The sequence below is a fragment of the Streptomyces pyxinicus genome, assembly GCF_024753135.1.
Taxonomy (GTDB): domain Bacteria; phylum Actinomycetota; class Actinomycetes; order Streptomycetales; family Streptomycetaceae; genus Streptomyces; species Streptomyces pyxinicus.
The window spans coordinates 115,344-230,686 of sequence record NZ_JANUGP010000006.1; the positions used below are offsets into that span (position 1 = coordinate 115,344).

A 115,343-nucleotide genomic window follows, 5' to 3' on the forward strand; every position below is an offset into this window, starting at 1 on the left:
TGTTCGTCGCCGCCGCCGCGACCGTCGTACCGCAGTTGCTCGTGCCGCTCGTCGCCGCCCGGGCCCCCGCCGACCGTCGGGCCCGGCATGTCGCGGCCGTCATCGCCGGCCTGTTCACCGGCATCGTCGCCGCGCGGGTCGTCGGCGGCCTCGCCGGACAGGCGTTCGGCTGGCGCTGGGTGTTCGCCGGGTCCGCCGTACTGACCCTCGTACTCGGCCTGGCCACCGCGTTCGCCCTGCCCGCGGAGCGGCGGACCCGCACAGGCGCCCTGTTCGCGGGCGTCGCCGAGCTGCCGGGACTGCTGCGCCGTTCGCCCGGGCTGTGGCGGGCGTGCCTGCGGCAGGCGGGGATGTTCGGCGCCTGGAGCGCGCTGTGGACCTCCCTGGCCCTGCTGCTGACCGGCCCGTCCTACGGCTTCTCCACCGCCACCGCCGGGTTGTTCGGCCTCTTCGGACTGACCTCCAGCGCGGTGGCGCCACTGGCCGGCGGGCTGGTGGACCGCTTCGGCGCCACACGGGTCGTGGGCACCGCGTTCGCGCTGGCAGCCGTGGCGGTACCGCTGTTCTGGCTCGGCGGGCAGGTGCTGCCGGCCCTGTTCGCCGCCGCGGTCCTGATCCACGCGGCGCTGGTCGCCTCCCACGTGGCCAACCAGACCATCGCCCTGACCAGCACCGACAGCCCCGCCACCGCCAACACCGCCTACGTCGTCTCCGGCTTCGCCGGCGGCGCCCTCGCCTCCTCCGTCGCCGGCCCGGCCTACGGCCACTGGGGCTGGGCCGGAGTGAGCGTGGTGGCGGGGGTGTGGCTGCTGGCGGGGTGGGTGCTGACGGCCGGGCGACGGAGGCGGTGACCCGGAGAACCGGCACTCACAGCCGGGTGACGTCCAGGTCCCCCTCCGCGTACCGCCTGCGCAGCACCTTCTTGTCGAACTTGCCGACGCTGGTCTTCGGGACCGACTCGACGATGGTCCAGCGTTCGGGCAGCTGCCACCTGGCGATGTGGGCCTCCTCGGTGAGGAAGGCGCGCAGGGCCTCGAAGTCGGTGCGGGCACCCTCCCGGAGGACGACCGTGGCCAGCGGGCGCTCGCCCCACTTCTCGTCGGGTACGGCGACGACGGCGGCCTCGGCCACGTCCGGGTGGGACATCAGCGCGTTCTCCAGCTCGACCGAGGAGATCCACTCGCCGCCGGACTTGATGACGTCCTTGGCGCGGTCGGTGAGGGTGAGGAAGCCGTCGGGGGAGATGGTGCCGACGTCGCCGGTCTTCAGCCAGCCGTCCTCGCTGAACTTGTCGGTGGGGCGCAGCGGTTCGGCGTCGGGGCCGTTGTAGTAGGCGCCCGCGATCCAGGCGCCGCGCACCTCCAGCTCGCCCGCCGAGGCCCCGTCCCAGGGCAGGCGTTCGCCGCCGGGCCCGGTGAGGCGGGCCTCGACGCCGGCCGGGAAACGGCCCTGGGTGAGGCGGTAGGCGAACTCCTCCTCGGTGCCGGCCGCGTGCGCCGGGGGCCGGGCGACCGTGCCGAGCGGTGAGGTCTCCGTCATGCCCCAGGCGTGGCAGACCCGCATGCCGAGCGCGTCGAAGGCCGCCATGAGGGAGGGTGGACAGGCCGAGCCGCCGATGGTGACCTGGGTGAGGGAGGACACGTCGCGCGGCCGGGCGTGCAGTTCGGCCAGCAGCCCCTGCCAGATGGTCGGCACGGCCGCCGCGTGGGTCGGCCGCTCCCCCTCGATCATCCCGGCGAGCGGCGCGGGCTGGAGAAAACGATCCGGCATCAGCATGTTGACGCCGGTCATGAAGGTGGCGTGCGGCAGGCCCCATGCATTCACATGAAACTGCGGGACGACGACGAGCGAGGTGTCCCGGTCGGTCAGCCCCATCGACTGCGCCATGTTGACCTGCATGGAGTGCAGGTAGACCGAACGGTGGCTGTAGACCACGCCCTTGGGGTCGCCGGTGGTGCCGGAGGTGTAGCACATGGCGGCGGCCCGGCGTTCGTCCAGCTCGGGCCAGTCGTACCCGGTGGGCCGGCCGGCGATCAGGTCCTCGTACTCGTGCACCCGGGCGGCGGCACCCGCCAGCGGGGCGCGGTCGCCCGGCCCCGAGACGACGATGTGCTCCAGCGTCGGCAGCCTGGGCAACAGCGGCGCGAGCAGCGGGATCAGCGAGCCGTTGACGACGACGACCTTGTCGGCCGCGTGGTTGACGATCCACGCCAACTGCTCGGCGGGCAGCCGCAGGTTGAGCGTGTGCAGCACCGCGCCCATGGCGGGGACGGCGAAGTAAGCCTCGACGTGCTCGGCGTTGTTCCACATCAGGGTCGCGACCCGGTCGTCGTCCCGGACGCCGAGTTCGTCCCGCAGCGCGTGCGCGAGCTGGGCCGCACGGCCCCCGATCTCGGCGAACGTCCGGCGGTGCGGCTCGGCCTCGCCGGTCCAGGTGGTCACCCGCGACGCTCCGTGGACCCGCGACCCGTGGGTCAGGATCCGGGAGATCAGCAACGGTACGTCCTGCATGGTGCTCAGCACGGCGTCCTCCTGGGCGACATTGCCTGCGGCGGGAGAGGTCGCGCTGATTCTGCGCACATACCGCGCGGTATGTCACTAGGGAACGCCAAACCGGTATCGCGTCGGGTCCTGGGCCGGTGGGTCCTAGCGCACGAGCACCAGCTCGGGGTCCTCGCGCAGTTTGCCGAGGGCGCGCGAGACGGCCGACTTCACGGTGCCGACCGAGACGCCGAGCAGCTCGGCGGTCTGGGCCTCGCTGAGATCCTCGTAGTACCTGAGGACGACCATCGCCCGCTGGCGCGCGGGCAGCTTGGCGACCGCCCGCCACATGGCGTCGTGCAGCGCCTGCCGCTCGGCCGGGTCGCCCTCGCCGGACAGCGGCTCGGGCTCGGGCAGTTCCTCGCAGGCGAACTCGTCCACTCTGCGCTTGCGCCACTGCGAGGTCCGGGTGTTCAGCAGGGCCCGGCGGACATAGCCGTCCAGCGCCCGGTGGTCCTCGATCCGCTCCCAGGCCACGTAGGTCTTGGTGAGCGCGGTCTGCAGCAGATCCTCGGCGTCGCACGGGTTCGCGGTCAGCGAGCGCGCGGTGCGCAGGAGCACCGGCCCGCGGGCCCGGACGTACGACGCGAAGGACGGGTAGGAGTGGGTCTGCCGCGCGGGTGCGGCGGCGGCCGAGGCGCTGGTGCAGACGGGTGTGGTCATGGCTCCACGCTAGGAGCGGACCACGTCCTCGCGGATCGCCCGCAGGTCCCGAAGCGGCGTCCCCCTCAGGTTGTACGGGTGGGGCTGCCTCCACCTCCTGAAGGTGGACGGCGCTTCCACCCTCCCTGAGGGTCCGCCCCCGAGCGCCCCCGGCCCATGATGCCCGCACACGCCTGCGCGGCGGCACCGAAGCACCGCCGCGCAGACGTCGTACGACCCCGAAGCACACCCCGCGAGGTCTCCTCGGCAGGAGCCCCGCGCCCGGCTCACCAGAGGTGGGTGAAGCGGACGGCGACGTTGCCGTTGCCCTGCTGGATCCCCGTGAGGGCGGACCCGTCCACCTGCGCGGTGTTGCTCTGGTTCGAGGCGCCGGAGCCGACCGCGTTCTGCCCCGTGGTGGACGAGTTGCCGCTGTTGGTGTGACCGACTCCGCTGCCGACGATGGACGACACACCCGCGTTCGATCCGACGCCCGCCAAGGCGCCGTTGTCCGCTGCCGCCGCGCCGGAGAAGAGAACGGCTGCGAGCGGGAGAGCGGCGACGGCTGCGAGAACGCGGGCGGTACGGATGCTTGCCATGTTGTTCCTCCAGAACGAGGTCTTCGACGGCCCGAGAGAACCGGAAGCTCGTGAAGTAGGGCTTGAACTTGAGCTTGAAGTGGAGCTTGAAGTGGGGCTTGCGCCAAGGCAGTTGGCCGACCGCCTCAACTGTCGTGGACGACGTCGCGCCCTCAGAGTTGCCCACCGAATCCCCGGCGAACCACCCCGGAAGCGATCATTCGCACGCAAGCGTGATGACAAGTAGATAAACCTTTGTCGCCCCTTTCCCCCACCACCCCTCCCCCCGGGCCCCCCGCACACCCTCACATCCCAACCGGCACAAGGGACGAATCGATCCGCCCCACCCGCGACCGACCCCCCGCTCCGGGTGCGCCACACCCCCACCCTCTTCCCTTACTCGAACACGCGTACGAAAATAGAACCATGGCCACCATCGACCGACAGACCACGACGCTGGCCCTCGCCCACGCCCTCTCGGCGGCCGAACGCGGTCTGGCCGTCCTCCCGCTGTCCCGCACGAAGCTCCCCGCCCTGCGCTCCCCCCACCACACCGACCCCACCCCGGCCGGACCGCGCTGCCACGGCGAGTGCGGCCGCTTCGGCCACGGGGTGTACGACGCCTCCACCGACCCCGCCCGCATCCGGGAGCTGTTCGCCGCCGCACCCTGGGCCACCGGCTACGGCATCGCCTGCGGGCTGCCCCCGTACCACCTGATCGGCGTCGACCTGGACGTGAAGACCGGCACGGACGCCTCGGCCGCCCTGCGCGAACTGGCCCTGCGCCACCTGTTCACGATCCCGGAGACGGTCGTGATCCGCACCCCGAGCGGCGGCCGGCACCTGTGGCTGACCGGCCCACCGGACACGGTCGTACCGAACTCGGCCGGCCGCCTCGCCCCCGGCATCGACATCCGCGGCGCCGGCGGCTACCTGGTCGGCCCCGGCTCCCGCACCGACCACGGCACCTACACCACGGCCCCCGGCACCGCCCACCTCCCGCCGGCCCCCTGCCCGCCCTCCCTCCTCCGCCTGCTCCTCCCCCCACCCCGCACCGGCCGCCACCCGTCCCACCGCGCACCCGACGACCACGGCCGCGGCCTGATCCACTTCGTCCTCACCGCCCACGAGGGCCAGCGCAACACCCGCCTCTTCTGGGCAGCCTGCCGCGCCTACGAGAACGGCCTCGGCCCCACCCTCACCGACCCCCTCACCGAGGCGGCCGTCCACACGGGCCTCACCGAACAGGAGGCCCGCGCGACAATCGCCTCGGCGGCCCGGATGACAGCCCGCCACCCCTGACCCCGAACGCACGAGAGCCCCCGACCGGTACTTCCCGGTCGGGGGCTCTCAACTCCGCGGTGGGTGTGGGATTTGAACCCACGGTGACATCGCTGCCACGACGGTTTTCAAGACCGTTCCCTTAGGCCGCTCGGGCAACCCACCTCGCTCGTCACCCACCTGGGGTGGAGCGGGTACAGACTACCGGCCTCCGGCTTCGCGCGGGGCCGTGGTCCACACGGGGTCCGCTGGCTCCGTTCAGAGGCGCTTGCCTGCCCGCCCCGGGGCCGCAGGTCCACCGCCGTGTTCCGACCTCGCTCCCCTTTTCGTCGGATCTCCCCGTAGCCGGTGACTGGTCGCCAGGAGAAGCCACGGGCGGGGCACCTCCGTTCAGCGGGTCGCGGATACGGGAAGGGCGCCCCTCCGAAACCGGAAAGGCGCCCCGCGCGCGTGCCGTTCGGTCGGGTCAGTCGTCGCCGTCGCGGGAAGCCAGCGTCAGGTCCACCGTGTGCTCCTGGCCGCCGCGCTCGTAGGTGATCGTCACCTTGTCGTTCGGCTTGTGGGTCCAGATCTCGCCGATCAGGGTGGGGCCGCTGTCGATCACGTGGTCGTCGAGCTTGGTGATCACGTCGCCGGGCTTGAGGCCGGCCTTGTCCGCCGGACCGCCCGACTCGACCGCGGCGGCGCCGCCCGCGCCCTGGTCGGTGATCTTCGCGCCGTTGCCGGAGTCCTCCAGGGAGACGGAGGCGCCGATCTTGGCGTACACCGGCTTGCCGGTCTTGATCAGCTGCTGGGCGACGTACTTGGCCTGGTTGATCGGGATGGCGAAGCCGAGGCCGATCGAGCCGGACTGGCCGGAGGAGCCGAAGCCGCCGCTGCTGGAGGACTGGATCGCCGAGTTGATGCCGATGACCGCGCCGGAGGCGTCCAGCAGCGGGCCGCCGGAGTTGCCCGGGTTGATCGACGCGTCGGTCTGCAGGGCGCTCATGTACGACGCCTTGCTGCCGGAGCTGCCGTCGCTGGAGGCCACCGGGCGGTTCTTGGCGCTGATGATGCCGGTCGTCACCGTGTTGGACAGGCCGAACGGGGCGCCGATCGCGATCGTCTCGTCGCCGACGGCCACCTTCTCCGAGTTGCCGAGGGCGAGCGGCTTGAGGTCGGACGGCGCGTTCTTGAGCTTGATGACGGCGACGTCGTACCCCTGCGCGTGGCCGACGATCTCGGCGTTGTACTTCTTGCCGTCCGGGAAGGTCGCCGTCAGCTTGCCGCCGTCGACCGCGTCGGCCACGACGTGGTTGTTGGTGACGATGTGGCCCTGGGTGTCGAAAACGAACCCGGTGCCGGTGCCGCCCTCGCCGTTGCTGCTCTCGGCCTCGATGGTGACCGTGCTGGGCAGCGCCTTGTTCGCCACGTTGGCGATGGTGCCGGGCGCGCGCTTGACCTGGGAGGCGCCGTTGTCGGAGGCGGAGACGGTGGTGGAGCCGCTGGTGTCGTTGTCCTTGGCCAGGGTGTAGCCGAGGCCGCCGCCCAGGCCGCCCGCGACCAGCGCGGCCACCAGCACCGCGGCGACCAGCCCGCCGCGCCCGCTGCGCGGCTTGGGGGCCGGCTGCTGGTACGACGCGCCCCAGACGCCACCGGCGCCCGCGCCGCCGTGACCACCACCGGCGGAAGGGTCGCCGGCAGAAGGATCGGTGCCGTAGCCGGCGGCGTACGACGGGGTCGGCGGCGGCGGGGGCGGCCAGGAGCCCTCGGGGGCCGGGCCGGACGGGCCGGCGGGGTGCGCGGGGTTCTGGCCCGCGACGGTGGGTGCGTCCTGGGGCACCGGCGGAAGCGGAGTCGTCGGCGCGTGCCCGTCGGGGCCGGGGCCCTGCGGGGCAGCCGCGGGAGTAGCCACCGGCACGGGAGGTGCGGACGGGGCCGGGGGTACCGCGTTGCCCTCGTTCTCGGTGCTCACAGCTCTTCTCCTCGATACACGCCTGTTGTCGGGTCGCACTCGTGTCTGCGGTCAGCTTTTCCCACAGGCCGTCAGAGCACCATAAGCGGTGCCTGTGCGTCCGGGACCCCTCTTTATATAGGATCTTTCACCTATAAGTTATATAAGCGAGCATGCTGCATGCTCTCGTTCGTCGCACGGTCACGCCCGCGCCGCACACGTACCCGACGACGGTGGCACCATGACGCGGTGACCCACGCACCACAGCACTCCATCCAGGTCGTCGCCCACCGGGGCGCCTCCGAGGACGCGCCCGAGCACACCCTGGCCGCCTACCGGAAGGCCATCGAGGACGGCGCGGACGCCCTCGAATGCGATGTGCGGCTGACCGCCGACGGCCATCTGGTCTGTGTCCACGACCGGCGGGTGAACCGTACCTCCAACGGCCGCGGCGCCGTCTCCGCCCTGGAGCTGGCCGATCTGACCGCGCTCGACTTCGGCTCCTGGAAGACGGGCGAGGCCGGGCGCGGGCGGGACGAGGAGCCCGACTGGGAGAACCGCCCGGAGGACCCCGCGGACACCTCGGTGCTCACCCTGGAGCGCCTGCTCGAACTGGTCGCGGACGCCGGGCGGCGCGTGGAGCTGGCCATTGAGACCAAGCACCCCACGCGCTGGGCGGGCCAGGTCGAGGAACGGCTGCTGGTGCTGCTGAAGCGGTTCGGGCTGGACACGCCGGCCGGCGCCGACCGGTCCCCGGTGCGGGTCATGAGCTTCTCGGCGCGCTCGCTGCACCGCATCCGCGCGGCCGCGCCGACGCTGCCGACGGTCTATCTGGTGCAGTTCCTCTCACCCCGGCTGCGGGACGGCCGGCTGCCCGCGGGCGTGGGCATCGCGGGTCCCTCGATCCGGATCCTGCGCAACCACCCCGGCTATGTGGAGCGGCTCAAGCAGGCCGGTCACCGCGTGCACGTGTGGACCGTGAACGAGCCCGAGGACGTCGATCTCTGCGTGGACCTGGGTGTCGACGCCATCATCACCAACCGCCCGCGCGCGGTCCTCTCCCAGCTCGGCCGCTGACAGCCGGCGGCAGCGGTCCGGTACCGGCCGACCAGCCTGTCGTCACCCCGCGTACCCCGGCGCATCCGCTCCGTGTCCGCCGTTTCGGATGCGTCAGCGGAAGGGGACTGGCCGGTTTCCGGTACAGGCCAATGGGGCATCCACACCGTGGCGTGGGGCGAAGGAGGTCTCGGGGGTGGCGTTGGTGGTGGCACAGGAAGTGCCCGCGTCGTCGTGCATGGCCGTGGCGCATGGCCCTGCGGGCGTGGGCGAGGCGCGGCACCGGATGCGTACGCAGTTGCGCGGCGGCGGCGTCTCGGAAACGGTCATCGACGATGCCGTACTGATCCTTTCCGAACTGCTGAGCAACGCCTGCAGACACGGGCGGCCGCTGGGCGGCGCCGCGGCCGGTGACGGCGACGTCCGCGCCGCCTGGCGGGTCGATCCGCGCGGCCGGCTCATCGTCGAGGTCACGGACGGCGGCGGTCCGACCCGGCCAGCCCCGGCCACCCCGTCGGTGACGGCGCACGGCGGCCGGGGCCTCAACATCATCACGGCGCTGGCCGACGACTGGGGCGTCCGGGACGACATCCGCGGCGAGGTCACGGTCTGGGTGGTGGTCCACGAGGACGCCCACGATCCCGATGCGGGGTGCCGCCACGACGCTTTCGCTACGCGCGTCACGGCCCCCGCGCCGGCGGCTCCCCGCCTCTCGGCCCCCGCGCTCGCGGACATGGCCGGTCTGGACTTCGCGGACGCCTTCGACGACCTGGACTGAGCGGTCCGGACCGGGCCGGTTCGTCCACAGGTTCATACCACCGGCGCCGAGCGCCCGTGCGTTGTCCACAGGTTCCCGTCGGCCAGGGCCCGAGCGGCTAGGCTCCGGACCGTACGAGAAGAGCCGTAACCGGGAGACCCCACGATGGCCAAGAAGCGACCCCAGACGAAGGCCAAGCGGCCGCAGGTCACGGGCGGAGCGCACGCCGCAGGCACCGCTGGAGAGATCCCGGTCGTCGGCGCCCGCGAACCCTGCCCGTGCGGCAGCGGCAGGCGCTACAAGGCGTGCCACGGCCGGGCGGCGGCGCACGCGGCGACCGAGCTGGTGCACCGCCCCTTCGAGGGGCTGCCCGGCGAGTGCGACTGGGTGGCCCTGCGCGAGCTGGTCCCGGCCGCGACGGCGGAGCTGACCCTGAAGGACGGCCTGCCCGAGGGCGTCCCGACGGTCACGCTCGCCACCGTGCTGCCGATGGCCTGGCCCGCGCTGCGCCGCGACGACGGCTCGGTCCTGATCGGCCTGCAGAACGACACGGCGTCCGGCGACATCAGCCGCGACCTCGCCGACACGCTCCGGCGCGCCCTGGAGGCGGAGCCCGGCACCCCGGTGCAGGGCAGGCGCGCCCCCGCCGACGGCCCCCGGCTCCAGGACCTGCTGGACGCCGAGGCCCCGCTGGAGCCGGTCGTGCACGAGGGCTTCGAGTTCTGGGTGCCGGACGCGGAGAACGCCAGCCCGGAGGTGGCCGCCTCCCTGGAGCGGGCCAACGCCGCGGCGATCCCCACGGTCAAGCTGTCCGGCGTGGACGCGGCCTACTGGTGCGAGACCCCGGAGAAGAACCACCTGCGCTGGGTCATGCCGCACCCGGAGGAACAGCTTCTGGACGCGCTCGCGCGACTGCACGCGGCCGGCCGCTCCAGCCTCGGTGAGGGCACCCGGCTGGTGGGCTCCTTCCGCGCGCACGGCCTCACCGTGCCGGTCTGGGACCTGCCGAGCGGGGTCGGCGCGGAGGACGTGGAGAAGCCGGCCGCCGAGTTCGCCGAGCGGCTCGCCGCCGCTCTCGCCGCCCAGGAGCCGCTGACGCCGGACGAGCGCCGGGCGCGCGGCGGGCTGACCAACCGCCAGGTGACGCTCAGCTGAACACCCGCGCGCGTGTCACGGCTGAACGGCCGTTCAGTCGTGACACCTGTGGCCACAACAGGTGACTCCTGTCACAACTCGCCCTTGCGGCAGGGAAATCGGTGGCCGAATGCCCCGGATGGAATTTGCGAACCGCCGATCTCTTGTTACGGTTCCAGTAGCCCGGTTGCTGGTGCATCCCCCGTCGCCAGCAACCGGGTCTTTCCATGTCCGCGCCCGGCCCCCTTCACCGCGCCGTGCGTCAACTGCCTTACAGCGCCCAGGAGTTGCTCTCCGTGGCCTAGGAGTTGCTGCCGGAGCGCAGCAGCAGCGCCTCATCCGCGCCGCGCCCGGCGAACTCGCTGACGGCCGTGTAGCCGTCCGGCCCGCCCCGGCTGTGCTCGCGGGGCGTCTCACAGGTGGCGGGCTCGTCGTCGGCCCCGGTGGCGCAGCGCATCTGCACGGTCCGGCCACCCGGCCCCATCAGGCTCAGCACGGAGTCCAGCGCCCGGCCGGTGGCGTTGCGGTAGTACGTGCGTGCCCAGGTGTCGGCGCCCTGGATCAGCACACAGGTCTGCGCCTCGATGCCCTCGGGCGAGGTGAGCTGAGGGCCGCAGCGGGCGGCGGTGGCCAGGCCCACACCGAGGAGCAGCGGCGAGCGGCGCCCGGCGACGGGTCCCTTGCCCACGGCGCCCGCGGCCGCGAGCCCCTCGGCTCCGGAGACCTCGGCCGTGAGGTCCTTGGCCGTGAGGTCCTTGGCCGTGAGGTCCTTGGCGTCGGCCCGCTCCGGAGCGCGGGGCGGGGTGCGTACGGCCGTCCGTCCCGCGTCGCCCACCTGCCCCGCGGACGCCACGGTCAGCGGCAGCGCGACGGCGGCCGCGACGACGCCCACGAGGGCGAGCAGACGAAGCTTTCGGGGGTCCGGGGGACGCCCCCCGGCAGGACACGGCATGTGCGGAAGATAACGAGCGCCGTGGCCCGTCCGCCCCATGCGCGCCCGACACCCCCTACAACTCGGGCGCGCTCACACCCGTACGGGTGAGGGCGGCGACCGCGGCGTCCACCACCGCCTCCACGTCGGGCAGCCAGGGCGCGGCCGAGCCCGGCAGCGGGGCACGCTCCCAGCGGACGGTGCCCTGACCGGTCTCGGAGGGGGGCAGCGCGAGATAGCCGCCCTCTCCGTGGAAGCGGAGCGAGCCGGGCACGAAGTCCTGGGCGTACAGCAACTCGCCCAGTCGCTCCAGGGAGTACGGCCGCACCAGCAGCGCCCAGCGGGTGGGCGAGGCGACGACCGGGCCGAGGCGCATACCGCGCCGGTCCAGCAGCGCGAGGGCGCGGGCGGCGGCGAGCGCCGGCAGGCTGACCGCGCAGGGCGCCGTACCGCCGGTGGCCAGGACGATGGGCGCGCTGGGCCGGTTGGCCCACCACCAGCGCACCATGCGCGGGTCGGTGGTGGCCGCGAGCAGGCCGGGGTCGAAGGGGTGGGCGCCGGGCACCGTGCACTCCGGGTCCGGGCAGGCGCAGCGGGCCCGTCCGGCCGGGTCCGGGGCCACACCCGGGAGTACGGGCCACTGCCATTCCGCCGCGAAGGTCAGGGCCGCGCCGATCAGCTCAGACTGCCCGTCATCCCGCCTGGACAGGAGCCTGCGTCGCCTTCCGAGGATCTCGCGCATGAGCGCTCGTTCCTTTCCGTTGCACCGCTGGCAACACCGTGGACCACATCACAACATGTGTCGATCTCTTCACTGTGCGTACCTGTTGGCGCATCACACCCCTGCGCGCGGCAGGGGGAACCCCTGGGGGTCGAGCGTGGCCGCGTCCGCTTCCCCTGGTGCGTCCGACAGGAGGCACGGGTGCGGCTGGGGGTGGCGAAGTCTGGCGTTTGCCGTCGCGCGTGGTTCTCTCCGCCTCCGCCAAGGGAGGATGGGGCTCGGCCGTCGGTGGCTATGACGCCCGGGTCCGTCGCCAGGTTCCGGGTGGTCCCCAACCACCCCTGGCCTTCTCCGAGTACGTACCCATCACGACCGCTGTGACGCTCCGTCGAGCAAGGCCAGTCGAGCGCAATGGACCGATACCTGAGGTAGTTTTCAGCCAACTTGGCAGTAAGGCAAGGGGTTCCGGAGAAATCCCCGTCCGGCCCATGGACACCAGGAATCCCCGCAGGACAATGCTGGACATCCCCTTACGAGTGCGTGTACATGTGGAGACACTGCCGGCGGCGCAGAATGACATGGGGGTTTGCGATGCTTTCCAGCAATACGCACCGGTCTGAAGGCCGGACGCCATGAACGCCCCGCACCCCCCGAAAGTGGCCGGAATCGATTCCACGCTTCCGACGCCCGCACACACTGTCGCGCCCACGTCCCCCGCGCCCGGCGCCGGCTCCTCCCCGGACCCGGGACCGGACCCGAGACCGGCCGTCGAACCGCCCCTCCCGCACCCGCCCGCACCCGGCACCCTCCTCCAGGACCGGCTGGCCGGCTGGGTCTCCGACCTCACCACCCTGCACGAACTCACCGAGCGGCTCTCCCGCACGGACGCGCTCGAACCCGCCCTGCACGAGCTGCTGCGCGCCGGCGCCGCCCTGGTCGGCGCCCGCCGCGGCCTCGTCGTCCTGGAACCGGCCGACGGGCACGGCCCGCGCACCACCCTCGGCCTCGGACTCGGCCGCGCCGACCTCGGTCACCTCGAGACCGTCCCGCGCGCCGCCCTGCCGTACGACACGGGCGGCACCGCCGAGCTGGTCCACGCCGACCTGCTCGCCGAGGACGGCCTCGACCCCCGGCACCGCGAGGTGGCCACCCGCCTCGGCTACGCCGCCAGTTACGCCCTGCCCCTCGCCGCCGGCGCCACCGGCCGGCTCGGCGCCGCCGTCTGGCTCTACGACGAGCCGGCCGAGCCGCACGAGCGGCAGCGCCACCTCGCCCGCCTCTACGCCCGGCAGGCCGGCGAGCACCTGGCGCGGCTGCTGGAAGTGGAGCGCACGCGCGCGTGCGTGGCGACGATCACCGACGAGCTGCTGCCCGCCCGGCTGCCCCGGGTGGCCGGCGTCCAGCTCGCCGCCCGGCACCGCACCGGCCCGCGCGGCGGCGGCGACTGGTACGACGCCCTGCCGCTGCCGGATGCCGCGCTCGGCCTGTCGGTCGGCTCGGTCACCGGCTCCGGGCCCAGTGCCGTGGCCGCGATGGGCCGGCTGCGCGCCTCCCTGCGCGCGTACGCCGTGATGGAGGGCGAGGACCCGGTCGCCGTCCTGTCCGACCTGGAACTGCTGCTGCGGCTGACAGAACCCGCCCGCTCCGCCACCGCCCTGTTCGCCTACTGCGAGCCCGCCCTGCGCAAGGTCACCCTGGCCGGCGCCGGACACAGTCCGCCCCTGCTGGTCGGCGAGCGGCGCACCGAGTTCGCCGAGACCTCGGTCTCCGCGCCGCTCGGCATGCTGGCCTGCTGGGAGGCGCCCAGCGTGGAGGTCCAGGCCGAGGCCGGCGACACGCTGCTGCTCTACACCGACGGGCTGCTGCACCGTACCGGCGAGGCCATGGACCGGGCCTTCGCGCGGCTGCACCAGGCCGCCGCGAGCGTCCCGCGCGCCGCGCGCCAGGACCCCGGCGCGGTCGCCGACCACGTCCTGCGCACCGTCCTGCCGGACGGCCTGGACACGGCCGACAGCGACGAGGACGTGGTGCTGCTGGCGGCCCGCTTCGACTGAGCCCGGTCGCCGCCCGGCTGCGATGACCGGGCATAACAGGTCCTCCTACCCTGGTCCGCTCCCGGTACGACCGTACGATGATGGAGGTCCCCCGCTCTGCCCCGTGCCGAGCGCCGGTGACCGCCGGGGGAGATCACACGCCGTACCGAGGAGGAGCACGTGGCCGACGAACTCGACCCGGAGACCCCGGAGACTGAGTCCGAGGAGCCCATCAAGCAGCGGAAGAACGGCCTCTACCCGGGCCTGTCCGACGAGCTTGCCGACAACATGAAGTCCGGCTGGGCCGACACCGAGCTGCGTGACCTGGAGCCGATCGCGCAGGCCGCCGAGACCGCCCGCCGCCGGGCCGCGCTCTCCGCGCGCTTCCCGGGCGAGCGCCTGGTGATCCCGGCCGGCAACCTGAAGACCCGCTCGAACGACACCGAGTACGCCTTCCGCGCCTCCGTCGAGTACGCCTACCTCACCGGCGATCTGACCGAGGACGGCGTCCTCGTGCTGGAGCCCCGGGGCGAGGGCCACGAGGCCACGATCTACCTGCTGCCCCGCTCGGACCGCGAGAACGGCGAGTTCTGGCTCTCCGGCCAGGGCGAGCTGTGGGTCGGCCGCCGGCACTCCCTCACCGAGTCCGAGGCGCTGTACGGCCTGCCCGCCGCCGACGTCCGCGAACTGGCCGGCGCGCTGCGCGAGGCCACCGGCCCGGTGCGCGTGGTGCGCGGCCACGACGCCGGCATCGAGGCGGCCCTGACCGACAAGGTCACCGCCGAGCGCGACGAGGAGCTGCGGGTCTTCCTCTCCGAGGCCCGGCTGGTCAAGGACGACTTCGAGGTCGGCGAGCTGCAGAAGGCCGTCGACTCGACGGTGCGCGGCTTCGAGGACGTCGTGAAGGTCCTCGACAAGGCCGAGGCGACCAGCGAGCGCTACATCGAGGGCACGTTCTTCCTGCGCGCCCGCGTGGAGGGCAACGACGTCGGCTACGGCTCCATCTGCGCGGCCGGCCCGCACGCCTGCACCCTGCACTGGGTCCGTAACGACGGCCCGGTCCGCTCCGGCGACCTGCTGCTGCTCGACGCCGGTGTGGAGACGCACACGCTCTACACCGCCGACATCACGCGCACGCTGCCGGTCGACGGCACGTACACGGAGCTGCAGAAGAAGATCTACGACGCCGTGTACGAGGCCCAGGAGGCCGGCATCGCGGCCGTCAGGCCGGGTGCCAAGTACCGCGACTTCCACGACGCCGCCCAGCGCGTGCTCGCCGAGCGGCTCGTCGAGTGGGGCCTGGCCGAGGGCCCGGTCGAGCGCGTCCTGGAGCTGGGCCTGCAGCGCCGCTGGACCCTGCACGGCACCGGCCACATGCTCGGTATGGACGTCCACGACTGCGCCGCCGCGCGCGTGGAGACCTACGTCGACGGCACGCTGGAGCCCGGCATGGTGCTCACCGTCGAGCCGGGCCTGTACTTCCAGGCCGACGACCTGACCGTCCCGGAGGAGTACCGGGGCATCGGCGTGCGGATCGAGGACGACATCCTCGTGACGGAGGACGGCAACCGGAACCTCTCGGCCGGCCTGCCGCGCCGCTCCGACGAGGTCGAGGCCTGGATGGCGGCCCTGAAGAGCTGAGCCGAGGCGTCACGTGGCCGGGCACCGGGCGGTGCCCGGCCATTCGTGTGCGGGTAGCCGGTGGCCGGGGGCCGGTGCGCGGCCTGACCGACGGGCGGGCGGGTCCGCTGCTGGGGGACGTGCCTGCTGCCGGGCCGTAGGGGATCAGAGCGCGGGATCGCGGTCGTGCAGGATGCGCTGGAAGAGCCGGCAGTCCCGCCAGGCCCCGTTGATGTGCAGGTAGTCCGGGGCCTGGCCGATCGGGGTGAAGCCGCACTTGGCCAGCACCCGCTGCGAGGCGGTGTTGCCGAGCAGGGTGGACGCCTCGATCCGGTGCAGGTCGAGCGTGTCCCGGGCGAGCGCGCACATCCGCCGTACGGCGGCACTGGCCAGCCCGCGGTTCTGCTGGTCGGCGGCGATCCAGTAGCCCAGGGAACCGCTGCGGAACGGGCCCCGGACGATCCCGGTGAGGGTGCTGGTCCCGGCGATCCGGCCGTCCGCCGAGACGAGCACCATCGGCAGCGCGGACCCGTCGGCCGACTGCCGCAGCAGCCCGTGCACGCGCTCCGCCTGTCCGGCCGGCGTGAAGAAGGCCTCCGGTCTGACCGGGTCCCACGGTTCGAGATGCCTGCGGTTTTCCACGTAGGCGGCACACAGGGCGTCCGCGTCCCCGCGCGCGAGCGACCGCAGGGTCACCCCGTCCGCCAGCTCCTCGGGCTCGATGCGCATGCGCGCACCCTAGGCCGTACGGCCGCCCGCCAAGACCCCCGGGGCCCCGCTACACCGCCAGCAGCGGAGCGCCCGACCGCCACTTGAGGACTCTGTCGAAGCTGACCACCGTGCCGCCGCTCCGGCTCGGCCGGGAGCCGATGGCGACGTGGTCGGCGAGTTCCTGGATGAGGCAGAGCCCGCGGCCGTGCTCGGCGTCCGCGCGCGCGGGCCGGATCTCCTGGGTGCGGGAGAAACCGGGGCCGGAGTCGGCCACCTCGATACGGCACTTCTCGCCGTCGAGGTACGCGGTCACCCGGTACTCCTCCGAACCGCCGGAGGCCGCCCGGCCGCCGTGCTCGACGGCGTTGGCGCAGGCCTCGGTCAGGGCGACGGACAGGTCGTAGGAGATCTCCGGGTCGACACCCGCCGTCTCCATGGTGCCGACCAGCAGCCGCCGGGCCAGGGGCACGCTCGCGGCCTCGCGACGCAGATGGAGTGACCACCAGATGCTCATGCTCCAGCCTCCTGGCCGCGGCTCGACATACCGATACGTATTGCCGTCCGTAAGGGTTCGTAAGCACCGCGTCGACGTGACGGCGCCCATACAGCCGACGCGGCACGGGAGGAATCGGTGTATGTGGGACGCGTCCCGGCACCTGCCGTACGCGGGTGGTGGGGGCAGTGGGATGATGACCCCGCCATGACTGCCCCCCACCCGCGCACGGCGCGTCCCGGAGCCTGGCTCCGGACTTTGCGGGCCGCGGTGTTCGCCGCGGTCTGCGTCGTGCTGGCCGCGGCCGGGCACACGCTGGCCTCGTGCGCGCGCGTTCCGCTGTGGACGCTCGGCGCGGGTTTCCTCGGCTGCCTGCTGCTGGTGGCACCGCTCGCGGGCCGGGTCCGCTCGCTGCCGGCCATCGCCGCCCTCCTCACCCTCGGCCAGGTCGTCCTGCACGGCCTGTTCGGGCTGGGGCAGCACGGGGCGGCCGCCGTGGCCGCCGGCCCGGCGACGGCGGACGGCTCGCTGAGCGACACGGCGCTCGTGGCCCGGGCCGCCCAACTGCTGTGCGGATCGGCCCCGTCGGCGCTCACCCCCGGGCACGCCTACCGGCTGCTGCTCGACGCGCGCCTCATCGACGCCTCGTCCCGTACGACGGGTGCCATGCCCGCCTCGCACCACATGGCCGGCATGGCACCGGCCGGCTCCCCGGCCGGCCTCTCCGACTGGACCACGCTGCTGCCCTCGCTGCCGATGCTGCTCGGGCACGTCCTCGCGGCCGTCGCCACCGGGTGGCTGCTGCGCCGGGGCGACCTCGCCGTCCTGCGGCTGATCGAACTGTCGGCGCACGGAGTCGCCGAGGCGGCACTCGTCCGCTCCCTGCGCGGGGCGCTCGCGCTGGTGCACGCCCTGTGCGCCGGGCTGCTGCCCGCCGTGGACGCGGGCCCGCGCGCCCGGCGCGGCGAGCGTGACGACGTACCCGCCCCGCACACCACCGCACTCCAGCACTCGGTGATCCGGCGCGGCCCGCCCGCCGCCGCGTTCCTCCTCGCCGCCTGACGCGGCCGCACCACTCCACACCACCGGTAAGGAGGGGCGCCGTCGTCGCGCGGCCCGCGCGTGCGCGGCCGGCCGGCCCGTCGAGTGGCACGGCCCTGCCCACGCGTACCTCCCGGCAACGCCGTCATCAACCGGAACCCACCAGAGTGGAGTGCCCCTGCCATGCAGGCTTCTCGTGTCGCCTCTCGCCGTACCGCCGCCCGTCTCGCCGCCGCCGGCACCGTCGCCGGCGCGGCCGTGCTGACCCTGTCGGTCCCCGCCTTCGCGCACGTCTCCGTGCAGCCCGAGGGCGCCGCCGCCAAGGGCGGTTACGCGGTCGTGGACTTCAAGGTCCCCAACGAGCGCGACAACGCCTCGACCACCAAGCTGGAGGTCAGCCTCCCCACCGACCACCCGATCGCCTCGGTCATGCCCCAGCCGGTCCCCGGCTGGTCCGTGAAGGTCACCAAGTCCAAGCTCGCCAAGCCGCTGACCATGCACGGCGAGAAGATCGACGAGGCCGTCTCCAAGGTCACCTGGACCGCCGACGGCAAGGGCGTCGAGCCCGGCTACTTCCAGAAGTTCCCGGTGTCCCTCGGCGCCCTGCCCGAGGACACCGACCAGCTCGTGTTCAAGGCGATCCAGACGTACTCCGACAAGGAGGTCGTGCGCTGGATCGAGGTGCCGCAGAAGGGCCAGGACGAGCCGGAGAACCCGGCACCCGTGCTGCAGCTGACCGCCGCGACCGACGACGAGCACGGCTCGGCGGGCGCGGACGACGCCTCCGCCAAGACGGAGAACACCGCCGCCAAGGACTCCGACGACAACGGCACCGACACCACCGCACGCGTGCTCGGCATCGCCGGCATCGTCGTCGGCATCGCCGGTGTCGCCTTCGGCGTGCTCGCCGGCCGCCGCCGGACCGCCGCCTGAGCCACGTCGGTGCGCGCGCCGGGGCCCGGGCGACACCGTCGTCCGGCCCCGGTGCGCGCCGGAGATCTCACATCTGGGACATTTCTCTATGCGCAAGAAGACGTTCGCGGCGGCCGTGCTGCTCGCCGCCGCCACCCTGACCCTGTCCGCCTGCGGCAGCGGCGACAGCGGTGACTCACCGGTCGCCGTGGTCGACGGGGGCTCCGGCTCGAAGCGGGCCGCCACCGTCCTCGACCAGCCGTTCACCAAGCCGGACCTGGTCCTGACCGACACACACGGCAAGAAGTACGACCTCCGCGAGGAGACCAAGGGCCACCCGACCCTGGTCTACTTCGGCTACACGCACTGCCCCGACGTCTGCCCGACGACCATGAGCAACATCGCCGTCGCCAAGCAGAAGCTGCCCAAGTCCGAACAGGACGACCTGCGGGTCGTGTTCGTCACCACCGACCCCGGCCGGGACACCCCCGCCGAACTGGGCAAGTGGCTCAAGGGCATCGACCCCGACTTCATCGGCCTCACCGGCGACTTCGCCGCCGTCAAGGCCGGCGCCCGCACCGTGGGCATCTCCGTCGAACCGACGTCGAAGGACAAGAACGGCAAGCTCGTCTCGGTGCACGGCACCCAGGTCATCGCGTTCTCGCCGAAGACCGACGCCGGGTACGTCCTGTACGGCGAGTCCGCCACGGTCGACGACTACACCAGGGACCTGCCCAAGCTCGTCAAGGGGGCCAAGCCGTGAGGCGCCCCGCCCTGACCGCCGCCGCCCTCACCGGCGCCCTCGCCCTCACCGGCGCCCTCGCCCTCGCGGGCTGCTCCGGCTCCGGTACGGACGCCGAGCCGGACGCCGGCTCCGGGAAGGCGAAGCTGTCCGTCAGCTCCCCGTACATGCCCCAGCCGGTCTCCGCCGACATGGCGGCCGGCTTCCTGACGATCGCCAACGACGGCGGCGCGGGGGACGAGCTGACCGGCGTCAGCAGCGAGGTCGCCGGCCAGGTCACCATGCACAGCACCGTCGGCGGGGCCATGGCGGAGAAGTCCTCCTTCGCCGTACCGGCCCACGGCCGACTGGTGTTCCGCAGCGGCGGCGACCACCTGATGTTCGAGCAGCTCACGCGCAAGCCGCGGCAGGGCCAGACGGTCACCGTGAAGCTCACCTTCGCCAAGTCCGCGCCCCTCACCGTCGAGATGCCGGTGAAGTCCGCCACGTACAACCCGTCGACCGGCCACTGAGGGAGGGACCACCGTGACCCGGACCATCACCCCCCGCCTGCGGATCCTGCTGCTGCTGTTCCTCGCCGTCACCGGCGCTCTGCTGGCCGGCGCCGGACCGGCCTCCGCGCACGCGGCGCTGACCGGCAGCGACCCCGCGCAGGGGGTGGTGGTCAAGAAGGCACCCACCCAGGTCTCGCTCACCTTCTCCGAGCAGGTGGCGATGGGCGACGACTCGCTGCGCGTCCTCGACCCCCAGGGCAAGCCGGTCCAGCGGGGCGCTCCCGCCAACGTGAGCGGGACGACGTACGCCGTGCGCCTGAAGAGCGGACTGCCGCAGGGCACCTACACGGTCACCTACCAGGTGGTCTCGGCCGACAGCCACCCCGTAGCGGGCGCCTACACCTTCTCCGTCGGGGCGCCCTCGGCGACCGTCGTCTCCGGCTCGGGGCCGGTGGCGGGCGGCGGCACCGTGGGCGTGCTCTACGCGTTCGGACGGTACGTGTCGTACGCCGGCTTCATCGTGCTCGCGGGCGGCGCGGCCTTCGTGCTCGCCTGCTGGCGGCGCGGCGCCGGCGTACGGGCCCTGCAGCGGCTGGTCGTCGGCGGCTGGCTGGCGCTCACCGCGGCCACCCTGTGGCTGCTGCTGCTGCGGGGCTCGTACACCACCTCGGGCAAGCTCGGTGACGTCTTCGACCTCGACCTGCTCGGCCAGGTGCTCCAGACCAAGACCGGGGCCGCGCTGGTCTCCCGGCTGCTGCTGCTCGCCGCCGCCGCGCTGTTCGTCTCCGTCCTCTTCGGCGCCTACACCCGGCGCGAGGAAGGCGAGGAGAAACGCGACCTGACCTTCGGGCTGGCCATCGGCGGAGGGGTCGTCGCCGCCGGGCTCGCCGCCAGCTGGGCGATGGCCGAGCACGCCTCGGTCGGACTCCAGGCGGGCATCGCCATGCCGGTCGACGTCGTCCACCTGCTCGCCGTCGCCGCCTGGCTGGGCGGTCTGACCGCGCTGCTGGTGGCCCTGTACCGGGCGCCCGCCGAGACCCCGGTCGAGGCCGCCGCCGTCCGCCGGTTCTCCCAGGTGGCCTTCGGCTCGGTCGTCGCGCTCGTCGTCACCGGTGTCTACCAGTCCTGGCGGCAGCTCGGCTCCTGGTCGGCCTTCACCGAGACCGGGTACGGGCAGCTGCTGCTCGCCAAGATCGCTCTGGTGGCGCTGCTCGTGGGCGTCGCCGCCCTGTCCCGGCGCTGGACGGGACGGCTCGCCGACACCGCCGCGCCGGGCAAGGGCAAGCGGGCCGAGAAGGAGCGGGTGGGCTCCGCACAACAGGGCGCCGGCAAGCAGACCGCAGCCGCGCCGGACAAGGGCGACGGCGGGCGGGCCGCGCAGCTCGCCCGGCAGCGGGCCGCGGTCGACGCCGCCCGGCAGAAGCGGCTGCGCGACGCCGATCCGGGCCGTTTCGGGCTGCGCCGCTCGGTGCTCGCCGAGGCCGGTATCGCGGTCGTGCTGCTCGCGGTCACCACCGCGCTGACCCAGACCGAGCCGGGCCGCACCGAGCAGGAGGCCAAGGCGGCCGGTTCCGCCTCCAGTTCGGCGTCCGCGTCCTCCTCCGGCGCGCTGACCCTGGACATGCCCTTCGACACCGGCGGCACCGACGGCAAGGGGCTCGTGCGGATCGACCTCGACCCGGCGCGCGTGGGCGGCAACGAGATGCACGTCTACGTCCAGCGTCCCAACGGGCGCGCCTTCGACGTCCCCGAGGTGAAGGTCGCCTTCACCCTGGAGGCGAAGAAGATCGGCCCGCTTCCGGTGAACCCCGACCACATCACCACCGGACATTGGTCGGCGAGCGGGGTGCAGATCCCGGTGGCCGGTGACTGGAAGATCGCCGTCACCGTGCGCACCTCCGACATCGACCAGGCGACCGTCTCCAAGAACGCGCAGATCGGCTGACCCGCACCATGCCCGACCAGTCCGTCTCCCAGGCCCGCACGCCCGAGCCTCCGGCCCGCACGCCCGAGTCCCCGGCCCGCACGCCCGCCGCCGACAGCGGCCGGGGCGTCTCGCGGCGCGCGCTGCTCGGCACCGCGGGGGCCACCGGTCTCGTCCTCGGCGCGGCCGGCGGAGCCGTGGGCTATGCTGCCGCGCCCGCCCCGGCCACCCCGCTGACCTCGGTGGGCTCCGGGCGGGCGATGTTTCACGGGAAACATCAGCCCGGCATCACCGAGGGGCTCCAGGCGTGCGGCCATCTCATCGCCTTCGACCTGGCGGCGGGCGCCGGGCGGAGGGAGGCGGCGGCGCTGCTGCGCCGCTGGTCGGCAACGGCCGAGCGGCTGATGGCGGGCGAGGCCGCCCCGCACGACGACACCGACGTGGCCCGGGACGCGGGCCCCTCCTCGCTCACCGTGACGTTCGGCTTCGGGTACGGCTTCTTCGCCCGCACCGGCCTGGAGAAGCAGCGTCCTGCCGCCCTGAACCCGCTGCCGGACTTCTCCGCCGACCGCCTCGACAAGGCGCGCAGCGACGGCGACCTGTGGGTGCAGATCGGCGCGAACGACGCCCTGGTCGCCTTCCACGCCCTGCGCGCGATCCAGAAGGACGCGGGCGCCGCGGCCCGGGTGCGCTGGCAGATGAACGGCTTCAACCGGGCGCCGGGAGCCACCGCGCACCCCATGACCGCCCGCAACCTCATGGGCCAGCTCGACGGCACCCGCAACCCCAAGCCGGCCGACGCCGACTTCGACCGGCGGATCTTCGTGCCCGCCTCGGGCGAGCCGGCGTGGATGGCGAACGGCTCCTACGCCGTCGTCCGCCGCATCCGGATGCTGCTGGACGACTGGGAGAAGCTGTCGGGCGGTGCCCAGGAGCAGGTCATCGGGCGCCGGAAGGCCGACGGGGCGCCGCTGTCCGGGGGCGGTGAGACGACCGAGATGAACCTGGAGAAGACCGACGCCCAGGGCGATCTCGTCGTCCCGCTCACCGCGCACGCCCGGATCACCCGGCCGGACAGGAACGGAGGTGCGGCAATGCTGCGGCGGCCCTTCTCCTACCACGACGGCTTCGACGCGGACGGCACGCCGGACGCCGGGCTGCTGTTCATCTGCTGGCAGGCGGACCCGCTGCGCGGCTTCGTGCCGGTGCAGCGCAAGCTGGACCGGGGCGACGCGCTGTCCCGGTTCATCCGGCACGAGTCCAGCGGCCTGTTCGCCGTACCGGGCGGGCCGGCGAAGGGTGAATACGTGGGACAGCGCCTCCTTGAGAGCTGATGTCCGTGAGAGCTGATCTCCTTGAGGGCTGATCGGGGTTCAAACCACTCGGTCGAGTGGATGTCGTGAGATGGATGCGCCCGGCGGCCGTGCCGCCATTAGGGTGAGGACCATGCCAGCGAGCTATGCGTATCTCGGTCCCGAGGGCACCTTCACGGAAGTCGCCCTGCGGACGCTCCCGGAGGCGGCCACCCGCGAGCTGATCCCGTACGTCTCGGTGCAGTCCGCGCTGGACGCGGTCCGGACCGGCGAGGCCGAGGCGGCGTTCGTCCCGATCGAGAACTCCGTCGAGGGCGGCATCACCACCACGCTGGACGAGCTGGTCGCCGGCGAGCCGCTGACGATCTACCGCGAGGTGCTGCTGTCGATCACCTTCGCGCTGCTGGTCCGGCCGGGCACCGCGCTGACCGACATCAAGACGGTGTCCGCGCACCCGGCGGCCCAGCCCCAGGTGCGCAACTGGCTCCGCAACCACCTCCCCGACGTGCACTGGGAGTCGGCCGCGTCCAACGCGGACGCCGCCCGGCTGGTCCAGGAGGGCCGCTACGACGCCGCCTTCGCCGGTGAGTTCGCCGCCGCCCGGTACGGCCTGGAGGCACTGGAGACCGGGATCCACGACGCGGAGAACGCGCAGACCCGGTTCGTGCTGGTCGGCCGCCCGGCCCGGCCCGCCGCGCCGACCGGTGCCGACAAGACCTCGGTGGTGCTGTGGCAGCGTGACGACCACCCCGGCGCCCTGCGCGATCTGCTCGGCGAGTTCGCCTCGCGCGGGATCAACCTGATGCTGCTGCAGTCCCGGCCGACCGGGGCCGGTATCGGCAATTACTGCTTCTGCATCGACGCCGAGGGCCATATCTCCGACCGGCGGATGGCGGAGACGCTGATGGGGCTGAAGCGGATCTGCCTCCAGGTGCGTTTCCTGGGGTCGTATCCGCGGGCCGATATCGCACCGGGCGAGGCGCGGCCGACCCCGGCGGGGACCTCGGACACGGAGTTCATGGCCGCCGCCGACTGGGTCGCCCGGTGCCAGGACGGCCGTTTCTAGCCGGTCGTATCGGCCGATCATCGTTATCCACAGAAGTTATCCACAGGCACCCTTCTCGACCTGGGGACAAGTCGACAAGCGAGCGCGACTCGGTCGACAAATCGGCCTACAGCCCCCAGACCGGGCCACCGTCCCCTGGGTCACCCTTCGTCCATCCGTTTCCTGTGGTTCATCTTTTGGGGCGACCCCTTTCCACCCGAAAGTGGGTGTCGGCGACGTTTGCCCAGGGAATTGTTCCGTTCGTCCCCGCCGTGTGGAGTGATCAATTCCGCGGTCCACAGATCTTCCCCACACCCTGTGGATAACTCGTCGCCGGGCCGGGATTCCTGTGGACAACCGACCCGCCAAGTCCCGTCTCGCACAAGGGAATCCGGTCAACCCGACGGCCGGGAGCTGCCCCGTCCCAGGGAATGAGACACTTTTCCTTGACACGCAAGGCAATTGCCGCATTACGGAACGTAAGCCGTGAATGCGGACGCGCCGGAATAGTGATTCGTGACCGGCAACCCCGCACCGGTAGCCTTGGCCCCGTGATTGACCTTCGCCTGCTCCGTGAGGACCCCGACCGTGTGCGCGCGTCCCAGCGCGCCCGTGGAGAGGACGTCGCGCTCGTCGACGCTCTCCTGTCTGCCGACGAGCGGCGCAGGTCCTCCGGCGTCCGCTTCGACGAACTGCGCGCCGAGCAGAAGCAGCTCGGGAAGCTGATCCCCAAGGCCTCCGCCGACGACAAGGCCGAGCTGCTCAAGCGTGCCGAGCAGTTGAAGGCCGACGTCAAGTCCGCCGACGCCGAGCGCGACGCGGCCGACGCCGAGACCCAGCAGCTCCTGCTCCGGCTCGGCAACCTCGTCCACCCCGACGTGCCCGTCGGCGGCGAGGAGGACTTCGTCCAGCTGGAGACGCACGGCACGATCCGCGACTTCGGTGCCGAGGGCTTCGTGCCCAAGGACCACCTGGAGCTGGGCCAGCTGCTGGGCGCCATCGACGTCGAGCGCGGCGCCAAGGTCTCCGGCTCCCGCTTCTACTTCCTCACCGGTGTCGGCGCCCTGCTGGAACTGGCCCTGGTGAACGCCGCGATCGCCCAGGCCAGCGCGGCCGGCTTCACGCCGATGCTGACCCCGGCGCTGGTCCGCCCGCAGTCCATGGCGGGCACCGGCTTCCTCGGCCAGGCCGCCCAGGACGTCTACCACCTCGACAAGGACGACCTGTACCTGGTCGGCACCTCCGAGGTCCCGCTCGCGGCCTACCACATGGACGAGATCATCGACGCCGACCGGCTGCCGCTGCGGTACGCGGGCTTCTCGCCCTGCTTCCGCCGCGAGGCCGGCTCGCACGGCAAGGACACCCGGGGCATCTTCCGCGTGCACCAGTTCGACAAGGTCGAGATGTTCTCGTACGTCGCCCCCGACGACTCCCAGGCCGAGCACCAGCGCCTGCTGGAGTGGGAGAAGCAGTGGCTGACCTCGCTGGAGCTGCCGTTCCGCGTGATCGACGTGGCCTCCGGTGACCTCGGCTCCTCGGCCGCCCGCAAGTACGACTGCGAGGCGTGGATCCCGACCCAGGGCAAGTACCGCGAGCTGACCTCGACCTCGGACTGCACCGAGTTCCAGTCGCGCCGGCTGTCCATCCGGGTCCGCGACGGCAAGCAGGTCAAGCCGCTCGCCACGCTGAACGGCACGCTGTGCGCCGTACCGCGCACCATCGTGGCGATCCTGGAGAACCACCAGCTGGCCGACGGTTCGGTCCGGGTGCCGGAGGTCCTGCGGCCGTATCTGGGCGGCCGGGAGGTCCTGGAGCCGGTGTCCCGGTGAGCTTCCCGTACGGGCTGGTCGCCACCGACCTCGACGGGACGCTGCTGCGCTCCGACGAGTCGATCTCCCCGCGGACCCGTGACGCGCTCGCCGCGGCCACCGCGGCGGGCGCGGCCCACATCGTCGTCACCGGCCGGGCCGTGCCCTGGACCCGGCACATCCTGGACGACCTCGGCTACGACGGCCTCGCCGTCTGCGGCCAGGGCGCGCAGGTGTACGACGCCGGCGCCCACCGCCTGCTGACCTCCGTGACCCTGGACCGGCAGCTGGCGGGGGTGGCCCTGGCCAAGATCGAGGCCGAGGTGGGCCCGCTCTACCTGGCGGCGAGCCGGGACGGCCTGGACGGCGAGGTGCTGGTCGGCCCCGGGTACGCGGTCGGCGGCCCGCTGCCCGCCACTCCGTTCACGGACGCGGCCGACCTCTGGTCCGCCCCGCTCAACAAGATCTACATCCAGCATCCGACGCTCGGTGACGACGAGCTGGCGGAGGCCGCCCGACAGGCCGCCGGCGGGTTCGTCTCGGTGGCGATGGCCGGCGCGGGCATCGTGGAACTGCTGCCGCTCGGCCTGTCCAAGGCCACCGGGCTCTCCCTCGCCGCGCGCCGGCTGGGCATGAAGGCCGCGGACACGATCGCCTTCGGCGACATGCCGAACGACATCCCGATGTTCGCGTGGGCCGCCCACGGTGTGGCCATGGCCGACGCCCACCCGGAACTCCGCGCGATCGCCGACGAGGTCACCCTCTCCCACGAGGAGGACGGCATCGCGGTCGTCCTGGAACGGCTGCTGGCGTAACGCGCCGCACCCGTCACCGGTCCACGGAGCGCGGCGCTAACCCCGACGCCATCTGCGCCGCCGGGCCCGGCTGAAGAACCAGCCGGCCGGCGGCTCGTCGGAGCGCCACGGCTCCGGCTCCGGCGCCTCTGTCCGCCACCGCGCGGCCAGCATCCTGGCCCGCGCCGACGGCTCGGAGACCCCGGCGGCGCGCACGAAGGCCTCGTCCAGGACGGTGTCGTCCCAGGCCTCGCCCCCGAAGCGCTCCGGCTCCTCGTGCCGCGGTGTTCCGTCAGCCATCCGTGGCCTCCCAGTCGTGCCCGGCCTCTCGGCCGTCCCTCCGCCTGCGCCCAGTGTGCCCGGACGCGGATGAAGTCCCCGTGAAGGCCTCCGGCGGTCTACTCCTCGCCCGCCAGCGTCAGCGACCGCAGCTTCTGCCCGGCGTACCAGGTGGCCAGGACGGTGACCGCGACCAGCAGCACCGTGGCCGTCGGCAGCCCGACCTCGGAGGTGACCAGATCACCGCCGGCCAGCTTGTGGGCAACGGCCAGCGACCACTGCTGGACGCTGAGCGTGCGCGCACCCGGCACCAGGGAGCCGAACAGCGCCTCCCACACCAGCGCGTAGACCAGTCCGAAGACCACCGCGTGCCGGGAGACGGTGCCCAGCAGCAGGAACAGCGCCGAGTAGGCGATGGAGGAGATCAGCGCGGCGACCGTGTAGGCGACGGCGATCTGCTGGCCGTTGCCGTTCAGGATCAGGCCCGCGATCAGGGTCGGCACCGCCGAGAAGACCATGGTCACGCCGATCGCGACGATCAGCTTGGTGAGGATGATCGTCGGCCGTTTGATCGGCTTGGACAGCAGGTAGACGACGGAGCCGTCGTCGATCTCCGGGCCGATCGCGCCCGTGCCCGCGATGACGCCGATGATCGGCACCATGGTGGCGAGCGCGAAGCCGCCGAGGACGTCGGCGGCCGTCTGGTCGTCGGCGCCGGTCAGGCCGCGTACGGCCACGGAGATCACGATCAGCAGCAGCGGCAGCGCGCCGAGGATGAGGGCCCGGCGACGGCCGAGCAGGGCTCGATAGGTGAGCCGGGCGACGGTGGGGTCGTACATCTTCGGCCTCCTACGCCGCGACCAGATAAGAGAAGACGGACTCCAGGGACTCGTCGGACGGCGAGACCGTGAGCAGCCGGATGCCGTGGTCGCGGGCGACCTTCGGCAGCAGGGCGGTGAAGCGGCCGAAGTCGACGGCCTGGACGCGCAGCGCGCCCTCGGTCCGGTCGACCTCGATCCCGGCCGTGGACGGGTCGGCGATCAGCGCCGCCGCGAGGGCGCGGTCGTCACTGGAGCGGACCAGGTAGCGGTGCGGGCGGTCGGTCATCAGGCGGCGGATCTTGCGGAAGTCGCCGCTGGCCGCGTGCCGTCCGGCGACGACGACCTCGATGTGCCGGGCGAGCTGCTCGACCTCTTCGAGGATGTGCGAGGAGAACAGCACCGTGCGGCCCTCGTCGCCCATCGTCCGCAGCAGGTCCATCAGTTGCATGCGCTGGCGCGGGTCCATGCCGTTGAACGGCTCGTCCAACAGGAGCAGCGAGGGGTCGTGCACCAGGGCGCTGGCCATCTTCACCCGCTGGCGCATGCCCTTGGAGTACGTGGCGATCTTCCGGTCCTGCGCGTACTCCATCTCCACGGTGGCGAGGGCGCGTTGGGCCGCCTTGGCACCGAGGCCGTGCAGTTCGGCGTTGGCGACGACGAATTCGCGGCCGGTGAGGAAGTCGTACATCGCCTCCCGCTCGGGGACGATGCCGATGTGCCGGTAGATGGCCTCGTTGCGCCAGACCGGCTGCCCGTCCAGGGTGACCGTGCCGGTGGAGGGCGCGAGGAAGCCACCCATCATGTTGATCAGGGTCGACTTTCCGGCGCCGTTGGGGCCGAGCAGGCCGGTGACGCCGGGGCCGATGGTCATGGTGATGTCGTTGACGGCGACCACGTTGCCGAACCAGCGGGAGACGTGGTCGATGGTGAGAGTGCTCACGGGCGCGGCCCATTCCTTGGCAGGGTGGTGGCGGACGTCGGGCGGGGCGTGGTCACAGGCCCACCTTCCGGTAGCGGCGGACCAGCAGGCCGTAGCAGGCGGCGATCAGGCCGAGGACGACGACGGCGTAGACCACTCCCTCGCCGGTGGACGGTCCGACCCCGCCGGGGAAGGCGGAGCTGCCGCCGAGGAAGGCGGACTGCACGCCGTCGATCAGCGTGACCGGCGAGAACAGGCCGATCCACGGGACGGCGCCGCTGCTGCCCTGGGTGTCGGCGATGGCCTGGAGGGTGGAGACCGCGCCGTAGGAGATGGTCATCACGGCGATCACGGCGGCGATGCCGAAGCCGCGGCGCGGGGTGACGGCGGCGATGACCAGGCCGAGGCCGGCGAAGAGCAGCGAGAGCAGGGCCACGGAGACCAGTCCCTGGGCGAACTCCTTCGTCTGGTGGGCGAAGCCCATCTTGGCGAGCAGCGCGCCCACGTACAGCACCAGCAGCGGGACGCCGGTGAGCAGGAACAGGGCGGAGGCGAGCGCGGCGAACTTGGCGCGGGCGTAGTCGGCCGTCTCGATGGGCCGCGAGAAGTACAGCGGCACCGTCTTGAAGCGCAGGTCGCGGGAGACGGACTGGGGTGCCTGCGAGGCGAGGAACAGGCTGATGACGGCCTGCATGATGATCGCGTACCGGGTGTAGTGCACCGGCAGTTCGTGCGCCTTGGTGGCGACGGCGACGGCCACCATGATGGCGGCGGGCACGCACATCACCGCGAACAGCAGCATCGGCAGCACCTTGGACTTGGCCGAGCGGCCGAGGCCGTAGGAGCCGCGCAGGGACTGCGAGTACAGCGAGCGGCGGGCGTAGGCGCGGCCGAGACGGGGGCCGTCGTAGCCGCGGTAGCCGATGTCGTGGATGCGGGACTGGTCGGCGCCGGCCATCACCGGCGTGGGCTGTTCAGCCGCCATGGCCGACGGCCTCCTTCCGCTGCTCGTCGCTGCTGGTGAACACCTCGGAGATGTGGTGCCGGCGCTGCTCCATGCGCACCAGGCCGAGGCCGAGGTCGGCCACCACGTCCCGGACCAGGTCGTAGGTCTCGTCGCCCGTGGCGGTCAGCAGCAGGATGTGTCCGGCGCCGGGCAGACCGCCCGCCTCGGCGTGGGTGTCGAGCCCGCGCGCGCGGAGCGCCTCGCGGACCGCGCGGGTGCCGTCGGGGTGGGTGTCGCTGTCGGTGACCTCGATCGCGAGGGTCGTCGTGTTCTGCGTGAAGTCGGTGGTGGAGCTGGAGCGCAGCAGCTTGCCGCCGTCGACGACGACGACGTGGTCGCAGGTGCGCTCCAGCTCGCCGAGCAGGTGGGAGGTGACCAGGACGGAGATGCCGAAGTCGGTGTGGACGCGGCGGATCAGGCCGAGCATCTCGTCGCGGCCGACCGGGTCGAGGCCGTTGGTCGGCTCGTCGAGGAAGACCAGCTTCGGGTCGTGCACCAGGGCCTGGGCCAGCTTCACGCGCTGCTTCATGCCGGTGGAGTAGCCCCCGATGGGGCGGTAGCGCTCCTCGTACAGACCGACGTGGCGCAGGGTGTCCGCGGTGCGCTCGCGGGCGGCGGCCGGCGGCAGCCCGGACATGCGGGCCATGTGCACGACGAACTCGGTGGCCGAGACGTCGGGCGGCAGGCAGTCGTGCTCCGGCATGTACCCCACGCGCTCGCGGATGGCGGCGCCCTTGGTGGCGACGTCGAGGCCGAGCACCTCGGCGCGGCCCTCCGTGGCGGGGGACAGACCCAGCAGGATCTTGATCAGGGTGGACTTGCCGGCGCCGTTGGCTCCGACCAGTCCCGTCACACCGGGTCCGATGTCCACGGACAGCCGGTCGAGAGCGGTCACCCGGGGGAACCGCTTGCTCAGGCTTTCGGTCGCGATCACAGTCACGGGTACGACGGTAGTGATCCGGACCACGCCCGTCGTCAGACCTCAGAGCCGTCTTCGCATCAGTCCCAGGTATTACGGGGCCTTAAGGGTCACTCCCCGTAAGGAGTCACCGCGAGTTGTCCACAGCCCGCGACCCGCCTATTGACGCCACCTCTAACAACTGCCACATTCACCGGTGTCAAGTTACGGACGCGTACCGCAGTCGGCGCGAGAGGCCGGCGGCACGACGGGACGGGGCGGCATGACGACGGCAGTGGGCAGCGAACTCTCCGTGGAATGGGCGGGGTTCAGGCGGGTGCAGCGCCTCGCCTACGAGTGCGCGGAGGCGGTCGCGGCACGGCTGGAGCCGGGCGTGACCGAGCGCGAGGCGGCACGGATGCAGCGCGCCTGGCTGCGCGAGCGCGGGGTGCGGGACTGGTTCCACCTGCCCTTCGCCTGGTTCGGGGACCGCACGGCGTTCACGGGCTTCCGCGTCCCCCTGCAGTTCTTCCCGACCGACCGTGCCCTGGAGCCCGGGATGCCGTTCATCCTGGACATGGCCCCGGTGTACGAGGGATACACGGCGGACATCGGCTACTCGGGCTCGCTCGGCGTGAACCCGGTGCAGGACCGGCTGCTGGCCGACCTGGAGGCGCACCGGGAGCTGATCCTGCGCGAGGTGCGCGAGCGGCGCCCGCTGCGGGAGATCTACGAGGACGTGGACCGGCTCATGGTCCGCCAGGGCTACGCCAACCGGCACCGCGCCTATCCCTTCGGCGTCATCGCCCACAAGGTGGACCGGGTGAAGCAGCGCCGCTGGTCACCGCACCTCTTCGGGTTCGGCACGCAGTCCCTGAAGGGCTTGGCCGCCGACGCGCTGCACGGCCACCGCGAGGGCTGGTCGCCGCTGTGGTCGCCGTACCGCTTCTCGGACCACCCGCCGCGGCCGGGCCTGTGGGCGGTCGAACCCCACCTCGGCTTCCGCGGCACGGGCGCGAAGTTCGAGGAGATCCTCGTGGTCACCGACTCCCGGGACCCCGGGGAGAGCGCGTTCTGGCTGGACGACGATCTGCCGCACGTGCGGCGCTGGGCGGAGGACAAGTGACCCTGGAAGGTGCGCGCGAGCGCTTCGTCAGGACCGGCGGCATCGAGCTGTGCGTGGCCGAGCTGGGCGACCCGGAGCAGCCGACGGTGGTGCTGGTGCACGGCTACCCGGACAGCAAGGAGGTGTGGTCCGAGGTCGCCGCGCGCCTGGCGGACCGCTTCCACGTGGTCCTCTACGACGTCCGCGGCCACGGCCGCTCCACGGCGCCCGCACCACTGCGCGGCGGCTTCACGCTCGCCAAGCTCACGGACGACTTCCTGGCCGTCGTGGACGCGGTCAGCCCGGACCGCCCGGTGCACCTGGTCGGCCACGACTGGGGATCGGTGCAGTCCTGGGAGTTCGTCACGACGGGCCGCGCGGAGGGCCGTATCGCCTCCTTCACCTCGATCTCCGGGCCGTCCCTGGACCACTTCGGCCACTGGATCGACGCGCGCGTGAAGCGTCCGACCCCGCGCCGGGTGGGTCAACTGCTCGGCCAGGGCGCCAAGTCCTGGTACGTGTACCTGCTGCACACGCCCGCCCTGCCCGAGCTGGCCTGGCGCGGCCCGCTCGGCAAGCGCTGGCCGGGGATCCTGAAGCGGGTCGAGAAGGTGCCCGGCGGCGACTACCCGACCGCCTCCCTGCGCTCCGACGCCGCGCACGGCGCCTGGCTGTACCGGGACAACGTCCGCGCCCGGCTGCGCCGGCCCCGCCCCGACGCGTACGCGCACGCGCCGGTGCAGCTCATCACGCCCGAGGGCGACGCGTTCCTCTCCGAGCGGCTCTACGACGACCTGGACCGCTGGGTGCCGCGGCTCACCCGGCGCACCATCCCGGCCAAGCACTGGGTACCGCGCACCCGGCCCGACCGACTGAGCGCCTGGATCGAGGAGTTCGTCAGGTCCGTGGAAGGCGGCCGGCCCGGCCCGCAGGCCACCGGCCGCCATGCCGAGTGGTTCGGCGGGCAGTTGGTGCTGATCACCGGCGCGGGCAGCGGGATCGGCCGGGCGACGGCGTTCGCGTTCGCGGAGGCGGGCGCGCGCGTGATCGCCGTCGACCGCGACGCGGAAGCCGCCGCGCGCACCGCCGAGTTGTCCCGGCTGGCCGGCGCGCCGCAGGCGTGGGCCGAGACGGCCGACGTCTCCGACGAGCAGGCCATGGAGAAGCTCGCCGAGCGGGTCCACCGCGAGTACGGCGTGCTGGACGTGCTGGTCAACAACGCCGGCATCGGCCTCTCGGGCTCCTTCTTCGCCACCACCAGCGAGGATTGGCGCAAGGTCCTGGACGTCAACCTCTGGGGTGTCATCCACGGCTGCCGGCTCTTCGGCGCGCGGATGGCCGAGCGGGGGCAGGGCGGCCACATCGTCAACATCGCCTCGGCGGCGGCCTTCCAGCCCTCCCGTGCCCTGCCCGCCTACAGCACCTCCAAGGCCGCGGTCCTGATGCTCTCCGAGTGCCTGCGCGCCGAACTGGCCGCGCGATCCATCGGGGTTACGGCGATCTGCCCCGGCATCGTCAACACGAACATCACCTCCACGGCACGCTTCGCGGGTGCCGACGAGGCGGAGGAGAAGCGCCGCCAGAAGAACTCCGCCCGCCTGTACGGACTGCGCAACTACCCGCCGGAGAAGGTGGCGACGGCCGTCCTGGACGCCGTGGTGCGCGACAAGGCGGTGGTCCCGGTGACTCCCGAGGCACGTGGTGCGCACCTCATGTCCCGTTTCCTGCCGGGTGCGTTGCGGCGGATCGCACGAGTGGAGCCGAAACTGTGAGGGAGTTCGCCTTGACCACACGCCATCTGCGCGAACGCCTTTGCTGAGGCGCGTCGTTGCATCATTCTGACTTGTACGCACAGGACTTGACGAACGGGGTGAATATCTCGGTCACTTGTCCACAGTTTCTCCAATTCACCTGTGGATAAATGCACTTGGCTGTGGACCAAACCTCATAGCGAAAAAGAACTGCGTGATCCGCGTCTCTGCCGCACTCTGGGCCCATGGACGAAAGACGCAGCGTCTCGGTGTCGAAGTACCTCTCCCGACACCTGCGCCACCAGCCGGAGCGCATCGGTCTCACGCTCGACCCCGGCGGCTGGGCGGCGATCGACACGCTGATCGCCGCGGCCGCCGCCCACGGCTTCCGGTTCACCCGCGAGGAGCTGGACCACGTGGTGGCCGCCAACGACAAACAGCGCTTCGTGATCGAGGACGGGCGGATCCGCGCCGGCCAGGGCCACAGCGTCGAGGTCGACCTCGGCCTGCCGCCGGCGACCCCGCCGCCGCACCTCTACCACGGCACCGTGGCCCGGAACCTGGACGCGATCCGGGCCGAGGGCCTGAAGCCGATGAGCCGCCACGACGTCCACCTGTCCGCCGACCGCGAGACCGCCACCCGCGTCGGTGCCCGCCGCGGCCGCCCCCTGGTGCTCACTGTCGACGCCGGCGCCATGCACCGGGACGGCCACGTCTTCCACGTCAGCGCCAACGGGGTCTGGCTGACCAAGGCGGTGCCACCCCGCTACCTCTGCCTCCCCGACGCCCGCTGACTCCCCGTATCGCCGAGAAGCCGTTGGCCCGCCCTCAGCCGGGCCGCTTACGCTCGGACCCATGAGTCTGCGTCTGAGCACCGTGATCCTGCCGTACCGCCGCTGGGCCGAAGGCGGCCGTTCGACCTGGACCCGGGCGGAGGACCTCGGCTTCCACACCGCGTACACCTACGACCACCTGTCCTGGCGCAGCTTCCGCGACGGGCCGTGGTTCGGCGCGCTCCCGACCCTGACCGCCGCCGCTGTCGTCACCGAGCGACTGCGGCTCGGCACGCTGGTCACCTCGCCGAACTTCCGGCACCCGGTGACGCTCGCCAAGGAGCTGATCTCCCTCGACGACCTGTCCGGCGGCCGGATCACCCTGGGCATCGGCGCGGGCGGCACCGGCTTCGACGCGACCGCCCTCGGCCAGGAGCCGTGGAGCCCGCGGGAGCGCGCCGACCGGTTCGCCGAGTTCGTCCCGCTGCTCGACCGGCTGCTCACCGAGGACGCCGTGACGCACGAGGGCCGCTTCTACTCTGCGGTGGAGGCGCGGAACATACCCGGCTGCGTGCAGCGGCCCCGGCTGCCGTTCGCGGTGGCGGCCACCGGTCCGCGCGGCCTCGCGCTCGCCGCGCGACACGGGCAGGCGTGGGTGACCACCGGCGACCCGAAGCTGTACGAGACGGGCACGCCGGAGCAGTCCGTCGAGGCGCTGCGCGGGCAGCTCGGCAAGCTGGCCGAGGCGTGCGCGGCGGCCGGCCGGGACGTGGCGGAGCTGGACAAGGTCCTGCTCACCGGCTTCACCCCGGACCGCACCCGACCGCTGCGGTCCCTGGACGCGTTCGTGGACTTCGCCGGCCGCCATCGCGAGCTGGGCTTCACCGAGATCGTGGTGCACTGGCCCATCCCGGACACCGACTTCGACGCCGACCAGAAGGTCTTCGAGCGGATCGCCATGGAGGCCCCCGCCCAGCTCGGCTGACGCGTCGGATTCCGGCCGCTCGGTGCCGGCGCGGAGTCGTCTGTGTCTCATCTGTGCGCACTCCCGCACGCACGTGCTGGCATATGCGTGACAATGGCCCGGTGACCTCAGCGACCAGACAGCCCGGGACCCCAGCCGCCGCCACCCCCGCGCGGCTGATCGCCACCGACCTCGACGGCACGTTGCTGCGTGACGACAGTTCGGTCTCCCCGCGTACGGTCGCCGCCCTCGCCGCCGCCGAGGAGGCCGGCATCGAGGTCTTCTTCGTCACCGGCCGCCCGGCCCGCTGGATGGACGTGGTCAGCGAGCACGTCCACGGCCACGGCCTGGCGATCTGCGGCAACGGCGCCGCCGTGGTCGACCTGCACGGCGGCCCCGGCGCCCACCGCTTCGTGAAGGTGCGCGACCTGGACCGCGACAGCGCCCTGGCGGCCGTACGGCTGCTGCGCGACGCGGCGCCCGGCACGGTGTTCGCGGTCGAGCAGACGTACGGCTTCCACCAGGAGCCGGACTATCCCAAGCTGCACATGGAGCGGCCGGACAACCTGCTGCCCGCCGAGCGCCTCCTCGCTCCCGACGGCCCGGACGCCGACCAGCCGGTGCTCAAGATCCTCGCCTACCACCCGTCCCTGGACCCCGACGCCTTCCTCACCCTGGCCCGGCTGTCCGTCGGCGACCACGCCAACGTCACCCGCTCCAGCCCCAGCGCCCTGCTGGAACTCAGCGGATTCGGCGTCTCCAAGGCCAGCACCCTGGCCCTGTGCTGCGCCGAGCGCGGCATCTCGCACGAGCAGGTCGTGGCCTTCGGCGACATGCCCAACGACGTCGAGATGCTGACCTGGGCCGGCCGGTCCTACGCGATGGGCAACGCCCACCCCGACGTCATCGCCGCCGCGTCCGGCCGTACGGTCGCCAACAACGACGACGGCGTGGCCGTCGTGATCGAACAGCTCCTCACCGACCGCTCCGTGCTCTAGACCAGGCGCCGGCCCGGCCGGTCCTGGCTCAGTACGGCGCCTCCCACACCACCGTCGTCCCGCCGCCGTTCTCGCCGACGCCGGGTTCCAGCCGGCTCGCCCCGCCGAGGGACTCGGCCCGGCGCGCGAGGTTGCGCAGGCCGCTGCGCCGGCCGCCCTCGGCGATGCCGACACCGTCGTCCGCGACGGTCAGCCGCACCCCCGGCAGCCCGTCGGCAAGGGTGACGGTCGCGTCGACCACGACCTCGATACGCGTGGCCCCGGCATGCCGGAAGGCGTTGGACAGCGCCTCCCGCAGCGCCGCGATCAGGTTCTTCCCGGTCAGGTCGCCGACGGCGGTGTCCACCGGGCCGGTGAAGCGGTGCGCGGGCTTGAACCCGAGCGGCACCGCGGCCGTGTTGATCTCCCGCAGCACCCGCGTGCGCAGCCCCGACGGCGGCTGGGCGGGCCCCTGCTGCAGCGCGAAGATCGCGGTACGGATCTCCTGGATGGTCACGTCCAGCTCGTCCACCGCCTTGCCGACGCCTTCGCGCACCTCGGGCACCACCGACCGGTGCTGGGCGCCCTCCAGCATCAGTCCCGTCGCGAACAGCCGCTGGATGACCACGTCGTGCAGGTCGCGGGCGATCCGGTCACGGTCCTCGAACACCGCGAGCCGTTCGCGGTCGCGCTGGGTCTCCGCCATGATCAGCGCGAGCGCCGCCTGTGCGGCGAACCGCACCGCCAGCGTCCGCTCGGCCCGGGTGAACGCCGGGGCGCCGGGCGCCCGAGGGGTGACCAGCGTGCCCAGGAACCGGCCGTCACTCTGCAGGGGCACCATCATCGTCGGCCCGTAGCGGCTCGCGTACGCGGTCAGCATCCGGGAGTCGGTGGCCGCGTCCATAACGAAAACGGCCTGCCCGTCGAGGAGTTCGGCGACGATCTGGCTCTCCGGCGGGACGACCGCGCCCAGCAGGCCGGTCGGCAGGTCGGAGGCCACCGCGACGACCTCAAGACCGCCCTCGTCGGCGGGCAGCAGGACGATCCCGGCCGCCGCCCCGGACAGCCGGCGGGCCTGCTCCGCGACCACCTGAAGGGCGTCGTCGGCGTCGCCGCCCGACAACAGCGCCGTGGTGACGGCCACGGATCCGTCGATCCAGCGCTCTCGCTGCCTGGCCGCCTCGTACAACCGGGCGTTGCCGATCGCGATGCCCGCCTCGGTGGCCAGCACCCGGACCAGGGCCAGATCGTCGCTGTCGAAGGGGTCGTCCCCGCGTTTCCCGGCCAGATAGAGGTTGCCGAAGATCTCGCCCTGCACCCGGATGGGGACGCCGAGGAAGCCGCGCATCGGCGGATGGTGCTCGGGGAGACCGCAGGAGCGCGGGTCCTCGCCCAGATCCTCCAGCATGACCGGTTCCGGTTCCCTGATGAGCGCGCCGAGCAGCCCTCTGCGGCCGTCCGGGAGCCGGCCGATACGGCGGGCGGTCGCCGCGTCCACGCCGTGGAAGACGAACTCGGCGAGCCCGTCGCCCTCCTCGGCGACCACCCCGATCGCCGCGTACCGGGCCCCGGCCAGGTCGGCGGCCGTCTCGCAGATCCGGTCCAGCGTGGAGCGCAGCTCAAGACCGCTGCCCACGGACCGCATGGCCGCCAGCAACTGCGGCATGCGCGGCCCGGGGCCGGCCGCCGAGGAGTCGGAGGAGCCGGAAGGGGGAGCGACGCTCATGCGACGAGACTAATTAGTCGCTTTTGCCCGAGAAAATCGAGCGCCGTCACCGGCTGCCGCTCACCGCGCCCCCACGAGCGACTCGGCCTCCGCCTCCCGCAGCGCCAGCTCCCGCAGCGGCCCGTCCACCTCGACCAGCGCGGCGTACGGCCCCCGCTGGACGACACGGCCCGCGTCGAGCACGACCACCTCGTCGACCGCGTCCAGGCCGGCCAGCCGGTGGGTGATCAGCAGTGTCGTACGGCCCTCCGTGGCGGCCAGCAGATCCGCGGTCAGCGCGTCGGCCGTCGCCAGGTCCAGATGCTCGGCGGGTTCGTCCAGCACCAGGACCGGGAAGTCCGCCAGCAGCGCCCGGGCCAGCGCCAGCCGCTGCCGCTGGCCCCCGGAGAGCCGGGCACCGTGCTCGCCCACGAACGTGTCCAGCCCGTCCGGCAGCTCCGCCACCCAGTCCAGCAGCCGGGCCCGGGCCAGCACGTCGCGCAGCTCGGACTCGGTGGCGTCCTTCCGGGCCAGCAGCAGGTTCTCGCGCACCGAGCTGTCGAAGAGGTGCGCGTCCTGCGCGCACAGCCCGACCAGCCGCCGTACGTCGTCCCCGTCCAGCGCGTACGCGTCCACCCCGGCGAGTGTGTACGAGCCCGCGCTCGGGTCGAGGAAGCGCAGCAGCACCTGGGCGAGGGTCGTCTTGCCGGAGCCGGACGCCCCGACGACGGCGATCCGGCGCCCCTGCTCCAGGGTGAGCGCGAAGCCGGCCAGCGCGTCACGCCGCTGTCCCTCGTAGCGGGCGGTCAGCTGCCGGATCTCCAGCGGGAACGGCGTTACAGGCGCCTGCCGGGGCCGCTCGGGTTCGGACACCGGTTCCGGGGCGTCCAGCACCTCGTACACGCGCTCGGCGCTCCGCCGCACCCGCTGCCGGTACCGCACGGCGAGCGGCAGTCCCAGTACGGCCTCGAAGGCGGCCAGCGGAGTGAGGACGACCACGGCCATCGTCACGCCGTCGAGCCGGCCCGCGGCCACCGCCTGGGCGCCGCACAGCGCGGCGGCCGTGACGGTCAGACCGGAGATCAGCGCGGTGAGCCCGTCACCGAGCGCGGTGACGGTGGCGGCGCGGGAGGCGATGCGGGTGAGGGTGCCGTCGGCGCGCCGGGCGGCGTCCGCCCGGGCCGGCAGGGCACCGGCGACGGCCAGTTCGGCGGTGCCGGTGAGCAGGTCGGTCACCCGGGTCGCGAGCGCGCCCCGGGCGGGCGCCAGACGCCGCTCAGTCTTCCGGGCCGCGGTCGCGGCCACCAGCGGGACACCGACGCCGGCCGCCAGCAGCCCGGCCGCGAGCACGGCCCCGGCCTCGGGCAGCAACCAGGCCGTGAAGCCGACGGAGGCGACGGAGACGGTCACGGCGACCCCGGCGGGCAGCAGCCAGCGCAGCCAGTAGTCCTGCAGCGCGTCCACGTCCGCGACCAGCCGGGTGAGCAGGTCACCCCGGCGAGCGGCACGCAGTCCGGCGGGCGCGAGCCGCTCCAGCCGGCGGTAGACCGCGACCCGGGTGTCGGCCAGCATCCGCAGCACGGCGTCGTGCGACACCAGCCGCTCGGCATACCGGAACACGGCCCGCCCGATCCCGAACGCCCGCGTGGCCGTGACGGCCACCATGAGATACAGCACGGGCGGCTGCTGAGAGGCCCGGGAAATGAGCCACCCCGAGGTCGCCATCAACCCCACGGCACTACCGAGCGCCAGGCTCCCGAGCAGCAGAGCCAACCCGACCCGCCCGACCCGCGCACCGGCCAGCCCTCGAACCCGCCGCAACACCTTGGGGCGGCCGACGCCGGCCCGCCGCACCGGCCCTTCCACGTCCCCGGGGGCGGTCGACCCACCCAACCCGCCCAGGCCATCGGCACCTCCGACCCGCGCTTGGGTACCGAGTCCGGCCGTCCGGTCCTGACCCTTCAGCCCGCCGGACCGAGCACCCTCGCCCTCGCCTGCCGGCCCACCGAGCCCGACCAAGGGCACCTGCCCCGCCGGGCCTCCGAGCCGAACACCGTCAGCCTCACCATCCACCCCGTCCAGCCCACCGAGCCCGAGAAGCGGCGACCGACCGCCCGGCCCACCGAGCCGGACCGCCGGCGGCTGACCATCCGCCGCACCAGGCCAGGCAACGTCAAGCTCACTGTCCAGCCCCTCAGGTCCGACCGCGGGAGAGCGACCACCGTGCCCACCGAGCCGAGCACCCGCAACCTCGCCATCCTGCCCGCCGAGCCCGAACGCCCGAGGCCCGCTTTCCAGCCCACCGAGTCGGGGGTCCAGGGGGCGGAGCGCCCTGGCGGGGCGAGGGTCTGCCGGGCAACTGTCGGGCTCCCCCAGCCGGACCACCCTGTCGGCAACCTCCAGCAGGGCCGGCCGGTGGACGACCATCAGTACCGTCCGCCCCACGGCCAGCCTGCGCACCGCGGCGACGACCTCCCCCTCGGTCACCCCGTCCAACGCCGCCGTCGGCTCGTCGAGCAACAACACCGGCCGGTCCGCGAGAAACGCCCGCGCCAGAGCGAGCCGCTGCCGCTGCCCCGCCGACAGCCCGGCACCGTCCTCCCCGAGTACCGTGTCGGCCCCGTCCGGCAGCGCGTCCACGAACTCCAGCGCCCCCGCGTCCCGAAGCGCCCGGCGCACGGCCGCGTCGTCAGCGCCGGGACGAGCCAGCCGTACGTTCTCCGCGACGCTCCCGGCGTAGAGATGCGGCCGCTGCGGCACCCACGCGACCCGCGCCCGCCACTCCTCCAGATCGAGCCCGGCGAGATCGGCACCGCCGATCCGCACCCGCCCCGAGACCGGCCGCACGAACCCCAGCAGCGCGTTCAGCAGCGTCGACTTGCCCACCCCGCTGGGCCCGACCAGCGCCACGGTCTCACCGGGTTCGACACAGAAGGACACGCCGGTCACCGCATCACCCGACCGCCCGGGATACCGGACAGTGACCCCGTCGAAGGCCACCGCCCCCGCCGGCACCGCGCCGGTGCCGGACGCCGGCACCGGAGTCTCCAGCACGGTGAAGATCTCCTCCGCCGCGGCCAGTCCCTCCGCCGCCGCGTGATACTGCGCCCCCACCTGCCGCAACGGCAGATACGCCTCCGGTGCCAGCACTAGGATCACCAGACCGATGTAGAGGTCCATGTTCCCGTGCACCAGCCGCATGCCGATCGTCACGGCGACCAGCGCGACCGACAGCGTGGCCAGCAGCTCCAGTGCGAAGGAGGAGAGGAAGGCGATCCGCAGGGTCCGCATGGTGGCCTGCCGGTACTCGCCGGTGATCCGCCGGATGGACTCGGCCTGCGCCTTGGCCCGGCCGAACACCTTCAGCGTGGGCAGGCCGGCGACGACATCCAGGAAGTGACCGGACAGCCGCGACAGCAACCGCCACTGACGGTCCATCCTGGACTGGGTCGCCCAGCCGATCAGCATCATGAAGAGCGGAATGAGCGGCAGTGTCCCGACGATGATCGCCGCCGACACCCAGTCCTCGGTGACGATCCGTGCCAGCACGGCCACCGGGACGACCACCGCGAGACCGAGCTGAGGGAGATATCGCGAGAAGTAGTCGTCGAGCGCGTCCACGCCCCGCGTGGCGAGGGTGACCAGCGATCCCGTCCGCTGCCCGCTCAGCCACCCGGGCCCGAGCGCCGCCGTCCGCTCCAGAAGCCGCCCCCGCAGCTCCGACTTCACCGCCGCGCTCGCCCGGTGGGCGGCGAGTTCCGTGAACCAGGCGACGACCGCCCGGCCCACGGCGACGGCCGCCAGCAACACCAGGGGAGCACGCAGCTCGGTCACCGACTGCCCATGCTGGAACGCGCCGACGACGATCTCGGCGATGAGCATCGCCTGAGCGATGACCAGCCCGGCGCCGAAGACACCCAGCCCGACGACCGCCACCAGGAAGAACCGGGTGGAACGGGCGTACCGCAGAAGACGTGGATCGATCGGTTTCACGTGAAACAGTCCCCTTGGGATCCAGAGGGCGTGTTTCACGTGAAACACGCCCTCGGCGGACTCAGTGTGCGGTGCCGGCGGCAGCGTCGGCCGCGATGTGCTGCGTGCCGATCCGCTTGCGGAAGACCCAGTAGGTCCACCCCTGGTACAGCAGGACGATCGGCGTCGCGATGACCGCCAGCCAGGTCATGATCTTCAGGGTGTACGGGCTCGACGAGGCATTGGTGACCGTCAGGCTCCAGTCCCCGTTCAGCGTGGACGGCATGACGTTCGGGAAGAGCGACAGGAAGAGCATCGCCACGGCGGCCACGATGGTGACGCCGGACAGGGCGAACGCCCAGCCCTCGCGGCCGAGTTGATTGGCCCCGAGCGCGGCCACCAGGGCGACGACCGCCAGGACCATCGCCACCAGGCTCCTGGCGTTACCGCTGTCGGCCTGCGTCCACAGCAGGAAGGCGAGCGCCACGACGGCCGTGGCGAGCCCCACCCGCAGGGCCAGTTTTCGCGCCCGCAGCCGGATGCCACCCACGGTCTTGAGCGCCGTGAAGACCGCTCCGTGGAAGGTGAACAGCGTGAGCGTCACCAGACCACCCAGCAGGGCGTAGGGGTTGAGCAAATCCCAGAGCGAGCCGACGTACTCGAAGTTCCGGTCGATCTTCACGCCCCGCACGATGTTCCCGAAGGCCACGCCCCACAGGAACGCCGGGAGCAGCGAGGTCCAGAAGATCGCGGTCTCCCAGTTGCGCTGCCAGTTCTCCTCGGGCCGCTTCGCCCGGTACTCGAAGGCGACACCCCGGACGATCAGGCAGACCAGGATGAGGAGCAGGGGGAGATAGAAGCCCGAGAAGAGCGTGGCGTACCACTCCGGGAACGCGGCGAAGGTCGCGCCGCCCGCTGTCAGCAGCCACACCTCGTTGCCGTCCCAGACCGGCCCGATGGTGTTGATCAGGACCCGGCGTTCGGGCCGGTCACGGGCGAGCAGCTTGGTGAGGATGCCGACCCCGAAGTCGAAGCCCTCCAGGAAGAAGTAGCCGGTCCACAGGACGGCGATGAGGACGAACCAGACGTCGTGAAGTTCCATGACTGTTCCCTCGGCCTAGTACGAGAAGGCCATCGGCTTGTCGGCGTCACGAGTGTCGCCGCCGATCTGCGTGGGCGGGTTGAGGTCGGCCTCGGTCAGCTCGGGCGGGCCGGCCTTGACGTACTTCGCGAGCAGCTTCACCTCGACCACGGCGAGGACGGCGTAGAGCGTGGTGAAGACGATCATCGAGGTGAGGACCTCGCCCTGCGAGACACCGGGGGAGACCGCGTCCCGGGTCTGCAGGACGCCGTAGACGACCCAGGGCTGGCGGCCCATCTCGGTGAAGATCCAGCCCCAGGAGTTGGCGATCAGCGGGAAGGCCATGGTCCAGGTGGCGATGCGCCAGTACCAGGGCGTGAGCCGGTGGCCGAGTGCCTTGTTCCTGAAGAGCACCAGATTCGGCACCTCGTCGTCGGCGACCCTCAGGTGCTGTGGCAGGAGGAACTTCTTGCGGGTCAGCCAGAGCCCGGCCAGGCCGATCGCGAAGGACGCCATGCCGAAGCCGATCATCCAGCGGAAGCCCCAGAAGGTGACCGGGATGTTCGGCCGGTAGTCCCCGGGGCCGAACTTCTGCTGCTCGGCCTTGTTGACGTCGTTGATGCCGGGGACGTACGAGCTGAAGTTGTCGTCGGCCAGGAAGGAGAGCAGGCCAGGGATCTCGATGGCCACGCTGTTGTGGCCCTTCTCGACATCCCCGTAGGCGAAGATCGAGAACGGCGCCGGCTGCTGGCCGTCCCACAGCGCCTCGGCCGCCGCCATCTTCATCGGCTGCTGCTTGAACATGACCTTGCCGAGAGTGTCACCGCTGATCGCGGTGAGCAGGCCGGCGATGACCACGGTGATCAGGCCGAGCCGCAGCGAGGTCTTCATCTCGCGGATGTGCTTCTTGCGGGCCAGGTGGTAGGCGGCGATGCCCACCATGAAGGCGCCGCCGGTCAGGAAGGCCGCGGAGAGGGTGTGGAATGCCTGGCTGAGCGCGGTGTTCTGGGTCAGTACGGCCCAGAAGTCGGTCAGCTCGGCACGCCCCTTCGCCTTGTTGATCCGGTAGCCGACCGGGTGCTGCATCCAGGAGTTGGCCGCGAGGATGAAGTACGCCGACAGGATCGTGCCGATCGAGACCATCCAGATGCACGCCAGGTGGATCCGCTTCGGCAGCCGGTCCCAGCCGAAGATCCACAGGCCGATGAACGTGGACTCGAAGAAGAAGGCGATCAGCGCCTCGAAGGCGAGCGGGGCGCCGAAGATGTCCCCGACGAAGCGCGAGTAGTCGGACCAGTTCATGCCGAACTGGAACTCCTGCACGATGCCGGTGACCACACCCATGGCGATGTTGATCAGGAAGAGCTTGCCCCAGAACTTCGTGGCCCTGAGGTACTTCTCCTTCTCCGTACGCACCCATGCCGTCTGGAGCCCGGCCGTGAGGGCGGCCAGGGAGATCGTCAGCGGAACGAACAGGAAGTGGTAGACGGTGGTGATGCCGAACTGCCAGCGCGCCAGTGTCTCCGGCGCCAGAGCCAGGTCCACGTCGTCACTCTCCTTACTACGCCGTGGTACAGCGGCCGCTTCCCCCCGAGGTAGGTACATACGGGGGCAAACGGGGACGCGCTTGTGAACGCGTTCACATTCACAAGCTATTATGACGCAACGATTTTCAGACGAGTAGGGCGGGGTGGCCCCACTGCCACAGAGTCGAGACCTCGGCAGCAACTTCAACATCTTGTGGAGTTGCGCGGGCATGCCAATGGGGGCTCTCGACACAGGAATGTCCGTTTCACGTGAAACGGACGGGCAGCGGGTCATAGAACCCGGTACGGGCGCCTTCTGGCCGTAGGGGGCGATGCTCGCCCCTTACGGCCCCACGCCGATCTCGCGCGGCACCGCATGCTGCCTCACGAGTCTCCGCACTGCACTCGGCAGCGTGGACGGAGACGCCAGATACTCATCAACCTGGACGGGGTCGCCACGGCCTGGCGACCGTTCGGAACGGCGACCCCGTCCGGCTGGAACTGATCGACCCTGGCGCGCCGGCCCTACGCCTCCTTGCGGAACGCCTCCGCCACCTTGAGGAAGATGTCGTTCGCCTCGGTCTCCCCGATCGTCACCCGCACGCCCTCGCCCGGGAACGGCCGGACCACCACACCGTGCTCCTCACAGGCCCGCGCGAACGGGACCGTGCTCTCCCCCAGCCGCAGCCACACGAAGTTGGCCTGCGTCTCCGGCACCGTCCAGCCCTGGGCGCGCAGACCGTCGACCACGCGCGTGCGCTCGCACACCAGCGAGCCGACCCGGCCGAGGAGTTCGTCCTCCGCCCGCAGCGAGGCGATGGCCGCCTCCTGCGCCAGCTGGCTCACCCCGAACGGGACCGCCGTCTTGCGCAGCGCCGCCGCCACCGGCTCGTGGGCGATCGCGAAACCGACACGCAGCCCGGCGAGTCCGTAGGCCTTGGAGAAGGTCCGCAGCACACAGACGTTCGGCCGCCGGCGGTACAGCTCCACCCCGTCGGGCACCTCGGGGTCACGGATGAACTCCCGGTAGGCCTCGTCCAGCACCACCAGCACATCGGCGGGCACCCGGTCCAGGAAGCGCTCCAGCTCGGCCCGCCGCACCACCGTGCCGGTCGGGTTGTTGGGGTTGCAGACGAAGATCAGCCGCGTCCGGTCGGTGATCGCCTCCGCCATCGCGTCCAGGTCGTGCACATCGCCCGGGGTGAGCGGCACCTGCACCGACCGGGCCCCGCTGACCTGCGTGATGATCGGGTACGCCTCGAAGGAGCGCCAGGCGTAGATCACCTCGTCACCAGGGCCGCTGGTCGCCTGGATCAGCTGCTGGGCTACCCCGACCGAACCGGTGCCGGTGGCCAGGTGGGAGACCGGCACGCCGAATCGTTCCGACAGCTCGTTCATCAGCCCGGTGCAGGCCATGTCCGGGTACCGGTTGAAGGTGGCCACGGCCCCGGCGACGCTCTCCAGCACGCCCGGCAGCGGCGGATACGGGTTCTCGTTGGAGGAGAGCTTGTAGGCGACCGGCCCGTCGGCCGCGGCGGGCTTGCCCGGCTTGTAGGTGGGGATACCCGCCAGCTCGGCGCGCAGCTTGGGGCTCGTCTCGCTCACCGCAGTCCTCCTCGCGACCACCGGCGGACCGTCTGCGCCGCCGGCATCCAATACTGCTCACCTTATGAGGATTCAGCGTCGCTGCGAACAGGTCCGGACGAGCGGATACCAACCTCATGGATCAGACACGCATCCCGGGCATCGCCGCCCTAAGGCGTACGTATCGAGGGGCGCGCCATACATATATCTATGCGCCGGTGGTGTGCGCCCTGGCGCGCATCCCTCGTGCAGGTGAGTTGAGACCTCTTCGAAACATCGGACACTTGGCAGGTTCATACGCGCCGACGCGTCACGTCCTGCCAGGTAAGCGCTCAACTACCTTGCTTTCCAAGGCAGTTAGCCTCTGACGACCATGCAGAAACGTGCCTGTCAACGCGTGCATATGCGTCCGCACTACCCCACCGCATGAGCCCTACTATCGGCTCGCCATGACAGCAGCAGGGAAGCACCAGGTGAGCCGCGCGGAAACCTCACGGCGAGGAAGCCGTCCGGGCCGGGCGGGCATCAGAGACGTGGCCGCCGCCGCCGGAGTCTCCATCACGACCGTCTCCGACGCCCTGAACGGCAAGGGCCGGCTCCCGGATGCCACCCGGCGCCACGTCCGCGAGGTCGCCGACCGGCTCGGATACCGCCCTTCGGCCGCCGCCCGCACCCTCCGTACCGGCAAGTCGGGACTGATCGGCCTGACCGTGACGACGTACGGGGATGAACCTTTCACCTTCACGGAGTTCGCCTACTTCGCCGAGATGGCACGGGCCGCCACCTCGGCCGCGCTCGCCCGCGGCTACGCCCTGGTCATCCTGCCCGCGACCTCCCGCCACGACGTCTGGTCCAACGTGGCCCTGGACGGCACGGTCGTCATCGACCCCTCCGACCAGGACCCCGTCGTCAGTGAACTGGTCCGGCAGGGCCTGCCGGTCGTCTCCGACGGCCGCCCGGCCGGCTCGCTCCCGGTCACCGCCTGGGTCGACAACGATCACGAGGCCGCCGTACTCGGCATCCTCGACCATCTCGCCGCCGCCGGCGCCCGCCGTATCGGTCTGCTCACCGGCACCTCCACGGATACGTACACCCATCTGTCGACCACCGCCTACCTGCACTGGTGCGAGCGCGTCGGCCAAGCCCCCGTCTACGAGTCCTACCCGGCGCACGATCCGTGCGCGGGCGCCGTCGCCGCCGACCGGCTGCTCGCCCGCCCCGACCGGCCCGACGCCGTCTACGGCCTGTTCGACCCCAACGGTACCGACCTGCTCGCCGCCGCCCGCCGCTACGGCCTCCGCGTGCCGGACGACCTGCTTCTGGTGTGCTGCAGCGAGTCCACGGTGTACGCCAGCACCGAGCCGCCCATCACCACGCTCTCCCTCAAGCCCCGTCGCATCGGCACCGCCGTCGTGCAGCTGCTCATCGACGCCATCGAGGGGGTCGAATCGGACCACACGGTCGAGCAGGTGATACCGACCGAGCTGATCGTGCGCACGTCCTCACAGCGGCGCCCGCCGCGCACGACGGTCAGTCCGCCGCGCAGTCCGGACGGCACGTAGCGGGAGCGGCGGCCGACGGCCCGCGGTCGGCCGCCGGCCGCGGAACACCGGCCCAAACGGGGCGAAAGCCGCGGCGAACCGGAGTCTTGTTCCGATTCAGCACCCCTGGGTCATCACACGGCGCGACGCGCATTCCTATGATGGGCCCACGACACCGCGGACCGCTGCGACCAGGCAGTCCGAAGCGGTGCAGATGCGGCGCGATGGTGGAGGGGTCTGATGACTCAGGGGGCCGGTCAGGGACCCGAGACGGAGCGGACGGCTACGCTGCGCGACTTCCGGGTGCCCGCGTACGTCCATGAGACCGGTCCGTATGTCAGCGGCGTCCACCCGGGCGAGGCGGTCCCACCCGCCGAGGAGGCGTACCCCGAGGGCTACACGCCCACCCAGCGCGACCTGCCCGTCATCAACCGCGGCGACACCGTACAGGTGCCCGTCGAGCCCGCGCCCGCCGCCCCCGCACCGCAGCCGACGGCCGGCCCCGGCCCGCTGTTCGTGGTCGGCGACGTGCACGGCTACCTGGACGAACTGCTCGCCGCCCTGCGCGAGCAGGGGCTGGTCGACGACGAGGGTCAGTGGTGCGCCGGCACCGCCCGGCTGTGGTTCCTCGGCGACTTCACCGACCGCGGCCCGGACGGCATCGGCGTCATCGACCTGGTGATGCGGCTGTCCGCCGAGGCCGCCGCCGCGGGCGGCTACTGCAAGGCCCTCATGGGCAACCACGAGCTGCTCCTGCTCGGCGCCAGACGGTTCGGCGACACGCCCGTCAACTCCGGCGCGGGCACGGCCACCTTCCAGGCCGCCTGGCTGCTCAACGGCGGCCAGAAGACCGACATGGACCGCCTCCAGGACCACCATCTGCAGTGGATGGCCCGTCTGGACGCCGTCGAGGAGGTCGACGGCTATCTGCTCGTCCACTCCGACACCACCGCCTATCTCGACTACGGCGACTCGATCGAGGCAGTCAACGACACGGTCCGCGAGACCCTCACCCGCAACGACGCCGACGAGTGCTGGGACCTGTTCCGCAAGTTCACCAAGCGCTTCTCCTTCCGCGACGAGGGCGGCGCCGACGCCGTACGCTCCCTCCTCGATACGTACGGCGGCACGCGGATCGTTCACGGCCACAGCCCCATTCCCTACCTGCTGGGCGAGGTCGGCTCCGAGGACGGCGAGGAGGACCGCGGCCCGGTCGTGGAGGGACCGCACGTCTACGCGGACGGGCTCGCCATCGCCATGGACGGCGGAGTGACCATGGCCGGAAAGTTGCTGGTGCATCAACTGCCGCTGGACGCCTGACCGTTCCCCGAGCGGGTCCGTACCCGGGCACGGTCGGCGCAGGCGGGAAGGCAATTTCCGATAACCCCTGTCACCGCGCACCGCCCCGGCCCTACCATCGGCTTATCCGTAGCAGGCTCCCCTCCGTTTCTGCCCGACGGCTCGTCGACGTGCGAGTCCACGCCCTACGGAGCATCGGGGGATGCACATGAACAGCGTTCCGCAGTACCTGCCGAACGAGGACCGCCAGGAATTCGAGCGGCTCCTCGATGAGGCGCTGCACTCCCCGCACCGACCGGAACCGGCCGCTGTCGGACAGCGGCTCAACGCCGGGCAACTGCGCACCATGGCGCTCGACGCCACCGCCCTGATCACCGCTGCCGCCGCAGCCGAGTACCAGCACTACGCCAAGATCCGCGAGGAGCTGCGCCAGCCGGTGCCGGCCGCCCCCGCGACCACGGACGACACCCCGCCTGCCGACCCGGCCACGGCCGTCGCGGGCCTCGCCGCCACCCTCGGTGAGGCCGCCGAGACCACGGGCGCGGGCGCCGTCGCGGTCATCGCCGTGCTCGCCCCCGTCCTGTCCGGCACGGCAGCGGCGATCTTCCTGCTCATCGGCTACATCCTGAAGACGCTGAGCCCCGGCCATGCCTTCGGCCACACCATGCTCACCGCCGGCTGGGTGTTCGGCGCCCTGACCGCCGCGGCGACCCTGGTCGCCGCGGCCGGTCTGCTGATCACCGCACTGCGCAACGGCAGCTCCCCACAGGACCGGGCGCGCGAGGCGGCCCGCGAGGATCTGGCCAGGGCCCGGGAGGAGTGGCGTGACGCCCTGCTGGAGCGGGGCATACTGCCGTTCCTGCGGGAGGCCCTCGCCGAGCCCTCGGCGGCGGACCCGCGCCCCACGGCCCCGACCGCCCCGACCGGCCGTATGCCACGCCTGGGGTACGACCGCCCCGGCTTCAGCAGCCCGGACGACGGCGGCGTCTCCGGCCGCCCGAGTTTCACCAGCCCCGACTACAGCAGCCCGGACTTCGGCGGTCCCGAACACCCACCGGAGTAGTGCTGCCTACAGGGGTCCGCACAGTTGCCACGCCTGTACCCGCACCACCCCCGTGCTGTTGTTCTTGCCTCCGAAGACCCAGGCTTTGGGCTGGGTGCCGGTGTACCTGGGGTGAGAGAGCGCCACGACGAAGTCCAGGCTGGTCGCGCCGCTCCCCTCCGCGGCGTAGCCCCCGCCGCCGGTGGCCACCTGGCCGGCCGGGCAGTCCGCCGTGATGATGATTCCCTTCTGACCAGGAGCCAGGTCCACGGGCGCCTTGGACTTCACCAGGTGCACCCCTCTCGGGGCTTCCGCCTCGCCTGCGCCACTGTCCTGCGCGGCGGCGAGTCCTACCTCCACCGACGACCAGGGCGGTCGCCATCAGGGCTCCGGTCGGCGGGAACGAGGCCCGTGCAGCGCGCCCGAATGGGATCTGCGGGCTACACGGGCCGTTCGCGGCGTGGCGTCAGTCGGCGATCGGCAGATACACCCGGTTGCCGGCGGCCGCGAACTCCTCGGACTTCCGGGCCATGCCCTCCTCGATCTCGGTCCGGTTGCCGCCGTGCTCGCGACGGATGTCCTGCGAGATCTTCATGCTGCAGAACTTCGGCCCGCACATGGAGCAGAAGTGGGCCGTCTTGGCGGGCTCCGCCGGGAGGGTCTCGTCGTGGAACTCCCGTGCCGTGTCCGGGTCGAGGGCCAGGTTGAACTGGTCCTCCCACCGGAACTCGAACCGCGCGTCCGACAGCGCGTCGTCCCACTCCTGTGCGCCAGGGTGGCCCTTGGCGAGGTCGGCCGCGTGCGCGGCGATCTTGTAGGTGATGACGCCCGTCTTGACGTCGTCCCGGTTGGGCAGGCCCAGGTGCTCCTTCGGCGTGACGTAGCAGAGCATCGCCGTGCCCCACCAGGCGATCATCGCCGCGCCGATGCCGGAGGTGATGTGGTCGTACGCCGGGGCGACGTCCGTCGTCAGCGGACCGAGCGTATAGAACGGAGCTTCATCGCAGATCTCCTGCTGAAGGTCGATGTTCTCCTTGATCTTGTGCATCGGGACGTGTCCCGGGCCCTCGATCATGGTCTGTACGTTCAAACGCCTGGCGATGCGGTTGAGTTCCCCGAGCGTGCGCAACTCGGCGAACTGCGCCTCGTCGTTGGCGTCCGCGATCGACCCCGGCCGCAGACCGTCGCCCAGGGAGTACGTGACGTCGTAGGCGGCGAGGATCTCGCACAGTTCCTCGAAGTTCTCGTACAGGAACGACTCGCGGTGATGCGCCAGACACCAGGCGGCCATGATCGAGCCGCCGCGCGAGACGATGCCGGTCTTGCGGTTCGCCGTCAGCGGTACGTGGGCGAGGCGCACGCCGGCGTGGACGGTCATGTAATCCACGCCCTGCTCGGCCTGTTCGATGACCGTGTCCTTGTAGATCTCCCAGGTCAGTTCCTCGGCCCTGCCGTCGACCTTCTCCAAGGCCTGGTAGAGCGGCACGGTGCCGATGGGGACGGGGGAGTTGCGCAGCACCCATTCCCGGGTGGTGTGGATGTTGCGGCCGGTGGAGAGGTCCATGACCGTGTCGGCGCCCCAGCGGGTCGCCCAGGTCATCTTGTCGACCTCCTCCTCGATGGAGGACGTCACGGCGGAGTTGCCGATGTTGGCGTTCACCTTCACCAGGAACCGCTTGCCGATGATCATCGGCTCGATCTCCGGGTGGTTGACGTTGGCCGGCAGCACCGCCCGGCCCGCCGCTATCTCCTCACGGACCACTTCCGGGGAGACGTTCTCCCGGATGGCCACGTACTCCATCTCGGGTGTGATCTCGCCCCTGCGCGCATACGCGAGCTGCGTCACCGGCTCGCCGGTACGGCCCCGGCGAGGCTGGCGCGGACGTCCGGGGAAGACCGCGTCCAGGTTGCGCAGCCCGCCACGCGGCGAGGTGTGCTTGATGCCGTCGTCCTCGGGGCGGACGGGACGGCCCGCGTACTCCTCGGTGTCGCCGCGGGCGATGATCCAGTTGTCCCGCAGCGGCGCCAGGCCCCTGCGGACGTCGGTCTCGGCGAGTGGATCGGTGTACGGGCCCGAGGTGTCGTACAGGGTGACCGACTGCCCATTGGTGAGGTGCACCTGACGGACCGGCACCCGCAGGTCGGGGCGGGAGCCCTCGACATACGCCTTGTGCCAGCCGATGGACTTCCCGGCCCCCGTGGACGTGTCGTCCTGGACGGAGGCAAGCGTGCGTGCGTCCTTGTTGGTCATGAGACCTACTCCCTACGCCGGCATTACCCGGTAACAGGTTCGGCGGTCGACGCAGCGGCTTCCGTATGCCGACGTTCCGTGGTGGAACACGCTCGTTCCACGTGAAACATCGCTCTACGGAGGTCAGCGCCCTCTCAGCCCGGTGCTCCGAGCTCCCGCGTGTGCAAAGGTGCCTCCACGCTAGCGTCATCGGTGGTGTGGTGAACAGTGGGCCTCATCGTTCTTGCGATGACCGAGCGGTGACCAGGATGGAGCGGTGATGGAGCAGCACCCACCCGAGCAGGGGCACGAACCGGGGCAGGGCCACGCACACGGCCACAGCCACGCCCATGGCCCCGCCGCGCCCGTCTCCAAGCATCTGCGCAAGGTCATCGCGGCGATCCTGGTTCCGTTCACCGCCGCCGTCCTGGTCGGCCTGGTGGTCCTCTGGCCCGGGGGAGCACCGTCCCACAAGCGCACCGGTGTCGGCTTCGACCGTCAGACCCAGCAGGCGACGGTCACCCGGGTGGTCGAGGTGAGCTGCAAGTCCGTGAACGCCTCGGGCACGCCCGCTACCGGCGACACCTCCACCGCGGAGGGCACCTCGGCGGTGCAGGAGGAGGGCGGCACCTGCAAGAAGGCCACCGTGCGGGTCGACACCGGCAAGGACAAGGGCCGTACGTTCACCGAGATCGTGCAGCCGGACCAGTCACGGCAGTTGCACCAGGGTGAGAAGGTCGTGGCGGCCTATGAGCCGTCGGCACCCAAGGACCTGCAGTACTCGGTGGCGGACGTGAACCGGAAGTTCCCGATGCTGCTGCTCGCGGGCATCTTCGCGCTGGCGGTCGTCGTGGTGGGGCGGCTGCGCGGTCTCATGGCGCTGATCGCGCTGGCCGTGAGCTTCCTGATGCTGACACTCTTCATCCTGCCCGCGATCCTCCAGGGCTCCAACCCGCTGCTGGTGGCCGTCGTCGGGGCGAGCGCGATCATGCTCATCGCGCTCTACATGTGCCACGGCCTGTCGGCCCGCACCTCCGTCGCGGTACTCGGCACGCTGGCCTCGCTGCTGCTGATCGGCATCCTCGGCTCGGAGTTCATCGACTGGGCCGCACTCACCGGGAACACGGACGACAACACCGGTCTCATCCACGGCCTGTACCCGTCGATCGACATGAGCGGCCTGCTGCTGGCCGGCGTCATCATCGGTTCGCTCGGTGTCCTGGACGACGTGACGGTGACCCAGACCTCGGCCGTCTGGGAGCTGCACGAGGCCAATCCGTCGATGGGCTGGCGTGGGCTGTACCGGGCGGGCATCCGGATCGGCCGCGACCACATCGCGTCCGTCGTCAACACGCTCGTCCTCGCCTACGCCGGTGCCGCGCTGCCGCTGCTGCTGCTGTTCTCGATCGCGCAGAGCGGTGTGGCGGACGTGGCCAACAGCGAGTTGGTGGCCGAGGAGATCGTGCGCACGCTGGTCGGCTCGATCGGCCTGGTCGCCGCGGTGCCGGTCACCACGGCACTCGCGGCACTGGTGGTGTCGGCCGACCGGCCCGGTGCCGTCGGGCCCCGGGCCGGCACCACGCCCGCGGGGGCGCACCCGTCTCCGGCCCGCTCCGGCCGAGGCCGCCGCCGCAAGCGGTGACCCCCTTCCGGAGCGGAGGACCGGCCTGAGCGTCCAGGAGGACATCCGCTCCCTGGCTTCCGGTCCTCTGGCCCTGGCCTGACCCGTGCAGAAGCGTTCCTGCACAAGCCCGTGATGTGCTGCCATCCGGCGACGTGAGCCGCCGTCACTCTTCAGCCGGCGCTCTGTTCCTCGGCCAGGATGCGGTCCAGCGCCTCGTCGAGATGGGCGTCGAAATCGGCCAGCGCGCCTTCCTGACCGAGCGGCACGAGCTTGTCCGTGCGGTCGAGGAAGGCCACCAGCGGCGGGGCCGAGGACCGGAACAGGGCCTGGTCACCGCCGACCTGAAGCCGGATCAGCACTTCCCCCAGCACCTCCGCGTCGGCGGGCGCGATCCGCACATCCCCCTCCCCGCACGGCCGGCCCACCCCGTCGATGAGCAGTTCCCGCCCGAAGGCCCAGGTCACCGGGGCGTCACCGGGCAGATGGAAGGTGAGCCGCACCGCGTAGGGATCACAGGTCTCGTAGCGCAGCTCCACCGGGATGCGGAAGGAGAGCTCCTCCGACACGAGAAAGCTCATCATGACTTCTGCCTGTACGGACTCGCGCATCGCCTACCCCGTCGTATGACGTCGACTGGCCGGGATTGATCCCTCTGACCGTGGTCAAATCTTGCTGAACGTACACAATGGATTACAAGGAGTAAGTTTTCAGATACTGATAGAGAGCGTCAAAGTCCCCAGGTGGCGGCCGATCTCCGCCTGCAACCGGTGGGCCGCGGGCAGCAGGCGGTCGGCCTGGTGCGCGGGCAGCGAGAGGGCCATGGTGACCGCGGTGGTGCCCACCGTGATGGGGACCGCCGCGCAGACGGTGCCCAGGGCGTACTCCTGGCGCTCCACCACCGCCTCCATGCGACGCAGTCGGGTCAGCCGCCGCAGCAGGGTGTCACTGTCCCGCACCGAGTACGGCGTGATGGCCTGCACGGGATGGCGGGCGATGTGGTCGCGGCGCGTTTCCTCGTCCAGTTGGGAGAGCAGGCACTGTCCGATGGCGTGCGCATGGCCGGTCTCGCGGAAGTCGGCCCATTCCTCGACCGCCGGGGCCTGCGCCGAGTCGGAGACGCACATGACCTCGATCTCGCCGTTCCGGTACATCGCGCAGTACACCGGCACACCGATGCGATCGCGCCAGTGCGCGAGCGTGTCGGCCACCGTGGTGCGACGTTTCTGCTGCGCTCCGCTGCTGCTCAGCCGCTCCGCGGCGGCACCGAGGAAGAACAGCCCCTTGTCGCGGCGCAGGTAGCCCTCGTGGACCAGGGTGCGCAGCAGGTGGTACGCCGTGGGCAGGGCGAGGCCGGTCTCCCGGGCGAGTTGCTTGGCGGGAGCGCCGTAGGCGTGCTCGGCGACGGTCTCCAGCAGCCGCATGGCGCGCTGCACGGATCCGATGAGGGTCGCGGAGGCGGGTAGGCCCGGAGGACGCGCGAGCGGCGGTCCCGGGGCCCCCGCCGGCAGGGGCCGGCCGGGCGGGTCGACGGGCTGGGACGGTCCCGGGACGACCGCGACGGGCGGTCGCCGGCCCGGGGGCGCGCAGGAGCGCGGTGCGGTGAGGGCGGCATGGGGTTCTGCCGGTGCGGTGTCGGCCATGGCCAAGGGGCACTCCAGGAGCGCGAGGGGAGTTCCGGACTCTAACCGCCGGCCACCGCATGCCGACGGTCCTGCGGGGAAACTTCCCTCCCCCGAGGGAACCGGTTCCCGTTACCGGTGAACGGGCACCCGCTCCCGACCCGTCACCAGCCGCTGCGTGACGAGGAGTTGGTCATGAACTTGCGCACGATGTAGATCAGACCGCCGACCAGTGCGACGAAGACGAGTGCCTTGAACAGCAGACCGATCACGAAGCCCACCACGGTCATGATCAGACTGCCGAAGACCACCAGGGCGATGACCGGCACCGCGACCCACTTCACCCACCACGGAAGCCCCGCGTAGATCTCTCGCATCGCCCTTTTCCTTTGCTTGTCGCGCGTTCATGTCCTGCACTCGATGCTAGGGCCGCCCAGGGGCCCTGTGGGGGTCTCGCACCCCTTGCCGTCCCCTGACCCGTCCCCTAGGGAATCCGGGGGTCCGGCCTCACGCCTCGGGCGGAGAGAAGACGACGAGCACCCGCAGATCCTCACTGATGTGGTGGAACTTGTGCGCGACACCGGCGGGCACGTAGACGACGCTGCCCCGCGCCACCTCGGTCGTCTCCAGCCCGACCGTGATCGACGCCCGACCGCTGACGACGAGGTAGACCTCGTCCTGGTGGTGCGGGGTCTGCGGGTCGTGCTGACCCGCGTCGAGTGCGTACAGGCCGACCGACATGTTCCGCTCCCGTAGGAACTGCAGATAGGCACCCTGGTTGGCGGCACGCTCCGCCTCCAGTTCGTCCAGCCGGAATGCCTTCATCGCCGCCGCCTCGCCTCTTCGCACGCTTCCGATCGGGTCTGCCACGATCAGACACATGAAGAATTTCGTAGTCAAGACGATCGCCAACGCGGGCGCTCTCGCCATCGCCGTGTGGATGCTCGACAAGATCACCCTGACCGGTGACAGCACGGCCAAGAAAGCCGGGACGCTGATCGTCGTCGCACTGATCTTCGGCTTGGTGAACTGGCTGGTCAAGCCGATCCTGAAGTTGCTCACCTTCCCGCTGTTCATTCTGACCCTGGGACTGTTCACCCTGGTGGTGAACGCCCTGATGCTGCTGTTGACTTCCTGGGTGTGCGGCAAGCTCGACCTGAGCTTCCACGTCGAGGGCTTCTGGACGGCCGTCCTGGGCGGTCTGATCATCTCCGTCGTTGCCTGGGCGCTGCACGTCGTGCTGCCCGACGAGGACTGAGCAGGCGATGGCTTACCGCGTCTGCTTCGTGTGCACCGGCAACATCTGCCGTTCACCGATGGCCGAGTCCGTCTTCCGCGCGCGGCTGGCGGAGGCGGGCCTCGACGGCCGGGTGACGGCCGACAGCGCCGGCACCGGCGGCTGGCACGAGGGCGAGACCGCCGATCCGCGCGCCGCCTCGGTCCTGCGGGAGCACGGCTACGACACCGGGCACGTCGCCCGGCAGTTCCAGGTGTCGTGGTTCGCCCGGCTCGACCTCGTGATCGCCCTCGACACCGGTCACCTCAGGGCCCTGCGCCGGCTCGCACCCACCGAGCAGGACGCACGCAAGATCCGTCTGCTGCGCTCCTACGATCCCGCCGCCGGCGACGATCTCGATGTGCCCGACCCGTATTACGGGGCCCAAGACGGCTTCGAGGAGTGTCTTGAGATGGTGGAGGCGGCGAGCACCGGGCTGCTCGCCGCCGTACGGGAACGGCTGGAGGGACGGGCCGCATGAGCGACGCCACGAACGACGAGGGCCGCACCGGCGACGGCACGCGCGCGGTCCGGGCCGGACTGCCCGAGCCGGTCAAGTACGAACCGACCCTGCCGGGCCCGGTGTTCGCGGCACACTTCCATCTGCCCGGTGAGGTGACGGGCCCCTATGCGTACGGTCGCGACGACAACCCGACCTGGACGCTCCTGGAGCGTGCCATCGGCGAGTTGGAGGCACCGGGCGCCGAGGGCGTCGAGACGCTGGTCTTCGCGTCCGGCATGGCGGCGATCTCCTCGGTGCTGTTCTCGCAGCTGCGCGCCGGTGACGCGGTCGTGCTGCCGTCCGACGGGTACCAGGTGCTGCCGCTGGTCCGCGCCCAGCTGGAGGCGTACGGCATCGAGGTGCGTACCGCACCGACCGCCGGGAACGCCCAGCTGGAGGTCCTGGAGGGCGCCCGGCTGCTGTGGATCGAGTCCCCGTCGAACCCCGGGCTGGACGTGTGCGACATCCGGCGGCTGGTGGACGCGGCTCACGCGGGCGGCGCGTTGGTGGCTGTCGACAACACCCTCGCCACGCCTCTCGGACAGCGTCCGCTGGAACTGGGTGCCGACTTCTCCGTGGCGAGTGGCACCAAGCAGCTGACCGGGCACGGGGACGTCCTGCTGGGGTACGTCACCGGCCGCGACCTCGAGGCGATGGCCGCCGTACGCCGGTGGCGCAAGATCGTCGGGGCGATCTCCGGGCCTATGGAGGCCTGGCTCGCCCATCGCTCCATCGCCACGCTCCAGCTGCGCGTCGACCGGCAGAACGCCACCGCCCTGCGGGTCGCCGAGACGCTGCGGCAGCGACCGGAGGTGTCGGATCTGCGCTACCCCGGGCTGCCCGAGGACCCCTCGCACAAGATCGCCTCGCAGCAGATGCACCGGTACGGCTGCGTCGTCTCCTTCACGCTGCCCACCCGCGCGCGGGCCGAGCGCTTTCTTACAGCGCTGCGTCTGGTGGAGGACGCGACGAGTTTCGGCGGTGTGCGCTCCACCGCCGAGCGCCGGCGCCGCTGGGGCGGGGACGCCGTCCCGGAGGGCTTCATCCGGATGTCTGTGGGCGCGGAGGATCCCGCGGACCTGGTGGCCGACCTGCTGCGCGCCCTGGACGAGTCCTCCGACTGACCCCAGCCACACACTGTGGTCGTACGGTGGCAGTTTGCGATGTTTCACGTGGAACCAGCCGGGCCACATTTCTCCCATGACCGTCCGACCCGTGGTCAAGCGCACCGCCCGTGCCGTTCTGCTGGACGGTGACGACCTGATCCTGATCAAGCGCACCAAGCCCGGCGTCGATCCCTACTGGGTCACGCCGGGTGGCGGGGTCGATCCCGGCGACCCGACCGTCGTGGACGCCCTGCACCGTGAGGTGTACGAGGAACTCGGCGCCAAGATCACCGATGTGGTGCCGTGCTTCGTGGACACCGTGGAGCACATCGGCCACGACGGCGGCGCCACCGGCGTGAAGGTGCAGCACTTCTTCGTATGCCGGCTGGAGTCCATGGATCCCGCCCTGCGGCACGGCCCCGAAGTGGACGAGCCGGCCGGGGAGTACGAGATCGTCCGCCTCCCGTTCACCCGGGTCGGCATCGCCTCCGTCCATCTCGTCCCGTTGTCGCTGCGCCACTACCTGGACGGCAACATCGAGGGAGTGCGCGCCATGCACGCCCCCGACCTCGGGTAACGCCGTCAGTCGCCGACGAGCAGCAGTTCCTCCACCGAGTCGTGCCTGATGCGGCTGGACGGTACGCCGAGGCTTCGGAGGGCGTCGACTCCGCTGCGGATCATTCCGGGGGGACCCGAGAGGTAGGCGTCGTACTCGTTCCAGGGGCCGTGTCCGTGGAGGGCGTCCGGGAGCCGGCCGGGTGCCCGCTGGTCTATGACGGCCCGGACCGAGAGCCAGTGGTGGCTCTGCTGGAGTCTGAGCATGGTGTCGATGTCGTACAGGTCGTGATCGGTGCGCGCTCCGTAGAACACCTCGACCGGTCGGCGGCCACCGCGCTCCGCGACCTCCTCGACCAGGGCCTTGATGGGTGCGATGCCCGTTCCGCCGCCCAGGCAGAGCAACCCGCTGTCGCTGCTGTGGTCGACGGTCATCGAACCGGCGGGAGGGCCGAGGCGTATGACGTCTCCGGGCCGGGCCCGGTGCACCAGCGCGTTGGACACCCAGCCGGCCGGGACAGCCTTCACGTGGAACGTCAGCAGACCGTCCGTACGGGGCGCCGAGGCGAAGGAGTAGTGCCGCCATACGCGGGGCCACCAGGGCGTCTCGATACTCGTGTACTGGCCGGCGAGGAAGGGGTAGGGCTGGTCGGGGCGGACCGTGACTACCGCGACGTCGGGGGTACGCAGGTCGTGCGCGACGATCTCGGCGTGCCACCACGCCGGAGCCCGCAGTTCGTCGGTTGCCGCAGCGTCGATCATGACCTGGGAGATCGTCGTGTACGCCCGCACCCAGGCGGCCTCGGTCTCCGGGTTCCAGCTACCGGTGGCATACCTGCTCAGGGCGCCGATCAGGCATTCGCCCACCGCCGGATAGTGCTCGGCGCGCGTCCCGTACTTCCGGTGCCCACGCCCCAGGTTCTGCAGATAGTCCACAAGGACGGTGGTGTTGTCCATGTGCTCCGCAGCGGTGAGCAGCGCCTTCAGCAGACGGTCGCGCTGGGCGTCCATCGCTGCCGGGAACAGCGGTCGCAGCTCGGGGTGGCGGACGAAGAGGAGCGCGTAGAAGTAGGAGGTGACCTTGTCGGCGACCGGGGCTATTTCGGCCATCGTGCGGCGGATGAGGATCGCGTCCGGAGACGCCTTCCCGGTGTCCGGCGTCGGCTGCTGGGCCGGCGCCGACCGTTGCACCGGCACGTGCGGCGGGGGCCCGGTGTCAGCACGGCCGGTCGTGTGCGGCACGGTGGAGAGGGGCCCGTCCGGCACTCCCTGACCGTCCGGTGACGCGTCCGATGGCGTCTTGCGTGGCGTGAACCAGTTGTCCCCACCCGACATGCCGTTCTCCCCCGACGTGGTGGTCGGAGCGTCCATGGTGTGCCCTCGCCTCGAACGTCTCTCGGTCGGTCTGCGCACCTTCTCCTCGGAAGATGCTGCTCTCCCCCCGGTGGGCGGCCAGCCGTAGCACCGTGCTCCGCAGCTTCCCATCCGATCGGATGCCGCGGTCGTGTACCCGGAAACCTGGGTCCTCGATCTCTCCGTCCCATTAGGCTGCTGGCCTGCTCTCGGCTCGCCCGGAATTCCTCCACCGTCCCGGACGCGGACCGGGGACGACCCTACCGGCCACGGGCGTGCACACAAGTCCCCCCTGCCTTCCGCACGAATGCGGCAAGGTGCGAACCATGAGGTCCGTCAATTACCGGGCGTCGACGGCCAATTCATAGGCATCCCACAGATCCCGCCCCGTGTAGGAATGGCTGGCCAGCCCGGCCAGGTGATCGTCGGCATTCACGGCGACGGAAACCGGTACGACAGCGAACAGCTCCTTGTCCGACGACGAGTCGCCGTACGCCACACAATCCGCCCGGGTCACTCCGAACTCGGCACAGAGCCGGTCCGCGACGATCACCTTCGCCGCGGCGCTGAGCACACCGGACGGATCGACGGGCTCGGTGAACGGGACAGCCGGGAACCGGGATCCATGGGCCGCGTGAGCACCCCATTCCAGCAGGCGCTCCACGAAGAAGGAAGGCGAAAGGGACACCACCGCGCAATATTCACCGGCGTCCCTGATCTCCGCCCACACATCCCGGATACGGGACAGCCAGGGCGCTCCCTGGAAGGCGGCGTCCACGTGCGCCTCGGTCAGGTCTGCCCACAGTTCCCGCACGTGCGCCGCGTACTCCGGCGGCCCGATCAGCCCCTGGGCGATTGCCCGGTCCAGCGCTACCGCCTCGGTGTCCAACCCCAACTGGCGGGAGATCTCTACTGGTGCGGTGGTGCCGTGCAGCAATGTGCCGTCAAGATCGAAGAGATGAAGTCTCGCCATGGCGGCGAGACTAACCGGCGCCTTGTTTCACGTGAAACACTCACCGCGGAACCCGGCTTGTCCAAAAGCACGTACGTCTGTTTCGAAACAGGTGGACGCAGAGGGCTCCCGTCGGACAGCCTGACCTGCGTGCCGACTCCATCCCTCACCGCTCTGCCCATCCGCCGTCTGACGCTGCGCGATCTCGGCGCGTGTGCCGACCTCTCCGAGGACCGGGGGTGGCCGCGCGAAGAGCACAAGTGGGGCTTTCTCCTCACAGCCGGAAAGGGCTTCGGTGTCGACGACCCCGCCGGTGGCCTCGTGGCCGCGTGTGTCGTCACCGAGTACGGCACCTGGGAACGGCCGGAACTCGGCGCCATCGGCATGGTCCTGGTGGCCGAGCGGCATGCTCGCCAGGGAGTCGGACGCCGTCTGATGCGGCACGTCGTCTCGCTGGCGGGAACCACTCCGCTCACCCTGTACGCCACGCCCTACGGCCGGCCCCTCTACGAGGAGCTGGGCTTCAAGGCGACCGGACGGGCAGAGATGCTGCTCGGCCCCTTCACGCCCGAGGGCCGGGAATACCGCGTGGTGACGCGAGCGGCCACCGCGGACGACCTGCCGGCGATCCTGCGTCTGGACGAGGAGGTGTTCGGTGCCGACCGCACGCCCTTCGTCACCCGGCTGCCCGCCTTCGCCGATCAGCTGCGGGTGGCCGAGGAGAGCGGCCGCGTCATCGGGTACGCGGCTGCGTGGCCCAACGTGAACACCCATGTCGTCGGCCCGCTGATCGCCCGGGACACGGAGACGGCCAAAGCCCTGATCACTTCTCTGGCGGCCGGCACCGACCGACCGCTGCGCACCGACATCGATGTGCGCCACGAGGAGCTGCTGGCATGGGCGAAGGCACGAGGACTGGTCTCCGTGGCGTCCAACGCCGTGATGACCTACGGCATCACGGATCTCCCGGGGGACTGGACGCGCCGGTTCGCACCACTGACGGTGGCCGCGGGCTGAGCCGTCCCGCCGCCGACGCGGGGCACACCGTCGTACGGCGGACGCCGGCTCCACCGCTCGAAGTGGTGGAGCCGGCGTCGTCCGTTTCGGACCAGGTGATCAGACGAGGGCCTGTACCGCTGCGGTAGCGAAGCCGTGATCCTGCTCCGGCGCACCCCCACCGACGCCGACCGCGCCGATCAGACGGCCGTCGCGGTGGACGGGGACGCCGCCCGCGATGAACAGCAAGGGCCGGTCGAGGGCCGTGGGCAGCGTGTGGAAGAGGCCGCCCGGCTGCACCGCGTCGACCAGGTCGGCGGTGGGCGAGTTGAGCTGGAGCGCCGTGTAGGCCTTGCGGGTGCTGGTCTCGCCGGAGATCAGCACGGCCCGGTCGTCACGGCGGAAGGCGAGGAGGTGACCGCCCGCGTCCAGCACGGTGACGCTGACGGTGACACCGGCGTCCTCGGCTGCGCGACGGGCCGTGGCGACCAGCAGCTCGGCGTCCTCGATGGTAAGCGGGGCGGCGACGGTGGTGCTCATGGAGCTTTCTCCTTGGTGATGCTGAGGTGGGGCTTGGTGCGGCTTGCTGTGACGGGCGGGGCCCGGTACGGAGGTCTGCGGGGACCGGAGTCAGTGGTGGACAGGCGTCCGCTGCTCGGCGGGGACACCGGAGGCGAGCGCCGTGCCGTGCGCGGCCTGGCGGCGTTCCAGCGCGGCCGAGACGACGGCGAGAACGAGGGCGCCGGCCGCGAGAACGGCACCGACCCAGTTGGGAGCGGTGTAGCCGAAGCCGGCCGAGATCACGAGACCGCCGAGCCAGGCCGAGAGCGCGTTGCCCAGGTTGAAGGCGCCGATGTTCACGGCCGAGGCGAGCGTCGGGGCTCCGTGCGCCTGGTCCAGGACGCGCTTTTGCAGCGGCGGGACGGTGGCGAAGCCGAGCGCACCGATCAGGGCGATGGTCACGGCCGCGGCGACCTTGTTGTGGGCGGTCACCGTGAAGAGCGCCAGGACGACGGCCAGCGCGCCCAGCGAGACGTACAGCATGGGCATGAGGGCGCGGTCGGCGAACCTGCCGCCGACGAGGTTGCCGCCGACCATGCCGAGGCCGAACAGGACCAGCAGCCAGGTGACGGAGCCGTCGGCGAAGCCGGCGATGTGGGTCATCATCGGCGCGATGTAGGTGATGGCCGCGAAGACGCCGCCGAAGCCGAGGACGGTCATCGCCATGGCGAGTAGGACCTGGGCGTTCTTGAAGGCGGCCAGCTCGTGCCGCAGACGTACACCCTCCGGCCGCGGCATCTCGGGGACCAGCTTGGCGATACCGGCGAGGCCGAGAACTCCGAGGCCGGCGACGATGGCGAAGGTGATGCGCCAGCCGACGTGCTGCCCGATGAGCGTGCCGAGCGGAACACCGATGACGTTGGCGACGGTGAGACCGGTGAACATCATGGCGATGGCCCCGGCCCTCTTGTGGGGGGCCACCAGTTCCGCCGCGACCACCGAGCCGATACCGAAGAAGGCTCCGTGGGCGAGCGAGGCGACCACCCGTCCGATCAGCATGACCGCGAAAGCGGGGGCCACCGCGGAGAGCAGGTTGCCCGCGATGAAGAGGCCCATGAGGAGCATCAGCATGCGCTTGCGGGGGACCTTGGTGCCGAGCACGGTCATGAGCGGGGCACCGAGGACCACACCCAGCGCGTAGCCGGTCACGAGCAGGCCCGCAGTGGGGATGGAGACCCCGAAGTCACCCGCCACCTCGGGCAGCAAGCCCATGATGACGAACTCGGTGGTTCCGATTCCGAAGGCCCCGATCGCGAGGGCCAGGAGCGCGAGAGGCATGTGGGGGTACACCCTTCCCAGATGATTGCAGGTGCGCTTTGCGTGCCATCACAATAATTGCAGGCGCGGGTTAATTGCAAGCGCCGACTATTGCAGGGGTGCTCTATCCTGGACACAGGTCCCGGGACGGAGGAGACAGCCATGACAGCGACGGACCCCGCGCTCACCGCCCTTGCCCAGGGCTGGTGCGCCCTCTCTGCGCTGCACGGAAGGATCGAGACGCACATCGAACGCGCCCTGCAGGCGAAGCACGACCTGAGCGTGCGCGAGTATTCCCTGCTCGACGTGCTCAGCCGTCAGCACGACGGCGAGGGCGGCCATCTGCAGATGAAGCAGGTGGCCGACGCGGTCGTCCTCAGCCAGAGCGCGACTACACGTCTGGTGACCCGGCTGGAGGACCGCGGCCTGCTGGAGCGCTATCTGTGCCCCACCGACCGGCGAGGCATCTACACCAACGTCACCGAGGCGGGCCTGCTCCTGCTGGAGGAGGCCCGGCCCACCAACGACGCCGCACTGCGCGAGGCCCTGAACGACGCCTCCCAGGTCCCCGAACTGGCCCCGCTGGTCCGCGTCGTGGAGTCCCCGCACGTCCCCGCGTAGGCTGCGGCCATGGGAGACCTTGAAATACGGCGGGCAACAGCGGCCGACCTGCCGGCCGTCGTCGCGATGCTGGCCGACGATCCACTGGGCGCCCAGCGCGAGTCGCCGCAGGATCTGACTCCGTACCGGGCCGCGCTGGAGCGCCTCGACGCCGACGCCAATCAGCATCTCGTCGTCGCCGTCCGGGAAGGCCGGGTGATCGGTACCCTCCAGCTCACGCTCATTCCCGGTCTTTCCCACCGTGGGGCGACCCGCGCGCTGATCGAGGCCGTGCGCATCCACGCCGAGGAACGCGGCAGCGGACTCGGCGGCCGGCTCATCGAGTGGGCGATCGACACCTCACGGTCGCTCGGCTGCCAGATGGTGCAGCTGACGTCCGACAAGTCCCGCACGGACGCCCATCGTTTCTACGAGCGACTGGGCTTCATCGCCTCGCACGAGGGATTCAAGTTGAAGCTGTGAGCGCCTGGCACCCCGCGCGGGACAGCGGGGGGTGTTTCACGTGAAACACCCCCCGCCGTGCCCGTGCCTACACCTTCGGGTCGATCCCCCGCCACCCCTCCGGATCCACGCCGCCCGGTACCGAAGCCTCGGGGTCATAGGGCTGCCGTGTGAACACGAACGAGCCGAGATCCAAGTGGCCCACGGATCCGTCCGCCCCTCGTACGGGCCGCAGCAGCTCCCCGGCGAAATACCCCTCAAGACCGGTCCAGGTGTCGTCACCGTTCGAGCGGAATCGGGCCCGGCGCCCGCCGCCGCTCAACGGGCCCAGCGCGAGCAGACCGTCCGCGCTCACCCGAAGGCCGAAGGCATGCGTCCCCCAGTACCACTGCCCTGCCAGCTCCAGGACGGTCGGGGCGACCTCGCGCAGCGGGCGCCACGGTTCGGGGATCCGAGGCTCTGCCTCCGAGACGATCCGTACGAGGTCGGCGCCCACGGCGCCGAGCAGCGGCCCACTGGTGCAGTTGGCGAGGACCACCGCGGCCACGTCGTCCTCCACACTGATCGTGAGGTTCGCCAGGAAGCCGGGCAGCGAGCCGGAGTGTCCGACGAGCAGTCGGCCGTCACGGGCCTGAATCTGCAGTCCCAGACCGTAGCTGATGCCGTCCCGCACGTCCGCAGCCTCGGCGGGTGCCGCCGGGGCCCGCATCTCCCGCACCGACTCGGCGCTCAGCACCCGGTCGTCGCCACGGGCGAGGAACACGGCGAACCGGGCGAGATCCTCCGTGGTCGACCACAGCTGTCCGGCAGGCGCCATCCGGCCGAGGTCCTCCAGCGGCTCCGGCAGCAGCGCATCGGCCCAGGGATGCACGGCCCACCCGCCCGCGTACGGCGACTGCGGCCGGGCGCCCGTACGGCGCAGGCCGAGCGGTTCGAGGATCTCGCTGCTCAGCACCTCCTCCCAGGGGGCTCCGCGCAATGCCTCCACCAGCGCGCCGAGCACGGTGTAGCCGGGGTTGGAGTAGTGGTGCCGGCGGCCGACGGGATGCAGGAGCGGCTGCTCGCCCAGGACATCACTCAATTCGGGACGCAGGGCGCCCGGGGTCCGCTCCCACCAGGGCGCCGGCGACTCCGCGGCCAACCCGGCCGTGTGGGCGAGCAGTTCGGCGATCGTCGCCTCCCCCGCGCCGGTGCCCGGCAGATACTTCTCCAGAGGATCCCCCAGATCGAGCAGCCCCTCGTCACGCAGCCGCATCACCAGGACGGCGGTGAAGGTCTTGGTGATGGATCCGATCCGGTACTGCACGTCACCATCCGGGGCATGTCCCTCGACCGAGCTTCGCGCGCCGTGCCACACGATCTGCCCACCCCGCACCACAGCCGCGACCAGCGACGGCGCTCGCCCTTCCGACTGGGCGACGGCGATCCGATGGAGCAGCGCGCGCCGGGTGCCGGGGAGCAGGTAATCCTGAGAACTCGTCATGCCCTCAGTCCACCTTCTGCGACGACAGACGTCGAATCCATTTGCCGCCCGCCCCGGCGACGCCTTGAACTCTGGGGTTCTCAGGACGTCCTGCTCCCTGGCGCCCGGTCACGCAGGACAAGCAGCGTCCAGCCTCGGCCGGCTGGATCGAGTGGTCTGGTCGCGGCGGTGAAGAGCTCCGCGGCCCGGCGGTAGGAAAGCCGTCCTCGGCCGGTCACCGGGCAACGGTCGGCTGCCGGTGTGGAGGCGGGGGCCGTCGGTCGGTGACGAACACCGGCCCTGCGGTGCGCCCGGCCAACAGCATGGGCAGCAGACGTGCCGTGCCCCGTCCCCAGCTCAGGGGTGCTGCCGCGCCCGCCCTGGTGCGGCGGCCAGGCAGGTCGAGGTGGTCGATATTGAGGGCGGGCACCTGTTCGACGAAGGCTCTCGACTCATGGAGAAAGTGCCACAGAGCCAACTCCCGGAGCGGAGCCCGCAAGGCGAGGGCTGCCCCGGGCCCTATCCGGGTCGGCGGCAGTCGCCCTGGCGACTGCGGACGCACCAGAAGGGCTCATCGCCGGCGGTGCCAGGCCGGCGGCCGGGTCCGCGGTGATCCAGCCTTCGGCCAGCCACCATGCCGTAGCAGCACGAAGGCAGGCCAGTTCACGAACCAGTGTGCGCGGCTCCGCAGTGGCGGCTCGGTCGGCCAGCCCCCGTCGCAGCCGCTCCGGGGCCTTCGCGTCGTCGAGCAGGGCAAGAGGCACGACCGGCGGGTGGGCGCCGCGGCGCCCGCGACCGGTCGGAGCCCGGCGGTCGACCAGAGGCCAGGACCACCCGATCAGCGAGAGGCGGTAGACGCGGCGAGAGGCGCTGCCGAGACCGGCCGCAGCGAGATAGCGGTCAACGGCGGCGCCGTACTCAACCGACACCGGGAGCGCGAAGGTCTGGGAAGTGGTCATGCTCGCGGTGGTCCTCGGAATCGGTGAGGGAGGATTCAGCCCGGGCCTGACGGCTCTGGTGCCCGGCCTCGTTCCCGCGGACGACCTGGCGGACGCCAACTCGCTGCTGCAGATCGCCCAGGCTGTGACCTCGGTCGCAGGCCCGGGTCTGGCCGGCCTGCTCATCGCTGTTGCCGATGCGGGCACCGTGGTCGCTGTCGACGCGGCCAGCTACGGCGTGAGCGTCATGGCCTTGGCCGGCCTGCCCCTGTCGCGATTGGCCACGCCCCGCCGTGGGTTGGTCACCGACTTGGGACGCGGCTGGAGGGAGTTCACCTCTCGCACGTGGCTGTGGGTCACGACCCTCCACATCAGCCTCTTCAACTTCGTCCTCTGGGCCCCGTTCCTGGTGCTGGGTCCGACTCTCGCCCAGCAGCGGCTCGGCGGTGCCAGTGCCTGGGGGCTGGTGCTGGCCCTGTACGGCATCGGCTCGATCGCCAGCGGCCTGGCACTGCTCGGCAGGAACTCCGGCCGGGCACTCGTCTGGTCCGTGGCCGCGTCCGCGGGCTGGGCGCTCCCGGCAGCGGCGTTGGCGGCACGGTTGCCGCTGGGCTGGGTGGCCACAGCCGCTCTCCTCGCAGGGGCGGGCGCAGCGGTGTGTACCGCCCTCGCGACGACCGTCATCCAGCGCGAGATCCCCGCTGAGGTCCGCAGACGTGTCAGTGCGTTCGACAGCATGGGCGCCTTCGCCCTGGGGCCACTCGGACTGGCGCTGGCCGGACCGGTGTCGAACATCGTGGGGGGCCGACCGGCTCCTCGGGCTCGGTGTGCTGTGGCAACTGACCGCGGTCGCGGTGGTACTGGCGTTCCCGTCCGTTCGACGGCACGGCGCAAGGTGACGAGACCGTGCAGCGGAATCCGCGACCCTACGCGGACCCGGGTCAGGTCTGGGCCATGTCCACGAAGCGGGAGTAGTGGCCCTGGAAGGCGACCGTGATCGTCGCCGTGGGGCCGTTTCGGTGCTTGGCGACGATCAGGTCGGCCTCGCCCGCCCGGGGCGACTCCTTCTCGTAGGCGTCCTCACGGTGCAGCAGGATGACCATGTCGGCGTCCTGCTCGATGGAGCCGGACTCACGCAGGTCGGAGACCATCGGCTTCTTGTCGGTGCGCTGCTCGGGGCCACGGTTGAGCTGGGAGAGCGCGATGACCGGGATCTCCAGCTCCTTGGCGAGCAGCTTGAGGTTACGGGACATGTCCGAGACCTCCTGCTGACGGCTTTCGGCCCGCTTGGAACCGCCGGACTGCATCAGCTGGAGGTAGTCGATGACGACAAGCTTCAGGTCGTTGCGCTGCTTCAGCCGACGGCACTTGGCCCGGATCTCCATCATCGACAGGTTCGGGGAGTCGTCGATATAGAGCGGCGCGGCCGAGACGTCGGGCATGCGACGGGCGAGCCGGGTCCAGTCCTCGTCGGTCATCGTGCCGGACCGCATGTGGTGCAGTGCCACCCGCGCCTCGGCGGACAGCAGACGCATCGCGATCTCGTTGCGGCCCATCTCGAGGGAGAAGATGACGCTGGGCAGGTTGTTCTTGATCGAGGCGGCTCGTGCGAAGTCCAGGGCCAGGGTGGACTTACCCATGGCGGGGCGGGCCGCGATGACGATCATCTGACCGGGGTGCAGACCGTTCGTCAGCGAGTCGAAGTCGGTGAAACCGGTGGGCACGCCCGTCATCTCGCCGCTGCGCGAGCCGATCGCCTCGATCTCGTCGAGGGCACCCTCCATGATGTCGCCGAGCGGCAGGTAGTCCTCGCTGGTGCGCTGTTCGGTGACGGCGTAGATCTCGGCCTGGGCGCTGTTGACGATCTCGTCCACATCGCCGTCGGCCGCGTATCCCATCTGCGTGATGCGCGTGCCCGCCTCGACCAGGCGCCGCAGGACCGCCCGCTCGTGGACGATCTCCGCGTAGTACTCGGCGTTGGCCGCCGTCGGCACCGTCTGGACCAGGCTGTGCAGATAAGCGGCCCCGCCGACCTTGTTGATCTCACCGCGCTTGGTCAGCTCCGCGGCGATGGTGATCGGGTCGGCCGGCTCGCCCTTGGCGTAGATGTCCAGGATCGCCTGGTAGATCGTCTCGTGCGCGGGCTTGTAGAAGTCGTGGCCCTTGAGGATCTCGACGACGTCGGCGATGGCGTCCTTCGAGAGCAGCATGCCGCCCAGCACGGACTGCTCGGCGTCCAGGTCCTGGGGCGGCACCCGCTCGAAGGAGGACCCGCCGCCGTCCCAGTCGGCGTTCTCCCGGCCCCGGTCGTGCTGTTCGTCACGGCTCCGGCCACCGTCGCTCCGCCGCCGGGAGGCCGGCAGACGATCGCTGGGCCCGCTGTCGGCCCACGGATCGTCCAAGGGCTCGGAAATGCTCACCGAGCCACCTCCTCCCGTCCGCGCAGCGGACCTCGCCGTGGCCTTCTTTGTACGGCACGACACTGACAAAATGAGGGGCCCGCCTCCGGTCGCGACGCGTCGGTTCGATGACGATTCCGAGGCCGCGGCAGGGACGTCTCCCGGGCCGGGGAACGGAGTGGGCGCCGGACCACGTTAGGCCCCACGGCACCGTCAGCCAATCTGGTTATCCACAGGCCATGTGGACGACGGCCCGGATGCTGTGGAGAACTCGCCGAAACCTGTGCACGACCCGGTGGACAGTCCTGTGAACAAGCCCTCCCCTTCCCGCACCGAAATCGTCTGACCTGCTGCTTTGTCGTCCACCGGCTGTGCAGGAGAAAAACTTTCCCGGTCGGACCAAGATCGCTTCGAACGGTACGCGAAAGCGCGCGGCCATTGCGGGTAGGTAAGGGTCAAAAATGGTTTGCGTCGCTTACCTGTGGACGGTTAGATTAGTGCTCATGACACAGGCTCCCGCGATACCGAAGGCCGCCCGCCGACGGCACGACCGAGAGATCGTCGCGCTGGCCGTCCCCGCCTTCGGCGCCCTCATCGCCGAGCCGCTCTTCGTCATGGTGGACAGCGCGATCGTCGGTCACCTCGGCACCGCCCAGCTGGCCGGGCTCGGCATCGCCTCGGCCCTCCTCACCACCGCGGTGAGTGTCTTCGTCTTCCTCGCCTACGCCACGACGTCCGCCGTGGCCCGCCGCGTCGGCGCCGGTGATCTCCCGGCGGCCATCCGGCAAGGCATGGACGGCATCTGGCTGGCCCTCTTGCTGGGCATCGCCGTCATCGCCGTCGCCCTGCCTTTCGCTCCGGGGATCGTGCACCTCTTCGGGGCCTCCACGACCGCCGCCCCCTACGCCATCACCTACCTGCGGATCTCCGCGCTGGGCATCCCGGCCATGCTCATCGTCCTCGCCGCGACCGGAGTGCTGCGTGGTCTCCAGGACACCCGTACTCCCCTCAACGTCGCCGTGGCCGGTTTCGTCGCCAACGCCGCGCTCAACGCGGGGCTGGTCTACGGCGGCGGACTCGGCATCGCCGGCTCGGCCTGGGGCACGGTCATCGCCCAGTGCGGCATGGCCGCCGTCTATCTGGCGGTGGTCGTCCGGGGAGCCCGCCGGTACGGCGCCTCCCTCCGCCCGGATGCCGCCGGCATCCGGGCCTCGGCCCAGGCCGGCGTCCCCCTGCTGGTCCGTACGCTGTCACTGCGAGCGATCCTGATGATCGCGACGGCCGTCGCGGCACGTCTCGGCGACGCCGACATCGCCGCCCACCAGATCATCCTGTCGCTGTGGAGTCTCCTGGCCTTCGCACTCGACGCCATCGCGATCGCGGGACAGGCGATCATCGGCCGCTACCTGGGAGCCGACGACACCCGGGGCGCACGCGAGGCCTGCCGCCGCATGGTGCAGTGGGGCATCGCCGCCGGGGTGGCACTCGGCCTGCTCGTGGTGGTGGCCCGGCCGCTCTTCCTACCGCTGTTCACCGGCGACTCGGTGGTCAAGGACGCGGCCCTGCCCGCGCTGCTGATGGTCGCTTTGTCCCAGCCGGTCTGCGGCATCGTCTTCGTCCTGGACGGCGTCCTCATGGGAGCCGGGGACGGCCCCTACCTGGCCGGAGCCATGGTGATCACCCTGGCCGTCTTCACTCCCGTCGCCCTACTCATTCCTGCTCTCGGCGGCGGTCTGACAGCCGTGTGGGCAGCCATGACGCTGATGATGACGGTCCGCATGCTCACCCTGTGGCTGCGGGCGCGCTCCGGCCGATGGATCGTGACCGGCGCCAGCCGTTGAGGGAGGCCGACCGCGATGCCGCGGCTGTTTCACGTGAAACGTAGCGTGTTCGGCGTCGGTCCAGGTAGCAGCCGGTACACACACGCGAAGAGGCCGCCCCCACCGGGGCGGCCTCTTCATATCTGCTCAACCGAGCGCGGCGTCAGCCCGCGACGACCTCGATGTTGACCTTGGCGGCAACCTCGGGGTGCAGACGCACGGACGTCTCGTGGGCGCCCAGCGTCTTGATCGGAGCGGTCAGCTCGATGCGGCGCTTGTCGACCTCGGGGCCACCGGAAGCCTTGATCGCGGACGCGATGTCGGCCGGGGTGACGGAACCGAAGAGACGACCGGCGTCGCCGGAGCGGACGGCCAGACGGACCTTCACGCCTTCGAGCTGGCCCTTGACCTGGTTGGCCTGCTCGATGGTCTGGATCTCGTGGATCTTGCGAGCGCGACGGATCTGCTCGACGTCCTTCTCGCCACCCTTGGTCCAGCGGATCGCGAACTTCCGCGGGATCAGGTAGTTACGAGCGTAACCGTCCTTGACGTCGACAACGTCGCCGGCGGCACCGAGGCCAGAGACCTCGTGGGTCAGGATGATCTTCATGAGTCGGTCACCCTTTCCTTAGCGCGCGGTGGACGTGTAGGGCAGCAGCGCCATCTCACGGCTGTTCTTGACGGCCGTGGCGACGTCACGCTGGTGCTGCGTGCAGTTGCCGGTCACGCGGCGGGCACGGATCTTGCCGCGGTCGGAAATGAACTTCCGCAGCATGTTCGTGTCCTTGTAGTCCACGTACGTGACCTTGTCCTTGCAGAAAGCGCAGACCTTCTTCTTAGGCTTGCGCACAGGCGGCTTCGCCATGGTGTTTCTCCTGTGTGATCAAGAAGTGTGGATACGAGCCCTTAGAAGGGGGGCTCGTCCGAGTAGCCGCCACCGCCGCCGGAGCCGCCGGAGCTGCCGGAGCCGCCGGAGCCGCCGCCCCAGCCGCCGCCACCCTGGTTGCCACCGGCGGGAGCACCGGTCGCCCACGGGTCGTCGGCAGGAGCGCCGCCGCCCTGCTGGCCGCCACCGGGGCCACCGCCCCAGCCGCCGCCCTGCTGGCCGCCGCCACCGCCACCGCCGTAACCGCCCTGGCCGCCTCGGCCGCCGCCACCGGCGGTCTTGGTGACCTTCGCCGTGGCATTGCGCAGGCTGGGGCCGACTTCGTCGACGTCCAGCTCGTAGACCGTGCGCTTGACGCCCTCACGGTCCTCGTAGGACCGCTGCTTCAGCCGGCCCTGCACGATGACGCGCATGCCTCGCTGGAGCGACTCGGCGACGTTCTCCGCCGCCTGCCGCCAGACCGAGCAGGTCAGGAACAGGCTCTCGCCGTCCTTCCACTCGTTCGTCTGGCGGTCGAAGGTGCGGGGAGTGGACGCGACACGGAACTTCGCGACCGCCGCACCGGACGGGGTGAAGCGCAGCTCGGGGTCGTCGACAAGATTGCCGATGACCGTGATGACGGTCTCGCCTGCCATGGGGGAACCTCTCGGCGGGTTTGCTGCTCTGGCTGCTTGCTGGCTACTCGGATCCCGAGATCAGCTGAGCGGAAGGGCTCAGTGGGTCTCGGGACGGAGGACCTTGGTCCGGAGGACCGACTCGTTCAGGTTCATCTGGCGGTCGAGCTCCTTGACGACCGCAGGCTCGGCCTGCAGGTCGATGACCGAGTAGATGCCCTCGGGCTTCTTCTTGATCTCGTAGGCGAGACGACGACGGCCCCAGGTGTCGACCTTCTCAACCTTGCCGCCGCCGTCACGGACGACAGACAGGAAGTTCTCGATCAGCGGGGAGACAGCACGCTCCTCGAGATCGGGGTCGAGGATGACCATCACCTCGTAGTGACGCATGTGGAACCCACCTCCTTTGGACTCAGCGGCCACGGTCGATCCGTGGCAGGAGGGTTGCGATGCGTACGCAACGGTATCGGCCGCCACTGACAATCGGGATTGGCAGGCCTGGGCAGACACCGGTGCAGACGCTACAGACTACCCGCACACCCGCTTCCGGTTGAAATCAGGCCCGGAAGGCCGTCAGTCTGTACACGTCGGGTGTGTACGGCGCTACGATGCGCCGCCTTCCGCAGGAGGTGCCCTATGGCACAGGCATTGCAGCCCAATACCGCCGGATCCCTCTTCGCCACGGACGGCAAGCCCCATCCGCTCCAGGACGGCCTGGCAGTGGCCACCCTGGTGCTGGGGCTGCTGGCCTTCATCACCTCGTTCTTCCCAGGCCTGCACCTGCTGGCGTCCTGGGCCGGCCTGATCGGCATCGTCGCCGGCGCGTACGGGCAGTGGATCTCGGTGACCACGCGCGAGCGCTTCGGCCTGGTGCTGGGTCTCGGTGCCTCGGGAGTCGGTTTCCTCCTCGGCATGGCGAACGGCGGACTCTTCGGCGGCCTCTTCTAAGGCGTACGGCCAGTCGGGGCGCTCGCAAGGCGCAGTAGGCTTCGGCGCGAGAGCCGGAGCCCCTGTACCCATGGGGACACACCAGCCCGAGGAGCGCCCCGACATGAGCCTGACCCTGAGGACCATCAGCCGCGAGCAGCATCTGGCCTACATCCAGAGCCTGCCGTCGGCGAGCCACATGCAGGTCCCGGCATGGGCCGACGTGAAGGCGGAGTGGCGCTCGGAGAACCTCGGCTGGTTCGACGACCGCACCGGCGAGATGGTCGGCGCGGGCATGGTCCTCTACCGCCAGCTGCCCAAGATCAAGCGCTACCTCGCCTACCTCCCCGAGGGCCCGGTCATCAACTGGTACGCCCCGAACCTGGACGACTGGATCCAGCCGATGCTGGCGCACCTGAAGCAGCAGGGCGCGTTCTCCGTGAAGATGGGCCCGCCGGTGATCATCCGGCGCTGGAACGCCGACACCATCAAGCGGGGCATCCAGGACCCGGACGTGAAGCGGCTGCGCGATTTGGAGGCCGACTTCATCGAGCCGCGTGCCTTCGAGGTGGCCGACAAGCTGCGCCGTATGGGCTGGCAGCAGGGCGAGGACGGCGGCGCCGGCTTCGGCGACGTGCAGCCCCGCTACGTCTATCAGGTGCCGCTGGCCAACCGGTCTCTGGAAGAGGTCCACAAGAACTTCAACCAGCTGTGGCGCCGCAACATCAAGAAGGCCGAGAAGGCCGGCGTCGAGGTCGTCCAGGGCGGATACCAGGACCTGGCCGAGTGGCAGCGGCTGTACGAGATCACGGCCGTGCGCGACCATTTCCGGCCGCGCCCGCTGTCGTACTTCCAGCGCATGTGGACGGCCCTCAACACCGAGGACCCCAACCGCATGCGGCTCTACTTCGCCCGTCACAACGGTGTGAACCTCTCCGCCGCGACGATGCTGATCGTCGGCGGCCATGTCTGGTACTCCTACGGCGCCTCCGACAACATCGGCCGTGAGGTCCGGCCCTCGAACGCGATGCAGTGGCGCATGCTATGCGACGCGTACGCGCTCGGCGCCACCGTCTACGACCTGCGTGGCATCTCCGACTCGCTGGACGAGACGGACCACCTGTTCGGCCTGATCCAGTTCAAGGTCGGCACCGGCGGTCAGGCCGCCGAGTACCTGGGCGAGTGGGACTTCCCGCTGAACAAGCTGCTCCACAAGGCCCTCGACATCTACATGTCGCGCCGCTGAGCCGCGGGCGTTTGATTCCATAGGCTCCACAGCTTCCACACCTGCGATACACGGCAGCCACGAGAAAGGTTCCGGGTCCGGCCATGGCGCTCACGCTCTACGTCGACACCGCGCGCTGGCGGGCGCACCACAAGCACGTGCAGGAGCAGTTCCCGGGACTCGTCCCGGTCTGCAAGGGCAACGGCTACGGCTTCGGGCACGAGCGCCTGGCCGAGGAGGCCACGCGGCTCGGTGCGGACATGCTCGCCGTCGGCACCACGTACGAGGCCGCGCGGGTCAAGGACTTCTTCGGCGGTGACCTGCTGGTCCTCACGCCGTACCGGCGTGGCGAGGAGCCCGTGCCGCTGCCGGACCGGGTCGTCCGTTCGGTGTCGTCGATCGACGGCGTCTACGGCCTCGTCGGAGCACGCGTCGTCATCGAGGTGATGTCCTCGATGAAGCGGCACGGCATCAGCGAGCAGGATCTGCCGCAGCTGCACCAGGCCATAGAGAACGTCCGCCTGGAGGGCTTCGCCATCCATCTGCCGCTCGACCGCACCGACGGCTCGGACGCCGTCGAGGAGGTCATCGGCTGGATGGACCGGCTGCGCGCGGCCCGGCTGCCGCTGCACACGATGTTCGTCAGCCACCTCAAGGCCGACGAACTCGCCCGGCTGCAGCAGCAGTTCCCGCAGACCCGGTTCCGTGCCCGCATCGGCACACGGCTGTGGCTGGGGGACCACGACGCGACCGAGTACCGCGGTGCCGTCCTGGACGTCACGCGGGTGGCCAAGGGCGACCGGTTCGGCTACCGGCAGCAGAAGGCCGCCTCCGACGGCTTCCTGGTGGTCGTGGCGGGCGGTACGTCGCACGGAGTGGGCCTGGAGGCCCCGAAGGCGCTGCACGGCGTCATGCCGCGCGCCAAGGGCGTCGCACGGGCCGGCCTCGCCACGGTCAACCGGAACCTCGCCCCGTTCGTCTGGGGCGGCAAGCAGCGCTGGTTCGCCGAGCCGCCGCACATGCAGGTGTCGATCCTTTTCGTGCCGTCGGACGCTCCCGAGCCGCACGTCGGGGATGAGCTGGTGGCCCATCTGCGGCATACCACCACGCAGTTCGACCGGATCGTGGACCGCTAGGCCCCACGACCGGGAGGATCAAGAGGAGGGCCGTACGCACGGTGTTCGTACGGCCCTCCTCCGTCTCCGCGACGCGGCCTTGTGCGACCCGCGCTCAGCGGGGTTCGCTCACAGCGAACGACTCTCGGGGGACAGCGACTCGGGCCGGCCCCAGTCCACCTGGGGGCCGTCGAAGCCGGCGGCGTGCCGCGCCGGACGAGCCCCCGCGCCGAGTACGAAGACGTCCTCGGCGCCGTCGAGCACTCCGCCGGACGGGTCGTCGTCGCCCGAGCGGCGCACCACGTCACGTTCCGGCATGAGGATGTCCCGCACAACGACGGCGCACAGGTACAGGGTTCCCGCCAGGTGCACCACGATCGCCCAGTGGTAACCGTGCGTGGGCAGGCCCTTGTGGGCGTCTCCGCTGGTCGTGTACGCGAGGTACATCCAGATGCCCAGAAAGTACACCACCTCGCAGGCCTGCCAGATCAGGAAGTCCCGCCACTTGGGCCGGGCGAGCGCTGCCAGCGGCACCAGCCACAGGACGTACTGCGGGGAGTACACCTTGTTGGTCAGGACGAAGGCCGCCACGATCAGGAAGGCGAGCTGGGCGAAGCGCGGCCGCCGGGGAGCGGTGAACGTGAGCGCGGCGATACCGAGGAAGCAGAGCACCACCAGCACCGAGGCCATGGTGTTCACGAACTCCGTGGACGGCGGGCTGCTGGAGTTCTGCGCCCAGATCAGCCAGAAGGATCCGAAGTCGACGCCGCGCTCCTTGCTGAAGGTGTAGAACTTCGCCCAGCCCTCACGGATATGGAAGCCCGTCGCGTCGTGCGTGAGCATCACCGGGAGGTTCACCAGCAGCCAGGCGACCACCGCACCGACCACTGCCCGCAGGAAGTCACGCCATTTGCCGGCCCGCCAGCAGAGCAGCAGCAGGGGCCCCAGCAGGAAGGCCGGATAGAGCTTGGCGGCGGTAGCCAGGCCCAGCAGGACACCGAAGGCGACGGCCCGGCCCCTGGACCACATCAGCATGGCGGCGGCCGTGAGAGCGACCGCGAAGAGGTCCCAGTTGATGGTGGCGGTCAGCGCGAAAGCGGGGGCGAGGGCGACCAGCAGACCGTCCCAGGGGCGCCGGCGGTGGGTACGGGCCACACAGACGGCGATGACCGCCGCGCAGGCCATCAGCATTCCGGCGTTGACGAACCAGTACCACTGCTCCTGGTGCTGGATGCTGCCGCTGTGCGGGGTCAGCCAGGAGGCCACCTCCATGAACACTCCGGTCAGCACCGGGTACTCGAGGTAGTCCATGTCGCCCGGGAGCTTGTCGAAGTACGGCACCAGATGATCGGCGAACCCACGGCCCTGATAAAGGTGCGGGATGTCCGAGTAGCAGGCGTGCGTGTACTGGCTGCTCGCGCCGAAGAACCAGGAGCCCTGGTAGCAAGGCGCCTTCTGGACCAAGCCGAGGGCGAACATGCCGATCGCCACGAGCGCGACGATCCGCAGGGGAGTCCACCAGGAACCGCCGGCCAGGGCACGCCGCCCCAGCGGGCCTCCGATCAGCTCACTGCCGGTCGCGGCGAGCGCGTCCTCACGGGTCGGCGCCACCTGCTCCGCCGGAACGGCCGCCGCGGGCTCGGGGTCGTGCACGCCCGCGGGCGTCATCTCTGCACTGGGCATGGGCACATCCTGCCGTACCCGCATGAGAAAACGCCGAGGGCCGCCGCACCCGGTCGGTGCGGCGGCCCATGTTTCACGTGAAACACCCACGGCGGGCGAATACTCGCCAACCGGTCACACCCGGCTAGCCGGTCGGTCCTCCGAAGATGCCACCGTTGCCGTTGCCCCTGGTATTTCCGCCGTCGTCCGTCTCGGTACCGGTGGGATCGGGGGACGGACCGCCATCCGTACCGCCGGCGTCCACGCCGCCGTTGTCGGCACCTCCGTTGTCGGTGCAGTCGTCACCCCAGCCGAGCTGGCAGGTGTCGCTCGGGGTCGGCGTCGGGCTCGGGGTGGTCTTGCTGGGCGTCGGGCTCGGCGTATCGCTGGGCGTATCGCTGGGCGTGATCGAGATGCTCGGAGTCGGCGAAGGGGCACCCGCCTCGTCCTGGACCTTGCCGATCTCGGTGGCGTCCGGGAAGCCGGGGTCGGACTTGCCCTTGAGGGCGGCCTCCATGTACTTGGTCCACACCAGCGTCGGGATGTCACCACCGTGGATCGAGTCGGAACCCGCCGTGCCGTTCATGGAGAGCAGCTTGTGGTCCTTGGGGTTCTCGCGGAACATCGCGATCGAGGTGGACAGCTGCTGGGTGTAGCCCACGAACCACGCCGACTTGTTCGCGTCGGTGGTACCCGTCTTGCCCGCCGCGGTCCGGCCGAGTGCCTTGGCCTTCGTAGCCGTACCGTTCTGGATGACGTTCTGGAGGACGTCCGTGACGTTGTTGGCGATGTTCGGGTCGATCGCGTCCTTGGGCCGCGGCTTCGGTTTGGCGAAGCTCGTCGCATCCGTGCCGTTCACCTTGACCTCGGTCACGGAGTACGGCTCCGTCTGTTTGCCGGAGGCGGCGAATGTGGCGTAGGCGTCAGCCATCCGGATAGCGCTGGGCGTGGACGTACCGATGGCGAAGGACGGATTGAGGTCCTGCGACATGCTCTGCGGCAGGACGCCGGCCGCCTTGGCCACGTCCCTGACGTGTGTCATTCCCACGTCGACGCCGAGTTGCACGAACGGCGTGTTGACGGACTGCTCCATCGCCTTGCGCAGGGTGATGTATCCCCAGCGGTACGCGCTCTCGTTGTTCTGATAGAAGGGCGTGTTGTCCTTCTTGAGGTAGTACGACCCGTCCGACTTGAAAACCTTGAGATGGTCGTTGCCGTTGTACTTGCTCAGCGGGGAGACACCCTCACCGTCGGACTTGTACGTGCCGTACTTCATGGCGGCAGCCAGCACGAACGGCTTCCACGTCGAACCGACGGGGACACCTGAGGTGTCGGCGTTGTTGGTGAAGTGCCCGTTCTCGTAACCGTCACCGCCGTAGAGGGCGACGATCGCACCGTCGTTGGGCACCACCGAAGCCCCACCGAACTGGACGTACTTGTCCAGATCACGGTGCTTGGGGTCGAGGCGCTCCTTCTGGACGGTCTTCACAGCCTTGGCCAGGGCATCGACCTTGGACTTCTGGAACGTCGTGTAGATCTGGTAGCCGCCCCGGTCGAACTGCTGCTCCGTGATGTCGGAGTGGTTCAGGACGTACTTCTTCGCCGTGTCGGCCAGGTAGCTGATCTGGCCGGTCATGCCCTTGGTCGCCTTGCGGTCCCGCGGGTTCGGGTACTTGGCGACGGCGTCCTGGTAGTCCTTGTCGCTGAGGTGCTGGTCCTTGTGCATCTCGCCCAGGATCCACTTCCACCGGGCCTCGGACCGCTGGCGGTTGGCATCAGCCGTCGCCGACTTGTCGAGGCCTTCGTTGCCCGCCGGGTCGTAATACGTCGGGCCCTTGAGCAGTGCGGCGAGAAAGGCACACTCGGTCGGCTTGAGATCGACCGCGTCCTTGTTGAAGTAAGTGCGGGCGGCGGCCTGGATGCCATAGGCGCCACGACCGTAGTAGGAGGTGTTCAGGTAGCCCTGGAGGATCACCTTCTTGTCGACTTTCGTGCCCACCTTGACGGAGATGAACATCTCCTTGAACTTACGGGTGAGCGTCTGGTCCTGGCTCAGGTACGTGTTCTTCACGTACTGCTGGGTGATCGTCGACCCACCCTGCGTCTGACCGCCCCGGGCCATGTTGGCGAGGGCTCGGGCGATACCCATCGGGTCGACACCCGAGTCGTCGTAGAAGCTCTTGTTCTCCGCGGAGATCACGGCCCACTGCATGGCTTCGGGGATCTTGTCGATGGTGACGTTCTGCCGGTTGACGCCCGTGCCCGTGGCCACCATCTGTGAGCCGTCGCCCCAGTAGTAGACGTTGTTCTGGGACCGCGCGGCCAGGTTTTCGTCGGGAAGCTGGACCATCGCGTAGCCGACGCCGACCATCACCACCAGACTGCCGACGAACCCTAGGAACACCCCGGAGACGAGCTTCCAGGACGGGACCCAGCGTCGCCACCCGGCCCGCCCGGCCCTGGGATAGTCGATGAACCGCTTCTTGCCCGGCGCCGTCGTCGCGCGGCCTCTGCCGCGTCCGGGGCCGGTCGGACCACCCGGGCCGCCACGCCCGGCGCCCGGCCCTGTGTTGTCGGCCGCTCTGCGCCGGCCGCCCTTCTGCGCCGCCCGGCGGGCCTCGGCGCGGCCGCCGTAGGGGCGCTCCTCGCCTCCGAGGCCCGGGGCGTCCGGCCCGTAGGAGTCGGCAGGAGACCCGGTGGCGCCTCGCGGTGCCGCACGGCGGCCGGAGGACGAGCCGGACGGGCCGCGTCGGGCCGCGGCACGTCCGCCTTCCTGCGGCTGCGGCGGTTTGCGACGGTGCTCGCTCATCGAACGATTACTCCTCGGGCAGGCGCACTCTTGCGCGCCTGGAACGGCGGCTGATTTCCGGTCCCCCCGACATACGGATGCGGTCGGTTCCGCATTCACCCGTACTGCACCGGGGACGACGACGCTCCCCAGGCGCCACGCGGTTCCCGGTGCTGTGCATGCCGCACAGACTACGCACCGTCAAAACCGGCCGAGCCCCGAAGTTCACCCCAAAACAGGCAAGTTGCCTCCTGCGAATCGGTGATGTGATCCCGTTCACCGACTTCCCTCTTGTCGCTCGCGGGTGGCCGTTCTATCGTCTTGATGTATCGAGTCGATACATCAGCGCGAGATAAAGGCGCTGAAGGGCACCGCGGGACCGACTGCGGGACGAGAGGAGGCGACGATGAGCCGGCGCTCCGGCATCCTTGAGTTCGCCGTGCTCGGCCTGCTCCGTGAGTCCCCGATGCACGGCTACGAGCTGCGTAAACGTCTCAACACATCGCTGGGTGTGTTTCGCGCGTTCAGCTACGGGACGCTCTACCCCTGCCTCAAGACGCTGGTCGCCAACGGCTGGCTGATCGAGGAACCGGGAAGCACCCACGAGGACGCCCTCGCCGCGCCCCTCGCCGGACGCCGGGCCAAGATCGTCTATCGGCTGACGGCGGAAGGCAAGGAGCACTTCGAGGAACTGCTCTCGCAGACCGGCCCGGACGCGTACGAGGACGAGCACTTCGCCGCACGCTTCGCCTTCTTCGGGCAGACGTCCCGCGATGTGCGCATGCGTGTGCTGGAGGGCCGGCGCAGCCGGCTCGAGGAGCGCCTGGAGAAGATGCGGGCCTCTCTGGCACGCACCCGGGAGCGCCTCGACGACTACACGCTTGAGCTCCAGCGCCACGGTATGGAGTCCGTGGAGCGCGAAGTGCGCTGGCTGAACGAGCTCATCGAGAGCGAGCGGGCCGGGCGGGACCTTAAGGGTTCCGCGTCCGGAGGGACCGCTCAGCAGGACACCACCACTGGATCGACGGGCGGCCTGCCCCGTGGCGGAGGAACCTCCGGCACGGATACGCCCGACGACACCGCCACGTGAGCCCCACTCAGGGCCTCACTCGTACACACAGGGAGCAACCGGAATGGGTTCGGTTCGCGTAGCCATCGTCGGCGTGGGCAACTGCGCGGCGTCGCTGGTGCAGGGCGTCGAGTACTACAAGGACGCCGACGCGGCGTCCAAGGTCCCCGGCCTGATGCACGTGCAGTTCGGCGACTACCACGTGCGTGACATCGAGTTCGTCGCCGCGTTCGACGTCGATGCCAAGAAGGTCGGCCTCGACCTCGCGGACGCGATCGGCGCCTCCGAGAACAACACCATCAAGATCTGCGACGTGCCCCGCTCGGGTGTCACCGTCCAGCGCGGCCACACCCTCGACGGCCTCGGCAAGTACTACCGCGAGACCATCGAGGAGTCGGACGCCGAGCCGGTCGACATCGTCCAGATCCTGAAGGACAAGCAGGTCGACGTCCTGGTCTGCTACCTGCCCGTGGGCTCCGAGGACGCGGCGAAGTTCTACGCGCAGGCCGCCATCGACGCCAAGGTCGCCTTCGTCAACGCTCTCCCGGTCTTCATCGCCGGCACCAAGGAGTGGGCGGACAAGTTCACCGAGGCGGGCGTCCCGATCGTCGGTGACGACATCAAGTCGCAGGTCGGCGCCACCATCACGCACCGTGTCATGGCGAAGCTGTTCGAGGACCGCGGTGTCATCCTCGACCGCACGATGCAGCTGAACGTCGGCGGCAACATGGACTTCAAGAACATGCTCGAGCGTGAGCGCCTGGAGTCCAAGAAGATCTCCAAGACGCAGGCCGTCACCTCCCAGATCCCCGACCGGGACCTCGGCGAGAAGAACGTCCACATCGGCCCGTCCGACTACGTGGCCTGGCTGGACGACCGCAAGTGGGCGTACGTCCGCCTCGAGGGCCGCGCCTTCGGTGACGTCCCGCTGAACCTGGAGTACAAGCTCGAGGTCTGGGACTCCCCGAACTCGGCGGGTGTCATCATCGACGCCCTGCGTGCGGCCAAGATCGCCAAGGACCGCGGCATCGGTGGCCCGATCCTGTCCGCCTCCTCGTACTTCATGAAGTCCCCGCCGGTCCAGTACTTCGACGACCAGGCCCGCGAGAACGTCGAGAAGTTCATCCGCGGCGACGTCGAGCGCTGAGGCGCGGACGGCCTCGCTCGCAAGAGAACGCTCCTGCCAGGGCTGTGAAGGTCCCCGGGTCCTCCGACCCGGGGACCTTCCGCGTGTGTGAGGGTGTGATCCATGTCCGTCGTCCGTGACCTGCGCGTCCTGCTGTGTCTGCGGGACTTCCGGCGTCTGCTGTCGGTCCGTCTCCTGTCCCAGGGTGCCGACGGCGTCTACCAGGTCGCACTCGCGACGTACGTCGTCTTCTCCCCGGAGAAGCAGACCTCGGCCACCGCGATCGCCTCGGCGATGGCGGTCCTGCTGCTCCCTTACTCCCTGGTCGGCCCGTTCGCCGGTGTGCTCCTGGACCGCTGGCGCCGTCGGCAGGTCTTCCTCTACGGCAACCTGCTGCGCGCCGCGCTGGCGGTGGTCACCGCCGCCCTGATGACCGTCCACGTCCCGGACTGGCTCTTCTACGTCTCGGCGCTGTGCGTCACGGCGGTCAACCGCTTCGTCCTCGCCGGCCTGTCCGCCGCCCTGCCGCGCGTGGCCGATGCCGAACTCCTGGTAGTGGCGAACTCCCTGTCACCCACGGCGGGCACGCTCGCCGCGACGGCCGGCGGGGGTCTGGCCTTCCTCGTGCGGATCGGGGCATCGGGCTCGGACGCGGCCGTGGTGCTGCTGGGCGCGTTCCTCTATCTCTGCGCGGGTCTCGCTTCTCTGAGCATGGCACCCACGCTGCTCGGTCCGGACCTGTCACCGCAGCGCCCGCATCTGGGAGTGGCGCTCGCGGACACCGCGCGCGATCTGTTCGCGGCCGTACGGCACCTGGCCGCTCCCAGGCGCAGGGAAGCGGCCTGGGCTCTGGCCGCGATGACGCTGATGCGCTTCTGCTACGGCGCCGTCCTCGTCCTGCTCCTCATGCTCTGCCGCTACGCCCTCGCCGAGGGCCCCGAGGACGGACTCCGCCTGTTGGGGTCGGCGCTGGCGCTGTCCGGGGCTGGATTCTTCGCGGCGGCCGTCATGAGCCCCTGGGCGGCAGGGCATCTGGGACCCGGCCGCTGGATCGCCGTGTGCTCCGGCGCCGCAGCGGTACTGACGCCCGCGCTCGGCCTGCCGTTCGCCACCGGCCCATTGCTCGCCGCCGCCTTCTTCCTGGGGCTGACCACCCAGGGGGCGAAGATCGCCACTGACACCATCGTGCAAGCCTCGGTGGCCGACGGCTTCCGCGGCCGGGTCTTCTCCGTGTACGACGTCCTCTTCAACATCGCTTTCGTCGGCGCGGCCGGAGTGGCGGCCCTGATGCTGCCGCCGGACGGCCGCTCCGTCGTCCTGATCGCGCTGGTCGCCGTGATCTACGGCGCCGTCGCCACGACCATGACCTGCGTCGAGCGACGACCGGACAGGTGCGAGCGGTGAGACGGGAAGTAGGGAGGGCTGATGTTTCACGTGAAACATCAGCCCTCCGCATCGTCCATCCCAGGCGGGTGTTTCACGTGAAACAACGCCCGGCCCCGATCACTCCTGCTCGGCCCGCCACTCCTTGAGGGCCGCAACCGCCGCGTCGTGCGCCATGGGGCCGTTCTCCAGGCGCAGCTCCAGCATGTGCTTGTACGCCTGGCCGACCATCGGGCCCGGTCCGACGCCGAGAATCTGCATGATCTGGTTGCCATCGAGGTCCGGGCGGATGGAGTCCAGCTCCTCCTGCTCCTGGAGCTGGGCGATCCGCTGTTCCAGACCGTCGTAGGCCCGGGACAGCGCTGTCGCCTTCCGCTTGTTGCGCGTGGTGCAGTCGGAACGGGTCAGCTTGTGCAGCCGCTCCAGCAGCGGCCCCGCGTCACGGACGTACCGCCGGACCGCCGAGTCCGTCCATTCGCCGGTGCCGTAACCGTGGAAGCGCAGGTGGAGCTCAACGAGCCGGGAGACGTCCTTCACCAGCTCGTTGGAGTACTTCAGGGCAGTCATGCGCCTCTTGGTCATCTTGGCGCCGACCACCTCGTGGTGGTGGAAGGAGACCCGGCCGTCCTTCTCGAAGCGGCGCGTGCGGGGCTTTCCGATGTCGTGCAGCAGGGCCGCGAGGCGGAGCGTGAGATCCGGCCCCTCCGTCTCCAGCGCTATGGCCTGCTCCAGGACGATCAGCGAGTGCTCGTAGACGTCCTTGTGCCGATGGTGCTCGTCACTCTCCAGGCGCAGTGCCGGCAGCTCGGGCAGGACGTGACCGGCGAGACCGGTGTCCACGAACAGGGACAGCCCCTCGCGCGGGTGCGCGGAGAGGATCAGCTTGTTCAGCTCATCCCGGACCCGCTCGGCGGAGACGATCTCAAGCCGTCCGGCCATCTCCGTCATGGCGGTGACGACCTCGGGCGCGACCTCGAAATCCAGCTGAGCGGCGAACCGGGCCGCCCGCATCATCCGCAGGGGATCGTCCGAGAACGACTCCTCGGGGGTACCCGGCGTACGCAGCACCCGAGCAGCGAGGTCGTCCAGGCCGCCGTGCGGGTCGATGAACTCCTTCTCGGGCAGCGCCACGGCCATCGCGTTGACCGTGAAATCGCGGCGGACGAGATCCTCCTCGATCGACTCGCCGTACGACACCTCCGGCTTGCGGGAGGTGCGGTCGTAGGCCTCCGAACGGTACGTAGTGATCTCGATCTGGAAGTTCAGGTCGGTGTCACCGACACGGGCACCCTTGTGCGCACCGACGGTTCCGAAGGCGATCCCCACTTCCCATACGGCATCCGCCCATGGCCGCACGATCTTCAGTACGTCCTCGGGACGGGCGTCCGTGGTGAAGTCCAGGTCGTTGCCCAACCGGCCGAGCAGCGCGTCACGGACCGACCCGCCGACCAGGGCAAGGGAGAAACCCGCCTGCTGGAATCGGCGGGCGAGATCGTCGGCGACCGGGGCCACCCGCAGCAGCTCGGTGACCGCGCGCTGCTGCGCCTGGCTGAGGGCGGAGGGAGTGTCTTCGTTGGCGTTCGGCACAACAGAAGAGGGTACGTGCCCCGCGCGACCTCGGGCGCCCCCATTAAGCGCCGAGGGCAGTTCCTCGCATAGCTGGTCAAGCGCCGCTCTTATCTCTTACGCATACCGTTCCCTCGATACTGGATATAGAGGACGGGTTCATCGCCGTGCTTGATCTTGTGAAGGAGACCGCGGCACTTCCCCTCAGCGTGCATCGTTACCATGCGTGGACGCACATTCCGACGACCACTGACGACGAGGGACGGGCGAGCGCGTGGCCGAGGCGGCTGACTTCCAGGGGACCAGTGCCTCACCTGCCCGCCGGTGGCTGCGGCGCACCGGTACGCTGCTCGCGGGTGTCCCACTGCTGGCCGGACTGCTCCAGCTGCCCGCCGCGAGTCCGGCCCAGGCCGCCTCCTCGGACGCGGTGTCCGTCTCCCTGGACTCGCTGACCCCGAACGCCCCCAGCGACGGGGACACGCTGACTGTCTCCGGCACGGTGACCAACCACGGCAAGCAGACGGTCACCGGCGCCCACGTGGGCCTGCGGGTGGGGCCGCTGCTCAACACCCGCTCGGCCATCGACGGCATCGCCGAGCACCCCGACTCCCTCCAGGGCGGAGGCAGCGTCGCCGAGGTGGGCGACAAGTACCAGGAGAAGTTCGCGAAGCTGACCCCGGGTGTCGCCGAGCACTTCAGCATCTCGGTCCCGGTGGACAAGCTCGACCTGGGTGAGGACGGCGTCTACGAGTTCGGGGTCGCCGTGTCCGGTCGTACCTCCACCCAGTCCTGGGACCAGTTGCTCGGCATCCAGCGGACCTTCCTGCCCTGGCAGCCCTCCGAGGCCGACAGCAAGACCAGGACGTCGTTCCTGTGGCCGCTGATCTCCAAGGTGCACATGACGGCCCGGACAGGTGCCGGCGAGCTGCAGACGCCGGTCTTCCTGGACGACGACCTGGCGAAGGAGCTGGCGCCGGGCGGTCGACTGGGGCAGATGGTGCAGTTGGGCAAGGACCTCGACATCACCTGGGTGATCGACCCGGACCTGCTGGCCTCGGTGGACGCGATGGCGGCGGGCACCTACCAGTTCCAAGGTGAGGGGGACACCACCACGCCCGGCTCCAAGGAGAGCCAGGCGATCGCCAAGCAGTGGCTGGCGGACCTCCAGAAGGCCGTGACGGGCAAGGAGGTCGTCGCACTGCCCTTCGGCGACCCCGACCTGGCCTCTCTCGCGCACAAGGGCACCAGTGTCACCGGCTCCCTCAGCCACCTGAAGGACGCCACCGACGTCGCCGCCACCACCGTGAAGACAGTGCTGCACGTCACACCGAACACCGACTTCGCCTGGCCGGTGGACGGGGCCGTGGATCCGTCGATCATGAAGGTCGCCACCTCGGCGGGTGCCGATCGCGTGATCGCGAGCAGTGACAGCCTCCAGGAGACCGCCGGACTGTCCTACACGCCCTCCGCCGCCCGACCGGTCGGCGGAGGCACCACCGCGGTCGTCTCCGACGCCCGGCTCTCCGACGCCTTCGACGGCGACCTCACCGAAGCCGGCTCCGCCACGCTGGCCGTCCAGCGCTTCCTGGCCCAGAGCCTTGAGGTGAACGCCCAGACGGACAAGGAGCGCAGCATCGTCGTCGCTCCGCCGCGTATCCCCACCACGAGCCAGGTGCAGGCCATGGCGACGGCCCTGAAGACGCTGCAGGACAGCACCTGGAGCCAGTCGCAGGACCTCACCGCGGCCGCCAAGGACAAGCCCGACGCCAGCGCCACCACGCGCGTTCCGTCGACATCCGCCTATCCCTCCTCGCTGCGCCGCCAGGAACTGCCGAGGTCGGCCTTCGAGCAGATCGCGCGTACCCAGGACAAGCTCGACAACTTCCAGGTGATCCTCGCCCGCCAGTCCCGCGTGGTCACCCCGTTCGGGCGGGCCATAAACCGTGAGATGTCCACGTCGTGGCGCGGCCGGACCACGCAGGCGGACAGTTACCGCAGCGGCGTGGAGGCCTGGCTCGACGACCTCACCGAACAGGTGAAGCTGATCGACAAGTCGGAGACCAAGCTCTCCGGCCGCAGCGCCACCATCCCGGTGACCGTCCAGAACAACCTGGTCCAGCCCGTCGGACATCTGGTGCTGCGCCTGACCTCAACCATGCCGACCCGGCTGAAGATCGGCGGCAAGGCCTACTGGGAACAGCCCGTGGAGGTCTCCGGCGGCCACAGCCAGTCGGTGAAGTTCACCACCTCCGCCAACGCCAATGGCCGGGTCACGGTGATCGCCCAGTTGTTCACCGAGGACGGCCGGGAGTACGGGAAACCGGTCAGCTTCGACGTGAAGGTCACCGAGGTCACGCCCACCGTGATGCTGGTCATCGGCGGCGGCGTACTCCTCCTGGTGCTGGCCGGCTTCCGGATGTACACCCACCGCAAGCGCGCGGCCGCCCGCCGGACCGACGAGGACGGCCCCGGCACGGCCGGCGAGGACACCGAGGAACCCGGGAACCCCGGGGCGCCCGGGGAACGTCTCCCGCAGGAGCCCGGCTCCGCCGCCGGGGCAGATGACCCGGAGCAGCCGAGTGACCCTGCGCCGGACACCGCACCGGAAAGCACCGACCCGTCCGGGACGGGTGAGAGAGTGGACCGTTGAGCGATGTCGTGGCCGGTTGGCCCGGGACGATGAGGTGGGGTAAGCATGAACGCGCCGTACGACGGTGAACGCGGCCAGGGCGCGGCCGGCTCGGGCTACCCCGAGACGCCGCCCGAGCCCGGCCAGGTGCCGCCGCAGCAACCAGCGGACATGTACCTCCAGGACGCCTACGAGCAGGACCCCTACCGGGCGCACGACCTGACCGCCCAGGACCCGGTCGCCGAGGCGCTGTACGACCGTGCCGCGCACCCGCCGCCCCCGGGCACCCACGGCCCGCAGCAGCCGCTGTACGGGCAGCCCGCGCAGTCGCCGTACGCCCCGGACGCGCGTGTGTGGGCGCAGACCCCGGCACCGGAGCCGGACGGTGCGAACCCCTACCTGCCCTACGGCGACGACCCGCGCACCACGCAGTTCGTGGGAGTGGACGACCTGGTGACGCACTCCGGCGAGGAGTACCACGAGCCGGACGCCTTCGCGCATCTCTTCAAGGACCAGCAGCACAGCGGCGGGCACGCGCCCATGGACCCCCGGGGCGTCCCGGGACCGGCCGCCGCACCGGGCTACGGCCAGGCGGGCATGGGGGGGCAGTACCCGTCGGCGTACGGCCAGAGCCCTCAGCAGGGGCAGCAGTACGCCGAGGCGGCCTATCCGGCTGCCGGGCAAGCGGCCGGACACCCGGCCCAGCCACCGGTGCCCGCACCGGCCGTGGCCCCCGACCCGGCCGGTACCGTCGGCTTGGTCGAGCCCGAGGCGCCGGTCGCCCCGGCGAAGAAGGGCGGCAAGGCCGGCGGGCTGCTGAAGTCCAGCGCCGTGATGGCGGCCGGCACGATGGTCTCCCGGCTCACCGGGTTCATCCGTTCGGCACTGATCGCGGCGGCGCTCGGCCTCGGCTTCCTCGCCGACTCCTTCCAGGTGGCCTACCAGCTACCGACGATGATCTACATCCTCACCGTGGGCGGAGGTCTCAACTCCGTCTTCGTGCCTCAGCTGGTCCGCTCCATGAAGGAGGACGAGGACGGTGGCGAGGCGTTCGCCAACCGTCTGCTGACCCTCGTCATGGTGGCGCTGGCCGCACTCACCGGCCTAGCGATGTTCGCGGCGCCGTACCTGGTGCGGATGCTGTCCAACCCCGTCGCCACCAACCCGGCGGCGAACGAGGTCGCGGTCACCTTCACTCGCTACTTCCTGCCCTCGATCTTCTTCATGGGCGTGCATGTGGTCATGGGCCAGATCCTGAACGCCCGGGGCAAGTTCGGCGCGATGATGTGGACCCCGGTGCTGAACAACATCGTCATCATCGTGTCGCTGGGCATGTTCATCTGGGTCTACGGCACCTCGGCCAACTCCCACATGGACGTCACCACCATCCCGGCTGCGGGCCAGCGGTTGCTCGGTGTCGGTGTCCTGCTCGGCCTGGTGGTCCAGGCACTGGCGATGATCCCCTACCTGCGCGAGACCGGTTTCCGCATCCGGCTGCGCTTCGACTGGAGGGGCCACGGCCTGGGCAAGGCGGCGATGCTCGCCAAGTGGACCGTCCTGTTCGTCCTCGCCAACCAGGCCGGGGCCATGGTCGTCACCCAGCTGTCCACGGCCGCGGGCAAGGACTCGGGCGTCAAGGGCACCGGTTTCGCGGCCTACGCCAACGCCCAGCTGATCTGGGGCCTGCCGCAGGCCATCATCACGGTATCGCTGATGGCCGCCCTGCTGCCGCGCATCTCGCGCTCCGCGGCCGAGAACGACACCGGTGCCGTCCGTGACGACATCTCCCAGGGCCTGCGGACCACGGCCGTGGCCATCGTTCCGATCGCCTTCGGCTTCGTGGCACTCGGCATCCCGATGTGCACGCTGATCTTCGGTTCGGCCGGGACCGGATCGGCCACCAACATGGGGTACATGCTGATGGCCTTCGCTCTCGGCCTGATCCCGTACTCCGTGCAGTACGTGGTCCTGCGCGCCTTCTACGCTTATGAAGACACCCGCACGCCCTTCTACAACACCGTCATCGTGGCCGCGGTCAACGCCGGTGCCTCTGCGCTCTGCTACTTCCTGCTGCCGGCCCGCTGGGCGGTCGCCGGCATGGCCGCCGCCTACGGCGTCGCCTATGCCATCGGCGTCGGCGTCGCCTGGAAGAGGCTCCGCAAGCGTCTCGGCGGCGACCTCGACGGGACGCGCGTCCTGCGCACCTATGCCCGGCTGGGAATCGCCTCGGTGCCGGCGGCGCTGCTGAGCGGTGCGGCCTGCTACGGCATCGGGCACACTCTCGGCCAGGGCGTGATCGGCTCCTTCGCCGCGCTGCTCGTCGGCGGTGCCGTCCTGCTCGGTGTCTTCTTCGTCGCCGCCCGCCGGATGCGCATCGACGAACTCAACTCGCTCGTCGGCATGGTCCGCGGGCGTCTGGGGCGCTGAGCCGGGGGTAGGCGCACAACCATCGTCCGCCGCCGTGTGTCGTGCATAGCGACGGACTGTGGGCACAATTGGTTTCGGCGTCGGACAGCGTGCAACGGATGGGGAGGCAGGGACGACGGTGGCGGAACGCAGCACGGCTGCCGTCGACGTGGCAGACAACAGCGGTGAGCAACCGCTGACCGCCAAGGCGGACCAGTCCACGGCCGACGGGGTGGCCAAGAACCCGGAGCGGGACACGGACAGCGGGGAGACACAGGGGAGCGGCGCGATCGAGGGTCCCGGACAGAAGGCCGCCGCGCCCGAACTCCACAGCGGTCACAAACTCGCCAGACGCTACCGGCTGGAGGAGTGCGTCACCCGTCTGGACGGATTCAGCAGTTGGCGTGCGGTGGACGAGAAACTCCGTCGCGCCGTCGGCGTTCACATCCTGCCCGCCCACCATGCGCGCGCCCGTTCCGTTCTCGCCGCCGCCCGGTCCTCCGCGCTGCTCGGCGACCCCCGCTTCGTCCAGGTCTTGGACGCCGTCGAGGAGAACGACCTCGTCTACGTGGTCCACGAGTGGCTGCCCGACGCCACCGAGCTGACCACGCTGCTCGCGGCCGGCCCGCTGGAGCCGCACGACGCGTATCAGATGGTCTCTCAGGTCGCCGCCGCCATGGCCGCCGCCCATCGTGAGGGCCTCGCCCATCTGCGGCTGAACCCCAACGCCGTCCTGCGTACGTCCACCGGCCAGTGGCGCATCCGTGGTCTCGCCGTGAACGCCGCGCTGCGTGGCGTCAGCTCCGACAGCCCGCAGCGCGCCGACACCGAGGCGATCGGCGCTCTCCTGTACGCGGCGCTGACCCAGCGCTGGCCCTACGAGAACGACGCGTACGGGCTGTCCGGCCTGCCCAAGGACATCGGACTCATCGCGCCGGACCAGGTGCGGGCGGGCGTCCACCGAGGGCTGTCCGAACTGGCCATGCGCGCCCTCGTCAACGACGGGGCCACCGCGTCCCGTCACGAGGCCGCGTGCACCACACCCGAGGAGCTGGTGAAGGCGATCGGGGAGATGCCGCGCATCCGCCCGCCGGAGCCCGCGTTCACGGCACCACCGGAGTACCAGCGCACGACCTACCAGCAGGGCAGTTACGGCCGCCCGGCAGCACACCCCGGAGGCACGCAGCCGATCGCGCCCCCGCCGCCGCCTCTCCAGAGCCGCACCGGCAAGGCCTTGAAGTGGGCTGTGTCGGCACTCCTCATCGCGGCCCTGGGCTTGGGCAGCTGGCAGTTGGCGGACGCGCTGATGGACCGGGGTGACAAGCCCGACGACACCAAGAAGAGCCAGACGACGGACGACGGCGACAAGAACGACACGAAGCCGGCACCGACGCCGATAAAGATCCAGGACAGCCGCGAGTTCGTCGCCAAGGGCGACGCACAGCACCCCGGCGACGCGAGCAAGACCTACGACGGGGACACCTCCACCTATTGGCGGACGAAGACCTTCAACGCCGGACCTACGATCGCGCCCTACAAGCCGGGCGTCGGAATCCTCTACGATCTCGGCTCGTCCAAGCACCTCAGCGCTGCCACCGTCGCGATGCGGTATGGCGGTGACCACACGACCGTCGAGTTGTATGCGACTGACTCACTGACGCCGGCATCACTGGATTCGATGGACCGGATCGGCCAGACCACGACGACGTCCACCACCGCCACGGTGAAGGTCGGCAAGCAGGTGAAGACGCGGTACGTCCTCGTCTGGCTCACGGCCGTCCCGAACTCGGGATACGACTCCGAGATGTACGCGGGTGCCGGCTACAAGCAGGCCATCGGCGAAGTGAAGTTCACGGGCTGACGTCTCACCCGGACCGGAGGGGACAGATGGCGGAGGATGCCGCATATGACCGGGCGAGCGACAAGGAACTCCTCGCCCGCCATGTGAAAGGCGATCCCGGTGCCTTCGGTGAGATCGTGCGGCGGCACAGGGACCGGCTCTGGGCCGTCGCCCTGCGGACGCTGGGGGACCGTGAGGAAGCCGCTGACGCGGTCCAGGACGCCCTGGTATCCGCCTACCGGGCCGCTCACACCTTCCGAGGCCAGTCCGCCGTCACGACGTGGCTGCACCGCATCACGGTGAACGCCTGCCTGGACCGTGCCCGCAAGGTGGCGTCACGGAAGACCTCACCGGTCGACGACACCGAGCGGCTGGAGCAACTCCTGGAACCGCACGAGTCGGCCTCGGCACCGGCCGAGCGCCATGACGTCCAGCGCCAGCTCGTCGAAGCTCTCGGTACCCTGCCGCACGACCAGCGGGCCGCCCTGGTGCTCGTGGACATGCAGGGATACCCCGTGGCCGAGGCCGCCCGGATTCTCGATGTGCCCACCGGCACGGTGAAGAGCCGCTGCGCCCGCGGCCGGGCGCGGCTGCTTCCGCTGCTCGGTCATCTGCGGCCCGACGGCGCCGGGGGCGGGAAGGAATCCGTGCCGGGACGGAACCGGGCGACGGGGACATCCGTCCCACCGGCGACGGAGTCTCCGGGCGAGGACCCCGCGGACTCGGGACCGAGTGATTCAGCCGTGGTGAAGGGCGGAGGTGGGCGAGCGTGAACTCCACGACCGATGCATCCGGGCATCCGGACGTCGAGGAGATCTCCGATCTCACCGAAGGTCTGCTTCCGCCAGGCCGCAGCACGGAGATACAGCGCCATGTGGAGACGTGCGCGGTGTGTGCGGACACCCGTGCCTCGCTGGAGGAGATCCGGGAGCTGCTCGGCTCGGCATCGGCCGCAGAGCCGATGCCGGACGCTGTGGCCACCCGGATCGATGCCGCCCTCGCCGCGGAAGCCCTTCTCGGCAGAGCGGGGGATGACACCGCGGACCATGTTTCACGTGAAACATCGGCCGCAACTGATCACCCTGCCGGTCGGCCTCCGGCCGCCACCGGGCCGGGACGCGGGAAAAACGGGCGGATCAAACGGCGGCGGGTGGTCCTCGGCACCGTGCTCACTGCAGCCGTCCTGGGGGCGGGGTCCCTGGCCCTCCTCCAGTCCTTCGGTGACCACACGTCCGACACCACCGCGCACGGCAAACCGACGCCTTCCGCCAGGCCCTTCTCCGGCAACAGCGTCCAGAGTCAGGTGAAGAATCTCCTCGGCACCAAGGAGAGCCCACGTAGCGGCACGGGCAGCGCGCGCCCCCGCGGAGAGGTCGGGACCGAGCAGGCCAGCCCGGGTGGCACGGAGCGCCCGCGTACCCTCGTCCAGCCCGAAGCGGCGGTACCCGACTGCGTCCGGCAGGCACTCCGCCAAGGCGACACCGTTCTGGGCGCCAAGACAGGAACGTACGACGGGAAGACCGCCTATCTGGTCGTGGTGCCCGACGCCCGGGACATCTCGCTTGTCACGGCCTACGTCGTCGACGCGGCCTGTATGGGCCGTCAACCGGCCTCGGCCGGCGAGGTCCTTCTGACGGAGACCTTCCCCCGTCCCTGAGCGGCCGTGAGCGTACCGGACCTGCCGGCGTTTCCTGGTGGGCGACGCCCCGCGTCTGCGGGGTGCGCGTGTGCCCTGGCACGCCGGGAATGCGCGCCCCGTAGGATCCGTTGGGCTGGGTGAGAGTTCCGAAAGGGGCTCCCGCCGGTCGACTGACAGAGACCAGAGACGAGGAATCAAGCCGTGAGCGACGTCCGTAACGTGATCATCATCGGCTCCGGGCCCGCCGGCTACACGGCCGCGCTGTACACCGCGCGCGCGTCGCTGAAGCCGCTGGTGTTCGAGGGCGCCGTCACAGCGGGTGGCGCACTGATGAACACCACCGAAGTGGAGAACTTCCCGGGCTTTCGCGACGGCATCATGGGTCCCGACCTCATGGACAACATGCGCGCGCAGGCCGAGCGCTTCGGTGCCGAACTGATCCCGGACGACATCGTCTCGGTCGACCTGACCGGAGAGATCAAGACCGTCACCGACACCGCCGGCACCGTCCACCAGGCGAAGGCCGTCATCGTCACCACCGGCTCCCAGCACCGCAAGCTGGGGCTGCCGAACGAGGACGCGCTCTCGGGCCGCGGCGTCTCCTGGTGTGCCACCTGTGACGGCTTCTTCTTCAAGGACCAGGACATCGCCGTGATCGGCGGCGGTGACACCGCGATGGAGGAGGCCACCTTCCTCTCGCGGTTCGCCAAGTCCGTGACCATCGTCCACCGCCGGGACACGCTGCGTGCCTCCAAGGCCATGCAGGAGCGCGCCTTCGGCGACCCGAAGATCAAGTTCGTGTGGGACAGCGAGGTCGCCGAGGTCCAGGGCGAGCAGAAGCTCTCCGGCCTGAAGCTGCGCAACGTCAAGACCGGCGAGCTGTCCGAGCTGCCCGTCACCGGCCTGTTCATCGCGATCGGCCACGACCCCCGCACGGAGCTGTTCAAGGGCCAGCTGGACCTGGACGAAGAGGGCTACCTGAAGGTCGCCTCCCCGTCCACCCGCACCAATGTGACCGGTGTCTTCGCCGCCGGTGACGTGGTCGACCACACCTACCGCCAGGCGATCACCGCGGCCGGTACCGGGTGCTCCGCCGCTCTCGACGCCGAGCGCTTCCTCGCCGCCCTGGCGGACGAGGACAAGGCGGAGCCCGAGAAGAGCGCCGCCGTCTGATCTGTTCCTCCCCCGCCCCATCGCACGACCGAGACAAGGAGCCCTCCGTGGCCGGCAACCTCAAGACCGTTACCGACGACACCTTCGATAAGGATGTCCTCAAGAGCGACAAGCCCGTCCTGGTGGACTTCTGGGCCGCATGGTGCGGCCCCTGCCGTCAGATCGCCCCCTCGCTGGAGGCGATCGCGGCCGAGCACGGCGACAAGATCGAGATCGTCAAGCTCAACATCGACGAGAACCCCGGCACGGCTGCCAAGTACGGCGTCATGTCCATCCCGACCCTGAACGTGTACCAGGGCGGTGAGGTCGCCAAGACCATCGTCGGTGCCAAGCCGAAGGCCGCACTCCTGCGCGACCTCGAAGAGTTCATCACCAAGTGACGTTTCACGTGAAACACGAATGGGCCAACCCCCGCGGGTTGGCCCATTCGCTTATGCCCTCCGGCCGACGCGAAGCCCGTGACCGTACCGGCATCTAGAGCGGCCGCAGCGCGGGTTCTTTCTGCACTGCGCCCAGTAGCCGGTCCCATGCCATCTCCATGTCTTCCTTCCAGGAGAGTGTCGACCGCAGGTCCAGGCGCAGCCGCGGGTGCGCCGGATGCTGCCGCACCGTCTTGAAGCCCACGGCGAGGAGATGGTCAGCGGGCAGAAGGCAGGCGGGTTCCTTCCAGCGGGCGTCCCCGAAGGCTTCGATCGCCTTGAAGTTCCGGCGCAGCAGATCCTTGGCCACCGCCTGCACGAGCACCCGGCCCAGTCCCTGGCCCTGGTAGCCGGGCATCACGAAGGCTGTCATCAGCTGGACGGCGTCCGAGGAGACCGGGCTGGTGGGGAAGGCCGTCGAACGCGGGACGTAGGCCGGCGGAGCGTAGAGCACGTATCCCACCGGCACGTCGTCGACATACGCCACACGACCGCACGAGCCCCAGTCCAGTAGCACGGCGGAAATCCACGACTCCTTCTCCAGGGCCGATCTGCCGGCTCTTACCGCCGCTTCGCCGCTGACGGGGTCCAGTTCCCAGTAGACACACGAGCGACAGCGCTGGGGAAGGTCCTCAAGGTTGTCCAGCGTGAGCGGCACGAGCCGACGCCCCATGAAGGCTGTTCCTCACTTCCTTCACCCGCCGCGTCGCGAGCGGCTGTCAGAGCGCTTCGCTCCCTGAGCAGGCTGCCGACGAATCCGCCGACCACCCCGAGGCTCAGACCCGCGCTCACCAGTCCCGTGCGGCTGATCAATCGCATGGCCCCCGTCTCCCCACTCAGAGATGCAGCTGCTGTCCGGTGGATGCGCCATACCGTTCGCATCGTATCCACGATGCGAGGCACTCGACACCGCCTCAAGGCAAAGAGCGGGCCCTGTCCGGTGGGTACCGGACAGGGCCCGCTCTCCTTGTACGGCAGGGCGGCATCGCCCCAGATCAGGCGTCGTCCTCGGCCTCGTCGTCCCGCAGGGACCGCTGGAGGGCCAGCTTCTCGCCGGGGGCGAAGGTGCTGAGGATCCGCTCAAGGTCGTCCGGCGAGGCGAACTCGACGGTGATCTTGCCCTTCTTCTGCCCCAGCTCGACCTTCACCCGTGTCTCGAAACGGTCCGAGAGCCGCGTGGCCAGCTCGCTCAGCGCCGGGGAGGGCACCGAACCGGCACGCGGGCCCTTGGCACGGGAGGCACGCTGGGGGCGTGAGCCCATCAGGGTCACGATCTCTTCCACCGACCGGACCGACAGACCTTCCGCCACGATGCGATGCGCCAGCCGGTCCTGCTCCTCCGAGTCCTCGACGGAGAGCAGTGCCCGGGCATGGCCGGCCGACAGCACCCCGGCGGCCACCCGCTTCTGCACGGTCGGCGAAAGCTTCAGCAGCCGCAGGGTATTGGAGACCTGCGGACGGGAGCGCCCGATCCGGTCGGCCAACTGGTCGTGCGTGCAGTTGAAGTCCTTCAGCAGCTGATCGTAGGCAGCGGCCTCCTCGATGGGGTTCAGCTGTGCGCGGTGCAGGTTCTCCAGCAGCGCGTCGAGGAGAAGCTTCTCGTCGTCCGTGGCACGGACGATGGCCGGGATGGCCTCCAGTCCGGCCTCGCGACAGGCCCGCCAGCGCCGCTCGCCCATGATCAGCTCATAGCGGCCGGTACCCAGCTGCCGGACGACCACGGGCTGCAGCAGGCCGACCTCCTGGATGGAGGTCACCAGTTCGTGCAGGGCGTCCTCGTCGAAAACCTCACGCGGCTGGCGTGGGTTCGGCGTGATGGCGTCCAACGGGATCTCGGCGAAGTGGGCACCCATCGGAGGCGCGGGCGTCTCCGCTGCCGGGGGCGCCGGGGACTCTTCGGTTTCACGTGGAACAGGCGGCAGCGTGGCCACCTTGGCCGCGGCAACGCCGCGATCGGTTGTCAGCACCGGCACGGACGAGGGGGAGGCGGACGCGCCGCCACCCATCGCGGCCGAGGCCGGTGTCTTCTCCGTCGGGGCAGCGGGGATCAATGCGCCGAGTCCCCGGCCCAGCCCCCTCCGTCGCTCACTCACTGGATCCCCTCCACCATGCTCGGGTCGTTCTGGGCGCCAATGTGGGCCTGGCTCGCGTCGTAACTGATGCCGACGCCTCTCAGCGCGATTTCACGGGCGGCCTCAAGGTAGGAGAGGGCACCGCTCGATCCAGGATCGTAGGTCAGCACCGTCTGTCCGTAGCTCGGGGCCTCGGAGATACGGACCGAGCGGGGGATGCTGGTCCGCAGCACCTCGTCGCCGAAGTGGGTGCGCACCTCCTCTGCCACCTGCGAGGCAAGACGCGTCCGGCCGTCGTACATCGTGAGCAGGATGGTCGACACGTGCAGGGTGGGGTTGAGGTGACCGCGCACCAGGTCGACGTTGCGCAGCAGCTGCCCCAGGCCTTCCAGTGCGTAGTACTCGCACTGGATCGGGATGAGAACCTCCTGGCCGGCGACCAGTGCGTTGACGGTCAGCAGGCCCAGCGAGGGCGGGCAGTCGATGAGAATGTAGTCCAGTGGCTGCTCGTACGCCTGGATCGCACGCTGCAGCCGGCTCTCCCGGGCCACGAGCGACACCAGCTCGATCTCCGCACCGGCGAGATCGATGGTGGCAGGGGCACAGAACAGGCCCTCGACGTCCGGGACGGGCTGGACGACCTCGGACAGATGCCTGCTCTCCACCAACACGTCGTAGATGGACGGCACTTCGGCGTGGTGGTCGATGCCCAGCGCTGTGGACGCGTTGCCCTGCGGGTCGAGGTCGATCACCAGGACACGGCCACCGTGCAGAGCCAGCGAAGCGGCAAGATTGACGGTGGTCGTCGTCTTGCCCACGCCGCCCTTCTGGTTGGCGACCACGATGACACGGGTCTGCTCCGGTCGCGGCAGGCCTTCGCCGGCGCGACCGAGAGCATCTACTGCCAGTTGGGCCGCACGGCCGATGGGAGTGTCGTCCATCGGGGGCGGTGTTTCACGTGAAACATCCGCTCCCGTCGACTCGGTACGGGGACCGGGGACCGGATCGGTCATCGGTCCCGCGATGTTGGCGTCGGACCGCAAGGATTCACTCTCCTCGACTTCAGGCTCGCAATGAACAGAGCCTCCCATGCCTTCGGGGTCGTGAACCAGTGAGGCCTGGTCTTCTGTGGAGAAATCCACCTCTGTGGACAACTCCGTACCCCCTGAGAGGGAGGGAGCGTCCCTGGCAGCGAGGCTGGGGCCGGGGCCCTCTCCGAGTGAGCCAAGAGGCTTCCGGTCGCGAGGTTCGGCCGCAGCGCGGCCGCGACCGATGATGCCGTGCAGCAGTGAGCGACGTTTCACGTGAAACACGATGCACAGCGCCCGCGACCGATTCCTCGCGACACTCCGTCCCGCAGGGGTACGGCAGCTTGTGTGGAGTACTCAGCGGAGTATTCAGCGACGCCGACGTGCGCGGCCCGCGCGTGCTGCCTTCGCCCGCTTGGCAGCGAAGCGCACACCGCCGGGGCTCTCCCCGACCTCGACCCGGACCACCGTGGACAGCGGGTCCACGACGCCCTCACCCACCTGAAGGATGCTCGTCTCCACCGCACCGAGCTTGCTGAGGGCGGTGGCCGAGGCCTTCAGCTCCTCCTCGGCGGTGTCGCCCTTGAGCGCGAGCATCTCGCCGTAGGGGCGCAGCAGCGGGATGCCCCAGGTCGCCAGCCGGTCCAGCGGGGCCACGGCTCGGGCGGTCACCACGTGGACGGGCTGCAGCTTGCCCAGGACCTCCTCGGCACGACCGCGCACCACGGTGACGTGATCCAGGCCCAGCAGCTCGACGACCTCTGTGAGGAAGGTGGTACGCCGCAGCAGGGGCTCCAGCAGGGTGATGTTCAGATCCTCGCGGACCAGGGCCAGGGGGATGCCGGGCAGGCCCGCACCGGAGCCCACGTCGCAGACCGTCACTCCCTCGGGCACCGCTTCGGAGAGCACCGCGCAATTGAGCAGATGCCGTTCCCACAGGCGGGGTACCTCACGCGGGCCGATCAGTCCGCGTTGGACACCTGCCTCGGCGAGCAGTTCCGCGTAGCGGACCGCATCGGTGAAGCGCTCACCGAACACTTCCCGGGCCTGTTCGGGCGCGGGGGGAAGCTCCGCTGCCTCCGTCACGGGGACCGTCCTTCCGTACAGCGCCGGCGCTTCGCGCACCGGTCACCAGAACTACCAGGCTGACAAAGTTCGGCCCCGCCTGCTCAACAGACGGGGCCGGTGGAACCAGGGTGCCGATCAGGCAGGCAGCACGACGACGAAGCGCTGCGGCTCCTCGCCCTCGGACTCACTGCGCAACCCGGCGGCCTTGATCGCGTCGTGCACGACCTTGCGCTCGAAGGGGGTCATCGGCTTGAGCTTGACGGGCTCACCGCTGCTCTTCACCTCGGCGGCGGCCTCGGCGCCCAGCTCGGACAGCTCGGACCGCTTCTGGGCCCGGTAGCCCGCGACGTCCAGCATGAGCCGGCTGCGGTCACCGGTCTCCCGGTGCACCGCCAGACGCGTCAGCTCCTGGAGCGCCTCCAACACCTCGCCGTCCCGGCCGACCAGCTTCTGCAGGTCTCGGCCGCCGGTGTCGCTGATGATCGACACGGAGGCGCGGTCGGCTTCGACGTCCATGTCGATATCGCCGTCGAGGTCGGCGATGTCGAGCAGACCCTCCAGATAGTCCGCCGCGATCTCGCCTTCCTGCTCCAGGCGGGTAAGGGTGTCTGCACCCTCGGCAGCGGCGGAGGTGGTGCCTTCCGTCACGGGATGGGCTCCTTCTTACTTCTTGGACGGGGACTTGGGCCGCTGCGGGCCGCCCTTGCGCTGACCGGACTGGGCCTTGCTGCGGGCACCGGAGCCGGGCTTCTGGGGCTGCTTGGCAGTGGCGGGCTTGGCGTCCTGCGGCTCGTCGGGCTTCTCCAGCGAGAGGGAGTCGTCCGCCGGCCTGGTCCCGCCGGCCGGGGTGGTCCCGCCGGACTGGCGCTGGGACTTGGACTGGCGCTTGGGCTGCTGGCGCCGGACCGCGGTGGCGGTGGCCGTCGTACCGGTCGCCCCGGCATCGCTCTGGTCGGCGGCCTGGATGGTGCTCCGGACCACGGTGCCGTCGGGCTGCGCGGCGAGACCGGCCTTGTTCAGGGCGTTGATGAACTTGCGCTCGGGCTCGTTGCGGTCGCGGCCCTTGGTGACGATCGCCTTGACGATGGCCTTCTCGCCCCGGCGACGGACCTTGCCGTGGTGCGTGACGTGCTTCGTCAGACGCTCCAGGTAGGCGGCCTGGGCCTTGGAACCCGGGGTCGGGTTGTTGTGGATCACGTACATCTGCTGGCCCATGGTCCACACGTTGGTGGTCAGCCAGTAGACGAGGACACCGACGGGGAAGTTGATGCCGAAGAAGGCGAACATCAGCGGGAAGACGTACATGAGCATCTTCTGCTGCTGCATGAACGGGGTCTTCACCGTGGTGTCGACGTTCTTCGTCATCAACTGGCGCTGCGTGTAGAACTGCGACGCCGACATCAGGACGATCATGATCACGGTCACGACGCGCACATCGGTGACCGAGGCACCGAGCGCGCTGATCGTGTCGGCGCCGTCACGGAACTTCGCGGCGAGCGGGGCGCCGAAGATGTGGGCCTGACGGGCGCTGGCCAGCAGCTGGTCGTCGATGACGCCGATCTTCTTGCCCGAGGCGATGCCGTTGAGCACGTGGTACAGGGCGAAGAAGAACGGGGACTGCGCCAGGATGGGAAGGCACGAGGAGAGCGGGTTGGTGCCCGACTCCTTGTACAGCTTCATCATCTCTTCGGACTGGCGCTGCTTGTCGTTCTTGTAGCGCTCCTGGATCTTCTTCATCTCGGGTTGCAGCGTCTGCATGGCCCGGGTCGCCTTGATCTGCTTCACGAAGAGCGGGATCAGGCAGATACGGATCAGGATCACCAGGGACACGATGGCCAGGCCCCAGGCCCACCCGGTGTTGGGGCCGAAGATCGCGCCGTACACCGAGTGGAACTGGACGATGACCCATGAGACGGGTGTGGTGATGAAGCTGAAGAGGCTGGCAATCGTGTCCACTAATCATGCTCCTTGGGCATGGGACGAGGTCTCTGCGGCCGGGCTCGGAGGAAGCTCACGAGACGAGCTCGCGGGCTTCTCTCCGGTGGCCGGTTCGGCGGCGGAGGGCCCGCCCGTGCGTGCGCGCCAAGCGTTGCGCAGCATTTCGTGCCACCGCGGGCGCTTGCGCGGCGGGACATGGTCCACACCGCCGAGCGACCACGGATTGCACCGGAGGATGCGCCAGGCGGTGAGTGCCGTTCCCTTGATCGCACCGTGCCGGTCGATGGCCGTGTAGCCGTAGTGGGAGCACGACGGGTAGTACTTGCACACCGGCCCCAGCAGCGGACTGATCGTCCACTGGTACAGCTTGATCAGGGCCAGTAGTGGGTACTTCATCGCGCGCCCCCTCCCAGCAGCCGCTCCAGGGCGGCATCCAGGTCTCGGGCCAGCTGTGCGTGGTCTGCGTCGCCCGCTCCGGGCAGCGCTCGTACGACTACCAGGCTACCGGGGGGGAACAGGACGACTCGGTCACGCATCAGATGGCGCAGTCTGCGCTTCACTGTGTTGCGCACGACCGCTCCACCGACGGCCTTGCTCACGACGAAACCCGCACGCGTCGGAGGAGCGCTCTCCCCAGGCGCGTGCGGGTCCGTGGCACCGCTACGAAGGTGGACGACGAGGGTCGGGCGGCCTGCCCGGCGACCTCGTCGCACCGCGGTCGCGAAGTCCTCGCGCCGCCTCAGCCGGTTCTCGGTAGGCAGCACGACGTCATGACCTGATCGGGATCAGGCGGACAGGCGGGCGCGACCCTTGCTACGGCGGGACGCGAGAATCGCGCGGCCGGCACGGGTGCGCATACGCAACCGGAAGCCGTGGGTCTTGGCGCGACGACGGTTGTTCGGCTGGAAGGTGCGCTTGCTCACTCGGGGGCTCCAGAAAGAATCGGTAGTGGCGGGGTGCCGTCCTGGCTGTCACCGTGCGCCCACGAGTAGCTCGCTTCACGCCCGAGTGCACCGCTTCCCGATCACCCGAAGTGACCCGTGCCCATCGGAGGCAGGCGGCAGCAGCCATCGACAACTCGACCTGGTTACGGTACGCGGGGCTACGCCATCCGGTCAAACCGAGGGTCGCCGGGAGACACTGTCCACAGGCTGGGGACAACAACTTGAACCGTACCGGCCGCGCTGACTACCGTGGCTGGACTCCGATTCGTTCCTTTATCCCCAGCCGACCTGATTTTCATCCCGACCTGTCCGCGAACCACACGTTCGTGGGACCCCGTGAGAGAGCGTGCCCTGTGGCTGACGTACCTGCCGATCTTGCCGCAGTGTGGCCGCGAGTACTGGAGCAGCTCCTCGGCGAGGGCCGTGGGCAGGGTGTCGAGACAAAGGACGAGCACTGGATCCGGCGCTGTCAGCCGCTGGCGCTGGTCGCGGACACGGCCCTGCTGGCCGTACCGAACGAATTCGCGAAGGGCGTACTGGAGGGCCGTCTCGCCCCGGTCGTCAGCGAGACCCTGAGCCGCGAGTGCGGCCGCCCCATCCGCATCGCGATCACCGTGGACGACTCGGCGGGCGAGGCGCCGGCCCCCGCGCCCCCGGCACAGCACGCGGGCACGCCGCGCTACGAGGAGCCGGAGCTGCCGTCCGGGCCGTACGAGGGATACGGCCGGCACCGCGCCGGCGATCAAGCGCCCGGCGGGGAGGGCCCCGCGCGGGCCGACCAGCTGCCCACCGTCCGCCCCGCATATCCGTCCGAGTACCAGCGCCCCGAGCCGGGCGCCTGGCCGCGCCCCGGTCAGGACGACTACGGCTGGCAGCAGCCGCGGCTCGGCTTCCCCGAGCGCGACCCCTACGCCTCGCCCTCGTCCCAGGACTCCTACGGCTCCGGCCCGGACTCCTACGGCTCGCGCCCCCAGAACTACCGGCCGCAGGGCATGGACCGCCCCGGCACGGACCGGCCGGGCAGGGACCGCCCGCCGTACGAGCAGCAGCGCGGTGAGTACGACGGCCCGCGCGGTGACTATCCGCCCGGGCGCCCGGAGTACGAGCCCGCGCGCGGGGAGTACGACAAGGGGCGCTCCGAGTACGGCCCCGGCCGTACCGCCGAGTACGACCAGCGCGATCCCGTCCGCCGTGAGCCGCCCGAGCAGCCGGCGAGCGGCGGTGCCGGACACCGCGGGGGCCCGGGCCGTCCGGACGCCTCCCCGGCCGGTTCGCCCGCCGGGCAGTCCGGGCCGGCGAGCGGGCCCGGTGAGCCGACGGCGCGGCTGAACCCGAAGTACCTCTTCGACACGTTCGTCATCGGCGCCTCCAACCGGTTCGCGCACGCGGCCGCCGTCGCCGTCGCCGAGGCGCCCGCGAAGGCGTACAACCCCCTCTTCATCTACGGCGAGTCGGGGCTCGGCAAGACCCATCTGCTGCACGCCATCGGGCACTACGCGCGCAGCCTCTACCCGGGTACGCGCGTGCGATACGTCAGCTCGGAGGAGTTCACCAACGAGTTCATCAACTCCATCCGCGACGGCAAGGGCGACAGCTTCCGCAAGCGCTACCGCGAGATGGACATCCTGCTCGTGGACGACATCCAGTTCCTCGCGGACAAGGAGTCGACGCAGGAGGAGTTCTTCCACACCTTCAACACGCTCCACAACGCGAACAAGCAGATCGTGCTCTCCAGCGACCGGCCGCCCAAGCAGCTGGTCACGCTGGAGGACCGGCTGCGCAACCGGTTCGAGTGGGGCCTGATCACGGACGTCCAGCCGCCCGAGCTGGAGACGCGCATCGCGATCCTGCGCAAGAAGGCGGTGCAGGAGCAGCTCAACGCCCCGCCGGAGGTACTGGAGTTCATCGCCTCCCGGATCTCGCGGAACATCCGTGAGCTGGAGGGCGCGCTGATCCGCGTGACGGCGTTCGCCTCCCTCAACCGGCAGCCGGTGGACCTGGGCCTCACCGAGATCGTCCTGAAGGACCTGATCCCGGGCGGCGAGGACTCGGCACCGGAGATCACGGCGCCGGCCATCATGGCGTCCACCGCGGACTACTTCGGGCTGACGGTGGAGGACCTGTGCGGTACCTCGCGCGGGCGCGCGCTGGTCACCGCCCGGCAGATCGCCATGTACCTGTGCCGTGAGCTGACGGACCTGTCGCTGCCGAAGATCGGCGCCCAGTTCGGCGGCCGGGACCACACGACCGTCATGCACGCCGACCGCAAGATCCGCGCGCTGATGGCCGAGCGGCGCTCGATCTACAACCAGGTGACCGAGCTGACGAACCGCATCAAGAACGGCTGAGGCCGACCGTACGACCGCGCCGAGGGCGCCCTCGGGACACGTTCCCGGGGGCGCCCTTCCGCATGATCAGGGGCGCTCCGGCCCGCCCTGAGCGCCTCCCCACGGCAACCCCCGGCCGGCCCCGAACGCCTCCGCACGCCCCCCGACCCGCCCTGAGCGCCTCCCCGCAGCACCCGCGGCCCGGTTTCCGCGCGCCCACAGCCCTGTGGACCGTTTCCTGTTCGCCACCCGGTGTTCGATTTCGTGCCGGGTTACGGCCTCTCTCCACAGATTCGGCGACTTTCTTCCGTCCACATACTGGGGACTGCGAAGTTGTCCCGAGCTGCGTCCACAGGCAGCCTGCTCCTGGGGCGTCCGCCCAGCTCAAGTGCCTGTGGACTCGTGGACGAACGATCTCCACAGGCTGTGGACAAAGCGGAGATCCACACCCTGTGCACGAAGTTGTCCACTGACAACCCACAGGCTGGGGGCGGTTGTCCCCAGTGATCGGCCGCTTCTCCACATGGCTGTCCACTGTTCGGCAACTCGACGCACCCTGTCACCGCGTCGAGTGAAAGGCGTCACACGAAGGTGCCGGGTTGGGGTGTGGGAAACGTGGGTAAACCTGGGGACACAGCTGGGGAGAACTGCCCTCAGGCTGTGGGCGGTGTGTGCAGAACTTTCTGTTCTCCACAGAAGCCCCGGGTTTTCCACCGCCTCCGCCCACAGGGCCGGTGGACAAAATTTGGGCCCTGACCTGCGCAAACGAGGTTATCCACGGTATCCACAGGCCCTACTACTACTCCCGACTAGAGAGAGATCGGGAATCGTTTGGAAGCGGGACCTGTGCACAACTCGGCGCATCGAGCCCGGCTGCCCCTCGGAGCGACTTGACCCCGACGGGCACCTACTGTCAGTGCGGTGCGTCAGACTGGTCCCCGGTGTTCTTCCCTCGGCAAGGGGCGGTGACACCGAGTCGGAGGACTCAGTAGCAACAGCAGGAGGCGGCTTACGGTGAAGATCCGGGTGGAACGCGACGTACTCGCGGAGGCAGTGGCGTGGGCAGCACGCAGCCTCCCGGCCCGTCCGCCGGCGCCTGTCCTCGCCGGCCTGCTGCTGAAGGCCGAGGAAGGCCAGCTGAGCCTGTCGGGCTTCGACTACGAGGTCTCGGCGCGGGTGAACGTCGACGCGGAGGTCGAGGAGGAGGGCACCGTCCTGGTGTCGGGCCGCCTGCTCGCCGACATCTCGCGCGCGCTGCCCAACCGGCCGGTGGAGATTTCCACAGACGGTGTACGGGCGACCGTGGTCTGCGGGTCCTCGCGCTTCACCCTCCACACCCTGCCTGTGGAGGAGTACCCGGCGCTGCCGCAGATGCCGAACGCGACGGGCACCGTCCCCGGCGAGGTCTTCGCCGCCGCCGTGTCCCAGGTGGCCATCGCCGCCGGCCGTGACGACACCCTGCCCGTCCTCACCGGTGTGCGCATCGAGATCGAGGGCGACACGGTCACGCTGGCCTCCACCGACCGCTACCGCTTCGCGGTCCGCGAGTTCCTGTGGAAGCCGGAGAACCCGGAGGCGTCCGCGGTGGCCCTGGTGCCCGCCAAGACGCTGCTGGACACCGCGAAGTCCCTGGGCGCCGGTGACAGCGTGACGCTGGCGCTGTCCGGCTCCGGCGCGGGTGAGGGCCTGATCGGTTTCGAGGGTGCCGGGCGGCGTACCACGACGCGGCTGCTCGAAGGCGACCTGCCGAAGTACCGCACGCTGTTCCCGACCGAGTTCAACTCCGTCGCGGTGATCGAGACCGCGCCGTTCGTGGAGGCCGTCAAGCGCGTGGCGCTGGTGGCCGAGCGCAACACCCCGGTGCGGCTGAGCTTCGAGCAGGGCGTGCTGATCCTGGAGGCGGGCTCCAGCGACGACGCACAGGCTGTGGAAAGGGTCGACGCGCAGCTGGAGGGCGACGACATCTCGATCGCCTTCAACCCCACGTTCCTGCTGGACGGTCTGAGCGCGATCGACTCCCCGGTGGCGCAGCTGTCGTTCACGACGTCCACCAAGCCGGCGCTGCTGAGCGGCAAGCCGGCGCTGGACGCCGAGGCCGACGACGCGTACAAGTACCTGATCATGCCGGTCCGGCTCAGCGGCTGACCGCCGTCCACAGCTGTGCACGGTGCCGGGCGCCCCTGTGGGTGACCGGCACCGCGGCCGGACGAGCCGGGCCGCGCACCGGTTTCGTCGGGTGAAACCGCAGGTCAGCGCCGTCTCGTGTGAGCGCCGATGCCCACAGCTGTGCGCGCCCGGTCGCGACTAGGCTCGGCTCGGCACACCGGTGCCTGTCACGCCACACAGCGACCTAAGGAACACACCAGATGGAGCTCGGTCTCGTCGGACTCGGCAAGATGGGCGGCAACATGCGCGAGCGGATTCGCCGCGCGGGCCACACCGTCGTCGGCTACGACCGCAACGCGGACGTCGCGGATGTCCACAGCCTGGAAGAGCTTGTGGGCAAACTCAGCGCCCCGCGCGTGGTCTGGGTGATGGTCCCGGCCGGCGAGGCCACCCAGTCCACCGTCGACCGGCTCGCCGAGCTGCTGGAGCCCGGGGACGTGGTCGTGGACGGCGGCAACTCGCGCTGGACGGACGACGAGAAGCACGCCGAGCAGCTGGCCGCCAAGGGCATAGGCTTCGTCGACTGCGGCGTCTCCGGCGGCGTCTGGGGCCTGGAGAACGGCTACGCGCTGATGTACGGCGGGGACGCCGAGCACGTCGCCAAGGTGCGGCCGGTCTTCGACGCGCTCAAGCCGGAGGGCGACTTCGGCGCGGTGCACGCCGGCAAGGTCGGCGCGGGCCACTTCGCGAAGATGGTCCACAACGGCATCGAGTACGCGATGATGCAGGCCTACGCCGAGGGCTGGGAGCTGCTGGAGAAGGTCGACTCCGTCACGGACGTCCGCGAGGTGTTCCGGTCGTGGCAGGAGGGCACCGTCATCCGGTCCTGGCTGCTGGACCTGGCCGTCAACGCTCTCGACGAGGACGAGCACCTGGACGGCCTGCGCGGTCACGCACAGGACTCCGGTGAGGGACGCTGGACCGTGGAGGCCGCCATCGACAACGCGGTGCCGCTACCGGCGATCACCGCGTCGCTGTTCGCGCGGTTCGCGTCCCGCCAGGAGGACTCGCCGCAGATGAAGATGATCGCCGCGCTGCGCAACCAGTTCGGCGGTCACGCCGTGGAGAAGAAGGCGTAGCGAAGACGCCGTAGGAAGAAGCAGTCCACAGCACGTCCCGATCCTGGGGAAAGGCCGGCGGAACGACCATGCACGTCACGCATCTCTCGCTGGCCGACTTCCGTTCGTACGCCCGGGCCGAGGTTCCGCTCGACCCGGGCGTCACCGCGTTCGTGGGCCCCAACGGACAGGGCAAGACCAACCTCGTGGAGGCGGTCGGCTATCTCGCCACCCTCGGCAGCCACCGGGTCGCCTCGGACGCCCCCCTGGTGCGGATGGGCGCCGAGCGGGCGGTGATCCGGGCGCAGGTGCGCCAGGGCGAGCGGCAGCAGCTGGTCGAGCTGGAGCTGAACCCCGGCCGCGCGAACCGCGCCCGCGTCAACCGGTCCTCGCAGGGCCGGCCGCGGGATGTGCTGGGGATCGTCCGGACCGTGCTGTTCGCGCCGGAGGACCTCGCCCTGGTGAAGGGGGACCCCGGGGAGCGGCGGCGGTTCCTCGACGAGCTGATCACCGCGCGGGCGCCGCGGATGGCGGGCGTGCGCTCCGACTACGAGCGGGTGCTCAAGCAGCGCAACACCCTGCTGAAGACGGCCGCGCTCGCGCGCCGGCACGGCGGCCGGTCCATGGACCTGTCCACGCTCGACGTGTGGGACCAGCATCTCGCGCGCGCGGGCGCCGAGTTGCTCGCGCAGCGGCTGGACCTGATCGCCGCGCTGCGGCCGCTGGCCGACAAGGCGTACGAGCAGCTCGCCCCGGGCGGGGGCCCGGTCGCGCTGGAGTACAAGCCGTCGGCACCCGGCGAGGCGCAGACGCGCGAGGACCTCTGCGCGCAGCTCATGGCGGCTCTCGCCGAGGCGCGCAAGCAGGAGATCGAGCGGGGCGTGACCCTGGTGGGCCCGCACCGCGACGACCTGCTGCTCAAGCTCGGCCGGCTGCCCGCCAAGGGGTACGCCTCACACGGCGAGTCCTGGTCCTACGCCCTGGCGCTGCGGCTGGCCTCGTACGACCTGCTGCGCGCCGAGGGCAACGAGCCGGTGCTGGTCCTGGACGACGTCTTCGCCGAGCTGGACGCGCGCCGGCGCGAGAGACTGGCCGAACTGGTGGCCCCCGGCGAGCAGGTGCTGGTCACCGCGGCCGTGGACGACGACGTGCCGCACGTGCTGGCGGGCGCCCGGTACGCGGTGGCGGACGGGGCGGTGGAGCGCGTATGAGCACCGGCGAACCCGCCCCGGACGCCCGCGGCGGAAAGGGCACCGGGGAGACCCGCGGCGGCCGGGAGCCCTCCGGTGTCGACCTCGCGCGCGTGGCGTTGCGCGCGGCGAAGGAACAGGCCCGCGCGCGCGGGGACGCGGCGCGGCAGAAGAAGCAGGCGCGGCGCGGCGGCGGGCTGCGCTCCGGGGCGCGGGCCGACGGCCGCGACCCGATGGCGCTGGGCGCGGCGATCAACCGGCTGCTCAACGAGCGCGGCTGGGAGACGCCGGCCGCGGTGGGCGGTGTGATGGGCCGCTGGCCCGAGATCGTCGGCGAGGACCTGGCCAAGCACTGTGTGCCGCAGCGCTACGACGAGGACGAGCGGGTCTTGACCGTGCAGTGTGACTCGACGGCCTGGGCGACCCAGTTGCGGGTACTCGCGCCGACGCTGGTGGCCCGGCTGAACGAGGACCTCGGGCACGGCACGGTGCGGATGATCAAGGTGCTCAATCCGGGCGGTCCGGCCCGTCGCTACGGCCCGCTGCGGGCTCCGGGCAGCTCCGGACCCGGCGATACGTACGGGTGACGTACCTCACGTCGCACGGGTGTCCGGGTGTCCCGTCGTAACCCTGTACGGCGGTGTGGATCAGGGCCGGGCACGCCGTCCGATGCCTTCTGACCCCCCGGTAGCCAAGGGTTGACGGCGCGAAGCGCTGAGTGCCGCTGTGAAGCTCTTGGAGCCCCCATCCGCATATCGGGACCCGGCGGAGACCGGTTCAGGGCGGCACAGTGGGATACAGGTACCGGCAAACCCCCATCGATGTCGGCGCTACCGGTAGACTGGAAGCCAATCCCGCCCCAACGTGGGGACCGCCCGGGAAAAGCTGAGCAACGCTGATCAAGGCTTACCAACGCAACATGCCGCAGCCGCTCCGGCAACCTGCCGGCGAGCCCGGCTCGTGCTGTGCCAGAAAGGGCGCTTCGTGGCCGATTCCGGCAACCCCAACGAGAACAACCCGTCCACCGACGCCGGCGTGAGCGGCGAGGCCGTACCCTCCGCCTCCTACGACGCCAGCGCCATCACCGTGCTCGAAGGGCTGGACGCGGTCCGCAAGCGGCCCGGCATGTACATCGGCTCCACGGGCGAGCGCGGTCTGCACCACCTGGTGTACGAGGTCGTCGACAACTCGGTCGACGAGGCGCTGGCGGGTTACGCGGACACCATCGACGTGACGATTCTCGCCGACGGCGGTGTCCGTGTCGTCGACAACGGCCGCGGCATCCCGGTCGGCATCGTGCCCTCCGAGGGCAAGCCGGCCCTGGAGGTCGTGCTCACCGTGCTGCACGCGGGCGGCAAGTTCGGCGGCGGCGGCTACGCCGTGTCCGGCGGTCTGCACGGTGTCGGTGTCTCCGTGGTGAACGCCCTGTCGTCCAAGGTGTCCGTCGAGGTGCGCACCGACGGGTTCCGCTGGACCCAGGACTACAAGATGGGCGTCCCGACGGCACCGCTGTCCCAGCACGAGGCGATCGAGGAGACCGGCACGTCGGTCACCTTCTGGGCCGACCCGGAGATCTTCGAGACCACCGAGTACTCCTTCGAGACGCTGTCGCGGCGCTTCCAGGAGATGGCGTTCCTCAACAAGGGCCTGACCATCAAGCTGACCGACGAGCGCGAGTCGGCGAAGGCCACCGCCGGGGCGGACGAGGCGGGCGCGGACGAGAAGGACGAGGTCAAGTCCGTCACGTACCACTACGAGGGCGGCATCGTCGACTTCGTGAAGTACCTCAACTCCCGCAAGGGCGAGGCGGTGCACCCCACCGTCATCGACCTGGAGGCCGAGGACAAGGACAAGAGCCTGTCCCTTGAGGTCGCGATGCAGTGGAACAGCGGCTACAGCGAGGGTGTGTACTCCTTCGCCAACATCATCCACACGCATGAGGGCGGTACCCACGAGGAGGGCTTCCGCGCCGCGCTGACCTCGCTGATCAACAAGTACGCGCGCGACAAGAAGCTGCTGCGCGAGAAGGACGACAACCTCACCGGTGACGACATCCGCGAGGGTCTGACCGCGATCATCTCGGTCAAGCTGAGCGAGCCGCAGTTCGAGGGCCAGACCAAGACCAAGCTGGGCAACACGGAGGCCAAGACCTTCGTGCAGAAGGCGGTCTACGAACACCTCAACGACTGGCTGGACCGCAACCCGGTGGAGGCCGCGGACATCATCCGCAAGGGCATCCAGGCGGCCACCGCGCGCGTGGCGGCCCGCAAGGCGCGCGACCTGACCCGCCGCAAGGGCCTGCTGGAGAGCGCGTCCCTGCCGGGCAAGCTGTCGGACTGCCAGTCCAACGACCCCACCAAGTGCGAGATCTTCATCGTCGAGGGTGACTCCGCCGGCGGCTCGGCCAAGTCCGGCCGCAACCCGCAGTACCAGGCGATCCTCCCGATCCGCGGCAAGATCCTCAACGTCGAGAAGGCCCGGATCGACAAGATCCTGCAGAACCAGGAGATCCAGGCGCTGATCTCCGCGTTCGGCACGGGCGTGCACGAGGACTTCGACATCGAGAAGCTCCGCTATCACAAGATCATCCTTATGGCGGACGCCGACGTCGACGGCCAGCACATCAGCACCCTGCTGCTGACCTTCCTGTTCCGCTTCATGCGGCCGCTGGTCGAGGCGGGGCACGTCTACCTGTCCCGTCCCCCGCTGTACAAGATCAAGTGGGGCCGGGACGACGTGGAGTACGCCTACTCGGACCGCGAGCGCGACGCCCTGATCGAGATGGGCCGCCAGCGCGGCAAGCGCGTGCGCGAGGATTCGATCCAGCGCTTCAAGGGCCTCGGCGAGATGAACGCCGAGGAGCTGCGCGTGACCACGATGGACCAGGAGCACCGGGTGCTCGGCCAGGTCACCCTGGACGACGCCGCGCAGGCCGACGACCTGTTCTCGGTCCTGATGGGCGAGGACGTCGAGGCCCGGCGCCAGTTCATCCAGCGCAACGCCAAGGACGTCCGGTTCCTCGACATCTGAGTCGGTCTCAGCTGACCGCACCAGGAAGGATCTTCACCAGCAATGGCCGACGAGAACACCCCTGTCACCCCTGAAGAGGGCGGCGAACTCGTGATGCGTGTCGAGCCCGTCGGGCTCGAGACGGAGATGCAGCGCTCGTACCTCGACTACGCGATGTCCGTCATCGTCTCGCGTGCGCTGCCCGACGTCCGGGACGGCCTCAAGCCCGTCCACCGGCGCGTGCTGTACGCGATGTACGACGGCGGCTACCGCCCCGAGCGCGGTTTCTACAAGTGCGCCCGCGTCGTCGGCGACGTCATGGGCAACTACCACCCGCACGGCGACTCCTCCATCTACGACGCCCTGGTGCGCCTCGCCCAGCCGTGGTCGATGCGGATGCCGCTGGTGGACTCCAACGGCAACTTCGGCTCCCCCGGCAACGACCCGGCGGCGGCCATGCGGTACACCGAGTGCAAGCTCGCGCCGCTGTCGATGGAGATGGTCCGGGACATCGACGAGGAGACCGTCGACTTCACGGACAACTACGACGGCCGCTCCCAGGAGCCGACCGTCCTGCCGGCCCGCTTCCCGAACCTGCTGATCAACGGCTCCGCCGGTATCGCGGTCGGCATGGCGACCAACATCCCGCCGCACAACCTGCGCGAGGTCGCCTCCGGCGCCCAGTGGTACCTGGAGAACCCCGAGGCGTCCCACGAGGAGCTGCTGGACGCTCTCCTGGAGCGCATCAAGGGCCCGGACTTCCCGACCGGCGCCCTGGTGGTCGGCCGCAAGGGCATCGAGGAGGCGTACCGCACCGGGCGCGGCTCCATCACGATGCGCGCGGTGGTCGAGGTCGAGGAGATCCAGGGCCGGCAGTGCCTGGTGGTGACCGAGCTGCCGTACCAGGTGAACCCGGACAACCTGGCGCAGAAGATCGCCGACCTGGTGAAGGACGGCAAGATCGGCGGCATCGCGGACGTCCGCGACGAGACGTCCTCGCGTACCGGCCAGCGCCTGGTGATCGTCCTCAAGCGGGACGCGGTCGCCAAGGTCGTGCTGAACAACCTGTACAAGCACACCGACCTCCAGACCAACTTCGGCGCCAACATGCTGGCGCTGGTCGACGGCGTGCCGCGCACCCTGTCGCTGGACGCGTTCATCCGGCACTGGGTGACGCACCAGATCGAGGTCATCGTCCGCCGGACCCGGTTCCGGCTGCGCAAGGCCGAGGAGCGCGCGCACATCCTGCGCGGTCTGCTCAAGGCCCTGGACGCCATCGACGAGGTCATCGCGCTGATCCGGCGCAGTGAGACCGTCGACGTCGCCCGCGGCGGCCTGATGGAGCTGCTGGAGATCGACGAGATCCAGGCCAACGCCATCCTGGAGATGCAGCTGCGCCGGCTGGCCGCCCTGGAGCGCCAGAAGATCGTCCAGGAGCACGACGAACTCCAGGCGAAGATCAACGAGTACAACCAGATCCTCGCCTCGCCGGTCCGGCAGCGCGGGATCGTCAGCGAGGAACTGGCAGCGATCGTCGAGAAGTACGGCGACGACCGCCAGACCAAGCTGATCCCGTACGAGGGCGACATGTCCATCGAGGACCTGATCGCCGAGGAGGACATCGTCGTCACCGTCTCGCGCGGCGGTTACGTCAAGCGGACGAAGACGGACGACTACCGGGCGCAGAAGCGCGGCGGCAAGGGCGTGCGCGGCACGAAGCTGAAGGAAGACGACATCGTCGACCACTTCTTCGTCTCCACCACGCACCACTGGCTGCTGTTCTTCACGAACAAGGGCCGGGTGTACCGGGCCAAGGCGTACGAGCTGCCCGAGGCGGGCCGGGAGGCGCGCGGCCAGCACGTGGCGAACCTGCTGGCCTTCCAGCCGGACGAGGCGATCGCGGAGATCCTCGCGATCCGTGACTACGAGGCGGCGCCGTACCTGGTGCTGGCGACCAAGTCGGGTCTGGTCAAGAAGACGCCACTGAAGGATTACGATTCGCCCCGCTCCGGCGGCGTCATCGCGATCAACCTGCGCGAGCGGGAGGACGGGACCGACGACGAACTGATCGGTGCCGAACTCGTCTCGGCCGACGACGACCTGCTGCTGATCAGCAGGAAGGCGCAGTCGATCCGGTTCACCGCGTCGGACGACACCCTGCGTCCGATGGGGCGTGCCACCTCGGGCGTCAAGGGGATGAGTTTCCGTGAGAGCGACGAGCTTCTCTCGATGAATGTCGTCCGACCCGGTACGTTCGTCTTCACTGCGACGGACGGCGGGTACGCGAAGCGGACCGCTGTCGACGAGTACCGCGTCCAGGGTCGCGGCGGCCTCGGTATCAAGGCCGCCAAGATCGTGGAGGACCGTGGCTCGCTCGTCGGCGCGCTGGTTGTCGAGGAGACCGACGAGATCCTCGCCATCACCCTGTCCGGCGGTGTGATTCGTACGCGAGTCAACGGGGTCAGGGAGACGGGCCGTGACACCATGGGCGTCCAACTGATCAACCTGGGCAAGCGCGATGCCGTGGTCGGTATCGCACGTAACGCCGAGGCCGGACGCGAGGCGGAGGAAGTCGACGGCGACGTGGCCGTGGACGGGGCCGCCGAGGGTGCCGAGA

Annotated in this window: 100 protein-coding genes and 1 tRNA gene (2 of these 101 cut by a window edge); 54 read left to right on the top strand and 47 right to left on the bottom strand. The window is 70.4% G+C overall.

Going from position 1 to position 115,343, the window contains the following annotated elements:
- A protein-coding gene (locus tag NX794_RS10415; protein ID WP_258778036.1) for an MFS transporter crosses the window boundary here: on the top strand, window positions 1-851 show its 3' portion. The gene continues 364 nt to the left of window position 1, outside the view; 851 of the gene's 1,215 nt are visible here — the last part of the coding sequence; its start codon lies beyond the left edge, outside the window; its stop codon occupies window positions 849-851.
- Between the two features lie 16 nt (window positions 852-867).
- On the opposite strand, the gene NX794_RS10420 is transcribed toward NX794_RS10415, so the two are convergent.
- The 3 genes from NX794_RS10420 to NX794_RS10430 form a co-directional block, all read right to left on the bottom strand.
- Window positions 868-2,523, bottom strand: coding sequence for a long-chain fatty acid--CoA ligase (locus tag NX794_RS10420; protein ID WP_258778037.1), 1,656 nt, complete (start codon window positions 2,521-2,523; stop codon window positions 868-870).
- A gap of 123 nt (window positions 2,524-2,646) precedes the next feature.
- Window positions 2,647-3,204: a SigE family RNA polymerase sigma factor gene (locus NX794_RS10425; RefSeq protein WP_258778038.1), complete on the bottom strand. Its 558-nt coding sequence runs from the start codon at window positions 3,202-3,204 to the stop codon at window positions 2,647-2,649.
- A 266-nt stretch (window positions 3,205-3,470) separates the two neighbouring features.
- Window positions 3,471-3,782, bottom strand: coding sequence for a hypothetical protein (locus NX794_RS10430; RefSeq protein ID WP_258778039.1), 312 nt, complete (start codon window positions 3,780-3,782; stop codon window positions 3,471-3,473).
- Window positions 3,783-4,187: 405 nt separating this feature from the next.
- Here NX794_RS10430 and NX794_RS10435 point away from each other — a divergent pair, with 405 nt between their 5' ends.
- Window positions 4,188-5,063: a bifunctional DNA primase/polymerase gene (locus tag NX794_RS10435; RefSeq protein WP_258778040.1), complete on the top strand. Its 876-nt coding sequence runs from the start codon at window positions 4,188-4,190 to the stop codon at window positions 5,061-5,063.
- A 57-nt stretch (window positions 5,064-5,120) separates the two neighbouring features.
- Here the strand turns inward: NX794_RS10435 and NX794_RS10440 are convergent.
- A tRNA-Ser gene (locus NX794_RS10440) sits at window positions 5,121-5,207 on the bottom strand.
- Between the two features lie 301 nt (window positions 5,208-5,508).
- Window positions 5,509-6,996, bottom strand: coding sequence for a S1C family serine protease (locus NX794_RS10445; RefSeq protein ID WP_258778041.1), 1,488 nt, complete (start codon window positions 6,994-6,996; stop codon window positions 5,509-5,511).
- 228 nt (window positions 6,997-7,224) lie between these two features.
- Between NX794_RS10445 and NX794_RS10450 the strand changes: the two genes are divergently transcribed.
- The 3 genes from NX794_RS10450 (at window position 7,225) to NX794_RS10460 (ending at window position 9,943) form a co-directional block, all read left to right on the top strand.
- A complete protein-coding gene (locus NX794_RS10450; protein ID WP_258778042.1) occupies window positions 7,225-8,052 on the top strand; it encodes a glycerophosphodiester phosphodiesterase in 828 nt (275 codons plus the stop codon).
- Between the two features lie 88 nt (window positions 8,053-8,140).
- Window positions 8,141-8,809 carry an ATP-binding protein gene (locus NX794_RS10455; RefSeq protein ID WP_258778043.1) on the top strand — a complete coding sequence of 223 codons (669 nt, stop codon included), beginning with the start codon at window positions 8,141-8,143 and terminating at the stop codon, window positions 8,807-8,809.
- A gap of 144 nt (window positions 8,810-8,953) precedes the next feature.
- Window positions 8,954-9,943, top strand: a complete 990-nt coding sequence (locus NX794_RS10460) for an SEC-C domain-containing protein (protein ID WP_258778044.1) — start codon at window positions 8,954-8,956, stop codon at window positions 9,941-9,943.
- Window positions 9,944-10,223: 280 nt separating this feature from the next.
- Here NX794_RS10460 and NX794_RS10465 read toward each other — a convergent pair whose 3' ends face one another.
- Complete coding sequence (locus tag NX794_RS10465; RefSeq protein WP_258778046.1) at window positions 10,224-10,874, bottom strand: hypothetical protein; 651 nt, start codon at window positions 10,872-10,874, stop codon at window positions 10,224-10,226.
- A gap of 55 nt (window positions 10,875-10,929) precedes the next feature.
- The gene (locus tag NX794_RS10470; RefSeq protein ID WP_258778047.1) at window positions 10,930-11,595 is read right to left on the bottom strand and encodes a bifunctional DNA primase/polymerase; all 666 of its coding nucleotides are present in this window, start codon (window positions 11,593-11,595) and stop codon (window positions 10,930-10,932) included.
- A 611-nt stretch (window positions 11,596-12,206) separates the two neighbouring features.
- On the opposite strand from NX794_RS10470, the gene NX794_RS10475 reads away from it, so the two are divergent.
- Window positions 12,207-13,628, top strand: coding sequence for a PP2C family protein-serine/threonine phosphatase (locus tag NX794_RS10475; RefSeq protein WP_258778048.1), 1,422 nt, complete (start codon window positions 12,207-12,209; stop codon window positions 13,626-13,628).
- Window positions 13,629-13,787: 159 nt separating this feature from the next.
- The gene (locus NX794_RS10480; protein WP_258778049.1) at window positions 13,788-15,248 is read left to right on the top strand and encodes an aminopeptidase P family protein; all 1,461 of its coding nucleotides are present in this window, start codon (window positions 13,788-13,790) and stop codon (window positions 15,246-15,248) included.
- Between the two features lie 144 nt (window positions 15,249-15,392).
- Here the strand turns inward: NX794_RS10480 and NX794_RS10485 are convergent, their stop codons facing one another.
- Complete coding sequence (locus NX794_RS10485; RefSeq protein ID WP_258778050.1) at window positions 15,393-15,956, bottom strand: GNAT family N-acetyltransferase; 564 nt, start codon at window positions 15,954-15,956, stop codon at window positions 15,393-15,395.
- A 49-nt stretch (window positions 15,957-16,005) separates the two neighbouring features.
- Window positions 16,006-16,452 (bottom strand): ATP-binding protein, encoded by a 447-nt coding sequence (locus NX794_RS10490; RefSeq protein ID WP_258778051.1) that lies wholly within the window; start codon window positions 16,450-16,452, stop codon window positions 16,006-16,008.
- 186 nt (window positions 16,453-16,638) lie between these two features.
- Here NX794_RS10490 and NX794_RS10495 point away from each other — a divergent pair, with 186 nt between their 5' ends.
- The 9 genes from NX794_RS10495 (at window position 16,639) to NX794_RS10535 (ending at window position 26,525) form a co-directional block, all read left to right on the top strand.
- Complete coding sequence (locus tag NX794_RS10495) at window positions 16,639-17,493, top strand: hypothetical protein (protein ID WP_258778053.1); 855 nt, start codon at window positions 16,639-16,641, stop codon at window positions 17,491-17,493.
- 162 nt (window positions 17,494-17,655) lie between these two features.
- Window positions 17,656-18,405 (top strand): YcnI family copper-binding membrane protein, encoded by a 750-nt coding sequence (locus tag NX794_RS10500; RefSeq protein ID WP_258778054.1) that lies wholly within the window; start codon window positions 17,656-17,658, stop codon window positions 18,403-18,405.
- An 88-nt stretch (window positions 18,406-18,493) separates the two neighbouring features.
- The gene (locus tag NX794_RS10505) at window positions 18,494-19,147 is read left to right on the top strand and encodes an SCO family protein (RefSeq protein WP_258778055.1); all 654 of its coding nucleotides are present in this window, start codon (window positions 18,494-18,496) and stop codon (window positions 19,145-19,147) included.
- Window positions 19,144-19,638 (top strand): copper chaperone PCu(A)C, encoded by a 495-nt coding sequence (locus NX794_RS10510; RefSeq protein WP_258778056.1) that lies wholly within the window; start codon window positions 19,144-19,146, stop codon window positions 19,636-19,638. Before NX794_RS10505 ends, NX794_RS10510 begins: the two co-directional genes overlap by 4 nt.
- Window positions 19,639-19,651: 13 nt before the next feature.
- Entirely contained in the window at window positions 19,652-21,565 is a 1,914-nt protein-coding gene (locus NX794_RS10515) for a copper resistance CopC/CopD family protein (RefSeq protein ID WP_258778057.1), read from the top strand.
- An 8-nt stretch (window positions 21,566-21,573) separates the two neighbouring features.
- A complete protein-coding gene (gene efeB / locus NX794_RS10520) occupies window positions 21,574-22,878 on the top strand; it encodes an iron uptake transporter deferrochelatase/peroxidase subunit (protein WP_258778058.1) in 1,305 nt (434 codons plus the stop codon).
- Window positions 22,879-22,990: 112 nt separating this feature from the next.
- Window positions 22,991-23,923, top strand: a complete 933-nt coding sequence (pheA, locus tag NX794_RS10525; protein WP_258778059.1) for a prephenate dehydratase — start codon at window positions 22,991-22,993, stop codon at window positions 23,921-23,923.
- Between the two features lie 530 nt (window positions 23,924-24,453).
- Window positions 24,454-25,731: a serine--tRNA ligase gene (gene serS, locus NX794_RS10530; RefSeq protein WP_258778060.1), complete on the top strand. Its 1,278-nt coding sequence runs from the start codon at window positions 24,454-24,456 to the stop codon at window positions 25,729-25,731.
- Entirely contained in the window at window positions 25,728-26,525 is a 798-nt protein-coding gene (locus NX794_RS10535; RefSeq protein ID WP_258778061.1) for an HAD family hydrolase, read from the top strand. Before serS ends, NX794_RS10535 begins: the two co-directional genes overlap by 4 nt.
- Window positions 26,526-26,561: 36 nt before the next feature.
- Here the strand turns inward: NX794_RS10535 and NX794_RS10540 are convergent, their stop codons facing one another.
- The 5 genes from NX794_RS10540 to NX794_RS10560 form a co-directional block, all read right to left on the bottom strand.
- Complete coding sequence (locus NX794_RS10540) at window positions 26,562-26,804, bottom strand: SGM_3592 family protein (RefSeq protein ID WP_258778063.1); 243 nt, start codon at window positions 26,802-26,804, stop codon at window positions 26,562-26,564.
- 98 nt (window positions 26,805-26,902) lie between these two features.
- Window positions 26,903-27,622, bottom strand: a complete 720-nt coding sequence (locus NX794_RS10545) for an ABC transporter permease (protein WP_258778064.1) — start codon at window positions 27,620-27,622, stop codon at window positions 26,903-26,905.
- A 10-nt stretch (window positions 27,623-27,632) separates the two neighbouring features.
- Window positions 27,633-28,544, bottom strand: a complete 912-nt coding sequence (locus NX794_RS10550; RefSeq protein WP_258778065.1) for an ABC transporter ATP-binding protein — start codon at window positions 28,542-28,544, stop codon at window positions 27,633-27,635.
- A 52-nt stretch (window positions 28,545-28,596) separates the two neighbouring features.
- The gene (locus NX794_RS10555) at window positions 28,597-29,508 is read right to left on the bottom strand and encodes an ABC transporter permease (RefSeq protein WP_258778066.1); all 912 of its coding nucleotides are present in this window, start codon (window positions 29,506-29,508) and stop codon (window positions 28,597-28,599) included.
- Window positions 29,498-30,463 (bottom strand): ABC transporter ATP-binding protein, encoded by a 966-nt coding sequence (locus NX794_RS10560; protein ID WP_258778250.1) that lies wholly within the window; start codon window positions 30,461-30,463, stop codon window positions 29,498-29,500. The genes NX794_RS10555 and NX794_RS10560 overlap by 11 nt, the downstream gene beginning before the upstream one ends.
- 247 nt (window positions 30,464-30,710) lie before the next feature.
- Here NX794_RS10560 and NX794_RS10565 point away from each other — a divergent pair, with 247 nt between their 5' ends.
- The 5 genes from NX794_RS10565 (at window position 30,711) to NX794_RS10585 (ending at window position 36,018) form a co-directional block, all read left to right on the top strand.
- Window positions 30,711-31,553 (top strand): M24 family metallopeptidase, encoded by an 843-nt coding sequence (locus NX794_RS10565; RefSeq protein ID WP_258778067.1) that lies wholly within the window; start codon window positions 30,711-30,713, stop codon window positions 31,551-31,553.
- Window positions 31,550-33,304, top strand: a complete 1,755-nt coding sequence (locus NX794_RS10570) for an SDR family oxidoreductase (RefSeq protein ID WP_258778068.1) — start codon at window positions 31,550-31,552, stop codon at window positions 33,302-33,304. Before NX794_RS10565 ends, NX794_RS10570 begins: the two co-directional genes overlap by 4 nt.
- Before the next feature lie 224 nt (window positions 33,305-33,528).
- Entirely contained in the window at window positions 33,529-34,077 is a 549-nt protein-coding gene (locus tag NX794_RS10575) for an RNA 2'-phosphotransferase (RefSeq protein ID WP_258778069.1), read from the top strand.
- A 61-nt stretch (window positions 34,078-34,138) separates the two neighbouring features.
- Window positions 34,139-35,041 carry an LLM class flavin-dependent oxidoreductase gene (locus NX794_RS10580; RefSeq protein WP_258778070.1) on the top strand — a complete coding sequence of 301 codons (903 nt, stop codon included), beginning with the start codon at window positions 34,139-34,141 and terminating at the stop codon, window positions 35,039-35,041.
- Between the two features lie 83 nt (window positions 35,042-35,124).
- Window positions 35,125-36,018: a Cof-type HAD-IIB family hydrolase gene (locus NX794_RS10585; protein WP_258778071.1), complete on the top strand. Its 894-nt coding sequence runs from the start codon at window positions 35,125-35,127 to the stop codon at window positions 36,016-36,018.
- Between the two features lie 28 nt (window positions 36,019-36,046).
- On the opposite strand, the gene NX794_RS10590 is transcribed toward NX794_RS10585, so the two are convergent.
- The 5 genes from NX794_RS10590 to hisC all read right to left on the bottom strand — a co-directional run bounded on the left by NX794_RS10590 (window position 36,047) and on the right by hisC (window position 45,886).
- Window positions 36,047-37,723, bottom strand: coding sequence for a sensor histidine kinase (locus NX794_RS10590; protein ID WP_258778072.1), 1,677 nt, complete (start codon window positions 37,721-37,723; stop codon window positions 36,047-36,049).
- 60 nt (window positions 37,724-37,783) lie between these two features.
- The gene (gene cydD / locus NX794_RS10595) at window positions 37,784-41,695 is read right to left on the bottom strand and encodes a thiol reductant ABC exporter subunit CydD (RefSeq protein ID WP_258778073.1); all 3,912 of its coding nucleotides are present in this window, start codon (window positions 41,693-41,695) and stop codon (window positions 37,784-37,786) included.
- A gap of 61 nt (window positions 41,696-41,756) precedes the next feature.
- Window positions 41,757-42,776 (bottom strand): cytochrome d ubiquinol oxidase subunit II, encoded by a 1,020-nt coding sequence (cydB, locus tag NX794_RS10600; protein ID WP_258778074.1) that lies wholly within the window; start codon window positions 42,774-42,776, stop codon window positions 41,757-41,759.
- Window positions 42,777-42,791: 15 nt separating this feature from the next.
- A complete protein-coding gene (locus NX794_RS10605; RefSeq protein ID WP_258778075.1) occupies window positions 42,792-44,300 on the bottom strand; it encodes a cytochrome ubiquinol oxidase subunit I in 1,509 nt (502 codons plus the stop codon).
- 506 nt (window positions 44,301-44,806) lie between these two features.
- Window positions 44,807-45,886: a histidinol-phosphate transaminase gene (gene hisC / locus NX794_RS10615; protein ID WP_258778076.1), complete on the bottom strand. Its 1,080-nt coding sequence runs from the start codon at window positions 45,884-45,886 to the stop codon at window positions 44,807-44,809.
- 428 nt (window positions 45,887-46,314) lie between these two features.
- On the opposite strand from hisC, the gene NX794_RS10620 reads away from it, so the two are divergent.
- From NX794_RS10620 to NX794_RS10630, 3 genes are all read left to right on the top strand, one after another.
- Entirely contained in the window at window positions 46,315-47,427 is a 1,113-nt protein-coding gene (locus tag NX794_RS10620) for a LacI family DNA-binding transcriptional regulator (protein ID WP_258778077.1), read from the top strand.
- 219 nt (window positions 47,428-47,646) lie between these two features.
- Window positions 47,647-48,726: a metallophosphoesterase gene (locus NX794_RS10625; RefSeq protein WP_258778078.1), complete on the top strand. Its 1,080-nt coding sequence runs from the start codon at window positions 47,647-47,649 to the stop codon at window positions 48,724-48,726.
- A gap of 181 nt (window positions 48,727-48,907) precedes the next feature.
- Window positions 48,908-49,768, top strand: coding sequence for a hypothetical protein (locus NX794_RS10630; protein WP_258778081.1), 861 nt, complete (start codon window positions 48,908-48,910; stop codon window positions 49,766-49,768).
- 6 nt (window positions 49,769-49,774) lie between these two features.
- Here NX794_RS10630 and NX794_RS10635 read toward each other — a convergent pair whose 3' ends face one another.
- Together NX794_RS10635 and thiC are read right to left on the bottom strand one after the other, a co-directional pair.
- Complete coding sequence (locus NX794_RS10635; RefSeq protein ID WP_258778082.1) at window positions 49,775-50,035, bottom strand: hypothetical protein; 261 nt, start codon at window positions 50,033-50,035, stop codon at window positions 49,775-49,777.
- A 178-nt stretch (window positions 50,036-50,213) separates the two neighbouring features.
- Window positions 50,214-51,998: a phosphomethylpyrimidine synthase ThiC gene (gene thiC, locus NX794_RS10640; RefSeq protein ID WP_258778083.1), complete on the bottom strand. Its 1,785-nt coding sequence runs from the start codon at window positions 51,996-51,998 to the stop codon at window positions 50,214-50,216.
- A 259-nt stretch (window positions 51,999-52,257) separates the two neighbouring features.
- Between thiC and NX794_RS10645 the strand changes: the two genes are divergently transcribed.
- Window positions 52,258-53,619, top strand: a complete 1,362-nt coding sequence (locus tag NX794_RS10645) for a YibE/F family protein (protein WP_258778084.1) — start codon at window positions 52,258-52,260, stop codon at window positions 53,617-53,619.
- A 152-nt stretch (window positions 53,620-53,771) separates the two neighbouring features.
- On the opposite strand, the gene NX794_RS10650 is transcribed toward NX794_RS10645, so the two are convergent.
- The 4 genes from NX794_RS10650 to NX794_RS10665 form a co-directional block, all read right to left on the bottom strand.
- Window positions 53,772-54,209, bottom strand: coding sequence for an SsgA family sporulation/cell division regulator (locus NX794_RS10650; protein WP_258778085.1), 438 nt, complete (start codon window positions 54,207-54,209; stop codon window positions 53,772-53,774).
- Between the two features lie 99 nt (window positions 54,210-54,308).
- Window positions 54,309-55,034: an IclR family transcriptional regulator gene (locus tag NX794_RS10655; protein ID WP_428985886.1), complete on the bottom strand. Its 726-nt coding sequence runs from the start codon at window positions 55,032-55,034 to the stop codon at window positions 54,309-54,311.
- A 350-nt stretch (window positions 55,035-55,384) separates the two neighbouring features.
- Window positions 55,385-55,597: a DUF5326 family protein gene (locus NX794_RS10660; protein ID WP_258778086.1), complete on the bottom strand. Its 213-nt coding sequence runs from the start codon at window positions 55,595-55,597 to the stop codon at window positions 55,385-55,387.
- A 130-nt stretch (window positions 55,598-55,727) separates the two neighbouring features.
- Complete coding sequence (locus NX794_RS10665; RefSeq protein WP_258778087.1) at window positions 55,728-56,045, bottom strand: cupin domain-containing protein; 318 nt, start codon at window positions 56,043-56,045, stop codon at window positions 55,728-55,730.
- Window positions 56,046-56,100: 55 nt separating this feature from the next.
- Between NX794_RS10665 and NX794_RS10670 the strand changes: the two genes are divergently transcribed.
- The 4 genes from NX794_RS10670 to NX794_RS10685 all read left to right on the top strand — a co-directional run bounded on the left by NX794_RS10670 (window position 56,101) and on the right by NX794_RS10685 (window position 58,681).
- Window positions 56,101-56,478, top strand: coding sequence for a phage holin family protein (locus NX794_RS10670; RefSeq protein WP_258778089.1), 378 nt, complete (start codon window positions 56,101-56,103; stop codon window positions 56,476-56,478).
- A gap of 7 nt (window positions 56,479-56,485) precedes the next feature.
- Window positions 56,486-56,977, top strand: a complete 492-nt coding sequence (locus NX794_RS10675; protein ID WP_258778090.1) for a low molecular weight protein-tyrosine-phosphatase — start codon at window positions 56,486-56,488, stop codon at window positions 56,975-56,977.
- Entirely contained in the window at window positions 56,974-58,122 is a 1,149-nt protein-coding gene (locus NX794_RS10680) for a cystathionine gamma-lyase (protein ID WP_258778091.1), read from the top strand. Before NX794_RS10675 ends, NX794_RS10680 begins: the two co-directional genes overlap by 4 nt.
- A 76-nt stretch (window positions 58,123-58,198) precedes the next feature.
- Window positions 58,199-58,681, top strand: coding sequence for an NUDIX domain-containing protein (locus tag NX794_RS10685; RefSeq protein ID WP_258778092.1), 483 nt, complete (start codon window positions 58,199-58,201; stop codon window positions 58,679-58,681).
- A gap of 5 nt (window positions 58,682-58,686) precedes the next feature.
- On the opposite strand, the gene NX794_RS10690 is transcribed toward NX794_RS10685, so the two are convergent.
- Both NX794_RS10690 and NX794_RS10695 read right to left on the bottom strand, forming a co-directional pair.
- Entirely contained in the window at window positions 58,687-60,030 is a 1,344-nt protein-coding gene (locus NX794_RS10690) for a globin domain-containing protein (RefSeq protein ID WP_258778093.1), read from the bottom strand.
- Between the two features lie 322 nt (window positions 60,031-60,352).
- A complete protein-coding gene (locus NX794_RS10695) occupies window positions 60,353-60,985 on the bottom strand; it encodes an HAD family hydrolase (RefSeq protein ID WP_258778095.1) in 633 nt (210 codons plus the stop codon).
- A gap of 129 nt (window positions 60,986-61,114) precedes the next feature.
- On the opposite strand from NX794_RS10695, the gene NX794_RS10700 reads away from it, so the two are divergent.
- Window positions 61,115-61,981, top strand: a complete 867-nt coding sequence (locus tag NX794_RS10700; RefSeq protein WP_258778097.1) for a GNAT family N-acetyltransferase — start codon at window positions 61,115-61,117, stop codon at window positions 61,979-61,981.
- A gap of 99 nt (window positions 61,982-62,080) precedes the next feature.
- On the opposite strand, the gene NX794_RS10705 is transcribed toward NX794_RS10700, so the two are convergent.
- The gene (locus tag NX794_RS10705) at window positions 62,081-62,500 is read right to left on the bottom strand and encodes a GlcG/HbpS family heme-binding protein (RefSeq protein ID WP_258778098.1); all 420 of its coding nucleotides are present in this window, start codon (window positions 62,498-62,500) and stop codon (window positions 62,081-62,083) included.
- 90 nt (window positions 62,501-62,590) lie between these two features.
- Window positions 62,591-63,799, bottom strand: a complete 1,209-nt coding sequence (locus NX794_RS10710) for an MFS transporter (RefSeq protein ID WP_258778099.1) — start codon at window positions 63,797-63,799, stop codon at window positions 62,591-62,593.
- Between the two features lie 141 nt (window positions 63,800-63,940).
- Here NX794_RS10710 and NX794_RS10715 point away from each other — a divergent pair, with 141 nt between their 5' ends.
- Window positions 63,941-64,399: a MarR family winged helix-turn-helix transcriptional regulator gene (locus NX794_RS10715; RefSeq protein ID WP_258778100.1), complete on the top strand. Its 459-nt coding sequence runs from the start codon at window positions 63,941-63,943 to the stop codon at window positions 64,397-64,399.
- Between the two features lie 9 nt (window positions 64,400-64,408).
- Window positions 64,409-64,861: a GNAT family N-acetyltransferase gene (locus NX794_RS10720; protein WP_258778102.1), complete on the top strand. Its 453-nt coding sequence runs from the start codon at window positions 64,409-64,411 to the stop codon at window positions 64,859-64,861.
- A gap of 67 nt (window positions 64,862-64,928) precedes the next feature.
- On the opposite strand, the gene NX794_RS10725 is transcribed toward NX794_RS10720, so the two are convergent.
- On the bottom strand, window positions 64,929-66,323 hold the full coding sequence (locus NX794_RS10725; protein WP_258778103.1) for a serine hydrolase domain-containing protein: 1,395 nt from the start codon (window positions 66,321-66,323) through the stop codon (window positions 64,929-64,931).
- Window positions 66,324-67,259: 936 nt separating this feature from the next.
- Here NX794_RS10725 and NX794_RS36055 point away from each other — a divergent pair.
- A complete protein-coding gene (locus tag NX794_RS36055) occupies window positions 67,260-68,237 on the top strand; it encodes an MFS transporter (RefSeq protein WP_428985887.1) in 978 nt (325 codons plus the stop codon).
- Here the strand turns inward: NX794_RS36055 and dnaB are convergent.
- Complete coding sequence (gene dnaB, locus NX794_RS10730) at window positions 68,182-69,660, bottom strand: replicative DNA helicase (protein ID WP_258778105.1); 1,479 nt, start codon at window positions 69,658-69,660, stop codon at window positions 68,182-68,184. The two genes, NX794_RS36055 and dnaB, sit on opposite strands and share 56 nt — an antisense overlap.
- A gap of 482 nt (window positions 69,661-70,142) precedes the next feature.
- On the opposite strand from dnaB, the gene NX794_RS10735 reads away from it, so the two are divergent.
- Window positions 70,143-71,480 carry an MATE family efflux transporter gene (locus tag NX794_RS10735; RefSeq protein ID WP_258778106.1) on the top strand — a complete coding sequence of 446 codons (1,338 nt, stop codon included), beginning with the start codon at window positions 70,143-70,145 and terminating at the stop codon, window positions 71,478-71,480.
- 142 nt (window positions 71,481-71,622) lie between these two features.
- Here NX794_RS10735 and rplI read toward each other — a convergent pair whose 3' ends face one another.
- From rplI to rpsF, 4 genes are all read right to left on the bottom strand, one after another.
- Window positions 71,623-72,069 (bottom strand): 50S ribosomal protein L9, encoded by a 447-nt coding sequence (rplI, locus tag NX794_RS10740; RefSeq protein WP_258778107.1) that lies wholly within the window; start codon window positions 72,067-72,069, stop codon window positions 71,623-71,625.
- An 18-nt stretch (window positions 72,070-72,087) separates the two neighbouring features.
- Window positions 72,088-72,324 (bottom strand): 30S ribosomal protein S18, encoded by a 237-nt coding sequence (rpsR, locus tag NX794_RS10745; RefSeq protein WP_003949403.1) that lies wholly within the window; start codon window positions 72,322-72,324, stop codon window positions 72,088-72,090.
- A gap of 41 nt (window positions 72,325-72,365) precedes the next feature.
- On the bottom strand, window positions 72,366-72,980 hold the full coding sequence (locus tag NX794_RS10750) for a single-stranded DNA-binding protein (RefSeq protein WP_258778108.1): 615 nt from the start codon (window positions 72,978-72,980) through the stop codon (window positions 72,366-72,368).
- A 78-nt stretch (window positions 72,981-73,058) separates the two neighbouring features.
- On the bottom strand, window positions 73,059-73,349 hold the full coding sequence (gene rpsF, locus NX794_RS10755) for a 30S ribosomal protein S6 (protein WP_014673750.1): 291 nt from the start codon (window positions 73,347-73,349) through the stop codon (window positions 73,059-73,061).
- Between the two features lie 246 nt (window positions 73,350-73,595).
- On the opposite strand from rpsF, the gene NX794_RS10760 reads away from it, so the two are divergent.
- The 3 genes from NX794_RS10760 to NX794_RS10770 all read left to right on the top strand — a co-directional run bounded on the left by NX794_RS10760 (window position 73,596) and on the right by NX794_RS10770 (window position 76,247).
- On the top strand, window positions 73,596-73,907 hold the full coding sequence (locus tag NX794_RS10760) for a hypothetical protein (RefSeq protein WP_258778111.1): 312 nt from the start codon (window positions 73,596-73,598) through the stop codon (window positions 73,905-73,907).
- A gap of 103 nt (window positions 73,908-74,010) precedes the next feature.
- Window positions 74,011-75,132: a lipid II:glycine glycyltransferase FemX gene (locus NX794_RS10765; protein WP_258778112.1), complete on the top strand. Its 1,122-nt coding sequence runs from the start codon at window positions 74,011-74,013 to the stop codon at window positions 75,130-75,132.
- A gap of 83 nt (window positions 75,133-75,215) precedes the next feature.
- Entirely contained in the window at window positions 75,216-76,247 is a 1,032-nt protein-coding gene (locus NX794_RS10770) for an alanine racemase (protein WP_258778114.1), read from the top strand.
- A 108-nt stretch (window positions 76,248-76,355) separates the two neighbouring features.
- Here the strand turns inward: NX794_RS10770 and NX794_RS10775 are convergent, their stop codons facing one another.
- Together NX794_RS10775 and NX794_RS10780 are read right to left on the bottom strand one after the other, a co-directional pair.
- Complete coding sequence (locus NX794_RS10775) at window positions 76,356-77,909, bottom strand: glycosyltransferase family 87 protein (protein WP_258778115.1); 1,554 nt, start codon at window positions 77,907-77,909, stop codon at window positions 76,356-76,358.
- A gap of 124 nt (window positions 77,910-78,033) precedes the next feature.
- On the bottom strand, window positions 78,034-80,697 hold the full coding sequence (locus tag NX794_RS10780; protein WP_258778116.1) for a transglycosylase domain-containing protein: 2,664 nt from the start codon (window positions 80,695-80,697) through the stop codon (window positions 78,034-78,036).
- A gap of 385 nt (window positions 80,698-81,082) precedes the next feature.
- Between NX794_RS10780 and NX794_RS10785 the strand changes: the two genes are divergently transcribed.
- The 3 genes from NX794_RS10785 (at window position 81,083) to NX794_RS10795 (ending at window position 84,275) form a co-directional block, all read left to right on the top strand.
- Entirely contained in the window at window positions 81,083-81,766 is a 684-nt protein-coding gene (locus NX794_RS10785) for a PadR family transcriptional regulator (protein ID WP_258778118.1), read from the top strand.
- A gap of 43 nt (window positions 81,767-81,809) precedes the next feature.
- On the top strand, window positions 81,810-82,892 hold the full coding sequence (locus NX794_RS10790) for an inositol-3-phosphate synthase (protein ID WP_258778119.1): 1,083 nt from the start codon (window positions 81,810-81,812) through the stop codon (window positions 82,890-82,892).
- A gap of 102 nt (window positions 82,893-82,994) precedes the next feature.
- Window positions 82,995-84,275, top strand: a complete 1,281-nt coding sequence (locus NX794_RS10795) for an MFS transporter (RefSeq protein WP_258778120.1) — start codon at window positions 82,995-82,997, stop codon at window positions 84,273-84,275.
- 99 nt (window positions 84,276-84,374) lie between these two features.
- On the opposite strand, the gene NX794_RS10800 is transcribed toward NX794_RS10795, so the two are convergent.
- Window positions 84,375-85,841, bottom strand: a complete 1,467-nt coding sequence (locus NX794_RS10800; RefSeq protein WP_258778121.1) for a CCA tRNA nucleotidyltransferase — start codon at window positions 85,839-85,841, stop codon at window positions 84,375-84,377.
- Between the two features lie 253 nt (window positions 85,842-86,094).
- Here NX794_RS10800 and NX794_RS10805 point away from each other — a divergent pair, with 253 nt between their 5' ends.
- The 7 genes from NX794_RS10805 (at window position 86,095) to trxA (ending at window position 95,887) form a co-directional block, all read left to right on the top strand.
- Window positions 86,095-88,470: a DUF6049 family protein gene (locus NX794_RS10805; RefSeq protein ID WP_258778122.1), complete on the top strand. Its 2,376-nt coding sequence runs from the start codon at window positions 86,095-86,097 to the stop codon at window positions 88,468-88,470.
- 45 nt (window positions 88,471-88,515) lie between these two features.
- Complete coding sequence (gene murJ / locus NX794_RS10810) at window positions 88,516-90,876, top strand: murein biosynthesis integral membrane protein MurJ (protein WP_258778123.1); 2,361 nt, start codon at window positions 88,516-88,518, stop codon at window positions 90,874-90,876.
- A gap of 118 nt (window positions 90,877-90,994) precedes the next feature.
- Window positions 90,995-92,716 (top strand): protein kinase family protein, encoded by a 1,722-nt coding sequence (locus NX794_RS10815; RefSeq protein ID WP_258778124.1) that lies wholly within the window; start codon window positions 90,995-90,997, stop codon window positions 92,714-92,716.
- 26 nt (window positions 92,717-92,742) lie between these two features.
- A complete protein-coding gene (gene sigM, locus NX794_RS10820) occupies window positions 92,743-93,468 on the top strand; it encodes an RNA polymerase sigma factor SigM (RefSeq protein WP_258778126.1) in 726 nt (241 codons plus the stop codon).
- The gene (locus tag NX794_RS10825; protein WP_258778127.1) at window positions 93,465-94,352 is read left to right on the top strand and encodes an anti-sigma factor family protein; all 888 of its coding nucleotides are present in this window, start codon (window positions 93,465-93,467) and stop codon (window positions 94,350-94,352) included. The genes sigM and NX794_RS10825 overlap by 4 nt, the downstream gene beginning before the upstream one ends.
- 183 nt (window positions 94,353-94,535) lie before the next feature.
- Window positions 94,536-95,507 carry a thioredoxin-disulfide reductase gene (gene trxB / locus NX794_RS10830; RefSeq protein WP_258778128.1) on the top strand — a complete coding sequence of 324 codons (972 nt, stop codon included), beginning with the start codon at window positions 94,536-94,538 and terminating at the stop codon, window positions 95,505-95,507.
- 47 nt (window positions 95,508-95,554) lie between these two features.
- Complete coding sequence (trxA, locus tag NX794_RS10835; RefSeq protein WP_258778129.1) at window positions 95,555-95,887, top strand: thioredoxin; 333 nt, start codon at window positions 95,555-95,557, stop codon at window positions 95,885-95,887.
- A 94-nt stretch (window positions 95,888-95,981) separates the two neighbouring features.
- Here trxA and NX794_RS10840 read toward each other — a convergent pair whose 3' ends face one another.
- The 9 genes from NX794_RS10840 to rpmH form a co-directional block, all read right to left on the bottom strand.
- A complete protein-coding gene (locus tag NX794_RS10840) occupies window positions 95,982-96,599 on the bottom strand; it encodes a GNAT family N-acetyltransferase (RefSeq protein WP_258778130.1) in 618 nt (205 codons plus the stop codon).
- Window positions 96,600-96,921: 322 nt separating this feature from the next.
- Window positions 96,922-98,019 (bottom strand): ParB/RepB/Spo0J family partition protein, encoded by a 1,098-nt coding sequence (locus NX794_RS10845; protein WP_258778131.1) that lies wholly within the window; start codon window positions 98,017-98,019, stop codon window positions 96,922-96,924.
- Window positions 98,016-99,089 carry a ParA family protein gene (locus tag NX794_RS10850; protein WP_309505980.1) on the bottom strand — a complete coding sequence of 358 codons (1,074 nt, stop codon included), beginning with the start codon at window positions 99,087-99,089 and terminating at the stop codon, window positions 98,016-98,018. The genes NX794_RS10845 and NX794_RS10850 overlap by 4 nt, the downstream gene beginning before the upstream one ends.
- Before the next feature lie 306 nt (window positions 99,090-99,395).
- Window positions 99,396-100,112: a 16S rRNA (guanine(527)-N(7))-methyltransferase RsmG gene (gene rsmG / locus NX794_RS10855; protein WP_258778135.1), complete on the bottom strand. Its 717-nt coding sequence runs from the start codon at window positions 100,110-100,112 to the stop codon at window positions 99,396-99,398.
- A 117-nt stretch (window positions 100,113-100,229) separates the two neighbouring features.
- Entirely contained in the window at window positions 100,230-100,742 is a 513-nt protein-coding gene (locus NX794_RS10860) for a Jag family protein (RefSeq protein WP_258778136.1), read from the bottom strand.
- 15 nt (window positions 100,743-100,757) lie between these two features.
- A complete protein-coding gene (gene yidC, locus NX794_RS10865; RefSeq protein ID WP_258778137.1) occupies window positions 100,758-102,050 on the bottom strand; it encodes a membrane protein insertase YidC in 1,293 nt (430 codons plus the stop codon).
- Between the two features lie 3 nt (window positions 102,051-102,053).
- Window positions 102,054-102,428: a membrane protein insertion efficiency factor YidD gene (gene yidD, locus NX794_RS10870; RefSeq protein WP_258778138.1), complete on the bottom strand. Its 375-nt coding sequence runs from the start codon at window positions 102,426-102,428 to the stop codon at window positions 102,054-102,056.
- Window positions 102,425-102,796: a ribonuclease P protein component gene (gene rnpA, locus NX794_RS10875; protein WP_258778139.1), complete on the bottom strand. Its 372-nt coding sequence runs from the start codon at window positions 102,794-102,796 to the stop codon at window positions 102,425-102,427. The genes yidD and rnpA overlap by 4 nt, the downstream gene beginning before the upstream one ends.
- A 21-nt stretch (window positions 102,797-102,817) precedes the next feature.
- Window positions 102,818-102,955, bottom strand: coding sequence for a 50S ribosomal protein L34 (gene rpmH, locus NX794_RS10880; protein WP_003956500.1), 138 nt, complete (start codon window positions 102,953-102,955; stop codon window positions 102,818-102,820).
- A 374-nt stretch (window positions 102,956-103,329) separates the two neighbouring features.
- On the opposite strand from rpmH, the gene dnaA reads away from it, so the two are divergent.
- The 7 genes from dnaA to gyrA form a co-directional block, all read left to right on the top strand.
- Entirely contained in the window at window positions 103,330-105,324 is a 1,995-nt protein-coding gene (gene dnaA, locus NX794_RS10885; protein ID WP_258778140.1) for a chromosomal replication initiator protein DnaA, read from the top strand.
- 993 nt (window positions 105,325-106,317) lie between these two features.
- Complete coding sequence (gene dnaN, locus NX794_RS10890; protein ID WP_258778141.1) at window positions 106,318-107,448, top strand: DNA polymerase III subunit beta; 1,131 nt, start codon at window positions 106,318-106,320, stop codon at window positions 107,446-107,448.
- 221 nt (window positions 107,449-107,669) lie between these two features.
- On the top strand, window positions 107,670-108,548 hold the full coding sequence (gnd, locus tag NX794_RS10895) for a phosphogluconate dehydrogenase (NAD(+)-dependent, decarboxylating) (protein ID WP_258778142.1): 879 nt from the start codon (window positions 107,670-107,672) through the stop codon (window positions 108,546-108,548).
- 68 nt (window positions 108,549-108,616) lie between these two features.
- Window positions 108,617-109,738 carry a DNA replication/repair protein RecF gene (gene recF / locus NX794_RS10900; protein WP_258778143.1) on the top strand — a complete coding sequence of 374 codons (1,122 nt, stop codon included), beginning with the start codon at window positions 108,617-108,619 and terminating at the stop codon, window positions 109,736-109,738.
- Window positions 109,735-110,304, top strand: a complete 570-nt coding sequence (locus NX794_RS10905; RefSeq protein ID WP_258778144.1) for a DciA family protein — start codon at window positions 109,735-109,737, stop codon at window positions 110,302-110,304. The genes recF and NX794_RS10905 overlap by 4 nt, the downstream gene beginning before the upstream one ends.
- Before the next feature lie 373 nt (window positions 110,305-110,677).
- On the top strand, window positions 110,678-112,747 hold the full coding sequence (gene gyrB, locus NX794_RS10910; RefSeq protein ID WP_309505978.1) for a DNA topoisomerase (ATP-hydrolyzing) subunit B: 2,070 nt from the start codon (window positions 110,678-110,680) through the stop codon (window positions 112,745-112,747).
- A 42-nt stretch (window positions 112,748-112,789) separates the two neighbouring features.
- A protein-coding gene (gene gyrA, locus NX794_RS10915) for a DNA gyrase subunit A (protein WP_258778145.1) crosses the window boundary here: on the top strand, window positions 112,790-115,343 show its 5' portion. The gene runs 41 nt beyond the window's last position; the window shows 2,554 of its 2,595 coding nt (coding positions 1-2,554); its start codon is at window positions 112,790-112,792; its stop codon lies beyond the right edge, outside the window.

Bases quoted from the DNA above. Each gene is read 5' to 3' on its own strand.
- NX794_RS10790 (WP_258778119.1), top strand. From the start codon at position 81,810: ATGGGTTCGGTTCGCGTAGCCATCGTCGGCGTGGGCAACTGCGCGGCG.
- NX794_RS10780 (WP_258778116.1), bottom strand. From the start codon at position 80,697: ATGAGCGAGCACCGTCGCAAACCGCCGCAGCCGCAGGAAGGCGGACGT.
- NX794_RS10485 (WP_258778050.1), bottom strand. From the start codon at position 15,956: ATGCGCATCGAGCCCGAGGAGCTGGCGGACGGGGTGACCCTGCGGTCG.
- NX794_RS10720 (WP_258778102.1), top strand. From the start codon at position 64,409: ATGGGAGACCTTGAAATACGGCGGGCAACAGCGGCCGACCTGCCGGCC.
- NX794_RS10660 (WP_258778086.1), bottom strand. From the start codon at position 55,597: ATGCGAGAGATCTACGCGGGGCTTCCGTGGTGGGTGAAGTGGGTCGCG.
- NX794_RS10475 (WP_258778048.1), top strand. From the start codon at position 12,207: ATGAACGCCCCGCACCCCCCGAAAGTGGCCGGAATCGATTCCACGCTT.
- NX794_RS10850 (WP_309505980.1), bottom strand. From the start codon at position 99,089: ATGGGAGGCTCTGTTCATTGCGAGCCTGAAGTCGAGGAGAGTGAATCC.
- NX794_RS10725 (WP_258778103.1), bottom strand. From the start codon at position 66,323: ATGACGAGTTCTCAGGATTACCTGCTCCCCGGCACCCGGCGCGCGCTG.
- NX794_RS10705 (WP_258778098.1), bottom strand. From the start codon at position 62,500: ATGAGCACCACCGTCGCCGCCCCGCTTACCATCGAGGACGCCGAGCTG.
- NX794_RS10760 (WP_258778111.1), top strand. From the start codon at position 73,596: ATGGCACAGGCATTGCAGCCCAATACCGCCGGATCCCTCTTCGCCACG.
- NX794_RS10630 (WP_258778081.1), top strand. From the start codon at position 48,908: ATGCACATGAACAGCGTTCCGCAGTACCTGCCGAACGAGGACCGCCAG.
- thiC (WP_258778083.1), bottom strand. From the start codon at position 51,998: ATGACCAACAAGGACGCACGCACGCTTGCCTCCGTCCAGGACGACACG.
- NX794_RS10665 (WP_258778087.1), bottom strand. From the start codon at position 56,045: ATGAAGGCATTCCGGCTGGACGAACTGGAGGCGGAGCGTGCCGCCAAC.
- rpsR (WP_003949403.1), bottom strand. From the start codon at position 72,324: ATGGCGAAGCCGCCTGTGCGCAAGCCTAAGAAGAAGGTCTGCGCTTTC.
- NX794_RS10765 (WP_258778112.1), top strand. From the start codon at position 74,011: ATGAGCCTGACCCTGAGGACCATCAGCCGCGAGCAGCATCTGGCCTAC.
- NX794_RS10430 (WP_258778039.1), bottom strand. From the start codon at position 3,782: ATGGCAAGCATCCGTACCGCCCGCGTTCTCGCAGCCGTCGCCGCTCTC.
- NX794_RS10625 (WP_258778078.1), top strand. From the start codon at position 47,647: ATGACTCAGGGGGCCGGTCAGGGACCCGAGACGGAGCGGACGGCTACG.
- NX794_RS10650 (WP_258778085.1), bottom strand. From the start codon at position 54,209: ATGCGCGAGTCCGTACAGGCAGAAGTCATGATGAGCTTTCTCGTGTCG.
- NX794_RS10785 (WP_258778118.1), top strand. From the start codon at position 81,083: ATGAGCCGGCGCTCCGGCATCCTTGAGTTCGCCGTGCTCGGCCTGCTC.
- NX794_RS10500 (WP_258778054.1), top strand. From the start codon at position 17,656: ATGCAGGCTTCTCGTGTCGCCTCTCGCCGTACCGCCGCCCGTCTCGCC.
- NX794_RS10695 (WP_258778095.1), bottom strand. From the start codon at position 60,985: ATGGCGAGACTTCATCTCTTCGATCTTGACGGCACATTGCTGCACGGC.
- NX794_RS10455 (WP_258778043.1), top strand. From the start codon at position 8,141: ATGCGTCAGCGGAAGGGGACTGGCCGGTTTCCGGTACAGGCCAATGGG.
- NX794_RS10795 (WP_258778120.1), top strand. From the start codon at position 82,995: ATGTCCGTCGTCCGTGACCTGCGCGTCCTGCTGTGTCTGCGGGACTTC.
- NX794_RS10495 (WP_258778053.1), top strand. From the start codon at position 16,639: ATGACTGCCCCCCACCCGCGCACGGCGCGTCCCGGAGCCTGGCTCCGG.
- NX794_RS10670 (WP_258778089.1), top strand. From the start codon at position 56,101: ATGAAGAATTTCGTAGTCAAGACGATCGCCAACGCGGGCGCTCTCGCC.
- rplI (WP_258778107.1), bottom strand. From the start codon at position 72,069: ATGAAGATCATCCTGACCCACGAGGTCTCTGGCCTCGGTGCCGCCGGC.
- NX794_RS10540 (WP_258778063.1), bottom strand. From the start codon at position 26,804: ATGGCTGACGGAACACCGCGGCACGAGGAGCCGGAGCGCTTCGGGGGC.
- NX794_RS10505 (WP_258778055.1), top strand. From the start codon at position 18,494: ATGCGCAAGAAGACGTTCGCGGCGGCCGTGCTGCTCGCCGCCGCCACC.
- NX794_RS10750 (WP_258778108.1), bottom strand. From the start codon at position 72,980: ATGGCAGGCGAGACCGTCATCACGGTCATCGGCAATCTTGTCGACGAC.
- NX794_RS10685 (WP_258778092.1), top strand. From the start codon at position 58,199: ATGACCGTCCGACCCGTGGTCAAGCGCACCGCCCGTGCCGTTCTGCTG.
- pheA (WP_258778059.1), top strand. From the start codon at position 22,991: ATGCCAGCGAGCTATGCGTATCTCGGTCCCGAGGGCACCTTCACGGAA.
- rpsF (WP_014673750.1), bottom strand. From the start codon at position 73,349: ATGCGTCACTACGAGGTGATGGTCATCCTCGACCCCGATCTCGAGGAG.
- NX794_RS10735 (WP_258778106.1), top strand. From the start codon at position 70,143: ATGACACAGGCTCCCGCGATACCGAAGGCCGCCCGCCGACGGCACGAC.
- NX794_RS10580 (WP_258778070.1), top strand. From the start codon at position 34,139: ATGAGTCTGCGTCTGAGCACCGTGATCCTGCCGTACCGCCGCTGGGCC.
- NX794_RS10680 (WP_258778091.1), top strand. From the start codon at position 56,974: ATGAGCGACGCCACGAACGACGAGGGCCGCACCGGCGACGGCACGCGC.
- NX794_RS10645 (WP_258778084.1), top strand. From the start codon at position 52,258: ATGGAGCAGCACCCACCCGAGCAGGGGCACGAACCGGGGCAGGGCCAC.
- NX794_RS10590 (WP_258778072.1), bottom strand. From the start codon at position 37,723: ATGAGCGTCGCTCCCCCTTCCGGCTCCTCCGACTCCTCGGCGGCCGGC.
- NX794_RS10575 (WP_258778069.1), top strand. From the start codon at position 33,529: ATGGACGAAAGACGCAGCGTCTCGGTGTCGAAGTACCTCTCCCGACAC.
- gnd (WP_258778142.1), top strand. From the start codon at position 107,670: ATGGAGCTCGGTCTCGTCGGACTCGGCAAGATGGGCGGCAACATGCGC.
- NX794_RS10490 (WP_258778051.1), bottom strand. From the start codon at position 16,452: ATGAGCATCTGGTGGTCACTCCATCTGCGTCGCGAGGCCGCGAGCGTG.
- murJ (WP_258778123.1), top strand. From the start codon at position 88,516: ATGAACGCGCCGTACGACGGTGAACGCGGCCAGGGCGCGGCCGGCTCG.
- NX794_RS10675 (WP_258778090.1), top strand. From the start codon at position 56,486: ATGGCTTACCGCGTCTGCTTCGTGTGCACCGGCAACATCTGCCGTTCA.
- NX794_RS10715 (WP_258778100.1), top strand. From the start codon at position 63,941: ATGACAGCGACGGACCCCGCGCTCACCGCCCTTGCCCAGGGCTGGTGC.
- recF (WP_258778143.1), top strand. From the start codon at position 108,617: ATGCACGTCACGCATCTCTCGCTGGCCGACTTCCGTTCGTACGCCCGG.
- NX794_RS10545 (WP_258778064.1), bottom strand. From the start codon at position 27,622: ATGTACGACCCCACCGTCGCCCGGCTCACCTATCGAGCCCTGCTCGGC.
- NX794_RS10460 (WP_258778044.1), top strand. From the start codon at position 8,954: ATGGCCAAGAAGCGACCCCAGACGAAGGCCAAGCGGCCGCAGGTCACG.
- NX794_RS10470 (WP_258778047.1), bottom strand. From the start codon at position 11,595: ATGCGCGAGATCCTCGGAAGGCGACGCAGGCTCCTGTCCAGGCGGGAT.
- NX794_RS10905 (WP_258778144.1), top strand. From the start codon at position 109,735: ATGAGCACCGGCGAACCCGCCCCGGACGCCCGCGGCGGAAAGGGCACC.
- NX794_RS36055 (WP_428985887.1), top strand. From the start codon at position 67,260: ATGCTCGCGGTGGTCCTCGGAATCGGTGAGGGAGGATTCAGCCCGGGC.
- NX794_RS10620 (WP_258778077.1), top strand. From the start codon at position 46,315: ATGACAGCAGCAGGGAAGCACCAGGTGAGCCGCGCGGAAACCTCACGG.
- NX794_RS10555 (WP_258778066.1), bottom strand. From the start codon at position 29,508: ATGGCGGCTGAACAGCCCACGCCGGTGATGGCCGGCGCCGACCAGTCC.
- efeB (WP_258778058.1), top strand. From the start codon at position 21,574: ATGCCCGACCAGTCCGTCTCCCAGGCCCGCACGCCCGAGCCTCCGGCC.
- NX794_RS10435 (WP_258778040.1), top strand. From the start codon at position 4,188: ATGGCCACCATCGACCGACAGACCACGACGCTGGCCCTCGCCCACGCC.
- NX794_RS10690 (WP_258778093.1), bottom strand. From the start codon at position 60,030: ATGGACGCTCCGACCACCACGTCGGGGGAGAACGGCATGTCGGGTGGG.
- NX794_RS10840 (WP_258778130.1), bottom strand. From the start codon at position 96,599: ATGGGGCGTCGGCTCGTGCCGCTCACGCTGGACAACCTTGAGGACCTT.
- NX794_RS10425 (WP_258778038.1), bottom strand. From the start codon at position 3,204: ATGACCACACCCGTCTGCACCAGCGCCTCGGCCGCCGCCGCACCCGCG.
- sigM (WP_258778126.1), top strand. From the start codon at position 92,743: ATGGCGGAGGATGCCGCATATGACCGGGCGAGCGACAAGGAACTCCTC.
- NX794_RS10465 (WP_258778046.1), bottom strand. From the start codon at position 10,874: ATGCCGTGTCCTGCCGGGGGGCGTCCCCCGGACCCCCGAAAGCTTCGT.
- NX794_RS10585 (WP_258778071.1), top strand. From the start codon at position 35,125: ATGCGTGACAATGGCCCGGTGACCTCAGCGACCAGACAGCCCGGGACC.
- NX794_RS10775 (WP_258778115.1), bottom strand. From the start codon at position 77,909: ATGCCCAGTGCAGAGATGACGCCCGCGGGCGTGCACGACCCCGAGCCC.
- NX794_RS10565 (WP_258778067.1), top strand. From the start codon at position 30,711: ATGACGACGGCAGTGGGCAGCGAACTCTCCGTGGAATGGGCGGGGTTC.
- cydB (WP_258778074.1), bottom strand. From the start codon at position 42,776: ATGGAACTTCACGACGTCTGGTTCGTCCTCATCGCCGTCCTGTGGACC.
- NX794_RS10710 (WP_258778099.1), bottom strand. From the start codon at position 63,799: ATGCCTCTCGCGCTCCTGGCCCTCGCGATCGGGGCCTTCGGAATCGGA.
- yidD (WP_258778138.1), bottom strand. From the start codon at position 102,428: ATGAAGTACCCACTACTGGCCCTGATCAAGCTGTACCAGTGGACGATC.
- NX794_RS10770 (WP_258778114.1), top strand. From the start codon at position 75,216: ATGGCGCTCACGCTCTACGTCGACACCGCGCGCTGGCGGGCGCACCAC.